Source organism: Mesorhizobium intechi (assembly GCF_002879535.1).
Lineage (GTDB): Bacteria > Pseudomonadota > Alphaproteobacteria > Rhizobiales > Rhizobiaceae > Mesorhizobium > Mesorhizobium intechi.
In genome coordinates this window covers 1-97,283 of the sequence record NZ_PNOT02000243.1, presented here as the reverse complement: position 1 = coordinate 97,283, position 97,283 = coordinate 1, and the positions used below count along the sequence as shown (strand labels likewise).

At 65.1% G+C, this 97,283-nt stretch carries 81 protein-coding genes; 52 read left to right on the top strand and 29 right to left on the bottom strand.

Annotated elements, in window-relative coordinates:
* The first annotated feature begins 431 nt into the window (after positions 1-431).
* Complete coding sequence (locus C1D09_RS21765; RefSeq protein WP_143976249.1) at positions 432-2,435, top strand: PhoX family protein; 2,004 nt, start codon at positions 432-434, stop codon at positions 2,433-2,435.
* A gap of 133 nt (positions 2,436-2,568) precedes the next feature.
* Positions 2,569-2,793: a hypothetical protein gene (locus C1D09_RS21760; RefSeq protein WP_143976248.1), complete on the top strand. Its 225-nt coding sequence runs from the start codon at positions 2,569-2,571 to the stop codon at positions 2,791-2,793.
* Positions 2,794-2,816: 23 nt separating this feature from the next.
* Here the strand turns inward: C1D09_RS21760 and C1D09_RS21755 are convergent, their stop codons facing one another.
* The 3 genes from C1D09_RS21755 to C1D09_RS21745 form a co-directional block, all read right to left on the bottom strand.
* The gene (locus C1D09_RS21755) at positions 2,817-3,497 is read right to left on the bottom strand and encodes a GNAT family N-acetyltransferase (RefSeq protein WP_143976247.1); all 681 of its coding nucleotides are present in this window, start codon (positions 3,495-3,497) and stop codon (positions 2,817-2,819) included.
* Complete coding sequence (locus tag C1D09_RS21750; protein WP_143976246.1) at positions 3,494-3,979, bottom strand: MarR family winged helix-turn-helix transcriptional regulator; 486 nt, start codon at positions 3,977-3,979, stop codon at positions 3,494-3,496. Before C1D09_RS21750 ends, C1D09_RS21755 begins: the two co-directional genes overlap by 4 nt.
* Positions 3,980-4,056: 77 nt before the next feature.
* Entirely contained in the window at positions 4,057-5,244 is a 1,188-nt protein-coding gene (locus C1D09_RS21745; RefSeq protein ID WP_143976245.1) for a flavin-containing monooxygenase, read from the bottom strand.
* A gap of 403 nt (positions 5,245-5,647) precedes the next feature.
* Between C1D09_RS21745 and C1D09_RS21740 the strand changes: the two genes are divergently transcribed.
* From C1D09_RS21740 to C1D09_RS21720, 5 genes are all read left to right on the top strand, one after another.
* Positions 5,648-6,685 (top strand): phosphatidylglycerol lysyltransferase domain-containing protein, encoded by a 1,038-nt coding sequence (locus C1D09_RS21740; protein WP_143976244.1) that lies wholly within the window; start codon positions 5,648-5,650, stop codon positions 6,683-6,685.
* 179 nt (positions 6,686-6,864) lie between these two features.
* The gene (locus tag C1D09_RS21735; RefSeq protein ID WP_143976243.1) at positions 6,865-7,818 is read left to right on the top strand and encodes a sulfonate ABC transporter substrate-binding protein; all 954 of its coding nucleotides are present in this window, start codon (positions 6,865-6,867) and stop codon (positions 7,816-7,818) included.
* Between the two features lie 68 nt (positions 7,819-7,886).
* On the top strand, positions 7,887-9,059 hold the full coding sequence (gene ssuD, locus C1D09_RS21730) for an FMNH2-dependent alkanesulfonate monooxygenase (protein WP_143976242.1): 1,173 nt from the start codon (positions 7,887-7,889) through the stop codon (positions 9,057-9,059).
* On the top strand, positions 9,056-9,832 hold the full coding sequence (locus C1D09_RS21725; protein WP_143976241.1) for an ABC transporter permease subunit: 777 nt from the start codon (positions 9,056-9,058) through the stop codon (positions 9,830-9,832). Before ssuD ends, C1D09_RS21725 begins: the two co-directional genes overlap by 4 nt.
* A 7-nt stretch (positions 9,833-9,839) precedes the next feature.
* On the top strand, positions 9,840-10,637 hold the full coding sequence (locus tag C1D09_RS21720) for an ATP-binding cassette domain-containing protein (RefSeq protein WP_143976240.1): 798 nt from the start codon (positions 9,840-9,842) through the stop codon (positions 10,635-10,637).
* Between the two features lie 110 nt (positions 10,638-10,747).
* On the opposite strand, the gene C1D09_RS33235 is transcribed toward C1D09_RS21720, so the two are convergent.
* Positions 10,748-10,924: a hypothetical protein gene (locus C1D09_RS33235; protein ID WP_167514705.1), complete on the bottom strand. Its 177-nt coding sequence runs from the start codon at positions 10,922-10,924 to the stop codon at positions 10,748-10,750.
* Positions 10,925-11,233: 309 nt separating this feature from the next.
* On the opposite strand from C1D09_RS33235, the gene C1D09_RS21710 reads away from it, so the two are divergent.
* The 4 genes from C1D09_RS21710 (at position 11,234) to C1D09_RS21690 (ending at position 14,520) form a co-directional block, all read left to right on the top strand.
* Positions 11,234-11,602 (top strand): septal ring lytic transglycosylase RlpA family protein, encoded by a 369-nt coding sequence (locus C1D09_RS21710; protein ID WP_010912524.1) that lies wholly within the window; start codon positions 11,234-11,236, stop codon positions 11,600-11,602.
* 232 nt (positions 11,603-11,834) lie between these two features.
* Positions 11,835-13,112: a polyhydroxyalkanoate depolymerase gene (locus C1D09_RS21705; RefSeq protein WP_143976239.1), complete on the top strand. Its 1,278-nt coding sequence runs from the start codon at positions 11,835-11,837 to the stop codon at positions 13,110-13,112.
* Between the two features lie 158 nt (positions 13,113-13,270).
* Complete coding sequence (locus C1D09_RS21700; protein ID WP_143976238.1) at positions 13,271-13,885, top strand: transglutaminase-like cysteine peptidase; 615 nt, start codon at positions 13,271-13,273, stop codon at positions 13,883-13,885.
* A gap of 383 nt (positions 13,886-14,268) precedes the next feature.
* Positions 14,269-14,520, top strand: coding sequence for a hypothetical protein (locus tag C1D09_RS21690; protein ID WP_143976237.1), 252 nt, complete (start codon positions 14,269-14,271; stop codon positions 14,518-14,520).
* An 81-nt stretch (positions 14,521-14,601) separates the two neighbouring features.
* Here C1D09_RS21690 and C1D09_RS21685 read toward each other — a convergent pair whose 3' ends face one another.
* From C1D09_RS21685 to C1D09_RS21670, 4 genes are all read right to left on the bottom strand, one after another.
* A complete protein-coding gene (locus tag C1D09_RS21685) occupies positions 14,602-14,970 on the bottom strand; it encodes a helix-turn-helix domain-containing protein (protein WP_143976236.1) in 369 nt (122 codons plus the stop codon).
* A 19-nt stretch (positions 14,971-14,989) separates the two neighbouring features.
* Positions 14,990-15,520 (bottom strand): Smr/MutS family protein, encoded by a 531-nt coding sequence (locus C1D09_RS21680; protein WP_143976235.1) that lies wholly within the window; start codon positions 15,518-15,520, stop codon positions 14,990-14,992.
* A complete protein-coding gene (gene mltA, locus C1D09_RS21675) occupies positions 15,517-16,617 on the bottom strand; it encodes a murein transglycosylase A (RefSeq protein ID WP_143976234.1) in 1,101 nt (366 codons plus the stop codon). The genes C1D09_RS21680 and mltA overlap by 4 nt, the downstream gene beginning before the upstream one ends.
* 124 nt (positions 16,618-16,741) lie before the next feature.
* A complete protein-coding gene (locus C1D09_RS21670; RefSeq protein ID WP_143976233.1) occupies positions 16,742-17,449 on the bottom strand; it encodes a Tim44/TimA family putative adaptor protein in 708 nt (235 codons plus the stop codon).
* 210 nt (positions 17,450-17,659) lie between these two features.
* On the opposite strand from C1D09_RS21670, the gene C1D09_RS21665 reads away from it, so the two are divergent.
* From C1D09_RS21665 to C1D09_RS21655, 3 genes are all read left to right on the top strand, one after another.
* Positions 17,660-18,157, top strand: coding sequence for an FxsA family protein (locus C1D09_RS21665; RefSeq protein WP_143976232.1), 498 nt, complete (start codon positions 17,660-17,662; stop codon positions 18,155-18,157).
* A gap of 258 nt (positions 18,158-18,415) precedes the next feature.
* Positions 18,416-18,922 carry a protein-export chaperone SecB gene (gene secB, locus C1D09_RS21660; protein ID WP_143976231.1) on the top strand — a complete coding sequence of 169 codons (507 nt, stop codon included), beginning with the start codon at positions 18,416-18,418 and terminating at the stop codon, positions 18,920-18,922.
* Between the two features lie 339 nt (positions 18,923-19,261).
* Positions 19,262-20,902 (top strand): ABC transporter substrate-binding protein, encoded by a 1,641-nt coding sequence (locus tag C1D09_RS21655; protein ID WP_143976230.1) that lies wholly within the window; start codon positions 19,262-19,264, stop codon positions 20,900-20,902.
* Positions 20,903-21,121: 219 nt separating this feature from the next.
* On the opposite strand, the gene C1D09_RS33230 is transcribed toward C1D09_RS21655, so the two are convergent.
* Entirely contained in the window at positions 21,122-21,634 is a 513-nt protein-coding gene (locus C1D09_RS33230; protein ID WP_167514704.1) for a hypothetical protein, read from the bottom strand.
* Between the two features lie 534 nt (positions 21,635-22,168).
* On the opposite strand from C1D09_RS33230, the gene C1D09_RS21640 reads away from it, so the two are divergent.
* Positions 22,169-22,378 (top strand): YegP family protein, encoded by a 210-nt coding sequence (locus tag C1D09_RS21640; protein WP_143976229.1) that lies wholly within the window; start codon positions 22,169-22,171, stop codon positions 22,376-22,378.
* 847 nt (positions 22,379-23,225) lie between these two features.
* Here C1D09_RS21640 and lepA read toward each other — a convergent pair.
* Positions 23,226-25,031, bottom strand: a complete 1,806-nt coding sequence (gene lepA, locus C1D09_RS21630; RefSeq protein WP_127871049.1) for a translation elongation factor 4 — start codon at positions 25,029-25,031, stop codon at positions 23,226-23,228.
* Between the two features lie 198 nt (positions 25,032-25,229).
* Here lepA and C1D09_RS21625 point away from each other — a divergent pair, with 198 nt between their 5' ends.
* The 6 genes from C1D09_RS21625 (at position 25,230) to msrA (ending at position 29,717) form a co-directional block, all read left to right on the top strand.
* On the top strand, positions 25,230-26,357 hold the full coding sequence (locus tag C1D09_RS21625; protein ID WP_143976227.1) for a TadE/TadG family type IV pilus assembly protein: 1,128 nt from the start codon (positions 25,230-25,232) through the stop codon (positions 26,355-26,357).
* 100 nt (positions 26,358-26,457) lie between these two features.
* The gene (locus tag C1D09_RS21620; protein ID WP_143976226.1) at positions 26,458-26,829 is read left to right on the top strand and encodes an endonuclease domain-containing protein; all 372 of its coding nucleotides are present in this window, start codon (positions 26,458-26,460) and stop codon (positions 26,827-26,829) included.
* A gap of 262 nt (positions 26,830-27,091) precedes the next feature.
* Complete coding sequence (locus C1D09_RS21615) at positions 27,092-27,418, top strand: hypothetical protein (protein WP_143976225.1); 327 nt, start codon at positions 27,092-27,094, stop codon at positions 27,416-27,418.
* Positions 27,419-27,687: 269 nt separating this feature from the next.
* A complete protein-coding gene (locus C1D09_RS21610) occupies positions 27,688-28,386 on the top strand; it encodes a DUF1223 domain-containing protein (RefSeq protein ID WP_143976224.1) in 699 nt (232 codons plus the stop codon).
* Between the two features lie 85 nt (positions 28,387-28,471).
* Positions 28,472-28,792 carry a hypothetical protein gene (locus C1D09_RS21605; protein WP_143976223.1) on the top strand — a complete coding sequence of 107 codons (321 nt, stop codon included), beginning with the start codon at positions 28,472-28,474 and terminating at the stop codon, positions 28,790-28,792.
* Between the two features lie 196 nt (positions 28,793-28,988).
* Positions 28,989-29,717, top strand: a complete 729-nt coding sequence (gene msrA, locus C1D09_RS21600) for a peptide-methionine (S)-S-oxide reductase MsrA (RefSeq protein ID WP_143976222.1) — start codon at positions 28,989-28,991, stop codon at positions 29,715-29,717.
* Between the two features lie 42 nt (positions 29,718-29,759).
* Here the strand turns inward: msrA and C1D09_RS21595 are convergent, their stop codons facing one another.
* Both C1D09_RS21595 and C1D09_RS21590 read right to left on the bottom strand, forming a co-directional pair.
* Positions 29,760-30,764 (bottom strand): cytochrome d ubiquinol oxidase subunit II, encoded by a 1,005-nt coding sequence (locus tag C1D09_RS21595; protein ID WP_143976221.1) that lies wholly within the window; start codon positions 30,762-30,764, stop codon positions 29,760-29,762.
* 5 nt (positions 30,765-30,769) lie between these two features.
* Positions 30,770-32,131 (bottom strand): cytochrome ubiquinol oxidase subunit I, encoded by a 1,362-nt coding sequence (locus C1D09_RS21590; RefSeq protein ID WP_143976220.1) that lies wholly within the window; start codon positions 32,129-32,131, stop codon positions 30,770-30,772.
* A gap of 238 nt (positions 32,132-32,369) precedes the next feature.
* Between C1D09_RS21590 and C1D09_RS21585 the strand changes: the two genes are divergently transcribed.
* The 10 genes from C1D09_RS21585 to C1D09_RS21530 all read left to right on the top strand — a co-directional run bounded on the left by C1D09_RS21585 (position 32,370) and on the right by C1D09_RS21530 (position 43,886).
* A complete protein-coding gene (locus tag C1D09_RS21585; protein WP_143976219.1) occupies positions 32,370-33,296 on the top strand; it encodes an ABC transporter ATP-binding protein in 927 nt (308 codons plus the stop codon).
* On the top strand, positions 33,293-34,054 hold the full coding sequence (locus C1D09_RS21580; RefSeq protein ID WP_019862205.1) for an ABC transporter permease: 762 nt from the start codon (positions 33,293-33,295) through the stop codon (positions 34,052-34,054). The genes C1D09_RS21585 and C1D09_RS21580 overlap by 4 nt, the downstream gene beginning before the upstream one ends.
* Positions 34,055-34,929: 875 nt before the next feature.
* Positions 34,930-35,400 carry an RrF2 family transcriptional regulator gene (locus C1D09_RS21570; protein ID WP_143976218.1) on the top strand — a complete coding sequence of 157 codons (471 nt, stop codon included), beginning with the start codon at positions 34,930-34,932 and terminating at the stop codon, positions 35,398-35,400.
* A gap of 25 nt (positions 35,401-35,425) precedes the next feature.
* On the top strand, positions 35,426-36,769 hold the full coding sequence (locus tag C1D09_RS21565; RefSeq protein WP_143976217.1) for an FAD/NAD(P)-binding protein: 1,344 nt from the start codon (positions 35,426-35,428) through the stop codon (positions 36,767-36,769).
* Positions 36,770-36,959: 190 nt separating this feature from the next.
* Positions 36,960-38,384, top strand: a complete 1,425-nt coding sequence (locus C1D09_RS21560; protein ID WP_143976216.1) for a pyridoxal-phosphate dependent enzyme — start codon at positions 36,960-36,962, stop codon at positions 38,382-38,384.
* Entirely contained in the window at positions 38,381-39,568 is a 1,188-nt protein-coding gene (locus tag C1D09_RS21555) for a trans-sulfuration enzyme family protein (protein WP_143976215.1), read from the top strand. Before C1D09_RS21560 ends, C1D09_RS21555 begins: the two co-directional genes overlap by 4 nt.
* A gap of 264 nt (positions 39,569-39,832) precedes the next feature.
* Positions 39,833-40,801 carry a GlxA family transcriptional regulator gene (locus C1D09_RS21545; protein WP_143976214.1) on the top strand — a complete coding sequence of 323 codons (969 nt, stop codon included), beginning with the start codon at positions 39,833-39,835 and terminating at the stop codon, positions 40,799-40,801.
* Positions 40,802-40,953: 152 nt separating this feature from the next.
* Entirely contained in the window at positions 40,954-42,249 is a 1,296-nt protein-coding gene (locus tag C1D09_RS21540; RefSeq protein ID WP_143976213.1) for a M24 family metallopeptidase, read from the top strand.
* Complete coding sequence (locus C1D09_RS21535) at positions 42,246-42,926, top strand: isochorismatase family protein (protein ID WP_143976212.1); 681 nt, start codon at positions 42,246-42,248, stop codon at positions 42,924-42,926. The genes C1D09_RS21540 and C1D09_RS21535 overlap by 4 nt, the downstream gene beginning before the upstream one ends.
* Before the next feature lie 12 nt (positions 42,927-42,938).
* Positions 42,939-43,886, top strand: a complete 948-nt coding sequence (locus tag C1D09_RS21530; protein WP_143976211.1) for an alpha/beta hydrolase — start codon at positions 42,939-42,941, stop codon at positions 43,884-43,886.
* 73 nt (positions 43,887-43,959) lie between these two features.
* Here the strand turns inward: C1D09_RS21530 and dnaQ are convergent, their stop codons facing one another.
* The 5 genes from dnaQ to C1D09_RS21500 form a co-directional block, all read right to left on the bottom strand.
* On the bottom strand, positions 43,960-44,685 hold the full coding sequence (gene dnaQ, locus C1D09_RS21525) for a DNA polymerase III subunit epsilon (protein ID WP_143976210.1): 726 nt from the start codon (positions 44,683-44,685) through the stop codon (positions 43,960-43,962).
* Positions 44,686-44,762: 77 nt separating this feature from the next.
* On the bottom strand, positions 44,763-45,356 hold the full coding sequence (coaE, locus tag C1D09_RS21520) for a dephospho-CoA kinase (RefSeq protein ID WP_143976209.1): 594 nt from the start codon (positions 45,354-45,356) through the stop codon (positions 44,763-44,765).
* Entirely contained in the window at positions 45,353-46,195 is an 843-nt protein-coding gene (locus tag C1D09_RS21515) for a shikimate dehydrogenase (protein WP_143976208.1), read from the bottom strand. The genes coaE and C1D09_RS21515 overlap by 4 nt, the downstream gene beginning before the upstream one ends.
* Positions 46,188-46,787 carry a Maf-like protein gene (locus C1D09_RS21510; RefSeq protein WP_143976207.1) on the bottom strand — a complete coding sequence of 200 codons (600 nt, stop codon included), beginning with the start codon at positions 46,785-46,787 and terminating at the stop codon, positions 46,188-46,190. The genes C1D09_RS21515 and C1D09_RS21510 overlap by 8 nt, the downstream gene beginning before the upstream one ends.
* Positions 46,788-47,072: 285 nt before the next feature.
* Positions 47,073-47,894, bottom strand: a complete 822-nt coding sequence (locus C1D09_RS21500) for a pyruvate, water dikinase regulatory protein (protein ID WP_010912477.1) — start codon at positions 47,892-47,894, stop codon at positions 47,073-47,075.
* A 402-nt stretch (positions 47,895-48,296) separates the two neighbouring features.
* On the opposite strand from C1D09_RS21500, the gene hemE reads away from it, so the two are divergent.
* From hemE to rho, 3 genes are all read left to right on the top strand, one after another.
* Complete coding sequence (hemE, locus tag C1D09_RS21495) at positions 48,297-49,328, top strand: uroporphyrinogen decarboxylase (RefSeq protein WP_143976206.1); 1,032 nt, start codon at positions 48,297-48,299, stop codon at positions 49,326-49,328.
* The gene (hemJ, locus tag C1D09_RS21490; RefSeq protein WP_143976205.1) at positions 49,328-49,864 is read left to right on the top strand and encodes a protoporphyrinogen oxidase HemJ; all 537 of its coding nucleotides are present in this window, start codon (positions 49,328-49,330) and stop codon (positions 49,862-49,864) included. The genes hemE and hemJ overlap by 1 nt, the downstream gene beginning before the upstream one ends.
* 164 nt (positions 49,865-50,028) lie before the next feature.
* Positions 50,029-51,294 carry a transcription termination factor Rho gene (rho, locus tag C1D09_RS21485; protein WP_019862177.1) on the top strand — a complete coding sequence of 422 codons (1,266 nt, stop codon included), beginning with the start codon at positions 50,029-50,031 and terminating at the stop codon, positions 51,292-51,294.
* A 232-nt stretch (positions 51,295-51,526) separates the two neighbouring features.
* Here the strand turns inward: rho and C1D09_RS21480 are convergent, their stop codons facing one another.
* The gene (locus C1D09_RS21480; protein WP_143976204.1) at positions 51,527-53,542 is read right to left on the bottom strand and encodes a thioredoxin domain-containing protein; all 2,016 of its coding nucleotides are present in this window, start codon (positions 53,540-53,542) and stop codon (positions 51,527-51,529) included.
* A 61-nt stretch (positions 53,543-53,603) separates the two neighbouring features.
* On the opposite strand from C1D09_RS21480, the gene mnmE reads away from it, so the two are divergent.
* From mnmE to C1D09_RS21455, 5 genes are all read left to right on the top strand, one after another.
* Positions 53,604-54,935, top strand: coding sequence for a tRNA uridine-5-carboxymethylaminomethyl(34) synthesis GTPase MnmE (gene mnmE, locus C1D09_RS21475; RefSeq protein WP_143976203.1), 1,332 nt, complete (start codon positions 53,604-53,606; stop codon positions 54,933-54,935).
* Positions 54,936-55,447: 512 nt separating this feature from the next.
* Positions 55,448-57,319 (top strand): tRNA uridine-5-carboxymethylaminomethyl(34) synthesis enzyme MnmG, encoded by a 1,872-nt coding sequence (mnmG, locus tag C1D09_RS21470; RefSeq protein ID WP_143976202.1) that lies wholly within the window; start codon positions 55,448-55,450, stop codon positions 57,317-57,319.
* Positions 57,316-57,948 (top strand): 16S rRNA (guanine(527)-N(7))-methyltransferase RsmG, encoded by a 633-nt coding sequence (gene rsmG, locus C1D09_RS21465; RefSeq protein ID WP_143976201.1) that lies wholly within the window; start codon positions 57,316-57,318, stop codon positions 57,946-57,948. Before mnmG ends, rsmG begins: the two co-directional genes overlap by 4 nt.
* 54 nt (positions 57,949-58,002) lie before the next feature.
* A complete protein-coding gene (locus tag C1D09_RS21460; protein ID WP_019862172.1) occupies positions 58,003-58,800 on the top strand; it encodes a ParA family protein in 798 nt (265 codons plus the stop codon).
* Between the two features lie 79 nt (positions 58,801-58,879).
* The gene (locus tag C1D09_RS21455) at positions 58,880-59,767 is read left to right on the top strand and encodes a ParB/RepB/Spo0J family partition protein (RefSeq protein WP_143976200.1); all 888 of its coding nucleotides are present in this window, start codon (positions 58,880-58,882) and stop codon (positions 59,765-59,767) included.
* Between the two features lie 286 nt (positions 59,768-60,053).
* Here C1D09_RS21455 and holA read toward each other — a convergent pair whose 3' ends face one another.
* Complete coding sequence (holA, locus tag C1D09_RS21450; RefSeq protein WP_143976199.1) at positions 60,054-61,097, bottom strand: DNA polymerase III subunit delta; 1,044 nt, start codon at positions 61,095-61,097, stop codon at positions 60,054-60,056.
* Positions 61,098-61,434: 337 nt separating this feature from the next.
* Between holA and C1D09_RS21445 the strand changes: the two genes are divergently transcribed.
* The 4 genes from C1D09_RS21445 (at position 61,435) to lpdA (ending at position 66,493) form a co-directional block, all read left to right on the top strand.
* Entirely contained in the window at positions 61,435-62,667 is a 1,233-nt protein-coding gene (locus C1D09_RS21445) for a 3-methyl-2-oxobutanoate dehydrogenase (2-methylpropanoyl-transferring) subunit alpha (protein ID WP_143976198.1), read from the top strand.
* A gap of 3 nt (positions 62,668-62,670) precedes the next feature.
* Positions 62,671-63,684 (top strand): alpha-ketoacid dehydrogenase subunit beta, encoded by a 1,014-nt coding sequence (locus C1D09_RS21440; protein ID WP_143976197.1) that lies wholly within the window; start codon positions 62,671-62,673, stop codon positions 63,682-63,684.
* Between the two features lie 17 nt (positions 63,685-63,701).
* Entirely contained in the window at positions 63,702-65,018 is a 1,317-nt protein-coding gene (locus C1D09_RS21435; RefSeq protein WP_143976196.1) for a dihydrolipoamide acetyltransferase family protein, read from the top strand.
* Positions 65,019-65,080: 62 nt separating this feature from the next.
* Positions 65,081-66,493 (top strand): dihydrolipoyl dehydrogenase, encoded by a 1,413-nt coding sequence (lpdA, locus tag C1D09_RS21430; protein ID WP_143976195.1) that lies wholly within the window; start codon positions 65,081-65,083, stop codon positions 66,491-66,493.
* Positions 66,494-66,589: 96 nt separating this feature from the next.
* On the opposite strand, the gene C1D09_RS21425 is transcribed toward lpdA, so the two are convergent.
* Positions 66,590-67,693: a saccharopine dehydrogenase family protein gene (locus C1D09_RS21425; protein WP_143976194.1), complete on the bottom strand. Its 1,104-nt coding sequence runs from the start codon at positions 67,691-67,693 to the stop codon at positions 66,590-66,592.
* 170 nt (positions 67,694-67,863) lie between these two features.
* Between C1D09_RS21425 and C1D09_RS21420 the strand changes: the two genes are divergently transcribed.
* The 4 genes from C1D09_RS21420 (at position 67,864) to C1D09_RS21410 (ending at position 71,395) form a co-directional block, all read left to right on the top strand.
* The gene (locus C1D09_RS21420) at positions 67,864-68,292 is read left to right on the top strand and encodes an Lrp/AsnC family transcriptional regulator (RefSeq protein ID WP_010912460.1); all 429 of its coding nucleotides are present in this window, start codon (positions 67,864-67,866) and stop codon (positions 68,290-68,292) included.
* A gap of 171 nt (positions 68,293-68,463) precedes the next feature.
* A complete protein-coding gene (locus tag C1D09_RS33225; protein ID WP_167514703.1) occupies positions 68,464-68,610 on the top strand; it encodes a hypothetical protein in 147 nt (48 codons plus the stop codon).
* A gap of 8 nt (positions 68,611-68,618) precedes the next feature.
* Positions 68,619-70,238, top strand: coding sequence for an ArnT family glycosyltransferase (locus tag C1D09_RS21415; RefSeq protein WP_143976193.1), 1,620 nt, complete (start codon positions 68,619-68,621; stop codon positions 70,236-70,238).
* Positions 70,235-71,395 (top strand): glycosyltransferase family 2 protein, encoded by a 1,161-nt coding sequence (locus C1D09_RS21410; RefSeq protein ID WP_143976192.1) that lies wholly within the window; start codon positions 70,235-70,237, stop codon positions 71,393-71,395. Before C1D09_RS21415 ends, C1D09_RS21410 begins: the two co-directional genes overlap by 4 nt.
* A gap of 516 nt (positions 71,396-71,911) precedes the next feature.
* On the opposite strand, the gene C1D09_RS21400 is transcribed toward C1D09_RS21410, so the two are convergent.
* The 4 genes from C1D09_RS21400 to C1D09_RS21385 all read right to left on the bottom strand — a co-directional run bounded on the left by C1D09_RS21400 (position 71,912) and on the right by C1D09_RS21385 (position 75,232).
* Entirely contained in the window at positions 71,912-73,285 is a 1,374-nt protein-coding gene (locus C1D09_RS21400) for a HAMP domain-containing sensor histidine kinase (RefSeq protein ID WP_143976190.1), read from the bottom strand.
* Positions 73,282-73,965 carry a winged helix-turn-helix domain-containing protein gene (locus C1D09_RS21395; RefSeq protein WP_143976189.1) on the bottom strand — a complete coding sequence of 228 codons (684 nt, stop codon included), beginning with the start codon at positions 73,963-73,965 and terminating at the stop codon, positions 73,282-73,284. The genes C1D09_RS21400 and C1D09_RS21395 overlap by 4 nt, the downstream gene beginning before the upstream one ends.
* Positions 73,966-74,055: 90 nt before the next feature.
* Positions 74,056-74,850, bottom strand: a complete 795-nt coding sequence (locus C1D09_RS21390) for a COG4705 family protein (protein WP_143976188.1) — start codon at positions 74,848-74,850, stop codon at positions 74,056-74,058.
* A 124-nt stretch (positions 74,851-74,974) separates the two neighbouring features.
* The gene (locus tag C1D09_RS21385; RefSeq protein WP_143976187.1) at positions 74,975-75,232 is read right to left on the bottom strand and encodes a hypothetical protein; all 258 of its coding nucleotides are present in this window, start codon (positions 75,230-75,232) and stop codon (positions 74,975-74,977) included.
* 264 nt (positions 75,233-75,496) lie between these two features.
* On the opposite strand from C1D09_RS21385, the gene C1D09_RS21380 reads away from it, so the two are divergent.
* Together C1D09_RS21380 and C1D09_RS21375 are read left to right on the top strand one after the other, a co-directional pair.
* On the top strand, positions 75,497-76,132 hold the full coding sequence (locus C1D09_RS21380) for a methyltransferase family protein (RefSeq protein WP_143976186.1): 636 nt from the start codon (positions 75,497-75,499) through the stop codon (positions 76,130-76,132).
* Between the two features lie 28 nt (positions 76,133-76,160).
* Entirely contained in the window at positions 76,161-77,255 is a 1,095-nt protein-coding gene (locus tag C1D09_RS21375; protein WP_143976185.1) for a peptidase C39 family protein, read from the top strand.
* On the opposite strand, the gene C1D09_RS21370 is transcribed toward C1D09_RS21375, so the two are convergent.
* Positions 77,252-77,737 (bottom strand): hypothetical protein, encoded by a 486-nt coding sequence (locus C1D09_RS21370; protein WP_143976184.1) that lies wholly within the window; start codon positions 77,735-77,737, stop codon positions 77,252-77,254. The genes C1D09_RS21375 and C1D09_RS21370 overlap by 4 nt on opposite strands.
* A gap of 218 nt (positions 77,738-77,955) precedes the next feature.
* Between C1D09_RS21370 and C1D09_RS21365 the strand changes: the two genes are divergently transcribed.
* Both C1D09_RS21365 and C1D09_RS21360 read left to right on the top strand, forming a co-directional pair.
* Entirely contained in the window at positions 77,956-78,321 is a 366-nt protein-coding gene (locus C1D09_RS21365) for a RidA family protein (protein WP_143976183.1), read from the top strand.
* Positions 78,322-78,453: 132 nt separating this feature from the next.
* Complete coding sequence (locus C1D09_RS21360; protein WP_143976182.1) at positions 78,454-79,689, top strand: amidohydrolase/deacetylase family metallohydrolase; 1,236 nt, start codon at positions 78,454-78,456, stop codon at positions 79,687-79,689.
* Positions 79,690-79,852: 163 nt separating this feature from the next.
* Here the strand turns inward: C1D09_RS21360 and C1D09_RS21355 are convergent, their stop codons facing one another.
* The 4 genes from C1D09_RS21355 to C1D09_RS21340 all read right to left on the bottom strand — a co-directional run bounded on the left by C1D09_RS21355 (position 79,853) and on the right by C1D09_RS21340 (position 84,947).
* Positions 79,853-81,643 carry a flavin-containing monooxygenase gene (locus C1D09_RS21355; protein WP_143976181.1) on the bottom strand — a complete coding sequence of 597 codons (1,791 nt, stop codon included), beginning with the start codon at positions 81,641-81,643 and terminating at the stop codon, positions 79,853-79,855.
* 64 nt (positions 81,644-81,707) lie between these two features.
* Positions 81,708-82,649: a MurR/RpiR family transcriptional regulator gene (locus C1D09_RS21350; protein WP_143976180.1), complete on the bottom strand. Its 942-nt coding sequence runs from the start codon at positions 82,647-82,649 to the stop codon at positions 81,708-81,710.
* A 322-nt stretch (positions 82,650-82,971) separates the two neighbouring features.
* On the bottom strand, positions 82,972-84,213 hold the full coding sequence (locus C1D09_RS21345; protein WP_143976179.1) for a M24 family metallopeptidase: 1,242 nt from the start codon (positions 84,211-84,213) through the stop codon (positions 82,972-82,974).
* A gap of 170 nt (positions 84,214-84,383) precedes the next feature.
* Positions 84,384-84,947 carry an invasion associated locus B family protein gene (locus C1D09_RS21340; RefSeq protein WP_246135826.1) on the bottom strand — a complete coding sequence of 188 codons (564 nt, stop codon included), beginning with the start codon at positions 84,945-84,947 and terminating at the stop codon, positions 84,384-84,386.
* 331 nt (positions 84,948-85,278) lie between these two features.
* On the opposite strand from C1D09_RS21340, the gene C1D09_RS33220 reads away from it, so the two are divergent.
* On the top strand, positions 85,279-97,164 hold the full coding sequence (locus C1D09_RS33220; RefSeq protein WP_167514702.1) for a hypothetical protein: 11,886 nt from the start codon (positions 85,279-85,281) through the stop codon (positions 97,162-97,164).
* The last annotated feature ends 119 nt before the right edge of the window (positions 97,165-97,283 follow it).

Here is a 97,283-nt window from a genome sequence, read left to right as displayed (position 1 = left end):
CCACCGCCATTACCGCCATTGGCGGCCTGTGCCGATGCGGCGTCGATTCCGGGAGCGGAGCCGTGCGGGGCAATTCGATAGGGGACGATGGTCAGCGCCAGAGCCGCCGCCGAAACGAGCGTCAGCCGGCGGCACCGGGCCGTGATCGATCCGTGCATCCTGATCTCCGTCGATTGAGCCGGCGCGCCCACCCCAACGTTGCAACCTGCAACATCGCCGAAAGATGTATCGGCCGGAAGCAACCTCCGACCGTTGCGTTTGTCCTCCAGGACTTTTGCAAGCGCAAGATTGGACCAAAGTCCGAGGTGCGCGCGAGCAAGTCGCCTCGCCGTGAGCCTTCGCGCCTGTATCATGTCACGAAAATGTGATCGGCCTGGCGTAAGGGTCGAACAGGCAACACGCTCCAGCCACTCCAAAGCCAGAGGCCCTTCGTGACCGAACATCGCTCCGCCGACGCCCGATTCCGCACCAGCCTGCTCGAGGAAAACGAAGGACCGGCCGCCAACCCGACCGACAACCGCACCATGGGGGAGATCATCGCCGCGCGGTTCTCGCGCCGGGGATTCCTGAAGGGATCGCTCGCCGTCTCGGCGATCGCCGCGACCGTCGGCCCGCTGGCCCTCATCGCCGCCGACGATGCCCACGCCGCGGAAGGCTCCGCCTTCAAATTCGACGAGCTCGAGGCCGCGATCGATGACAAGCATCATGTCGCGCCGGGCTACGACGCCGACGTGCTGTTGCGCTGGGGCGATCCGCTGTTTGCCGATTCTCCGGGGTTCGACCCGACGAAACAGTCGGCCGAGGCGCAGGCCAGGCAGTTCGGCTACAACAACGACTATGTCGGCTACATCGCGATCGACGGCTCGGCCGAGCACGGCCTGCTCGTCGTCAACCACGAATACACCAACCCGCATCTGATGTTTCCGGGCATCGTTTCGATCGTCGAGAAGGACGGGAAGAAGAAGGCCGAGGTCGCGCCGCTGTCGAAAGAGCAGGTCGATGTCGAGATGGCGGCGCATGGCGGCACCATCGTCGAAATCCGCAAGGATGGCGGTAAATGGCAAGTGTTGCGCGACGGCAAGCTCAACCGCCGCATCACCGCCACCACCGAGATGGCGCTGTCCGGGCCGGTCGCCGGCCATGACCGCGTAAAGACCAATGCCGATCCGTCCGGCAGGAAAGTCCTCGGCACTTTCAACAACTGCGCCGGCGGCGTCACCCCTTGGGGCACCTATGTGATGGCCGAGGAGAACATACACGGCTATTTCTCCGGCGAATTGCCCGAGGGCCACAAGGAAGCCGCCAACTACAAGCGGCTCGGCATTCCCGAAGGCGCCTATGAGTGGGGCGCGCATTACGACCGCTTCAACCTCGCCAAGGAGCCGAACGAACCCAATCGCTTCGGCTGGATCGTCGAGGTCGACGTCAACGATCCGACATCGACGCCGAGGAAGCGCACCGCCATGGGCCGCTTCAAACATGAGGGCGCCGAATCCATCGTCGCCAAGGACGGCCGCGTCGTCTTCTATCTCGGCGACGACGAGCGCTTCGATTATGTCTACAAATTCGTCACCAAGGGCACGTTCAGCGCCAACGACCATGCGGCCAACAAGGACCTGCTGGACGAGGGCACGCTGCATGTCGCCAAATTCGCCGAGGACGGCACGGTGGACTGGCTGCCGATCGTCTTCGGCCAGGGGCCGCTGACCGCCGAGAACGGCTTCGCCGGCCAGGCCGACGTGCTGATCGAGACCCGGCGCGCCGCCGATCTGCTCGGCGCCACCAAGATGGACCGGCCCGAGGACGTCCAGCCCAATGGCGTCAACGGCAAGGTCTATGTCATGCTGACCAACAATTCGAAGCGCAAGGCCGACCAGGTCGACGCCGCCAACCCGCGCGCCGAGAATGCCTTCGGCCACATTATCGAGATCACCGAGACCGACGGCGACTTCACAGCCACCAAGGGCAAATGGGAAGTGCTTTTGAAATGCGGCGATCCGTCGGTTGCCGATGTCGGCGCCACCTTCTCGACGGCGACGACGGCCCATGGCTGGTTCGGCATGCCCGACAATTGCGCGGTCGATTCGGCCGGTCGCCTGTGGGTCGCCACCGACGGCCAGGGCCCGAAGGCCACCGGCCGCACCGATGGCCTGTGGGCGGTCGACACGGAGGGGGCCGCGCGGGCAACCTCGAAACTGTTCTTCCGCGTGCCGATCGGCGCGGAAATGTGCGGCCCGCTGTTTACGCCCGACGACCGGACCGCCTTCGTCGCCGTCCAGCATCCGGGCGATGGCGGCGAGGACTGGGAGGGTTTCGGCCGACCGTCCTACTATGAGGATCCGTCGACGCGCTGGCCGGACTTCAAGCCCGAAATGCCGGTGCGGCCGTCGGTCGTCGCCATCACCAGGCAAGGCGGCGGCAAGATCGCGGTGTGATCGGCGCTCCGCAATATCGAGGGAGGGCTCCGGTCCGCCACGAGCCCTCCCTTCGGCGTCAATCTATTCAAGCTCCGGGAAAGATTGGTAATTTACTGATGGCGCCCTAGGTCGTTCCCAGGAGACCATCGCCATGTCGAAGTCAGTCTATGACCGCGGCCTGCTCAAGCCCGGCGACATCGCCAAGCTGCAGCGCGTCTTTGACGAAGCCTGCCTGCGGCGCGAAGCACGATCCGATTCGCCGGAAGCGCGCGAGATCGCCCTCAACCTGCTCGCGCTCCACAATGCCGGCATGGTCGACGAGGAGATGCTGATGCAAGCCGTCGGTTTCCGCCGGCTGGAGCCGAAATCGGCCTGAGATTGAGGGGCCGTTTCCAGCCGCTATCCAGGGCGTTGGACCACGGCCACATTGATCGCGCATCGCAATCTGAAGCCGATGGATTCGTACAGCCTTATCGCGCCGGCGTTGGTGGCGTAGGCGTGCAGGTAGGGTACCTCGCCACGTGCGAAAATCTGATTGGCCACGAACACCGACAACAGGCGGCCGAGGCCGCTGCCGCGGACATCCGGATGCGAGCAGACGCCGCTGAGCTCGCTGTAACCAGGCTGTTTCATACGTTCGCCGGCCATCGCCACCAATCGGCCGCCGGCCTTCACGCCCCAGAAGTCGCCAAGGCTCAATGCTCCAGAGGTGAATGGGCCGGGCTTGGTGAGCGACGCCAGGGCCACCATTTCCGCCACATCGTCTTGTGTCAGGCGTTGCACCCGATCATCCGACACCATCGGTAGCGGTGCATCGGCCACCATCTGCACGGCCGCGGCTTGCGAGATTGCCGAGAGGCCGGCAGGAAGCACAATGGTGTCGGCCTGCGCCATGATGATGCTCTCACCCGGGCCAACAAGCTCGCCCAGCGCCTGCAGGCTCGCGGCATCGTGCGCGGCGGTGCCGGCGAAGTGGGCAAATGACGGCGAATAGCGCCTGGCGAGTGCGCCTCCTTGCGCGAGGGCCTGATGGCGCGTCGCAAGCGCGCTCCAGACGGGCCGGTCGAGGACATGTTTCATTGAGCGACACCCTTTTTCAAACGGCGATCGAGCGGAGCGGCGGCGAGACCGTCCTCGATGGCGGCGAGTTGATCGAGAAGCGGCCCCGAAAGGTCCTGGCACAGGTCCGCGACGGCGCTCTCGATGCGAGGCCAGACGCTGCGCTTCGCCACGTCAACCAGGCGGTGGCCCTTGGCCGTCAGCGAAACCATCTTGCGGCGCTGGTCATCATCGGACTGGACAGCTTCGACCAGCTCCAACTCAACCAGCAGCGACACGCTTCGCGTCACGCCTGGCTGGGTCAGCCGCAGCGATTGCGCCAGTTCGCCGACCGCCAGGGGTCCGAGCCTGTCGAGCGCCGCAAGCAGCGGGTATTGGCTCGATTGAAGCGGGACCTCCAGTCCGTCAAGCAGTTGCTGAGCGTCGGCCTGCAATTGTTCGCCGATGCGCTTCAGCCTGCTGCCCAGGCACAGATAGCCGAGCGATCGGATAACGTCTTCCATGATCAATCAGCCCTCGATCAATTCATAACACGTTATATAACATGGCAAGTAACGAGTCAAAGCCGTCTCCCGTCAGATCAGCGTGAGCCACCCGGGGGCCGGGACGCACCGGCGATGCGCCTGGCGATCGCCTTGCCCACGATGGCGGCGTTGGCGAAGCAGCCACGAATGCTCGGCCGCATGCCGGTGAACCACAGGCCGGGCAGGTTCGGGTCGGTTTCACCGCCGTTGAAAAGCGGGACACCCTTGCTGTCGAGCACGCCCAGATTGCCGACCATGCGCTCCAGGCCGGTGCGGTAGCCCGTGGCGGCAATGACAATATCGGGATCGATCACGCGACCATTGGCCAGGATCACGCCGTCGCGGGTGAATTCGCGTATCGCCGGCACCACGGTAATCTTGCCCGACTTGATGGCGTCGACGGCGCCGTCGTCCGCGGCGATCGCGGTGTAGTCCGAGGCCAGGCGGCTGGCGCCGCCCGACGGCGCGGGCGGCATGCCGAATTTGGTGAGATCGCCGAAAACCAGGCGCTGCGTCGCGGCCATCACCGCATCGGCGACGCGGATCGGCAAGCGCGCGATGAGCGGCGAAAGCCGGTGCACGGCGATCTTGCCGATGCGCTTGGGCAGAAGCGCGGGGCCATTGCGGGCCGACAGCCAGAGAGAAGCCGTATCGACGCCGGCCAGATGATTGAGGGCATCGAAGCCCGAATTGCCGGCGCCGACGACCAGCACCTTCTTGCCGGCATAGGACTTGGCGTCGCCAAAATCCGCCGAATGGATGATCCGGCCGGCGAAGGCCTGCATGCCCGTCCACTGCGGCGTGAAGGGCTCCTTGTCACGGCCGGTGGCGACAATGACATGACGCGCCAGGCGCGAGCCGGCGCTGGTGCCCACCAGCCAATGGTCGCCCCCGAACACGAGGGTCTCGACGGCGACACCGAACTCCACCGGCAACTGGTTCGCCTCGCGGAAATCGTTCATATGGCGGATGACGACATTCCTGGGTGGAAAGGCTGGCGTGCCTGCGGGGAAGGAGAGGCCGGGCAGCGCCGAAAGATCACGATGGGTGTTGAGATGCAGCTGCTGGTGCCGCCGATGCCAGGGTTCGGCCAGCCGGCTCTCCTGTTCCAGGATCGCTACCGGCACGCCGGCCTTGATCAGGGCCTGCGCGACAGCCAGTCCGGCGGCGCCGGCGCCAATGACAATCGCCGGCTCGACCGCCGCCACCTGCTCCACCTTCGATCTGGTCGTCGTATCAGCCATTCGCTCTCAAAATCCATTCAACGCCGCATCCCTGCAAGCTCGCAGGACGCTGTAACCGTTTGATCGCGCGCAAACCCAAACAGCGGACCGGTGCGCTCAGCATCTTGCCGCCAGGGCGCAAACAACTCCCATCGCGCGAATGCGGCTAAACCAACGACATGGAACGGAACGCCCCGCTTCCGTCCGAAACCATGCAGCCCTATATGGCATATCGGCGGCATCGGCGATAATCAGGTCGCGGCAATGTGATTGATTCGAGTTCCGAGGGGCTGGCGGATCTCGTTACCGACGCAGGAATTCGAAACCGCACGATTTCGGCTTCCCGTGAAAAATCAAGGCGCCGTGATGCGTCCGGCGTGCCGAAAGGCACGTGGCGCCACAGACGGCACGCGGAATCCGGACCATGCCCTCCTTGCGGATCTATTTCGACAAAGTCCTCGAGGATGCCTCGCCCAAGGTCGAGCGCCAGACGTTGACGCATGGCGACCGCCTGGCGATGGTCCGTCGCCATGGCGACTTCTCGCTCGCCTATTCGACTGCCGTACAGCGCAAGCTTTCCTATTTTGGCGACGCCGACGGCTACATCGCCTTCGGCACCAAGATGAAGCACCATTTTGCGCTCGGCGACCCGGTGGCGGCGCCGGCGCGGCGGCCCCACTATATCAGGCGCTTCGTCGAGACCGCCGGCGACCCGTGGTTCGTGCAGATCGGCGAGGAGACCGCACGCGTGCTGGCCGGGCTCGGCTACAAGGTCAACCGGCTGGGCATCGACACCCGCCTCGCCCTGCCCGAGCATGACTTTTCCGGCAAGCGCAACGAGACCGTGCGCTATTCCGAGCGCTGGCTGCTGAAGAAGGGCTTTTCGTTCGAGGAAGACACGCGGACGGTATTCCTCGACGAAATCGCCCGGCTGTCCGAGAACTGGCGCGGCGACCGCATCGTCAAGCGCTGGGAGATGGGTTTTCTCAACCGCCCATTCCACTATCAGCTCGGCACCGACATGCGTCGCTTCGTCCTGCATGGCCCCGATGGCGAACTCGTCGCGCTGCTCGATTTCGATCCATTGTTTCGCGACGGCAAGGTCATCGGCTACACCACCGCCTTCAAGCGCAAGCACATCGATGCCTCGCCGCACGCCGAGATCGGCCTGACCAAATTCGCCGTCGACCGGTTTCGCGAAGAGGGCATTTCGGTGGTCACGCTCGGCCTGTCGCCGCTTCTCGACGTCACCCCCAGCGGATTTCCCGAAAGCGATTTCTGGCGCAACACCTTTCAGCGCACCTACTCTTCGCCATGGGTCAACCGCCGCAGGTTCAACCTGCAGGGCCAGGCGGCATTCAAGCGCCGCTTCCATGGCATGGAAGAACCGGTCTACATCGCTTTCCGCAAGGGGACTTATGTCGAGATGCTGGGCCTGCTGCGGCTGGTGAAAGCACTCTAGGGGGACCCGGCGCACGGTCGCACGGTCCTGGCTCACTTGCCGTGAAAGATATTTCCGGGCGGCGGCGGCAACTCGCAAAATCATTCCTCTACTAACTTTATAGAATTACCTAGCCTCATCCCTCATCAAAACCGGCGAGGACGTTTCCCGGCGCCGATCCGCAGCGAAGGAGAGGGATCATGTTCCATCTGACGAGACGCGTTTTCGGCGTCGGCCTGCTCGCCGCTACCGTCGGCCTGTCCTTCGGCGCCGCCGCGCAGCAGCTGAAGCAGCTGAACATCGGCTATCAGAAGACCGGCCTGCCGGTGATCGCCCGGCAGCAGCAGGTGATCGAGAAGGCGCTCGCCGACAAGGGCATCACCGTCAAGTGGGTGGAATTCACCGCCGGACCGCCGCTGGTCGAGGCGCTCAATGTCGGCGCCATCGACGTCGGCTGGACCGGCGACGCGCCGCCGATCTTCGGCCAGTCGGCCGGCGCCAACATCGTCTACGCGGCGGCACTGCCGTCCAATGGCGACGGCGAAGCGATCTTCGTCAAGCCGGCCTCGCCGGTCCAGTCCGTCTCCGACCTCAGGGGCAAGCGCGTCGGCGTCGGCAAGGGTACCTCCGCGCATAATCTGCTCGTCGCCGCGCTGGAAAAGGCCGGCGTTCCCTTCGACCAGATCACGCCGGTCTATCTCAGCCCCGCCGATGCGGCCGCCGCCTTCGCCAGTGACCAGATCGACGCCTGGGCGGTCTGGGACCCGTTCTTCGCCATCGCCGAAACTCGCTACCAGCCGCGCGTGCTGGCCCGCTCCAGCGAGGTGCTCAAGGTCAACACCTATTTCCTCGCCAACAAGGATTTCGCCAAGGCGCATCCCGACATCATCACCACCACCATCGCCGCTCTGGGCGATGCGGTGAAATGGGCCGACCAGAACCGCGACAAGGTGGCCGAGGCGCTGCATGAGGTGACCGGTGTGCCGCTCGACGCCCAGACCATCGCCGCCAATCGCAGCAAATTCGGCATCTTTCCGATCACCGACGAGATCACCGCCGGCCAGCAGGCGACCGCCGACCGCTTCTACAAGCTCGGCCTGATCCCGAAGGCAGTCCGCATCTCAGACGCCGTATGGACCGCGCCGGTCAACTGATTCTTCTCGTGCGGCGCCGGCGGCAACGTCCGGCGCCTTTGTGCCTGTAATCTCCCGGAGATCCGTCCGTGACTGCGCCAGACATCACCACGCAAGCCAACCCGCTCGATTTCTTCTGGTTCATCCCGACGCATGGTGACGGCTCCTATCTCGGTTCCGACGAGCAGCAGCGGCCGCCGGAGTTCGGCTATTTCAAGGAGATCGCGCAGGCGGTCGACCGGCTCGGTTTTCCCGGCGTGCTGCTGCCGACCGGGCAGAATTGCGAGGATTCCTGGATCACCGCGACGGGCCTGGCGACGCTGACCGAAAAGCTGAAGTTCCTCGTCGCTCTGCGGCCCGGCGTGACGCTGCCGACGTTCGCCGCGCGCCAGACAGCGGCGCTCGACAGGCTGAGCGATGGCCGCCTGCTGCTCAACGTCGTGGTCGGCGGCAATCCGACCGAGCTCGCCGGCGACGGCGTCTTCCTGCCGCATGACGAGCGCTATGCCCAGGCGCATGAATTCCTGACCATCTGGCGTGGCCTCGTCTCGGGCGAGCGCGTCAACTTCGACGGCAAATATTACCGCGTCGAGAATGGCCGCCTCGACCTTCCGCCAAGCCAAGAGCGGCCGCCGCTCTATTTCGGCGGATCGTCCGACGCCGGCCAGGATCTCGCCGCCGACCTCGTCGACATGTACCTGACCTGGGGCGAGCCACCGGCCCAGGTGGCCGAGAAGCTCGCCGCGGCGCGCAAGAAGGCTGCGCTGCGCGGCAGGAAGCTGCGCTTCGGCATCCGGCTGCATTTCATCGTGCGCGAAACCGAGGACGAAGCCTGGCGCGCCGCCGACCGGCTGATCCGTCATGTCACCGATGCCCAGATCGAGAATGCGCAGGCGCGCTTCCTCAACCAGATGGACTCGGTCGGCCAGCGCCGCATGGCCGAGCTGCATGGCGGCCGCCGCGACAGGCTCGTCGTTTCGCCCAACCTGTGGGCCGGCGTCGGCCTGGTGCGCGGCGGCGCCGGCACCGCGCTGGTCGGCACGCCGGAGCAGGTCACGGAGCGCATCCGCGAATACCAGGCGATCGGCATCGACACCATCATCGGTTCCGGCTACCCGCATCTCGAGGAAGCCTACCGCGTCGCCGAACTGTTGTTCCCGCGCCTCGGGCTGGGCACCAGGCGGCAGCGGGCGCATCGCGACATCGCCAACGAATTCTCCGTCGGCTTCCATGGCCCCGCCCGCCTGCGGGCCTCCTCATGAGCTTTTCCGCGCGCCTCCAGGCAAATGCGATCGGCTGGGTGCTGCCGGTGCTGGTGATCGCCGGCTGGGAAGCGGCATCGCGCGCGGGCGCCATGCCGGCCAATGTGCTGCCGGCGCCAAGTGCTGTCGCCGAGGCCCTCTGGCGGCTGACGCTTTCGGGTGAACTGATCCGCAACATCGCCGTTTCGACGGCGCGCGCGCTTGCCGGCTTTGCCATAGGCGGCTCGATCGGCTTCGCGCTCGGCCTTGCCAACGGGCTGTCGCGCCTCAGTCGCGGCCTCACCGACACCACGCTGCAGATGATCCGCAACATCCCGCATCTGGCGCTGATCCCGCTTGTCATCCTGTGGTTCGGCATCGACGAGGAAGCAAAGCTGTTCCTGGTGGCACTCGGCGTGTTCTTTCCGATCTACGTCAACACGCTGCTCGGCATACAGAGCGTCGATCCGCAGCTGGTCGAGATGGGCCGTGTCTACGGCATGGACCGGCGCGCCCTGTTCCTCCGCGTCGTCCTGCCCGGCGCACTGCCGGCGATCTTCGTCGGCCTGCGCTATGCCCTGGGCATCATGTGGCTGACGCTGATCGTCGCCGAGACCATCTCGGCGAGTTCCGGCCTCGGCTACATGGCCATGCAGGCGCGCGAATTCCTGCTGATCGATGTCGTCGTGCTGTCGATCCTTATCTACGCGCTGCTCGGCAAGCTGGCCGACAGCCTCGCCCGCCTGCTCGAGCGGCTGTCGCTCGGCTGGCATCCCGCCTTCCAGAACGGATAAGTCTTCGATGCCAGCCGCCAGCCTGACCTCCGTCCGTTCCTTCGTCGCCGCGCCGGTGCCGGCGCGCCCGGCGATCTCCGTCGAAGGACGCCGCGCCTTCGCCTTCAAGGGCGTGGAAAAACGTTTCGGCGACAAGATCGTGCTCGACGGCATCGACCTTGACGTGCCGGCCGGTCAGTTCGTCGCCGTCATCGGCAAGAGCGGCTGCGGCAAGAGCACGCTGCTCAGGCTGTTGGCCGGGCTCGACAGGCCGACATCGGGATCGCTGACGCTGGGCGCCGGGGACGAGGGTCACAGCCACACGCGCTTCATGTTCCAGGAGCCGCGCCTGCTGCCCTGGGCGAGTGTGGTGAAAAACGTCGAGGTCGGGCTGACCGGCATCGCCGCCGGCCAGGACGCAAGGCAACGCGCGCTCGACATCCTGGGCGAGGTTGGCCTGGCCGACCGCGCCGACGAATGGCCCTCGGTGCTGTCGGGCGGGCAGAAGCAGCGCGTGGCGCTGGCCCGCGCGCTGGTCGGCCAGCCGCAGATCCTGGCGCTCGACGAGCCGCTCGGCGCGCTCGACGCGCTGACCCGCATCGAGATGCAGCAATTGCTGGAGCGCATCTGGCTCGCCCAGAAATTCGCCGCCGTGCTGGTCACGCATGATGTCGCCGAGGCGGTCGCGCTCGCCGACCGGGTGGTGGTGATCAGCGCCGGCAGGATCGCGCTCGACCTGGAAGTGCCCGTGGCCCGGCCGCGCCGACGCGGCTCGGCCGCGCTCGCCCGCCTCGAAGGCACGATCCTGGACCGGCTGTTCGGCTAGGGCTGTCTTGCGGGGCTTTGGCTGGCCGCCTGGGGGACCGGCGGCGAGCCTTTGACGAGGTCGAGGTTGGCCCGGCCAATCACGAATGTGCTCGCTCGCGGTTCCTGCCCCTAGCGGTTCGCCCATACCAGCCCGACCAGGCCGAGCAGCATGGCGACGAGACCGATATAGAGCCATTGCGGCTGGCCGGTCATGAAGCTGCCGCCGACCACGCCGATGCCTTGCAGCGACCACACCGCACCGATGACCAGCACAATCAAGGCCAGCAGATTTTTGGTCAATCTCATTGACGTATCTCGCTTTTCAAGTCGATCGTTGGTGACGCGGCCGGCGTGATGAAAGAGCCTAAGGAATTGACCCGATCGCGCCGGATTCTACTTGGATATTAATTCGGTATCTTGTCAAAGCGATCTCGCATATCGGCTCGAAGATCATCGGAAATGATTCAAATCGCGCCGGAAAATCCCTGACAGACTGTTACCTTCCGACTCCAAACGTGTGATCCCGCCACGGAACGGACAGATGCTTGCCGCATTTCCTGCCTTATTTGGCACCTAACGGCTGGGGTCTGTCAAAAACGGAGCCATCCCTCAAATATGAAGACCCTAAACCAGACCGCGCTTGTCGCGGTAACGATCGCTGCTGGCCTGATGGTCGGCGCTTCCGCCACCTCGGCAACCGCCGCCGCCGGCCAGTGCGGCCGTGCGTCCTGGTACGCGCTGCACTCGCGCACCGCCTCGGGCGAGCGCATGAACCCGTCGGCGTTGACCGCCGCCCACCGCACGCTGCCGTTCGGCACCAAATTGCGCGTCACCAACCAGAACAATGGCCGCAGCGTCATCGTGCGCATCAACGATCGCGGCCCGTTCATCCGGGGTCGCGTGCTCGACCTGTCGAAGGGCGCCGCCGGCCAGCTCGGCTTCATCGGCTCGGGCCATACCTCGGTCTGCATGGCGCGCGTGTAGCCGTTGCCGGCGTCCGGCAGCGGAGCCGGACACATTTCCTACGCATTTCGGCACCGCACATTAAGCCGGCTCGGCCGTTCCAGGCGCGTTTGCAACGCCTTGGACGAAAGAACCATTGGTCCCGCAACGTGACGTATTGCATCGCAGCAATTAGTTGTTAACCTCGCCGCGAGACATTTGAGGCTCGGCGCTGCTCGTCGTCCCTTCGGTCGCAGCAGCAGCGGGGTTGTCGATGTTCTACCAGCTCTACGAAATGAACCACGCGGCGCTGCAGCCGGCCCGGCTCTATGCCGATGCGGTGCGGATGTTCTATTCCAACCCGCTGAACCCGGTCTCGCACACGCCCTGGGGCCGTTCGATCGCGGCGGGCGCCGAACTGTTCGAACGCACCACGCGCCGCTACGGCAAGCCCGCTTTCGGCCTCGACAAGAGCGTCGTCGACTGGAAAAGCGTCCCGGTCACCGAAAAGACCGTCTGGTCGAAACCGTTCTGCAACCTGGTCCGCTTCGAGCGCGCCGTGCCCGCCGGCCGCAAGCCGGATCCGAAGCTTCTGATCGTGGCGCCGATGTCGGGCCACTATGCGACGCTGCTGCGCGGCACGGTGGAAGCCATGCTGCCCTATGCCGATGTCCACATCACCGACTGGGTCGACGCCCGCATGGTGCCGCTGGCGGACGGCAGCTTCGATCTCGACGACTATATCGACTACATCATCGACATGTTCCACGCGCTGGGGCCTGACACCCATGTGATGGCGGTGTGCCAGCCTTCCGTGCCGGTCCTGGCCGCCGTGGCGCTGATGGAGGCGAAGGGCGATCCCTTCGTGCCCTCGACCATGACGCTGATGGGCGGCCCGATCGACACGCGCCGCAACCCGACCGCGGTCAATCTCCTGGCCGAGGAAAAGGGCATCGACTGGTTCCGCGACAATGTCGTCATGCGCGCGCCCTGGCCCGTGCCGGGCTTCGGCCGCGAGGTCTATCCGGGCTTCCTGCAGCTGTCGGGCTTCATGAGCATGAACCTCGACCGACACATCATCGCCCACAAGGACTTCTTCATGCACCTTGTGAAGCATGATGGCGACAATGCCGAGAAGCACCGCGACTTCTATGACGAGTACCTGGCCGTCATGGACCTGACGGCGGAGTTCTACCTGCAGACCGTGGACACCGTGTTCGTGCGCCATGCCCTGCCCAAGGGCGAGATGATGCATCGCGGCACCAGGATCGACACATCCGCCATCCGCAACGTGGCTTTGTTCACCGTCGAGGGCGAGAACGACGACATATCGGGCCTCGGCCAGACCAAGGCGGCGCAGGACCTGTGCGTCAACATTCCGGCCGACAAGAAGGCGCATTACATGCAGCCGGCGGTCGGCCACTACGGCGTCTTCAACGGCTCGCGCTTCCGCTCCGAAATCGTGCCGCGCATCGTCGACTTCATCACCAGCTACGGCCGCCAGAACCGCGTCGCGGTGAAGCCGAAACTGGTCCGCACCGCCAGGCGGTAAGCCATTGCGGGACAAGATCGGCCGCAGGCCGAACCTGTTGCACGATGGACGCTCTCCCTCCCCGCGGGTAACCATGCCGCAAATCAGTCCGTCGTCGTAATTGACACGGACTGTCAATCGCCCTTAACGTTTCGTTAACAACAGGGTGAGCGGGGACAATGAATTCCTCAACAATGGCGAGAAAGCTGCGTTTGTGCGTGGCCGCGGCCGGTCTGGCAGCCACGGGAAGCTGGCCGGCAATGGCGGCCGGAGCGATGGCGACCGGGGGCATCACCTCGCAGCCGATCGGCCACTATGATTTTTGCAAGCTGCACGCCGGCGAATGCTCGATCCGTCCGAGCAACCTGGCACCGGCAAAAATGACCAATGGGCTGATGCGCAAGCTCGCCGGCGTCACCGCCCGGGTCAACGCCGCCGTCAAGCCGATGAGCGACATGGACATTTACGGCAGGGACGAGGTCTGGGCCTATCCCGACAAGGACGTCGGCGATTGCGAGGACTATGTTCTGGAGAAGCGCCGCCGGCTGTCCCACATGGGTGTCTCGCTGGCCGATCTGCTCATCACCGTGGTGCGCAAGCCCGACGGCGAAGGCCATTCCGTGCTGACCGTGCGCACCGACAAGGGCGACTACGTGCTCGACAACCTGACCGACAAGGTCAAGGCCTGGGACCAGACCGGCTACCGCTTCCTCAAGCGGCAGGCGATCGACAACACCGGCCGCTGGGTCTCCATCCGCGGCGGCCAGCAGGTGCTGGTCGGGTCGGTGGAGTAGGGACTGGGCTGCAAGTTCAGGGGCGCGGCCGTTCTTGCGGTTCCGTGGGCTCTGTCGACCACTTTTAGCAGAGGTTAGCGCCGCCCCTCATTGCCCTGCCGGGCATTTCTCGCCGTATGGTGACGGGGAGAAAGGGCTGGCCGCACCGCCGGCGCCTCTCCTTCGACGCGGACCATTGGCGAAACCATCAATGACAGCGTCCTTCTCCCCGTCCCTATACGGGGAGAAGATGGCGGCAGCCAGATCAGGGGCAGCGCGAACATGGCCAAGCCGTGCACTCCGCGCATCCCTCCGAAAAATTTCTCCCCCTCTCCATGAACCATTTCCGTTCGCCCGGCGACACACAGCCGTGAACGACGGAAACCCAACCATGGAGACTTCAAATGACTGCTTTGCTGCGCAACACCCTTCTCGCCTTCGCTGCCGTCTCGGCCCTGGGCGGATCCGCAATGGCCGACCAGACGGTCAGCTGCGTCCACACCAACCTCAATGATCTCTGGGCCGGCCGCTGTTGCGGCACTGCCGGCGCGTCGGATTGCCTGGGCGGTCGAAACGGTGGCCGTGACCACGGCGACAATGGCCGCCCGGGCAGCAAGGGCGGCAGCCCCAACGGCAGCACGGCCGGCAAGCCCTGATCCCACCCCAGTGGCCCGCCGGCTGCCGCCGGCGGGCACTGTCTTGCACGCCGGCAGACCGTTGCAATGAGGTAAGACCAGCTATGCGCGCCGGCCAAGCGCGGCACGGATCGAGGCGGTGATGCGGCGCAGTTCGGCTTCGTCGAGCTTCTCGATGTTCTCGGCCAGGAGGTTGGCGAGCTCGGTGGCGGCGGGATTGAGGCCCGACGTGTCGAGTTTCACACGCGGATGCGAGGCTTCGGCCAGCCGCGCCAGCTCCTCGGCATCGTCCCAGATGATGTTGAAATAGCCGATGATCTTCTGGATCAGCGTCCAGGTCGGCGCGCCGCGCCTGCCATGCTCGAGCGCCGAGAGATAGGCGGCGCTGACGCCGATCGCCGCCGCCATGTCCTTCTGGCTGACGCCGCGCTCGCGCCGCAGCGCCCGCAGCCTCTCGCCGAACGGCGTCATGCGCCCGGCCTCGCGATCCTCATGAGCGTGCCCGCCGCAGCCTGATATAGAGCGCGCCCGCGCCGCCATGGTTGCGAGCGGCGTGGTCGTGGCTGGAGACCAGCGGCCGGAAGGCCGGCGTCGACAGCCAGGCCGGCACCGCGCGCCGCAGCACGCCGTCGCCGCCGGAGGACGACCCCTTGCCGGTGATGACCAGCACATAGCGGATGCCGCCGGCATGCGCCCGGTGCAGGAAAGAGAACAGCAGCGAATAGGCCTCGTCCTGCGTCATGCCATGCAGGTCGACGCGGCCTTCGATCGGAAGCCGGCCTTTCGACAGTTTGTCCAGCGTCGGCTCGTCGAGCCGGTGCGTGACATGCTGGACTTTCGGCTTTACCGCGCCCGGCGTACTGGCGGCGGGTTGCGCCGGCTGCGGCGCCGTCGGCCTGGCCTCGGCGGCCATGTCGGGAATGTCGACCGAGGCCCTGCCCTTGAGCGGCTTGGCCGTGCGCGCCACCAGGTTCCACAGCACCCGGTCGTCTTCGCTGAGCCTGTCCGGACGCTTGCTCATCTGGCGCCCCCGGCCAGCGCGCGCGGCACCAGCGCGTAGAAATCGGCGGCATTGCGCACCACGCCGGCGATCTCGCCCGCGGCATCGCCCGAACCGGCGAAGAGATCGCCGCGCGCCGGCCCGGTGATCGCCGAGCCGGTGTCCTGCGCGATCATCAGCCGGCGGAACGGCCTTGCGTCGAACGCGGTCAGCGTCGGCGCGTCGATGTAGAAGGGCGTGCCGAATGTGTGCAGCAGCCGGTCGACCGCCACCGAGCGGCCCGGCGTCAGCGGCACCTTGGCGGCGGCGATCGGGCCGAGCGCGGCGTCCTCGACATCAGCCTCGCGGAAGAAGATGTAGGAGCGGTTCTGCCACAGGATCTCGTCGATGCGCCGCGGATGCGCCTTGAACCAGGCGCGGATCGACTGCATCGTCACCTGCGCCAGCGGGATCTCGCCCAGCTCGCTCAAGACCTTGCCCGGGCCGGTGAAGCGCTGGCCCGACTTAGCGGCGTAGGTGACGCGGCGAAGCCGGCCGTCGGTCATGGCGAGCCGCGCGGCGCCTTGCACATGGATGAAGAAGGCGTCGACCTTGTCGGCCAGCCAGGCGATCTCCAGCCCTTGGCCGTCGAGCGCGCCGCGCTCGATCGCGCCACGGTCGAAATATTCGGCCAGTCCATCCGCCGTCCGGCGCGCGAAGGCGAGATAGGAATCCATCCCGTCGGGCCTATTGGCGTCGTCGACATCGACCAGATCGGCCGGCCGCGACAGCAGCGGCACGACAAAACGCTGCGTGCGCACCGGCGAGGCCTCGACCTGCGGCTCGTAGAAGCCGGTGACGAGGCCGGCGCCGCTCTCGGGCCGGACCAGCATGGGGACAAAATGACGCTCGAAGAAGGCGCGGGCTTCCGCTCCGGTCACAGGCGAAGCGTCGCGCGCATCCGCGTAGGCCGCGGCGAAGGCGCCGAAATCGACGCCGAGCGCGCCGCTGCGATAGGGTTTTACCGGCACATGGACGGCGGAACGGCGAAAGGCCTCGAAGGCCGGCACAGGGTCGTCATCGCCCCAGCCGGGGAGATCATCGAAAGACCTTGCCGAAAAGAGAGGCGAGAGCGACACCGGAGCCCGTCGCCCTAAAGCGCGTCGTGTTTGAAGAGCATCATGCGACGCGCTTCAGGTCTGGGTCTTGATGCAGGTCGTTGTCCCAAACCGCTTGGCACTTTTGGGCGACATGCATCGGGGCTCAGTCTTCCTCTTCGGTGGCGACGAGCTTCCAGTTCGGATCGCGCGAGCGCGTGTCGCGGGCGAAGGTCCAGACGTCCTTGACCTCGGCCACGGTTTCGGGGTCACCGTCGATGACGGCGCCGGCCTTGTCGCGCGTCGCCGAAATCAGCTCGCTGATGATGCGCAGCGTGACATGCGCCTCGCCGCCCTTCATCTCGGCCGAGACGATATCGGCCTTGTCGATGCCGACGAAGGAGGACTGGATCTTTTCCGACTTGGCCTCGCGCTCGCCTATCGCCGCGACGAAACCGTCGTACACCTCGCGCGACAACAGGTTCTTCAGCGTCTTGCGGTCGCCGTCGGCATAGGCCATGACGATCATCTCATAGGCCATCTTGGCGCCGTCGACGAAACCCTTCGGGTCGAAGGACGGGTCATTGTCCTTGATGGCGCGCAGGCCCTTGTTGAGATCGGTGTCGGGCTTGGCGAAGGCATCGATCGCCGCATAGGCGTCGGCCGGCGCCGGCTCGCCCGGCGGGCGCTTGCGCGGCAGCGAAACGACGTTTTCGGGCTTCTGCGTGGCGTCCTTTTCGGTGCGCGCCGCCGAGTAGGGGTCGAAGGGCGGCCGCTCGCTACCGGTCCGACGGCCCAGCACGTTGCGCAGCTGGAAGAAGATCACCACCGCCGCGATCAGGAAGAAAATCGTGCCGAAGTCGAAGAAACCCATATCTTCCGCCAATCAATCCCTGCCCTAGGCCGGACCATCCGGCCAACAGGCCGCGGTCGCATAGCGTTCAACATTCAAAGCATATAGAACGCAAGGTGCAATCATTCAAATTAAAGGCAGGCATACCTATCTAACGGCCTCAGTGCCAGCGGCGATTGGCCGCCAGGGCAAAACAATCGAAACGACCAACGACCGGAAGGTTGGCAAGACTTGCGCATTTCGCTGCTTCCCCTGTTTCTTCTCGCCCTGCCGCTGCTGGAGATCGCCGGTTTCGTCATCGTCGGCCGCGAGGTCGGCGCGCTGGCGACGGTCGGCCTGGTGCTTGCCTCGAGCATTGCCGGCGTGCTTTTGCTCAGGCACCAGGGGTTCGGAGTCATGGCGCGGGTGCGCGCCGAGATGGATGCCGGCCATGATCCCAGCCGCCACCTCGCCCACGGCGCCATGATCGTGGTCGCGGCGATCCTGCTGATCATCCCCGGCTTCATCACCGACATTATCGGCCTGCTGCTGTTCCTGCCGCCGGTGCGCGACCTTGCCTGGCGCCGCTTCAAGGGCCGCATCGTCGTCGCCACCGATTTCTCCGCCGGCGGCTTCCGCCGGCCGCGCGACAGGGTCATCGACCTCGACGACGGCGACTATTCGCGCGAGGACGATTTCAAGCGCGGCCCGGATCACAATTCGCCGTGGCGGCGGCTGAAGGATGACTGAGACCGCACCGATATTCAGGTGATGCCGGTCTGCAAAGCGCGGCTTCCCGCGCTTCCGGTGCTCACGTAGGTCAAGTACGCTCCGCTCCGGTTCTCGGAAACCACCCCTTTCGCCTCGGCCTGACCTGAATCTCGATGCAGTCTGCGTCCGCTCCGGTCGCAAGGCGGCAAACCTTGTCTTGTCATGCCGACCATGGTAGCGAACGCCCGATTTCAATTCGGTCAGCAACGCTGCCCAGGGGAAAAGGATATAAGGCTCATGGCCAGCAATGATGACGCGCCGACCGGCGCGGCCAACGGCAACGGCAACGCGCAGGCGCAGCCTTCGCTCAACGTGCTCGCCCAGTATGTGAAGGACCTGTCCTTCGAAAGCCCCGGCGCGCCGAACTCGCTGCGCGGCCGCGACAAGGCCCCCGGCATCGCCATCAACGTCAACGTCAACGCCAACCCGCTTTCCGACAAGCAGTTCGACGTCAACCTGACGCTGAACGCCAAGGCCTCCTTCGACCAGGAAGTGCTGTTCAATGTCGAGCTGGTCTATGGCGGCGTCTTCGCCATCTCCGGCTTCCCGCAGGAGCACATGCTGCCCATCCTGTTCATCGAATGCCCGCGGCTCCTGTTCCCCTTCGCCCGCCAGATCATCGCCGAGGCGACCCGCAATGGCGGCTTCCCGCCGCTGATGCTCGACCCGATCGATTTCGCCCAGATGTTCCAGCAGAAGATCGCCGAGGACCAGGCCGCCGCGTCGAAGGTTCAGGTGAGCTGACGTCTCTCCACGGAATGCCTCGAAAAACCCGGCCTTGAGCCGGGTTTTTTGTTGGAGGCGCCAACCCTCGACTTCGTCATCCACGGACGGAGCAAGGAGCGCAGCGGAGGCCTGCCCGCCCTCCCGCCAACCGCCGCTCACCCTGCGGAGCAGCGCACAACTCCTGCGGATTCCAGAACACTCCGCTACGTCACCCCGCCCTATCATCGCCGCCTCAGGCAAGGCGTCCCGGCGGTCGCGACCGCGTAGGCGATCCGTCGGGACGAGCCTGCTTCCGCGCATGCCGCTGCCCCAAGACCGCACTTTGGGCGGCACGCGCCAACGACAAAGGGAACGACGATGAGATTCATGCTGACCGACCGCAAACCGCATCCGCGGGCCAAGCCCGTCGCCGAGGATTTCAGGAAGGGCGCCATCAGCCGCCGCGAATACCTGGCGCTGATGGCCGGCCTCGGCGTCAGCGCCGCCGGCGCGCTTGCCCTGGGCGGCCTTGCCCCCACGCCGGCCCGCGCGGCCGAGCCGAAGAAGGGCGGCACCTTGCGCGTCGCCATGAACGTCAAGGGCTTCAAGGACCCGCGCACCTTCGACGGCGTCGAAATGTCCAACGTCGCCCGCCACTGCAACGAATATCTGGTGCGCTGGAACACCGATTTTACCTTCGAGCCCTGGCTGCTCGAAAAATGGGAGATGAGCGACGACGCCAGGACGCTGACGCTGCATGTGCGCAAGGGCATCACCTGGTCGAACGGCGACGCCTTCAACGCCGATGATGTCGTCCACAACCTCACCCGCTGGTGCGAGGCGGGCGTGGCCGGCAATTCGGTCGCCGCGCGCATGGGCGCGCTGGTCAATGCCGACACCAAGAAGGCGGTCGATGGCGGCATCGAGAAGGTCGACGACCACACGATCAGGCTCAACCTGCCCAAGCCCGACATTTCGCTGATCGCCGGCATGGCCGACTATCCCGCCTTGATCATGCACCGCTCCTATGACGGTGACGGCGATCCGATGAAGGCGCTGGCCATCACCACCGGCCCCTGCGAACTGGTGAAATGGGACGCCGAGACCGGCGCCGAGGTGGAGCGCAAGGACAAGCCGTGGTGGAAGGGCGAATTCCATCTCGATGGCATCCAGTGGATCGACTACGGCTCCGACCCCAACGCCATGCTGTCGGCGTTCGAATCCGGCGAGATCGACACCGACCACGAAACCGCCTCCGATGCCGTTTCGCAGACCGAGAAGATGGGGCTGAAGAATTCCGAGATCGCCACCGGCTCGACCATCGTCGCCCGCTTCAACGTCGGCAACGCGCCCTATGACGACATCAAGATCCGCCGCGCCGCGCAGCTCGCCGTCGACAATTCGGCGGTGCTGGCGCTCGGCCTCGGCGGCAGGGGCAAACCCGCCGACAATCACCATGTCGGCCCCATGCACCCCGAATATGCCGATATCGGCCCGGCCAGGCGCGATGTGGAGGAGGCGAAAAAACTGCTCGCCGCCTCCGGCAAGCCGGACCATGAATACGAGCTGATCTCGGTCGACGTCGAATGGCAGAAGAGCACCGGCGACGCCATCGCCGCGCAGATGCGCGAGGCCGGCCTGAAGATCAAGCGCACCGTGCTGCCCGCCGCCACCTTCTGGAACGACTGGAGCAAATACCCCTTCTCCTGCACCGAATGGCTGGGACGCCCGCTCGGCGTCCAGGTGCTGGCGCTGGCCTACAAATCGGGCGCCGCCTGGAACGAAAGCGCCTATGCCAGCAAGGAATTCGACGACCTGCTCGACAAGGCGCTGGCGATGCCGGACGCCAAGGCCCGCAAGGAGATCATGGCCGGCATCGAGAAGAATTTGCGCGACTCAGGCATCATCATCCAGCCCTACTGGCGCTCGGTCTACCGGACCTACCGCAAGGGGGTGGAGGGCTGCGAGCAGCACCAGGCGCTGGAGCAGCACTTCGAGAAGGTGTGGATTGAGAGCTGAGGCGCGTTGCGGCGCGTTCTTCCTTCCCCCCTTGTGGGGGGGAAGGTGGATTGCCGCGAAGCGGCAAGACGGGGTGCGTGACGGATCGCTGCCTTACAGAACTAAATGCTATAAGCGCCCAATCCTTTCCCTCACTCCGCTGGAACACCCCTCATCCGTCTCGGCGCTGGCGCGCCGATCCACCTTCTCCCGCAAGGGGAGAAGGAAGAGGCGTCGCGCTCACCGCCCCTCCCGCACCAACGTCCAAATCCACCCGACAAAAGTCAGGACCAGGAATGGATAGCCGGCGGCCGGCAGCGGCGCCGATGTCGGCAGCAGGGGCGCGCCCCACAGGATCATGCCGGCCGAGACGACGAACAGCACGGCGGCGACGAGCGCGGTCAGCCGCATCCAGAGCGCGAACGTGCCCGGCGCGCTGACCATGACCAGCCCCGCCGCCCACAGCGAGATGCCGCCGGCATAGGAAGGCACGCTGGCCTCCAGCCCGGCCGCATTGCCGGCCAGCAGCAGGCTCTCGCCGGCCAGGAAGGTCAGGAAGCCGGCGGCGACGCAATCATTGCCCAGCCGCTGGTATTTCATGGTGAGGAGTGCTGCGGCGACGACGAGCGCCACGCCGTCGATCGTCCAGAGCGTTTCGCGCAGCGGAGCGCTGGCGACGAAGGTGCCGGCCAGGCCAAAGGCGCCGCCGATGGCGAGGCCGAGAGAGGCGACGGTGTTTGAGGTGCTGCGCATGTGGTGACTCCCCGGGTGCGGAGAGAGGGTACTGCTGAGAAGCGCGCGCTCAAAGAGAATACCGATGGGGCAACAGCGGTAACCCCTTCCAACGTTGCGATGCCATTACAATAAAAAGTCAGCACTCCCGACCTATTTTGCAGCGCAACAGAATCAGCTCGATCAAAATGTTTGTTCTTTCGCTGAACAGAAGTATTGTCCCCAAGGCGGTGGTCGCTTTGCGCTGAGTTATCCCGCTAGGAGGAGTTTGAGTAAGCGCCTGTATTTATTATGAAATTTTCACGATCGCAGACCTAAGTCAGCGATCCTTTAGCCATGTCTTGACTCTCGACATTGCTTAATCTCATCTAGAAGTCGTCTAGAATCAAGAAACCGCCGCAAAGCTGGCGAGCCGCGACGGTTTCCGAGTTCTAACCCGCACAAGATTGGACGTCAGGCGCGGGGCATAGCGTATTTGGTACACTGATGTTGAATCAGAATAATCCGCCATGGTCAAGCCTGACGTTCGCTTATGCCAATTAAGGAGCGACTCCAATGGCGCAGCGTACTTACCCTTCGTACTGGTTGTACAAGGACAATAGTGGCGAATGGCGGTGGACTTACGAAGCTGTGAATGGCGAAACCATCGCCGTAAGCAGTGAGAGCTACAAGCGCCGTGTCGATGCCCAGCGCGGTATAGACATCATGAAGGCGTCAACCAGTAGTCCGGTCTGGTATCCGTCGAATCTTGAGAATGCGGCATGATACGAAGGGCTCGCCGCTGGCGGGCCTTTTTCGTTCAGGGTCCTCAGAAAGGGCACACCAAATGCCATCCTTTGGAATTTCAGCTTTCTTGAGAATTGTCCATATGAACGATCGGCCGCAGCGAACTGAGCTACGCCGAAGATCTGCGCCAAGAGAGGGAGGCTATGATTTTCATAGCAGTCTTCGTCGTCTCTGCCGGCGTCTGGTAGCTGGAGAGCCGTTGGAGAATTTACTGGCGGCGACACTTGCAATTGCTCAACCACCAGAGAGGCGATCTGCTCAACTCGGCCTCAAGCGGCTAAATGCGTGGAGAATTCTCAACCCAGGCGCAGTCTTGGAATGTCATGCGGTCACGGTGCGAAGCCCTGGAGAAACGTTTTCCGTCAACTTCACACCGAACTTTGGCCTCCGAGTTGAGGATCAGGCTGTCGCAATACATGTTTGGAACACCGCAGCTCCGCGACTGGAGCAGAGGTTGGTCCGAGCCGTCTTATCTACAATCCAACCCACATATCATGCAGCGGACAATGGGCCTGACGACATAGCTGTTCTGTGTCTGAGGACCATGCGCCTCATCCGTCTTGGCAACGCATCGGACGTTGCAGATTTAGGTCGCGTCATGTTCGCAAATGTCGACGGCATTTTTCGAGAGATCGCCGCCGCTTCGGGGGAAGCACCGCCTGCGCCCGGCGATCATCCCGCCCCGCCACCCGGAGAATAATCTCCACCGCGCAGCGTCAGCGCCGCTGGCGGGGGGCCCGCTGCCTCCGGCAGCTCCCCGCTTTCGAAGCCTGTCATCGATCCACCGGATCGATGACTTGGCGCGCCAGGCGCGCCAACCGGCTTCTCAATCCCCCATCTTCAGCGCCTGGATAAACGCCTCCTGCGGGATGTCCACCTTGCCGAACTGGCGCATGCGCTTCTTGCCCTCTTTCTGCTTGTCCAAGAGCTTGCGCTTGCGCGAGACGTCGCCGCCGTAGCACTTCGCCGTCACGTCCTTGCGCAGCGCCGAGATGGTTTCGCGGGCGATGACCTTGCCGCCTATCGCCGCCTGGATGGGGATCTTGAAGAGGTGGTGCGGGATCAGCTCCTTCAGCTTCTCGCACATCTGCCGGCCGCGCTTTTCGGCCGCGGTGCGGTGCACCAGCATGGAGAGCGCGTCGACCGGCTCCTCGTTGACCAGGATCGACATCTTCACCAGGTCGCCCTCGCGGTAGTCGGTCAGGTGATAGTCGAACGAGGCGTAGCCCTTGGAGATCGATTTCAGCCGGTCGTAGAAGTCGAAGACGACCTCGTTGAGCGGCAGATCGTAGGTCAGCATGGCGCGTTTGCCGACATAGGAGAGGTCGGCCTGGATGCCGCGCCGGTCCTGGCAGAGCTTCAATATGCCGCCGAGATAGTCGTCGGGCGTCAGGATCGTGGCGCGGATCCACGGCTCCTCGATGGCCGAGATCTTGACCACGTCGGGCATGTCGGCCGGGTTGTGCAGTTCCTTCACCGAGCCGTCATTCAAGAGCAGCCGGTAGACGACGCTGGGCGCGGTGGCGATCAGGTCGAGGTTGAACTCGCGCTCCAGCCGCTCCTGGATGATTTCCAGATGCAGCAGGCCGAGGAAGCCGCAGCGATAGCCGAAGCCGAGCGCGGCGGAGGTTTCCATCTCGTAGGAGAAGGAGGCGTCGTTGAGGCGCAGCTTGCCGACGGCGGCGCGCAGGTCCTCGAAATCGGCGGCGTCGACCGGGAACAGGCCGCAGAACACCACCGGCTGCGCCGGCTTGAAGCCGGGCAGGGCGTGCGCGGTCTGGCGGCGGTCCTCGGTGATGGTGTCGCCGACGCGGGTGTCGGCCACTTCCTTGATCGAGCCGGTGAAGAAGCCGAACTCGCCGGGGCCGAGCTCCTCGACATTGATGCGGGCCGGCGTGAACACGCCGGTGCGCTCGACCAGGTATTTGGCGCCGGTGCCCATCATGCGGATGGTCTGGCCCTTCTTCAGCACGCCGTCGATGATGCGCACCAGAACGATGACGCCGAGATAGGCGTCGTACCAGCTGTCGACCAGCATGGCCTTCAAGGGGGCGGTCGCATCGCCCTCGCGCGGCGGCGGCAGCTGGTGGACGATGGCTTCCAGCACGTCGGGAATGCCGAGGCCGGTCTTGGCCGAGATCAGCACGGCGCCGGAAGCGTCGATGCCGATCACCTCCTCGACCTGCTCGCGGATGCGCTCGGGCTCGGCGGCCGGCAGGTCGACCTTGTTCAGCACCACGACGATCTCGTGGTTGTTGTCGATGGCCTGGTAGACATTGGCCAGCGTCTGCGCCTCGACGCCCTGGCTGGCGTCGACCACCAGCAGCGAGCCCTCGCAGGCGGCCAGCGACCGCGACACTTCATAGGCGAAGTCGACATGTCCGGGCGTGTCGATGAGGTTGAGGATATAGTCCTCGCCATTGTTGGCGCGGTATTTCAGCCGCACCGTCTGCGCCTTGATGGTGATGCCGCGCTCGCGCTCGATGTCCATCGAGTCCAGCACCTGCTCCTTCATGTCGCGCAGCTCCAGCCCGCCGGTGGACTGGATCAGGCGGTCGGCGAGCGTGGATTTGCCATGGTCGATATGGGCGACGATGGAGAAATTGCGGATGTGGTCGAGGGGCGTGCTCATGTCGCGCGCTTTAGCAGGGGCGGCTTGCGGCGGCAAGGCTTGCGGCGCAAGGGCGGCGCCTTCGATCACAAAGCGGTGAGCCGCGCCAAATGCCGGCCCCGGCGGCGGCGAATGCTTAAACTTTGACCGATCGCATTAGACCTTGGTTTGCCCGCGCGTGATATTTGAGTGATCACTAATATCCCTGGGGGTACGAAAATGCTGAAAGTTGCAGGCGGGTTCGCCCGTTCGCGCAGCGGCTCGATGATGCCGCTGTTTTTTCTCATGCTGGTGCCTCTTATAAGCGCGATCGGCTTCTCGGTCGACTATACCAGCGCGATCCAGACCCGGTCCAACCAGCAGCAGGCGCTGGATGCCGCGCTGCTGTCGATCACCACCATGGACACCACCTCGACGCTGGCGCAGCGCCAGACGGCGCTGCAGGATGCCTTCATCGCCAATGGCGGCCAAGGCACCGCGACGCTGAACAGTTTTGTGGCTGGTACCCCCACCACAGCCGCCACCGGCCAGGCCTCGGCAAGTTTCTCCATGCCGACCATTTTCATGAAGATCGCCAGGATCGACTCCGTGCCGGTTGCCGTCGCGTCGGCGGTCAGCAAGCCGCCGGCGCTGGTCAATGCGTCCTTCAAGATCGACAAGGTGTCGGGTTACTGGAACAAGACGATGACGCTCTACGGCACCAGCTTCGGCGCCACGACGCCGCAGAAACTGATGACGGCGAGCTATGTCTACTCGCCCTACACCTATTCGTACAAGGTGGGCGGCAGGTCCTATTCGGTAACGGAAGCGAAGGGTTACGGCACGACGACGACATCGCTTGTCAATGGTTCGACCTCGACGGTGGTCCAGATGCAGACATGCTCCACCATCGGCTCAATGTCGGCTTTCACCAGCCCGCCGTCGGGCGCGATCGTGAGCGGGCAGTACGACGGCAACAGCGGCAAGACGATCTATTTCCAGACCACGTGCGCCACCACCAACGTGCCTGCCACAGGTTCCGGCGCCGCCGTCGACGTCAGCCAGATGGGCCAGCTTTTCCTGCAGATGGATGTCACGACCGGCAACAAGGCGACGTTCAAGACGAACGACACCAACACTTCCGACTACCTCTATCTGGGCACCACGCCCACGCCCTTGACCGAGGTCGCCGCGGGGCAGCTGATTGACATCTTCAGCGTCGTGCCTTGCTCGCAGACCAGCTACCAGGCCTGGGAAGACGGCGGCACCACCCTCCCGGCCGATTATACGAATGCCGACTTTTTCTATAACGTCACCGGCAAGTGCGACTTCAACAAGCGGCCCTCGGACACAGCGCTGACGCAGTAAGGAGGACTGCTTCTCCCTCGGGGGGGAAGGTGGATCGCGCGAAGCGGCGAGACGGCATGAGGGTGTTGGACGGAGCGCCGGGTCTGGCTAATCTTGCGCCATGCCGCATCAACCCGTCACCCAAGCCAAGCGTAGATTTGCCCGCTCGCTCCGGCGCGAGATGACGGAAGCGGAAGGCAGGCTCTGGCAGGAGCTGCGCGACCGCAGGCTCGACCGGATAAAATTCCGGCGCCAGGCGCCTATCGGAAAATACGTCGCCGATTTCATTTGCCCCGAAGCTCGACTGATCATTGAGATCGACGGCAGCCAGCATGCGGAGTCGGATACGGACCAGATCCGCAAAACGGAGCTCGAGGCCAAGGGCTTCCGGGTTCTGCGTTTCTGGAATGACGATGTCCTGAAAGACCTCAACGCCGTCTGCGACACTATCATCGCCTATGTAAGAGATACCAGGCTGCAGCCTTGGCGGTAAGAGCACTCTTCCTTCCCCCCTTGTGGGGGAAGGTGGATCGGCGCGTTAGCGCCGAGACGGATGAGGGGTGCTCCAGCGGAGTGAGACGTCGGCATTCCCTGGAGCACCCCTCATCCGACCTCGCTTCGCGAGGCCACCTTCTCCCGCAAGGGGAGAAGGGAAGACCAGGCTCAATGCGCACTCAATCTTGATTGGCACGGTATTGGCGGCCCGGGTCGGCGTGGCCTAGCGTGGAGCGCGTCAACTCCCGGAGAAGAACCCGATGCCTGAATCCGTGCTGCGTGTGTCCATCCTGCGCTGCGATGCGACGAAGCTCGCTTCGTTGCGCGCGATGATGGTGGCCGCCGAGGCGGAGCTTCGCCCCGGCATAGAGGCCCTGCCGGGGCTGCTCGTCTTCGACGCCGGTGCCGACGAGGCGACATCGTCGCTGATCAACACCAGCGTGTGGGACACGCTGGAGCACGCCAGGCAGCTCGACACCTTCCAGCCCATGCTGGATGCGGGAAAGCGATTTGTCGCCGCCGGCGCAAGGTTCGAGCGGCCGATCATGCACTACAGCTCGCTGTGGCGTTTCGGGCCACTCGCGTAGGCGCCAGCAGCTCCATCTTCCCTTCTCCCCTTGTGGGGAAGGTGTCGCCGAAGGCGACGGATGAGGGGGGTTCCAGGGAACGCCAACGCCTCACTCCGCTGGAGCACCGCTCATGCGACCTCGCTTCGCGAGGCCACCTTCTCCCGCAAGGGGAGAAGGAAGAGGCGCTCCAATCACAAACCGGTGAGCGCTGTAACGAAGCGGCCGATGGCGGCGAAGTGGGGGAATGACCGGCGCATCCCAGCGCCGTCCCCCACGGGAGCCCACCTATGCCGAGATCCAGAAAATTGATCGCCCTGTCCAGCCTGGGCGCCATCGCGCTCGCCGCCTCGCTCGGTGCCGCCGCCGCGCAGCCGCTCAGCGTCGTCGAGCTGTTCACCAGCCAGGGCTGCTCGTCCTGCCCGCCGGCCAATGCCAATCTGATCAAGGTCAAGGACCAGCCCGGCGTGCTGGCGCTGTCCTTCAACGTCACCTACTGGGACTATCTCGGCTGGAAGGACACCTTTGGAAAGCAGGAGTTCACCCAGCGCCAGGTTTCCTACGAGCCGCCGCTCGGCCATGACGGGCCGTTCACGCCGCAAGTCGTGGTCAACGGCCATGCCGATGTGGTCGGCGCCGCACCAGGCGAGATCGAGCATCTGATTTCGGCGACCGGCAAGACCGGCGGCCCCTCGCTGTCGCTCGCGGGCGGCAAGGTGGCGATAGGCGCCGGCGCCGCACCGGGCGGCAAGGCCGATGTCTGGCTGGTGCGTTATGCCAAGGGCGTCGTGCAGGTGCCGGTGGCGCGCGGCGAAAACACCGGCCGCACGCTGCCGCATGCCAATGTCGTGCACGCCCTGGAAAAACTCGGCAGCTGGACGGGCGAGGCCACGTCCTATGCGCTGCCCGCCGCCTCGGGCGGCCTGAACACCGCCGTGCTGGTGCAGTCGCCGGGCGGCGGGCCGATCCTGGCCGCCGCCACCAACTGATTTTTCTTTCTCTTCGCGCGGGGCCGCATGCAGCGGCAACGCATCACCCGGCCCGCTTGCGCGCCAAAACCCAAGGAGAACTTCCATGACCAAGTACCTGACCCTGCCGGCGCTCGCCTTCGCGCTTTCGGCCGCCGTTTTCGTCGCCGGCGCCCGTGCCGACGACGCCACCAACGCCATGAAGCCTGCCAATGCGATGGCCACCGACGCCATGAAGCCGGCGACGGATGCCATGAAGCCGGCAACGGATGCCATGAAACCGGCGGATGCCATGAAGCCCGCCGACCCGATGGCCACCAATGCGATGAAGCCCGCGGCGGACGCAATGAAGCCGGCGGCGGATGCCATGAAGCCTGCGGCGGATGCCATGAAACCGGCGGTGGATGCGATGAAGCCGGCGCAGTAAGCCAGGCCGGCTCCCCTCACGCAGGTTCCGCTTCGCTCGGCCGACCATTCCGGGCGAGGCGCGGATCTCGCCCGGCACAGGTGGCTCGACGGGCCGGATGAGGGGGGCGCCGCCGACAGGAGCCGCCGCACGGCAAATTGAGAAGCTCCTGGCGGCTCGCCTCGTATATAATGGACCAACAACAGGAGATCAGAACATGACCGGTATCGAAAAGACACGGCCGTTCCTTGCCCGCGGCGCGCTGGCCGTGCTCGGTTTCGCGGCGGTGGCGGCGGCGGCCTTGTGGCAGACGCCGGCGCGCTCGGCCGAGGACGCGGTGGTGATCCCGCCGCCGGCAATGGACGAAAAGGCCGCCCCGGGCAAAGAGACGGCGATCTTCGCCGGCGGCTGCTTCTGGGGCGTGCAGGGCGTGTTCCAGCACGTCAAGGGCGTCAGCAAGGCCGTCTCCGGCTATACCGGCGGCGCCAAGGATGACGCCGTCTACGAGACCGTCGGCACCGGCCGCACCGGACACGCCGAGTCGGTCGAGATCACCTACGACCCGTCGAAGGTGACCTATGGCCAACTGCTGCAGGTCTATTTCTCGGTCGCCCACAATCCGACGCAGCTGAACTTCCAGGGACCGGACTCCGGCACACAGTACCGCTCGACGATCTTTGCCGAGAACGACACGCAGAAGAAGATCGCACAGAGCTATATCGAGCAGCTCGACAAGGCCAAGCTCTATCCGGCACGGATCGTCACCACGATCGAGACCGGCAAAACCTTCTATCCGGCCGAGAACTACCACCAGGATTTCCTGACGCTGAACCCGACCTATCCCTACATCGTCTACAACGACCTGCCCAAGGTGGCGAACCTGAAGCAGCTGTTCCCGGCGCTGTACAGCGAGAAGCCGGTGCTGGTGCTGGCGGCGAGCAATTGATCCGTGCCTTCTCCCCGTCGCCATACGGGGAGAAAGACGCCCTCAATCATACGTCAGATCCGTCGCCTTGCCGCCGAAAACGCGGTAGGCATAGAAGGAATAGAAGATGATGATCGGCAGCACCACCACGGTGCCGGCCAGGATGATGGCGAGGCTCTCCGTCGCCGAGGCCGCCTGCCAAATGGTCAGCTTGTCGGGCACCACGAAGGGGTAAAACGACCAGGCGAGACCGGCAAAGCCGAGCGCGAAGATGGCGGCCAGCGTCAGGAACGGCGTCAGCGCATGGCGGTCGTCCGGCTTGGGCAGATGGAAGGTCTGCCGCCACAGCCACAGGAACAACAGCGCCGACAGGATCGGCAGCGGCGAGAGATAGAGCATCTGCGGCCAGACGAACCATTTGTCGAAGATGCGCGGACTGGCGAAAGGTGTCGCCAGCGACACCGCCGCCATGCCGAGCGCCGTCAGCACCAGCGCGGTGCGCAGCCAGCGCACTGCTTTCTTCTGCAGCTCGCCCTCGGTCTTGTAGATCACCCAGGCGGCACCCATCGCCGCATAGGCGGCGGCCAGGCAGAACGCCACCAGCACGCCGAACGCCATGCCGCCCAGGCCGACATCGAGGCCGAGCACGTAGACGCCCAGCATATAGCCCTGCGCCAGCGAGGCGATGAGCGAGCCGAGGAAAAAGATGCGGTTCCAGCGATGCTTGCGGCCAGCTGGCACCTTGGCGCGAAAATCGAAGGCGACGCCGCGCAGGATCAGCCCGACCAAGAGCACGAAGGCGGGAATGTAGAGCGCGGTGAGGATGACGCCATGCGCCATCGGGAAGGCGACCAGCAGCAGGCCGACGGCGAGCACCAGCCAGGTCTCGTTGGCGTCCCAGAACGGACCGATCGCCGCGATCATCGTATCCTGCTCCGCGTCCTCGGCCACGGCGAACAGGATGCCGATGCCGAGATCGAAACCGTCGAGAATGACATAGATCAGGATGGCGAGGCCCATCAGGCCGGCGAAGATCAGCGGGAGAGCGGTCGGCCAGTCGAAGGTCATTTTTCTTACTCCCCGGCCGCCGGCTGCGACATGGCGGCTTTCATGACGCCCGGCAACGGTGATGAATCCCCATCCTTCGCCGCTTTCAGCGCCAGATGCACCAGCACGCCGAGATAGGCGATCAGCAACAGCACGTAGAGAATGAGGTAAACGGCCAAAGTCAGCGCGACATGGCTGCCCGCCACCGGGCCGACGGCATCGGCGGTCTTCAGCACGCCGGTGACCAGCCAGGGCTGGCGGCCGATCTCTGTCGTGTACCAGCCGGCCAGCGTCGCCAGCCAGCCCGACAGCGCCATCGGCACCATCAGCATGGCGAGCGGCTTGGGCAGGCTGTGCCGGCGCTTGAGGAAGAAGGCGGCCGACCACGAGACCGCGAGCATCAACAGGCCGGTGCCGACCATGATGCGGAAACTCCAGAACAGCGGAAAGACCGGCGGATGGTTGCCGGGGTAGTCGTTCAGCCCAGGCACCACGCCGCTGGTCGAGTGCCGCAGCACCAGGCTGGCGCCGTCGGGAATGGCGATCTCGAATTTGTTTTCCCTGGCCGCCTCGTCGGGCAGCGCGAACAGCACCAGCGGCACGTTGGGGCCGGTGTTCCAGTTGGCCTCCATGGCGGCGATCTTCTGCGGCTGGTGCTCCAGCGTGTTCAGCCCGTGCTGGTCGCCGGCAAAGATCTGGATCGGGATCAGGATCGCGGCGGTGAAGACACCGGTGCGCAACGCCTTCCACATCGATTCCGAGCGGTCGCCGTTGAGATGACGCAGCGCCGAGAGGCCCGCTATCAGGAACGAGACCGTCAGCCCCGAGGCCAGGAGCATGTGCACCAGCCGGTAAGGCATCGACGGGTTGAAGACGATGGCCCACCAGTCGACGGCATGCGCCTTGCCGTCAATCATCTCGAAGCCGGCCGGCGTCTGCATCCAGGAATTGAGCGCGATGATCCAGAACGCCGACACCGTCGTGCCGCCGGCCACCAGCACCGTCGCCAGCGTGTGGACGCGGTTGGAGACGCGGCGGAAGCCGAACAGCATGATGCCGAGGAAGGCCGCCTCGAGGAAGAAGGCGGTGAGGATCTCATAGGCCAGCAGCGGCCCGGCGATGTTGCCGACATGCTCCATATAGCCCGGCCAGTTGGTGCCGAACTGGAAGCTCATGGTGACGCCGGACACCACGCCCATGGCGAAGGACAGGGCGAACACCTTCACCCAGGTGAAATAGGCGCGCATCCACGCAGAATCGTTGGTCGCGTTGTAGCGCAGCTTGAAGAACAGCAGCACCCAGCCAAGTGCAATGGTGATGGTAGGAAACAGAATATGAAACGAAATATTCGCGCCGAACTGGATGCGCGACAGTATGAGCGGGTCCATGGCGGGCTCCGGCTGCTGTTTGCTGGCGGCAGCGTATGCCTGTAATGCCGGTTGGTCAAAGCGGCGTCCCGCCGCGAGGCTCAACGCCACAGGACAATTTTACCGGTTCATACGCCACATCTCCAGCCACGCCCGGCAGTGGCTGTCCAGAACTGTCAGCAGCGCCATTGACTGGCGGTTGCGCGCGACGACATTCGGCCTATATCAGGGGACCTCTTTCAGGCAGCCGTTTCCAGCCATGCCCTCCATTTTGTCCATTTCCGGGGTCTCCAAGACCTACGCCACCGGCTTCACCGCACTCAAGGAAGTCAATCTCGACATCCAGCGCGGCGAGATCTTCGCGCTGCTCGGGCCGAACGGCGCCGGCAAGACGACCCTGATCTCGATCGTCTGCGGCATCGTCAACCGCTCGACCGGCACCGTAACGGTCGACGGCCACGACATCAGCAAGGATTACCGCGCCGCGCGCAGCCTGATCGGCTTGGTGCCGCAGGAACTGACCATCGACGCTTTCGAGAGCGTCTGGGCGACGGTCAACTACAGCCGCGGCCTGTTCGGCAAGCCGGCCAATCCAGCCTTCGTCGAAAAGGTGCTGCGCGACCTGTCGCTTTGGGACAAGAAGGACGCCAAGGCGATCACGCTTTCAGGCGGCATGAAGCGCAGGCTGATGATCGCCAAGGCGCTGTCGCATGAGCCGCGCATCCTGTTCCTCGACGAGCCTACGGCGGGCGTCGACGTCGAATTGCGCCAGGACATGTGGGAGATGGTGCGCCGCCTACGCGAGGATGGCGTCACCATCATCCTCACCACCCACTATATCGAGGAAGCCGAAGCGATGGCCGACCGCGTCGGCGTCATCAACCGCGGCGAAATCATCCTGGTCGAGAACAAGGCCGAGCTGATGCGCAAGCTCGGCCGCAAGCGGCTGGTGCTGGAGCTGCGCAACCCGCTGACCGCCATTCCCGAAACCTTCTCGCGCTACGCGCTGGAGCTTTCGCCGGATGGCGGGCAATTGACCTACACCTATGACAACCAGGCCGAACGGCCGGGCGTTGCCTCGCTGATCCGCGACCTCGAGGCCGGCGGCATCCAGTTCCGCGACATCGACACGCAAAACAGCTCGCTCGAGGAGATCTTCGTCAATCTGGTGAGGAGAGACCCATGAACCTGCGCGCGGTATGGGCGATCTACCGGGTCGAGATGGCGCGTGCCTTCCGCACCGTGCTGCAGAGCATCATCTCGCCGGTCATCTCGACATCGCTCTACTTCGTCGTCTTCGGCTCGGCCATCGGCTCGCGCATCACCGAGATCGACGGCATCAGCTACGGCGCCTTCATCGTGCCGGGGCTGATCATGCTGTCGCTCTTGACGCAGTCGATCTCCAACGCCTCCTTCGCCATCTACTTCCCGAAATTCGTCGGCTCGATCTATGAGCTTCTGTCGGCGCCGGTCTCCTATCTGGAGATCGTCATCGCCTATGTCGGCGGCGCCGCGACCAAGTCGATCATCCTCGGCCTGATCATCCTGGCCACCGCCTCGCTGTTCGTGCCGCTGCAGATCGAACATCCCTTCTGGATGATCGCCTTCCTGGTGCTGACGGCGGTGACCTTCAGCCTGTTCGGCTTCATCATCGGCATCTGGGCGAAGAGCTTCGAGCAGCTGCAGCTCGTGCCGCTGCTGATCGTCACACCGCTCACCTTCCTCGGCGGCAGCTTCTATTCGATCCACATGCTGCCGGGCATCTGGAAGACGATCACGCTGTTCAACCCGGTCGTGTATCTGATCAGCGGCTTCCGCTGGAGTTTCTACGGCAAGGCCGACGTCTCGGTCGGCGTCAGCCTCGGCATGACGCTGGTCTTCCTGGCCGTCTGCATCGCCATCGTCGCCTGGATCTTCAAGACCGGCTACCGGCTGCGGAACTGACCGCCCTCACTGCGACCAGTGCTGCCAGGCCGAGTAAAAGCCTTCGTCGCGCGGCGGCAGGCGGTCGCGGCCGGCTGGGAATCGGACCGGCGCCGGCGAGCGCTCGTGCCTCGCCGCCTTGTCGTCGGATGCACGGCCGAGCAGCCAATTCCATCGGCCTTGTAGAGTTAATCCTTCCAACGAGATGGGTTTGTTGAAAAAAGCTGAGCGGCGCGGAGGCGGAAGGGAAGCTGCAGCGGCGTTCTCCGCCACAATGGCAAATGGCCGTGTGAACAGGAATGCCGCCCCCGCGAACGCCCAGGCTTCGCCATCCTGGGGCCAAGCAAGGAGCGAAGCGACACGGCACAGACCCCTGGATCTGCTCCGCCCGTGGACGAAGTCGGGAATGCTCGGGCTATTCAACAGCCGGCGCCGTCCCCTGCGAACGACAGTCTTTGCTTTTGCGATCGACACGCAAATCGATGCCTCAAACAGCCACGGAATTGACAAGCCGTTCCGCGTGTTCGAGGCTAAGTATAGTATCCTTATCGACTTGAGGGATTGGAGGCGACGATGAGCGGGCATCCCACCACCATGATCGCTCACGGCATGCGTCGCCTGCCGGAGGCGCATGAATCGGCGCGCGGCACGGCGGGGCCCGCGGGAAACCATTTGCCGCCGGCGCCGTCGAAGTGCGGTTCTGTGCTCTTGGTGACACAAACGCCTGACAAAATGGCTCCAGCGGCTTGAAAGCGAAGCAAAATCAACGTTTTTCGGCTTGTATATCATGTCACTAGAATTTATGTGTCATGGATGCTTGGGCGCGGCGGGGAGGCTCGCCAGGCGTTTCGCAACGGATGGCCTCGTGCCACGCATGACAGAGAAACGTTCGGTCGATGCTCACCAAAAAAGGCAAGTACGGCCTCAAGGCGCTGGTCCATCTCGCGCACCTGCCGGTCGGGCAGCTCGCCTTCGTCAACGACATCGCGACCGGCAACAACATCCCGAAGAAATTTCTCGACGCCATATTGGGCGAGTTGCGCAATGCCGGTTTCGTCCAGAGCCGCAAGGGCAAGGATGGCGGCTACCGCCTGGCGCGGCCGGCCGACGAGATCAAGGTCGGCCATGTCGTGCGCGTCCTCGACGGGCCGCTGGCGCCAATTCCCTGCGCCAGCCGCACACAATATCAGCGCTGTGAAGACTGCAACGAGGCGACATGCCAAGTCCGACATCTGATGCTCGAGGTCCGGCAGGCGATCGCCGAGGTGCTCGACCAGCGCAGCCTCGCCGAAATGCGCGACATCGGCCTCGACGACCTTACGTCGGCGAGGGACATCGGCGACCTGCCGGTGAAGGTCCAGGCCTGACGCCTCGCATTGCGCAGGTGGGCGCATGAGCGCGCGCGCCAATTCCATAATCATCGTCGGCGGCGGCGCCTCGGGCGTCGTGATGGCCGCGCATCTCCTGAAATCGACCAATCCGGATCTGCGCGTCACGCTGATCGAAAAGCGCCCGCATTTCGGCCAGGGCATCGCCTATTCGACGCTGCTGTCGGCGCATGTCTTGAATGTCAGCGCCGCCGGCATGAGCGCCTATGCCGACGACCCCGGCAATTTCTGGCGCTGGCTCCAGGGGCGTGGCCTGGTCGATCCAGAGCAGACACCGCAGACACCCTTCTACGCGCCGCGCAGCCTCTATGCCCGCTATCTCGGCGAGTTGCTCGACGATCTCGAAGCGCAGGAGCAGCCGACCGGGCGGCTGCGCCTGATCCACGAAGAGAGCCTGTCGATCACGCCGACCGCGTCCGGCGTCGAGGTGGCGCTCGCCAACGGCACCAGCGTCGTCGCCCACATGGCCATACTTGCCACCGGCCATGACGAACAGCCGGCGCAAGGCCATGCGATCCGCATGGGCTCGGAGGCCGACACCGCGCTCGACCCCGAAAGCCGCGTCATGGTGCTGGGCACCGGCCTCAGCATGGTCGACGCGTTCCTGGCGCTGGAACAGCGCGGCCACACGGGCGAGATCGTCGCCGTGTCGCGGCGCGGCCTGCTGCCGTCGCCGCACCGCAAGGGCAATCCGATCAAGCTCGACGTCGCCGACATTCCGCTCGGTACCCAGCTTTCCTATTTCGTCGGCTGGTTCCGCGACCTGATCCGCGAGAACCAGAAAGCCGGCATCGACTGGCGCGATGTCGTCGATGGTCTCAGGCCGTTCAACCAGAAGATCTGGCAGAACTGGCCGGCTTCCGCCAAGCGTCGCTTCGTCGAGCACACCAAGGCCTGGTGGGATATCCATCGCCATCGCATGGCGCCGGAGGTCTACGCCAAGGTGACGCAAGCCGTGCAATCGGGACGCATCCGGCTTGTCGCCGGGCGCGTCGTCGGCATCACGCCGGGCGAGGCTTTCAGCGTCGATGTCCAGTCACGCCACAGCCAGCTTATCGAGCCTTTCGACGTCGCCCGTATCTATGATTGCTCGGGCATCGTGCGGGACATTTCGACCTCGTCGAACAGCGTGGTGCGTTCGCTGGTCGATCGCGGGCTCGCGCGACCGGATCCGATGCGCATCGGCCTCGACGTGTCGGCCAATTGCGAGATCATCGCCGGCGACGGCACGGTCTTGCGAAATGTCCTCGCCGTCGGCCCGCTGACGCGCGGCACCTTCTTCGAGATCGACGCCATTCCCGACATACGCGTCCAGTGCGCGCGGCTGAGCAAGCAGTTGCTGGGTTGAAGGCGTTGATGCCGGCGGGACACCGGCAGTAACGCCTGGGCTGGCATCCCCAGCCAAGAGGTGGAATTTCATTCCCCGTCTGGCCGGTTGATTGGCACGGTCTATCTTCTTTCCGACTGCAAAGGGCAGGAAAAGAGGATAGGCTACCGCACGCCCCGGCGGTTGCTCGCCTTGACCATGGAGCATCGAAATGAGCGAGCACGAGATCGCCCCCTCGGAAGGCGCAACCTCCCGCCTGCGTCCGCCCTATGCGTCGGTACTCGACCTGATCGGCCAGACGCCGGTGGTCGAGCTGACCAGGTTCGACACCGGCAAATGCCGGCTGTTCATCAAGCTCGAAAGCCAGAACCCCGGCGGCTCGATCAAGGATCGCATCGCGCTGTCGATGATCGCGGCGGCGGAGAGGGAGGGCAAGCTCAAGCGCGGCGGCACCATCGTCGAGGCGACCGCCGGCAATACCGGCCTCGGCCTTGCCCAGGTCGGCATCCCCAAGGGCTACCGCATCGTGCTGGTCGTGCCCGACAAGATGTCGCGCGAGAAGATCCAGCATCTGCGCGCGCTGGGCGCCGAGGTGCGCATGACGCGCTCCGATGTCGGCAAGGGTCACCCGGAATATTACCAGGACATGGCCGAGAAGATCGCCGCCGAAGTGCCCGGCGCCTTCTATGCCAACCAGTTCGCCAATCCGGCCAACCCGCTGGCGCATGAGACGACCACCGGCCCGGAGATCTTTTCGCAGCTCGACGGCAATGTCGACGCGGTGGTCGTCGGCGTCGGCTCGGGCGGCACGCTGACCGGGCTTGGCCGCTACTTCGCCGCGGTGTCGCCCAGGACCGAGATGGTGCTGGCCGATCCGGTCGGTTCGGTGCTGGCGCCCTTGATCAAGACCGGCAAGATGGAAGAGGCCGGCAGCTGGACGGTGGAAGGCATAGGCGAGGATTTCGTGCCGCCCAATGCCGATCTGTCGCTGGTCAAGAAGGCCTATTCGATCACGGACAAGCAAAGCATGCTGGCGGTGCGCGATCTCCTGTCGCGCGAAGGCATTCTGGCCGGCTCGTCCTCGGGCACGCTCTTGTCGGCCGCCCTGCGCTATTGCCGCGAGCAGACGGCGCCGAAGCGCGTCGTCACCTTCGTCTGCGACAGCGGCAACAAGTACCTGTCGAAGGTGTTCGACGATTTCTGGCTGGCCGAACAGGGCCTGGCCGAGCACGAGCAGCATGGCGATCTGCGCGACCTGGTCATGCGCACGCACCGCACCGGCGATACGGTCTATGTCGGCCCGGACGAAAGCCTGCTCAATGCCTATGGCCGCATGCGCCGCTCCGACGTCTCGCAGCTGCCGGTTCTGGAAGACGGCAAGCTGATCGGCATCGTCGACGAAAGCGATATCCTCGCCAAGGTCGACGGTCCCTATGACGGGCGCTGGGAACGCTTCAACGGCCCGGTGCGCACGGCGATGACCTCCAATCTGCACACGCTGCAGGCCAGCCAGACGCTGGATGCGCTGCTGCCGGTGTTCGACCGCAACGAGGTCGCCATCATCTTCGACGGCGACGAGTTCGTCGGCCTGATCACCCGCATCGACCTGATCAACCATTTGAGGCGCGCACGATGACCAGCCACACACCATCACCACCATCGGGCAAGAATCGCCTGGCCTTCTCGACGCGCACCATCCATGGCGGCCAGAGCCATGATCCGCTGACCGGCGCGGTGATGGTGCCGATCTATGCCACCTCGACCTACGGCCAGCAGTCGCCCGGCGTGCACAAGGGGTTCGAGTATGCCCGCAGCCAGAACCCGACGCGCTTCGCCTTCGAGCGCGCGGTGGCCGATCTCGAAAGCGGAACGGCCGCCTTCGCTTTCGCCTCCGGCCTGGCGGCGATCTCGACCGTGCTGGAACTGCTCGATTCCGGCGCGCATATCGTCGCCACCGACGACATCTATGGCGGTTCCTTCCGGCTGATGGAGCGGGTACGCAAGCGCTCGGCGGGTCTGCAGGTCTCTTTCGTCGACTTCACCGACCTTGCCGCGGTGGAAGCCGCGATCCGGCCGGAGACGAAGCTGCTGTGGGTCGAGACGCCGACCAACCCGCTGCTGCGCATCGTCGACCTCGAAGGCGTTGCCGCACTGGCCAAGCGCAAGGGGATCCTCACCGTCGCCGACAACACGTTCTGCAGCCCCTATATCCAGCGGCCGCTGGAACTCGGCATCGATATCGTCGTGCACTCGACGACAAAGTATCTCAACGGCCATTCCGACATGGTCGGCGGGGTGGCCGTCGTCGGCGACAACAAGGAATTGGCGGCCCAACTGAAATTCCTGCAGAACGCCATCGGCGCCATATCGGGCCCGTTCGACAGTTTCCTGGCGCTGCGCGGCCTGAAGACGCTGGCGCTGCGGATGGAGCGGCATTCCGACAATGGGCTGAAAATCGCGCAGTGGCTGGAAGCGCGAAAGGACGTGCGCCGGGTCCTTTATCCCGGTCTCGCCAGCCATCCGCAGCATTCCATTGCCGTCCAGCAGATGCACGCCTTCGGCGGCATGATATCAGCCGTGCTCGACCGCGATCTCGCGGGAACCAAACGCTTCCTCGAACGCACGCAATTGTTCACGCTGGCCGAAAGCCTCGGCGGGGTGGAAAGCCTGATCGAGCATCCGGCGCTGATGACACACGGGTCCATTCCCGCCGAGAAGCGGGCGGAGATCGGCATTTCGGATTCGCTGGTGCGGCTGTCGGCGGGGATCGAGGATGGCGATGACCTGATCGCGGATCTGGAGCAAGCGCTGGGGGGATAGACCTCAAATCGCTAAGGTCAGCGCCGCCCCTCATTGCCCTGCCGGGCATTTCTCCCCGTATAGAGACGGGGAGAAGGATGCTGGCATCGATGATTTCGCCAATTGCCAACGTTTCAAGAAAGGCGCCGAGGGTTGCGTCATACCCTTCTCCCCGTCTCCATACCGGGAGAAGGTGCAGACAGGCCGATGAGGGGCGGCGCCGACGTTGGAGATCGGCATCACCCAGGTTGACCCCAAACCCCATTCGCCCGAGATGTAGCGGCCATGGCCACGCGCGAACCCGAAAAACCCACCGAACCCCTGACCTTCGCGGTGCTGGTGTTCCCCGGCTTTCCGATGATGGCGTTCAGTTCCGTCATCGAGCCGTTGCGCGCCGCCAACATCCTGGCGAAACGGCAGTGCTATCGCTGGATCATCGTCGGCGGCACGGAGGGCGCGGTCGAGGCGTCGAATGGGGTCGTCATCCAGCCGGGGTTCCATGCCGGGGACGCGCCGAAGGTCGACCGCATCGTCGTCTGCTCGGGCGGTGACGCCGATCATCTCGTCGCCGAGGACGCGGCGGGCTGGATTCGGCGCAGCCTGCGCAATGGCGCGCATATCGGCGCCGTGGCGGACGCGGCGTTTTTTCTCGCCCGCGCGGGCCTGCTCGACGGCCATGCCTGCACCTTGCACTGGACCAGCCAGGCCGCCTTCACCGAAGCCTTTCCTACCATCGAGCTGCGGCGCGATCTCTACGTCATCGATCGCAAGCGCTTCACCTCGGCCGGCGGCGTCGGCAGTCTGGACATGATGCTGGAGATCATCACCCGCGACTACGGCGCCGAACTTGCCGCCGGCGTCGCCGAATGGTTCGTGCACAGCCAGCTGCGCTCTAGCGTCGACCGCAAGCTGATGCCGCTCAGGCTGCGCACCGGCGTGCAGAACGAGCTGGTGCTGTCAGCGATCGCCATCATGGAGGACGCGGTCGAGGAGCGGCTGGGGATGGCCGAACTGACGGCCAGGCTCGGCGTGTCGTCCGACAAGCTCGAGCGCTCCTTCCGCTCCGAACTCGATATCTCGCCCAATGGCTATTACCGGCGGCTCAGGCTGAAGCGGGCCGCCGATCTCCTGGCGCATTCGACGCTCGCCGTGCGCGACGTGGCGCTGGCCTGCGGCTTTGCCTCGATGTCGAGCTTTGCCCGGGCTTTTCGCGAGGAGCATGGCCATCCGCCGAAACTGGCGCGGAGGCATTAGGGCCGGCGCTCGCTGGCGCGATGAGACGTGGGCGGGACAGCGCCGTAACCATTGGCCAGCGGCATCCCGCACAACAGACGCGGTTTTCCGCACAATCGACCCGCCCCTCCTGCGCCATGGTCTGACCTTGCAACCGACCTGAGGCAAGGCCCATGAGCATCGTCGTATTCGACCCCGACAGCACCGAGGACGTCGACTTCAAGGATCGCATGCGTCACCCCGCGGCGGCCGATCCGGCCGGCGGCATGTGGCTGTCCGACACCGAGCCGTCCTTCATCGACGCGGACGCGCTGCGCAAGGGCCGGCTGGCGAAGCTGCGCGGCTGGATGCGCGAGGCCGGCTATGGCGGCGTCGTGCTGTTCGACCCCTACAACCAGCGTTACGCCACCGGCTCGCGCAACATGTTCGGCTATTTCCTGCGCAACTCGACCCGCTACTTCTTCATCCCGACGGAAGGGCCGATCGTGCTGTTCGAGTACCCTCAGAGCTACCATGTCTCGATGGTGCTCGACACGATCGACGAGGCGCGGCCTTCCAAGCTGGTCTGGTCGTCGGTCTCCGGCCGTGACGACGAAACCGCCGGCCCCTTCGCCGACGAGATCGCCGAACTGCTGAAGAAGCATGGCGGCGGCTCGATGAAGCTCGGGCTCGACCGCTGCAGCCATCTGCAGGCGCTGGCGCTGGAAAAGCGCGGCTGCGAGGTCAAGGATTGCCAGGGCGAGATTCTCGCGGTGCGCGCGGTGAAGACACCGGAAGAGGTCAAATGCCTGCAGGTGTCGATGGCCGGTGCCGAGGCCGCCGTCTACGCCGTGCGCGAGGCGATCAAACCCGGCGTTTCCGAAAACGAGCTGTTCGCCATCATGTATGGCGAGGTCATCCGCCAGGGCGGCGAGTTCATCGAGACGCGGCTCTTGACCTCAGGCCAGCGCACCAATCCGTGGTTCAACGAGGCGAGCGGCCGCAAGATCAGGCCCGGCGAACTCCTGGCGCTCGATACCGACACGATCGGCTGCTACGGCTACTATTCCGATTTCTCCCGCACCTTCCGCTGTGGGCCGGGCAAGCCGACCGATTACCAGAAATCGCTCTACCGCATGGCGCACGACCAGGTTCAGCACAACATCTCGATCGTCAAGCCCGGCATGGCGTTTCGCGAAATCGCCGAAAAGGCCTGGAAGATCCCCGACCGTTTCGTCGACCAGCGCTACACCTCGGTCATGCACGGCGTCGGCATGCATGGCGAGACACCGTTCATCGCGCATGCCATGGATTACGAGACCTATGGCCGCGACGGCCATATCGTGCCAGGCATGGTGGTGAGCGTGGAAAGCTATATCGGCGAAAAGGGCGGCCGCGAGGGCGTCAAGCTGGAGGACGAGATCCTGATCACCGAGACGGGCACGGAGCTGCTGTCGCGCTTTCCCTATGAGGACGAGTTTCTGGCGTGAAGGCTCCCATCTCCATCAGCACAGGCACGGTGGCCGCAATCTTCATCGACCTGCAGGAAGAGCACCGGCAGGACAAGCGCTATCTCGTCGAGGGTTTCGCCGGCATCCTGGCCAACGTCCAGCGGCTCCAGGGGGCGGCGCGCGCCAACCATGTGCCGCTGTACCACTGGGCCTATATCGTCGATCTCGACAAGCAGGACCGGCCCTTTCATCCCGTTGGCGCCGACGGCAAGTCGGCGTTTTCCGACAAGAGCGATCCGCTGACCGAGATCTGCCACGAAGTGGCGCCGGCCGGGGACGAAGCGCTCCTGATCAAGGCAGAGGCCAGCGCCTTCCGCAGCGGGCCGGCGGCCGATCGGCTGAAGGCCTCCGGCATCGAATGGCTGGTGGTCGCCGGCGTCTGGACCGAGGCCTGCATCGACGCCACGGTGAAGGATGCGGTGGCGCGCGGCTTTCGGGTGCTGCTGGTCAAGGATGCTTGCGGCAGCGGCAGCGCCGCCATGCACCAGACCGGCATCCTCAACCTCGCCAACCGGCTCTATGGCGGCGCGGTCACCGACACCGACGGCGCCTGCCGGCTGCTGGCCGGCGAGACGGTCACCGCCTGGCAGGTCGAGGGGTCGGTTCCGCTGCGCTTCACCTTCGACAATGCGGCCGCGCTCTACGCCGCGCTATGACAGCAGACCGACATGACCGGCCGCGGCAAATATGAAACATGGCTCGACCCGGCCCTGTGGGCCTATATCGACAGCGTCAATGCCTGGTACCCGCCCGAGGTAATCGGCCTGCCGATCGACAAGCAGCGCGCGGTCTATGACAGGATGTGCCGGGCTTTTCGTCAGGGCCGGCCGGCCGGGGTCAAGGCCAGCGACGGCCTGGTCGCCGCGCCGGGCCATGGCATTCCGATCCGCCACTACCAGTGCGCCGGCAAGGCGGCGCGAGCCATGGTGCTCTATTTCCACGGCGGCGGCTTCATCCTCGGCGGGCTCGAAAGCCATGACGATATCTGTGCCGAGATCTGCGCCGGCACCGGCTTCGACGTGGTGTCGGTCGACTACCGGCTGGCGCCGGAGCATGTCCACCCGGCCGCCTTCGACGATGCGATGGCCGCCTTCGCATGGGCGGCGACGTCAGGTCGGCCGCTCGTCCTGTGCGGCGAGAGCGCCGGCGGCAATCTGGCGGCCGCCGTGGCGCAAGCGACGCGCCGGCACGACCGCGCCGCGGCAGGCCAGGTGCTGATCTATCCCGGCCTCGGCGGCGACGAGCGCTCCGGCTCCTATGCCGAACATGCCGAAGCACCGCTGCTGTCCGTCGGCGATATCGCCTTCTACCGCGACGTCCGTTCGGCCAAGCGTCAATCGCCCGACGATCCGACTTTCTCACCCCTGCGCGACCGCGATTTTTCCGGCCTGCCGCCAACGGTGATCATCACGGCCGAGTGCGACCCGCTATCCTCCGATGGCGAAACCTACCGCGACCGCATCGTCGCGGCCGGCGGCAAGGCATGGTGGCATGAAGAGAAGCGCCTGGTGCACAGTTTCCTGCGCGCCCGCACCACGGTGCCGGCCGCGGCGGAAGCGTTCGCGCGGATCATTGCTGCAATTGCGGCGCTTGGCCGCGGTGATTGGCCGTATTGAGGACCGTGGTTCGTCCTCTCGTTTCGCCGCAATTCCGGACGGAAAACCGCTTCACACTTTTCCTGGAATTGCTCTACGAGGACGCAGCGATGCTCTTTTCGGAGGCATTGGCCTTCAGCCAGAGCGCCTTTTCGCCGAGCGTGGCGACCATGGCGGCATGCGCCGCGCGCTCGGCTTCGGTCAGGCGCGGCAGCAGCGGCCTCGGGCGCTCGGCGGCGATGATCTCGATGTGGCGGACATTCTCGCCCTGAGCCGGCGCGGTGGCGCTGTCGAGGATCAGCGCCGCCTGCTTGCCGCCGATCAGCTCGATATAGACCTCGGCCAGCAATTCGGAATCGAGCAGCGCGCCGTGCTTGGTGCGCTTGGTGTTGTCGATGCCGTAGCGCCGGCAGAGCGCATCGAGGGAGTTAGGCCCCATCGGGTGCTTGCGGCGCGCCAGCGCCAGCGTGTCGACGACGCGGCCTGGATCGACGACGGGATGGCCGAGCCGGCCGAATTCGACGTTGAGGAAGCCGATGTCGAAAGTGGCGTTGTGCGCGACCAGCTTGGCTCCGTCGGTGAAGGTCAGCCACTCTTCGGCGATTTCGGCAAAGGTCGGCTTGCCCGCAAGATCCGCCGCGCTGATGCCGTGCACCGCCTGCGCCTCCTCATGGATAGCTCGGCCCTGCGGGTTGATATAGTGGTGGAACGTCCTGCCGGTCGGGAAACGGTTGACCAGCTCGACGCCGCCCAGCTCGATCACACGGTCGTCGCGCGAATCAAGGCCGGTGGTTTCCGTATCGAAAATGATCTCGCGCATCGAATCAGTTCGCTCCTGGGTGAGCAGAATCACGAGACCGGAACAAAATGGCAATGGGCAATGCTGACAGCCCGCCGTCAGGAACCCCTTTGTCCCCGGAGTTCGGCAATAATGGCGGCGACGGCGGCGCGCGCGGCGTCCAGCCCCTGGCCGGTGTCGATGACGAAATCGGCCAGCCTGCGCTTCTCCGCATCCGGCACCTGCTTGGCCAGGATCGCCGCCAGCTTTTCTTCCGTCATGCCCGGCCGCACCAGCACGCGCTGGCGCTGGACTTCGGCGGGCGCCGTGACGACGACGACCTTGTCGACGCGGCCACGGCCGCCGGTTTCGAACAGCAGCGGAATGTCGAGCACGGCGATCGATTCGCCCCCGGTACGATGCCTGGCCAGGAAGGCGTCGGCGTCGGCGCGCACCAGCGGATGGATAATGGTTTCCAGCCGCTTCAGCGCGTCGGCATCGCCTAGCACACGCGCGCCAAGTCTTGCGCGGTCAACCACGCCGTCGACAACCGTTCCGGGAAAAGCGGCCTCGATCAAAGGCGCGGCCGTGCCCGAATAGAGGCGATGCACCGTTTCGTCGGAATCATGGACGGGCACGCCCGCCTCGGCGAACATTTTTGCCGTCGTCGACTTGCCCATGCCGATCGAGCCGGTGAGACCGAGCACGATCATGGCTTCGGCGCCAGATCGGCAACGATGAGGGCGCGCAGCTCAGCCGTGACCCGCGGCCTGACGCCGAACCAGTGTTCGAAGCCGGGCACGGCCTGGTTGAGCAGCATGCCGAGGCCGTCGACGGTCTTCAGCCTCCTGGCACGCGCGGCGGCGAGCAGGGGGGTTTCGAGCGGCACATAGACAAGGTCGGTGACGATGGCATGGTCCGGCAGCAAGGCCGGATCGGCGGCGAGGCCTTCATTGCCGACCATGCCGAGTGCCGTGGTGTTGACCAGCAGGCCGGCATCCGCCAGCAATTCGTTGGTCGCGGCCGTGCCATGCGCCGAAACGCCGCCACCGAAACGATCGCGCAATTCCTGCGCCCGGGCGAGCGTGCGGTTGACGACGCGGATGTCGCTGAGACCGCGTTGCTTCAGCGCCTGGATGACAGCGCGGGACGCGCCGCCGGCACCGAGCACGACCGCGGGGCCTGCGTTCGCCCAGCCCGGCGCGTGATCATCGAGATTGGCGGCAAAGCCGTGACCGTCGGTGTTGCCGCCCCACAGCACGCCGTCCTCGAACCACAGCGTGTTGACGGCGCCGATTTCTTCGGCCGCCTCGTCGCGGCGGTGGACAAGAGCGAAGGCGGCTTCCTTGTGCGGAATGGTGACATTGCCGCCGCGAAACCCGTTTGCCTGCAATGTGCCGATGAAATCGGCGAAGTCCTGCGGCGCCACGTCGATCGCCTCGTAGCTGCCGTCGATGCCGTGCTGGGCCAGCCAGTGGCCGTGGATTTTTGGCGAGCGCGAATGCTTGATCGGGTGGCCTGACACAAAAGCCTTCTTCGTTGCATCAGCCATCGATGGCCCCCAGCATGCGCAATTCCGCCAGCAGCGGCAAAAGCGGCAGGCCGACAATGGTGAAATAATCGCCTTCGATCTTTTCGAAGAGCTGGATGCCTTCGCCTTCGATCTGGTAGGCGCCGACGCTGGCCAGCGCCTTGGCGCCGACACGGGCGAGATGCCGGCCTATGAAGCCGGGGTCGAGCTTGCGCATGGTCATGCCGGTGATGCCGACATGGCGCCACAGCACCTTGCCGTCACGCACCAGCACGGCGGCGCTGTTGAGCTGATGGGTCCTGCCCGACAGCGCCAGGAGATGGCGGCGCGCGCCCTCCATGTCGGCCGGCTTGTGGAACACTTCGTCACCCAAAGACAAAGTCTGGTCGCAGCCGAGCACCAGCGCGCCCGGCCTGCGCTCGCTGACCTCGGTGGCCTTGGCCTCGGCCAGCACCAGCGCGACATCCTCGGGTGAAACGCCGCTGTCCTGCAGCGGCGCCTCGAGCGCACGCTCGTCGACATCGGCCGGCACGGCCTCGATGTCGAGCCCGGCATTGAGGAGCATCGCCTTACGGAAAGGGCTGCCCGAGGCGAGGGTGATTTTTTCGGTCATTTTTCACTCAGGCGCAGGTACAGGCGCGGTTGGGATATGAGCTTCAATCTGCAACGTTGGCACCGCCCCTCATTGTCCTGCCGGACATTTCTCCCCGTATAGAGACGGGGAGAAAGGGGCAGCTTCAGCGCGGGCGCTCTTCTTCGGCTACGCCGGTGATTGGCGAAACCTTCTCCGACAGCGCCCCTCTCCCCGTCACTATACGGGGAGAGGATGCCGGCAGGCAGGTGAGGGGCGGCGCCGAGTTTCCGCTAAGAAGTCTCGGAAAACGCACTCCTCGTTCAATTATCTGTTCTTCCCCCGCAGGGCAACGATCGCAGCCGCCGTTTCCTCGATCGAGCGGCGGCTGACGTCGATCATCGGCCAGCCGTGGCGCGTGCAGATCTGGCGGGCGTAGGCGAGCTCCTCGTTGATGGCGGCGCGGTCGACATAGTCGGTCGGCACATAGGAGCTGCTGTTGCCGAGGATGCGGTTCTGGCGGACATGCGAAATGCGCTCGGCGGTGGCGATCAGCCCGACGATCAGCGGCTTGGAGGCGCTGACCAGGCTTTCCGGCACCGGCACGCCGAGCACGATCGGGATGTTGGCGGTCTTGATGCCGCGGTTGGCGAGATAGATGCTGGTCGGCGTCTTCGACGTCCGCGAAATGCCGATCAGCACGACATCGGCATCGTCCATATTGGCCGGCAGCTGGCCGTCATCGTGGTCCATGGTGAAGTTGAGGGCATCGATGCGGCGGAAATATTCGGCGTCGAGAACGTGCTGGGCGCCGACGCGGCGGCCGGCCGGCGTGCCAAGATAGGACTGGAACACGGTGAGCACCGGCTCCAGGACCGACACGCAAGGCAGGCCCATGGTGGCGCAACGCTCGTCGATGCCGCGCGCCAGCTTCTGGTCGACGACCGTATAGAGAATGATGCCCGGCTCCTCCTCAATGTCCTCGAACACCTTGGCGACCTGCTTTTCGGTGCGGATGAGCGGGTAGATGTGCTCGATCGCCCGCGCGTCCTTGTATTGCGCCGAAGCCGCCCGCCCGGCGGCGAGCAGCGTTTCGCCGGTGGCGTCGGAAATCAGGTGCAGGTGAAAGAAGCTCTGGGGTTTGTTCACAAGGATCACCTGGGGCTGTGGGCGGATGTGGATAAGCCGGGACAGAAAGAGGCGCCGGTCGGAGGCGACTGTATCAGATGGCAGTTTGTCCACAATTCGCTGTGCTGTCAGCTTGGCCGGGCGGCTGGGGACAAATCTGGGGACGGTCCCTGTTGCCTTTCAGCCATCCACAGGGCGGGATTCTTCCTTGGCTTGCTAAGGCTTTGACTCCGATGACGGATTCCGGACCATCCCCAGAGCCCTGCAGCCGGGAGAGGGAAGCGCGCGACAATATGCTTGCTGGCTTTTTGCCTGGCGAAGCGGGACAGGTGACAACCACCACAACCAACAGACTCTTAGAATCAGAAGAATCTTCGATATAAGAATCTTTGATTATAGGAAGGCCGGAGAGGCGAGCGCTCAATGCCCAGAAGCCGGATCATGCTGGACGTCCTGAAGGGCGAGGCGCACTTTCCGCCTCCGCTCTGGATGATGCGTCAGGCCGGACGTTATCTGCCGGAATATCGTGAAACGCGCAGGCGCGCCGGTTCGTTCCTGGACCTCTGCTACGACCCCGACCTTGCGGTGGAAGTGACCTTGCAGCCGATCGAGCGCTTCGGCTTCGACGCCTCGATCCTGTTCTCCGACATTCTTGTCGTTCCGCATGCGCTTGGCCGCGACGTTCGCTTCGAGGAAGGGCGAGGGCCGCTGCTGACGCCGATCTCCGTGGCCGAGATCATGGCTCTGGAAAGCGATGTGTTTCACGTGAATCTCGAACCGGTCTACGAGACGGTTCGCCGGTTGCGGACAAGGCTGCCTGATGAAACCACGCTGATCGGCTTCTGCGGCGCGCCCTGGACGGTGGCGACCTATATGATCGCCGGCCATGGCACGCCCGACCAGGCGCCGGCGCGGCTGTTCGCCTATCGCGAGCCGGCGGCGTTTCAGCATCTGCTCAAGGTGCTTGCCGACCATTCGGCGGCCTATCTGATCCGGCAGATCGAAGCCGGCGCGGATGTGGTGCAGATTTTCGATTCCTGGTCCGGCGTGCTCGACGATGCGACGTTCGACCAGTTTTGTGTCTGGCCGGTGGCGGAGATGGTCCGCCAGGTTCGCGCCGTTCATCCCGATGTGCCGATCATCGGTTTCCCCAAGGGCGCGGGAGCGCGCTACCGGACCTATCGCCAGAAGACCGGCGTGACGGGGCTGGGGATCGACTGGACGGTGCCGCTGGCGGCGGCGAAGGATCTGCAGCGTTCGGGTGCGGTCCAGGGCAATCTCGATCCCTTGAGGCTCGTGGCCGGCGGCAAGGCGCTGTCGGACGGCGTCGAGGCGATCCTGAAAGCGCTGGGAGACGGGCCGCTGATCTTCAATCTCGGCCACGGCATCACGCCGGAGACGCCGATCGCGCATGTCGAGGCGATGGTGAAGCAGGTGAGGAGCGCGGCACGCTGATGAGCGAGATGAACAACACCAACAGCACCGGACAGGCGATGATGCGCATGGTCGTCAGCATCGTCGTGCTGATCGTGCTGACGGCGCTTCTGTTTTTCGTCGCGCCCGAAAGTTTCTATCCCTGGGCAAAGGCGATCCATATCCTTGGCGTCATCTCGTGGATGGCCGGCATGCTCTATCTGCCGCGGCTGTTCGTCTATCACGTCGATGCCGAGAAAGGGTCGGTGCAGTCGGAGACCTTCAAGGTGATGGAGCGGCGCCTGCTGCGCGGCATCATCAATCCGGCGATGATCGTCACCTGGGTGTTCGGGCTTTGGCTCGCCTGGAAAGTCTTCGGCTTCCAGGGCGGCTGGCTGCACGCCAAGATCGGTCTGGTGCTGCTGCTGTCAGCCGTTCACGGCTATCTGGCCGGCGCGGTGCGCAAATTCGCCGAGGATCGCAATGAAAAACCGGCGAGGCACTGGCGGATCGTCAACGAGATCCCCACATTGCTGATGATCGCCATCGTGATCCTGGTTGTCGTCAAGCCGTTCTGAGGCCGATCAGGCCTGTTAAAACGCGGCTTGCTCTTTCATCCGACCGACGATAAAAGACGGGTCTTCCTTCCCGTCATGCGCCGCCCCTCATTGTTTTCGGCCGCGCCCGGCATTTGTCGCATCCCGCCGATATTTTTTTCCCAAAGCTCACCCAGAGTCCGTCTATGCAAGAAATGAAACTTACCGAATTCAAGAACAAGAAGCCGCCAGAGCTGATCGCCTACGCCGAATCGCTCGAGGTCGAGAACGCCAGCGTCATGCGCAAGCAGGAGCTGATGTTCGCGATCCTGAAGAAGCTGGCCGCCCAGGACGTCGAGATCATCGGCGACGGCGTGGTCGAGGTGCTTCAGGACGGGTTCGGTTTCCTGCGCTCGGCCAACGCCAACTATCTGCCAGGTCCCGACGACATCTACATCTCGCCGTCGCAGATCCGTCGCTTTTCGCTGAAGACCGGCGATACGGTCGAAGGGCCGATCCGCAGCCCGAAAGAGGGCGAGCGCTATTTCGCGCTGCTCAAGGTCAACACCATCAATTTCGACGACCCCGAGAAGATTCGCCACAAGATCCATTTCGACAATCTGACGCCGCTTTACCCGACCTCGCGGCTGAAGATGGAAATGGAGGTTCCGACCTCCAAGGACATCTCGCCGCGCGTCATCGACCTGGTGGCGCCGCTCGGCAAGGGCCAGCGCGCCCTGATCGTCGCGCAGCCGCGCACCGGCAAGACGGTTCTGCTGCAGAACATCGCCCACTCCATCACCACCAATCACCCGGAATGCTATCTGATCGTGCTTCTGATCGACGAGCGGCCGGAAGAGGTGACCGACATGCAGCGCTCGGTGAAGGGCGAGGTCGTGTCCTCGACCTTCGACGAACCGGCGGTGCGCCACGTCCAGGTCGCCGAAATGGTCATCGAGAAGGCCAAGCGCCTGGTCGAACATGGCCGCGACGTCGTCATCCTGCTCGATTCGATCACCCGCCTCGGCCGCGCCTACAACACCGTGGTGCCGTCATCCGGCAAGGTGCTGACCGGCGGTGTCGACGCCAACGCGCTGCAGCGCCCGAAGCGCTTCTTCGGAGCGGCGCGCAACATCGAGGAAGGCGGTTCGCTGACCATCATCGCAACCGCGCTGATCGATACCGGCAGCCGCATGGACGAAGTCATCTTCGAAGAGTTCAAGGGCACAGGCAATTCGGAAATCGTGCTCGACCGCAAGGTCGCCGACAAGCGCATCTATCCGGCCATGGACATCCTCAAGTCCGGCACCCGCAAGGAAGACCTGCTGGTGCCGCGCCAGGACCTGCAGAAGATCTTCGTGCTGCGCCGCATCCTGGCGCCGATGGGAACCACCGACGCAATCGAGTTCCTCATCGACAAGCTCAAGCAGACCAAGACCAATGCGGATTTCTTCGATTCGATGAACACGTAAGAGATTACTCATCCCCTTTTGGGGGTGAGCGGTCTGTTCGCGAAGCGACGTCGTCGTGCCACTGGCCCGATCAAAGGCCGGCGGAACGACGGCACGCAGCGGGGGCCGACAGGCGATAGGCACCTGGCCGCCGAGCCCTTCGCAGGCTCAAGGCGTTCGAAGCTCGAAAAGCCAAGCAGTTGGCTTGTCGTCCGCCATGCGGACCGCTTCTCATCCCACAAGGCGGTGGGCGCTATCGCCGCAACAGCCGCTCCAGTTCTCCAGCATCCGTCACCACGGGCAGACACACCTGCCCGGTACAAAGCCAGGCTCCCGGCTTGTCGGTCGGCGGCATGATCCCGCCGGGCAGCAAGGGTCGATTCGTTTCCGAACCGATCAAGGCAATGATGTCGACGCGACGCGGGTCGGGGCACCGATTCGCAACCGGAACGAGCTTTGGATCCTTTGGGCTGTCGACGATGACCAGTTTCAAAGGCTCGATGGCGAGCGTACAGGCATTGACGATGCCGGCCCGGCCATGGGCCTGGTGCGCCGCGCGGCCGGCCGCGTGCTCGGCGATCTTCCAGGCTTGTTCCCCGAGATCGAGATCGCCGGTGACGGAGGCGAGCCGCACAAGTGCCGCGATGATCTGGCTGGTGGCCGAGGAAACGGCTTCGTCGACATCGCCCCTGATGCGGATCGGCACGTCGGTGCTGTCCGAAGCGGTCAGATAGTAGCCTGTGCCGGCGGCATCGGCATGCCAACGGTCGAGCTGCTCGATGAACTGCTTCGCCAGGTCGATGTAGTTCCAATCGCCAGACGCCTCGAACAGCGAGATCGCGGCGTTGGCCATGGCGGCGTAGTCGCTCGACAGGGCGGGAAACAGTTTTCTGGCGCCAAGCATGGAATGCGGCAGGCGGCCGTCGCGGCTGGCGCGGGAGATATGGGCAAACGCCTTGGCAGAGGCCTCGATCCAGTCGGGCCGGCCCAGCGAGCGACCGGCCTCGGCGAGGGCCGCGATCATCAGGCCGTTCCAGTCGGTGAGGGTCTTGGCATCGAGGCCTGGCCTGACGCGCTTTTCCCGGACCGCGAGAAGCCTGGCTTTGAGCGGGAGGAGTTTTTCGCGGTCGGCCACGCTTTGGGCTTGCTGGGCGCGGGTTTGGTGGACGATCGGCTTGCCTTCCCAACCCTGTGGGCTGGATAGCGTGAAGTAACTGAAAAACAAGGATGAATCGTCACCGAGGGCGGCTTCGATCTCTTGCCGGCTCCAGGTGTAGAACAGCCCTTCCTCGCCATCGCTGTCGGCGTCGAGGCTGGCGGCAAGGGCGCCGCCGGTGACGCGCATCTCGCGCAGCAGCCAGTCGACGGTCTCTTCGATTCGTATCCGGAACAAATCGTTGCCGCTTGCCGAAAAGGCCCAGTTGCAGAAGCGGACCAACTCGGCATTGTCATAGAGCATCTTCTCGAAATGCGGCACGAGCCATTCAGCATCGGTGGAGTAGCGGCTGAGCCCGCCGCCGATGTGATCATAGATGCCGCCAGCCAGCATCCGTTCCAGGCTGACAAGCACGTCGTCGCGATGCGCGGCGTTGCCGTCGCGCAGCCAGGACAGCCATAGCGTGAGCATGAATGGCGCGTTGGGGAATTTCGGCGCGCCACGCAGGCCGCCAAGGTCGCGGTCGATCATGCCGTCTATGCCGCCGGCGAGGTCGGTGAGCGCGCCGCGGTCGAGGCTCTGCCTGGCGTGCGTGCCGGACAGCCGCGCCTCGACATGAGAGGTCAGCCCGTCGGCGCTGTGGTGCAGGCTGTCGCGTTTCTCGCGCCAGGCCTTGTCGACCGCTTCCATGACCTGGACGAAGCCCGGACGGCCATAGCGGGCCTCGCGCGGAAAATAGGTGCCGCCCCAGAATGGCTTGCCGTCCGGCGTCAGGAACATGGTCAGCGGCCAGCCGCCCTGCTCGCCCATCGCGGAGAGCGCGGCCATGAAGATCTGGTCGATGTCGGGACGCTCCTCGCGGTCGACCTTGATATTGACGAACAGACGGTTCATGACGGCGGCGACGCCGTCATTCTCGAAGCTTTCATGCGCCATGACATGGCACCAGTGGCAGGCGGCATAGCCGATGGAGAGCAGGATCGGGCGATCGAGCGTCCGTGCTTCCTCGAGCGAAGCCGGCGACCAGGCCCGCCAATGGACGGGATTGCCGCTGTGCTGCTGCAGATAGGGGCTGGCCTCTTCGGCGAGCAGGTTTTGCGCGGGCAGGGTCACGATGGGCAAACTCGGGTTGTCTTGAAGGCGCGAGGCTAGGGCGGTTCAACAGAGCGGGCAAATGATTTCAGGCGATTCGATCGTTGCGCTGTCGAGCGGCCGGCTGCCGGCCGGCGTCGCCGTGCTGCGCATCTCCGGCCCCCGTACTCGATTCGTGGTCGAAACGATTGCCGGCGGCATGGTTAAGGACCGAAGGGCGGTCCTGCGCAAGTTCAGGGCGCCGGATGGAACGGTCCTGGATAGCGGCCTGGTCATCTTCTTTCCCGGTCCGGCCAGTTTCACCGGGGAGGATGTCGCCGAATTCCATGTCCATGGCGGACGCGCCGTGGTGGCCAGGATGCTGGAGATCTTCAGTGGTTTTGAAGGCGTCAGGCATGCCGAGCCAGGTGAGTTCACGCGACGGGCGTTCCTCAACGGCAAGGTCGACCTCGTCGAGACGGAGGCGCTGGCGGATCTGGTCAATGCCGAGACCGAGGCGCAGCGACGCTTCGCGGTCCAGAATGCCGAGGGTGCCCAGAGCGAGCTTTATCTGAGCTGGCGGCGCCGGCTGATCCATGCGCGGGCGATGATCGAGGCGGAGATCGACTTTGCCGACGAGGAGGACGTGCCGGGATCCGTTTCGGATACGGTCTGGTCGGATGTAAGGGCGATGATCGGCGAAATCGAGCGCCACGTTGCCGGATTTCACGCCGCCGAGATCATCCGGGACGGTTTCGAGGTGGTGATTCTCGGCGCGCCGAATGCCGGCAAGTCGAGTCTGTTCAACGCCTTGGCGCGGCGAGATGCAGCTATTGTAACGGATGAGCCCGGCACGACCCGTGACCTGCTCGAGGTGACGCTGGATCTCGGCGGTCTGCGCGTCAGGCTGACGGATACGGCCGGGTTGCGCGACGCGCCGGGCAAGGTCGAGGCGATCGGCATCGAGAAAGCGCGAGCCAAGGCCGACCGCGCCGATCTGCTGGTGCTGCTGGAGGACATTGCGGCTCCTGGCAATATCGGGCCAATCCCGGGCACGGCGAGGTTGCTGCGCGTCGGCACCAAGCTCGACCTGGTGGATGGGCAAGAAGCGGGCGATGCGGCTGGCAAGTATGATTTCGTCATTTCCGTCGTGAATGGCATTGGCGTGGAGGCGGTGCTCGCTGAAATCGGCCGGCGCGCGGCGGAAGCGGCGGGTGATGTCGGGGATGTTCTGCCGTCGCGCCTGCGCCATGTCGAACTGCTCGGTGAGGCGAATCGCCATCTGCTTCGCGCCACGGCCGAGGGCGCCGCGGGCCAGGAACTGCGCGCCGAAGAGCTGCGGCTGGCGGCGGACCGGCTGGGCCGGATCGTCGGCGCGATCGATGTCGAGGATATGCTCGACGTGATCTTCTCGCAGTTCTGCATCGGGAAATGACTCAGGTGAAACAAGTGCTTGCACGCGGGGCACGCGGGGTTTGTGTGCTGGTGACGCGTTAGTGGAAGCCTCGTCGCTTCGTCATCGCTATGGCTAGGCACGGTTCGAGGCGACGCGGCTGGGGCCGCCGGATCCATGCCAGGACGCTGACGCACCACAACGTACTGTCCTTGCTGCATGCGCCGTTCGACCCCGGTCCGAGACAGAGGCTTGGGCCCCGGCGACGGAGCTCCGCTCCTGCTCCGCCCTTGGATGATGAACTGGGAGACAGGCCGGCAATTGGTAGCCGTGATTCACGTGAAACACGCCATAGCTCACCCTTGCGGGAGATTGGACCCGAAGTCCGGGTGGAGTCTGAGCGCACGCTTCCCGGCTGCCGCGCGGCGGCCCTCCCCAGGGGGGAGAGTAAGGGCCCTGCTCTGTTCCACGTGAAACTTGCCGCGAAGTTTTCTTGACAGCTTGGCCCTGCGGGGACATGTGTCCCTCATCTCTTTTTGAGTCCGGGATTTGAAATGACCGATCACTATGATGTGGTTGTGGTGGGCGGCGGCCATGCGGGGTGCGAGGCGGCCAGCGCCGCCGCGCGCGCCGGCGCCAGGACCGCGCTGGTGACGCTGCGCTTTGACACGATCGGCGTGATGTCGTGCAATCCCGCAATCGGCGGGCTTGGCAAGGGCCATCTGGTCCGCGAAATCGACGCCATGGACGGGCTGATGGGCCGCGTCGCGGATGCGGCCGGCATCCAGTTCCGTTTGCTCAACCGCCGCAAGGGTCCTGCGGTGCGCGGGCCGCGCACGCAGGCCGACAGAAAGCTCTACCGCCTTGCCATGCAGGAAGCGATTCGGCAGCAGAACGATCTCGACGTGGTCGAGGGCGAAGTGCTGGATTTCGAAATCAACGAAGGACGGATCGGTGCCGTCCTGCTGGCCGACGGCCGCCGGCTGGCGTGCGGCGCCGTGGTCCTGACGACCGGCACCTTCCTGCGTGGCCTCATCCATATTGGCGAGAAGAAGATCGTCGCCGGCCGCATGAACGAGCAGGCGAGCCTCGGTCTGTCGGCGACGATGAACCGTGCCGGCTTCAGGCTCGGCCGGCTGAAGACCGGCACGCCACCGCGGCTGGACGGACGAACCATCGACTGGGCGTCGCTGGACAGCCAGGCGGCGGACGAGGAGCCGGTGCCGTTCTCGCTGATGACCGACCGCATCACCGCACCGCAGATCGAGTGCGGCATCACCCGCACGACATCGGCCACGCACGAGCTGATCCGCGCCAATCTCGGCCGCTCCGCCATGTATTCCGGTTCGATCGAAGGCGTTGGGCCGCGCTATTGCCCGTCGATCGAGGACAAGATCGTCAAATTCGGCGACCGCGACGGCCACCAGATCTTTCTCGAGCCGGAAGGGCTCGACGACGACACCATCTATCCGAATGGCATTTCGACCTCGCTACCCGAAGACGTGCAGCTCGAGATACTCAAGACAATTCCCGGACTCGAACATGCAATCATGCTGCAGCCCGGCTATGCCATCGAGTATGATCACGTCGATCCGCGTGAGCTGAATCAGACGCTGGAGACGAAGATTGTCGCCGGCCTCTTCCTCGCCGGGCAGATCAACGGCACGACCGGGTATGAGGAAGCGGCCGCGCAAGGCTTGCTCGCCGGCCTCAATGCGGCGCGGCGCGCATCGGGCGGCGAGCAGATCGTGCTCAGCCGCACCGAGGCCTATATCGGCGTGATGGTCGACGATTTGACCAGCCGTGGCATCAGCGAACCCTACCGCATGTTCACCTCGCGCGCCGAATTCCGGCTGTCGTTGCGCGCCGACAATGCCGATGAACGGCTGACGCCTGTCGCCGACAGGCTGGGGATCGCCTCGGCGCAACGCATGCAGCGCTATGGCGATGTCATGGGGCGGCTCGACGCGGCGCGCGAACTGGCCCGATCGGTGGCAATGACTCCCAACGAGGCGGCGCGGCATGGGCTGGAGATCAATCGGGATGGCGTGCGCCGGTCCGGGTATGAGCTGCTGGCCTATCCCGAGGTCGACGTCGCGTGGCTGGCCGGGATCGAGCCGAGATTCGCGGCGATCGACGCCAAGACCGCCGAGCGTCTCGAAACGGAGGCGAAATATTCGGTCTATCTCAACCGGCAGAAGAGCGATGTCGCGCAGATCCGCCACGAAGAGAGGCGGCTGATCCCCGAGACGGTCGATTTCGCCGGTGTACCGGGCCTGTCCAACGAGTTGAAGCAGAAGATGCAGGCGCGGCGGCCGCGGTCCATCGCCGATGCGCAGCGCATGGAGGGCATGACGCCGGCGGCGCTGGCGATCATTGTCGCCCATGTCCGCCACCATGAGAGCGCGCAGAGGGACGTTGCGTGAGCTCTTTCTCCTGGAAGAGCCTGCAGGACGCGGCCGGCCCGGTTTCACGTGAAACATTCGATCGCCTGGTGGCGTTCGAAGCCATGTTCCAGAAATGGAATCGCAGCATCAACCTGGTCGCGCAGTCGACGGCGGGCGATGTCTGGCAGCGCCACATCCTCGACAGCGCGCAGTTGGCGCGCCTAGAGCCCAATGCCACGCATTGGGTCGATATCGGTTCGGGCGGCGGATTTCCGGGCCTGGTCATGGCTTTTCTGCTCGCCGAGCGGGACGGAGCCAGCATCGATCTGGTGGAGAGCAACCGCAAGAAGGCATCGTTCCTGCAGACAGTCATCGGCCAGTTCAACCTGCCGGCGCGGGTTGTCGCGCGGCGGATCGAGGATAGCCATGCACTTGTTTCGCAACCGCAAATCGTCACGGCACGGGCTCTGGCCTCGTTGTCGGTCCTGCTCGACCTCTCGGCGCCGTGGCTGAGGGCGGGCGCGCGCGGGCTGTTCCACAAAGGCCGGGATTATCGCGCCGAAGTGCAAGAAAGCGTTAACCGATGGGCCTTCGATCTGGTAGAACATCCCAGTGTGACGGACCCCCATGGCGTCATCCTGGAACTGTCTAACCTGCGACCTGTCTGATCTTCGGCAGGTCGGGCTATTTGGCGACCCAAAATGAATTTCTGGCATAAACCCATGAAGAACGGCCCCCGAATCATCACCGTAGCCAACCAGAAAGGCGGGGTCGGCAAGACCACCACCGCCATCAATCTGGCCACCGCTCTGGCCGCGATCGGCGAAAAGGTGCTGATCGTCGACCTCGACCCGCAAGGCAATGCCAGCACCGGCCTCGGCATCGACCGCAAGGACCGAACCGTTTCTTCCTATGATGTGCTGACCGGCGAACTGGAGCTGGAAGCCGCCGCCATTCCGACCGCCGTGCCCGGCCTGTCGATCGTGCCGTCGACGCTCGACCTGCTCGGCATCGAGATGGAGATCGCCTCGGCGCCCGACCGGGTGCTGCGGCTGCGCAACGCCCTGCGTGCCGCCTCGGCGCGTTCGGCCGGTTTCGGTTATGTGCTGATCGACTGCCCGCCCTCGCTCAACCTTCTGACGTTGAATTCCATGGCGGCGGCCGATTCGGTGCTGGTGCCGCTGCAATGCGAGTTCTTCGCGCTCGAAGGCCTCAGCCAATTGCTGGAAACCGTCGAACAGGTGCGCCGGTCGATCAATCCCGACCTCACCATCCAGGGCATCGTGCTGACCATGTATGACGGCCGCAACAATCTCGCCAACCAGGTGGTGCAGGATGTCCGCCAGCATATGGGCGACAAGGTCTACGAGACCATCATTCCGCGCAATGTGCGGGTGTCGGAGGCGCCCTCTTACGGCAAGCCGGCGATCCTTTACGATTTGAAGTGCTCGGGCAGCCAGGCCTATCTGCAACTGGCCTCGGAAGTGATCCGCCGCGAGCGCAAATTGCGCGCCGCTTGATTGGTCCGACGCAGGATTACAAGCCGATTCGATACCGAAACGATCCAAAGACGACAATCAAAATAGACCTGGAATGGACATGAGCGAAGACCTTTCGAGGAAAAGACTGGGCCGTGGCCTGGCGGCACTGATCGGCGAGATCGATCGCCCGGCGGCCCCGGAAAAGCCAGGCATGAGCGCCGACGGCAAGGTGCCGATCGAGTTTCTCAGCCCCAACCCGAAAAATCCGCGCCGGCACTTTGGCGACGCCGAGTTGACCGACCTCGCCCAGTCGATCCGCGAACATGGCGTGGTCCAGCCGGTGGTGGCGCGGCCGTCGCCGTCGCAGGCGGGCCGCTACGAGATCATCGCCGGCGAGCGGCGCTGGCGCGCGGCGCAGCGCGCCGGGCTGAGCGAGATCCCGGTCATCATCCGCGAGGTCAACGACCGCACCGCGCTCGAGCTGGCGATCATCGAGAACGTCCAGCGAACCGACCTCAACGCCGTCGAGGAAGCGCTGGGCTACCAGCAGCTGATCGACGAGCATGGCTACACCCAGGCCGATCTCGGCAATGTCATCGGCAAGAGCCGCAGCCATGTCGCCAACACGCTCAGGCTGCTGAAACTGCCGGACGTGATCCGCGACATGCTGGTCGACGGCGCGCTGTCGGCCGGCCATGCCCGCACGCTGGTGACGGCGGCGGATCCGGCCGGCCTTGCCAAGCGCATCGTCGAGGAAGGGCTTTCCGTACGTCAGGCCGAAGCGCTGGCGCAGATGCCGGCCGGCCCCACGCCGGCCAAGCCGAAGCAGCCGCAAGCCTCGCCGGAAAAGGATGCCGATACGCAGGCGCTGGAAAAGCTGATGACCGACACGCTCGGCATGATCGTGGCCATCGATCACAAGGGCAAGGGCGGCGAGCTGCGGGTGTCCTACCGCTCGCTGGAACAACTGGACGAGCTGTGCCGGAGGCTGAAGCAGGACCGGTAATTAGCCGGCAAATGACTTCAGGCGGAAGATTGGTTCAACGCTGAAAAAGAGGGCTGGCCGTGGGGCCGGCCCTTTCGTTTCGCGGCGCCGGCGCAATCGGCGAAGTGCGATCTCTCCCTTCGTGGGGTGCCTGCGGGCCAGCGCCCCCTCCGGCATGCCCGCCGTCTCCCCACGATGAGATCGCCCCGCGCCGGAAAGGCGGCGATCGCTCTAACTCTTTGTTTTGACGCGATTCCCAGGGAAAGCGCCAACGCGGTTTTCCGGAGAACCGCTCACTGTTCCTGCTCTAACGCTGCCCCAGCCTCGCGCTCTCCACTGCAATGCCGAGCAGGGCCTGGCGCGCCAGCGCCTCGGACAGATCGGACCGTTTGCGGGTCTGCAGCACGGCGGTCTGCAGCCGGGTCAGCGCGCGGCCCAGCGCATCGCTGCTCCAGCGTTCCAGCGCCTTCTCCACAAGCTTGCGCCGCGAAAAGAAGACCGGCGGGCGCGCGCCGGCGACGACCGACGCGGCGTTGCGCCCGCCCGAGTCCATCTGGCCGCGCATGACTTGAATCTGCTGCAACTGGCGCATCGCCGAGGACAGCACCAGGAAGGGCGGGCCGCCGGACTGGCAGTGGCGGGTGAAGGCGGTGTCGAAGTCGCCGATCTTGCCCTCCAGCAGCGCGTCGACGGCATCGTCGAGCGAGGAGCCGGACACGTCGCCCGACATCGCCCTGATATCCTCCAGGCCGATCTCCTTCTGGCCGTGGGCATAGAGGATGAGCTTCTCGATCTCGCCGCGCGAAGCCAGCCTGTCGCCGCCGAGATTGCGGCGCAGCGCTTGTCTCGCCTCCAGCGTCATCGACATGCCGGCCTTGCGCAATTCATCGTCGATGACCGTGTCGATGTCGCGCGCCTCGTCGGCATAGCAAGGCAGCGCCATGGCGTTGTCGGCGCCCTCCACCACGGCGCGCAGGCCGACGCCCTTCTTGAGATCTCCGGCCTCGATGAGGATGATGGCATCGCGCGCGGGTTCCGCCGTCAGCGCCTTGACGTCCTCGGCCAGGGCCTTCTGGCCGGTGGCATTGCGCACCCAGAGCAGCCGCCGGTCGGAAAACATCGGCACGGTGCGGGCTTCGTCGAGCAGCCGGCCCTCGTCGCGGTCGACCTCCGAGCCCTCGAGCCGGACCACGGAGAAGGGATCGTCGAGCGGCAGGCCGGTCTTTTCGGCAAAGGCCTTCGCACGCTCGGAGACGAGGCCGCGATCGGGGCCGTAGAGCAGGACGATGGAGATGCGCGGGTCGGGCCGCGCGAGCCAGGAATCGACCTCGAAAGCTTTCTTCTGTGCCATGGGGGGTGGTTAGCATGATGCGGGGTTGGGGTGAATGGCGATCGGCACCGACGTTCTTTCCCTTCTTCCCTCATGAGAGAAGCAAGACCTCATGGGAAAGCAAGACCGGGCGATGGTCCGCCGCCCGATCGCCTTATCTGGCGGAAACCCCCGCCCGAGCTTGCCCCAAATTGCGCGGCGCCGTGAAACATCGACAAGAAATTTCGCGGACATATCTCCATCTTGGCGCAGGAGGCTGGATCGGCCGGCGCGGCCGGTCCGACGAGCTTCGGTGAATTCGCACTGGACGCGCGGATGTGCGAATATCGGCGCCAGGCAACATTGGAGGACGAAGGCCGTGGCCGATGATGGGATGTTGCATTTTCACGTTCCGGAGCCGGAAGTGCGGCCGGGCGGCACGCCTGACTTCTCCAACGTGACCATCGCCGCGGCCGGCTCGGTGCCGCGCCCCGACATCGCTGTCGATCCGCGCACCATCCGCGACATGGCCTTCTCCATCATCCGCGTGCTGAACCGCGATGGCGAGGCGGTCGGACCCTGGGCAGGGCTGCTCTCCAATGAGGAGCTGCTGCAAGGCCTGCGCCATATGATGACGCTCAGGACCTTCGACGCCCGCATGCAGATGGCGCAGCGCCAGGGCAAGACCTCCTTCTACATGCAGCATCTGGGCGAAGAGGCTGTGAGCTGCGCCTTCCGCAAGGCGCTCCAGCCGGGCGACATGAATTTTCCGACCTATCGCCAGGCCGGCCTGCTCATCGCCGACGACTATCCGATGGTCACGATGATGAACCAGATCTATTCCAACGAGGCCGACCCGCTGAAGGGCCGGCAGCTGCCGATCATGTATTCGTCGAAGGAGCACGGCTTCTTCTCCATATCCGGCAATCTGGCGACGCAGTACATACAGGCGGTCGGCTGGGCGATGGCTTCGGCCATCTCGAACGATACGAAGATCGCGGCGGCCTGGATCGGCGACGGCTCGACAGCGGAATCCGATTTCCATTCGGCGCTGGTGTTCGCCTCCACCTACAAGGCCCCGGTCGTGCTCAATGTCGTCAACAACCAGTGGGCGATCTCGACCTTCCAGGGCATTGCGCGCGGCGGCTCCGGCACCTTCGCGGCGCGGGGCCTCGGCTTCGGCATCCCGTCGCTGCGTGTCGACGGCAATGACTATCTCGCCGTGCATGCGGTGGCCAAATGGGCGGCCGAGCGCGCGCGGAAGAATCTTGGACCGACGCTGGTCGAATATGTCACCTACCGCGCCGGCGCCCATTCGAGCTCGGACGATCCTTCAGCCTACCGGCCGAAGACCGAATCCGATGCCTGGCCGCTCGGCGATCCGATCGTGCGGCTGAAGAACCATCTGATCGGGCTCGGCGTCTGGTCGCATGAGCGGCACGCGCAGGCCGAGGCGGAAATCCTCGACACGGTGATCGCCGCGCAGAAAGAAGCGGAGAGCCACGGCACGCTGCATGCCGGCGGCAAGCCGTCGACGCGCGACATGTTCGAGGGCCTCTATGCCGAAATGCCGCCGCATCTCAGGCGCCAGCGCCAGCAGGCGGGAGTCTGAGCCATGCCGAGACGGACCATGATCGAGGCCATTCGTGATGCCATGGACGTGTCGATGGGGCGCGACGACAAGGTCGTCGTGTTCGGCGAGGATGTCGGCTTCTTCGGCGGCGTCTTTCGCTGCACGCAAGGCCTGCAGGCCAAATACGGCAAGAGCCGCTGCTTCGACGCGCCGATCAACGAATCCGGCATTGTCGGCTCGGCCATCGGCATGGCCGCCTACGGCCTGAAGCCATGCGTGGAAATTCAGTTTGCCGACTACATGTATCCGGCCTACGACCAGCTGACCCAGGAAGCCGCCAGGCTGCGCTACCGTTCGAACGGCGATTTCACCTGCCCGATCGTGGTCCGCATGCCGACCGGCGGCGGCATTTTCGGCGGCCAGACGCACAGCCAGTCCCCGGAAGCCCTGTTCACGCATGTGTCCGGCCTGAAGACGGTGGTGCCGTCCAACCCGCATGACGCCAAGGGGCTGCTGATCGCTGCGATCGAGGATCCCGATCCGGTGATCTTCCTCGAGCCGAAGCGGCTCTACAACGGCCCCTTCGACGGCCATCACGACCGTCCGGTGACGCCGTGGTCGAAGCATGAGCTCGGCGAGGTCGCCGACGGGCACTACACCGTGCCGCTCGGCAAGGCGGCGATCCGCAGGACCGGCTCGGCGGTCACGGTGCTCGCCTACGGCACCATGGTCTATGTCGCCCAGGCCGCGGCCGAGGAGACCGGCATCGATGCCGAGATCATCGATCTCCGAACGCTCTTGCCGCTCGACCTCGACGCCATCGTCGCTTCGGTGAACAAGACCGGGCGCTGCGTCATCGTGCATGAGGCGACGCTGACCTCCGGCTTCGGCGCCGAGCTGTCGGCGCTGGTGCAGGAAAACTGCTTCTACCGTCTGGAGGCGCCGGTGGCGCGGGTCGCCGGCTGGGACACGCCCTATCCGCACGCGCAGGAATGGGACTATTTCCCCGGCCCCGCCCGGGTCGGCCGCGCGCTCATTGAAACATTGGAAGCCTAAAGTGGGGGAGGCCTGACATGGGCGAACACATCATCAAGCTGCCCGATGTCGGCGAGGGCGTTGCTGAGGCCGAACTCGTCGAATGGCACGTCAAGGTCGGCGACATGGTGCGCGAGGACACCGTGCTTGCCGCCGTCATGACCGACAAGGCGACGGTCGAGATCCCGTCGCCCGTCGATGGCGAGATCCTGTGGCTGGGCGCGGAGATCGGCGACACGGTGGCGATCGGCTCCCCCATCGTGCGGCTGAAGGTGGCGGGCGAAGGCAATGTGAAGCCGCAGGGCGATGCCAAGGCCGAGGCGGTGGCCGCCGCGCCGCCGGCGAAGCTCCCGACGCCGAAGCCGGAGACCGCCGCGCCGCCCGCGAAGACCTCGCCAAAGGCCGGCGCCCCGGTGGCGAAACCCGCTGCGGCCATTGCGAAAAACACCGGGCAGGGGTCAGTCTCCGGCTCGCCGCGCCCGGAGGGGGAAAAGCCGTTGGCGTCGCCGGCCGTGCGGCTGCGCGCGAAAGAGGCCGGCATCGATCTCAGGCAGGTCGCGGGAAGCGGCCCGGCCGGACGCATCGGCCATGACGACATCGAGGCATTCCTGGCGCGCGGGCCGCAGGTCGCCAAGGCTTCGGGCCTCGCGCGCAACGATGCCGTCGAGGACATCAAGCTGGTGGGCTTGCGGCGCAAGATCGCCGAGAAGATGACGCTGTCGAGATCGCGCATCCCGCACATCACCTATGTCGAGGAGATCGACGTCACCGCACTGGAGGACTTGCGCGCCGCCCTCAACAAGGAAAAGCGCGCGGACAGGCCGAAGCTGACGCTGCTGCCGTTCCTGATGCGGGCGATGGTCAAGGCGATCGCCGACCAGCCCCAGCTCAATTCGCTGTTCGACGACGAGGCCGGCATCATCCACCAGCATGGCGGCATCCATATCGGCATCGCCGCGCAGACGCCGTCCGGGCTGGTGGTGCCTGTCGTCAAGCATGCCGAGGCGCGCGACATCTGGGATTGCGGCGCCGAGGTCAACAGGCTGGCCGAGGCTGCCAAGTCCGGCACGGCGACGCGCGACGAGCTGTCGGGCTCGACCATCACCATCACCTCGCTCGGCGCCATGGGCGGCATCGCGACGACGCCGGTCATCAATCATCCGGAAGTGGCCATCATCGGCGTCAACAAGATGATGGTGCGGCCGCTGTGGGACGGCACGCAGTTCATCCCGCGCAAGATGATGAACCTGTCGTCCAGCTTCGACCATCGGGTGATCGACGGCTGGGATGCCGCGGTGTTCGTGCAGCGCATCAAGGCGCTGCTGGAAACGCCGGCGCTGATCTTTGTGGATTGAGAGCTGATGAGGCCAATCAGGACGGTCCGTCGAAGGTCGCCGGCGTCGGAAGGACAGCAAAGATGAAAGAAATCTCCTGCAAGCTGCTGGTCATCGGTGCCGGTCCGGGCGGTTATGTCTGCGCCATCCGTGCCGGCCAGCTCGGCGTCGACACGGTCATCGTCGAGGCCGGCAAGCCCGGCGGCACCTGCCTCAATGTCGGCTGCATCCCGTCCAAGGCACTGATCCATGCGGCGGAGGAGTTCGAAAAGGTCTCGCACATGGCCGGCGGCAAGAGCCCGCTCGGCATTTCGGTGTCGGCGCCCGCGCTCGACCTTGGCAAAACCGTTGCCTGGAAGGATAGTATCGTCAGCCGGCTCAACAGCGGCGTCGCCGGCCTGCTGAAGAAGGCAGGGGTCAAGACCGTGCACGGCTGGGCGACATTCCGCGACGGCAAGACAGTGGAGGTCGAGACCGAGACGGGAAGCCAGGTGATCCGGGCGGAGACGATCGTCATCGCCACCGGCTCGGCGCCGGTCGAGCTGCCGTTTCTTCCCTTTGGCGGCCCCGTCATCTCGTCGACGGAAGCACTGGCACTGAGCGAAGTGCCCGGGAAACTCGCGGTGGTCGGTGGCGGCTATATCGGGCTGGAACTCGGCATGGCCTTCGCCAAGATGGGCGCCGAAGTGACCGTGGTCGAGGCCTTGCCGCGCGTGCTGGCGCAATATGACGCGGAGCTGACCCGGCCGGTCGTCAAGCGGCTCGCCGCGCTCGGCATCGACGTCATGACCGGGGCCAAGGCCAAGGGCCTGTCGACCCAGGGACAGGCGGGCAAGGGCGACGCGCTGCTGGTCGAGACGGCGGACGGCAAGAATGCAAAACTGTCCGCCGACAGGATCCTGGTGACGGTCGGCCGCAAGCCGGTGTCGGAAGGCTGGGGCCTCGACCAGATCGACCTCGACATGTCAGGCAAATTCATCCGGATCGACGATCAATGCCGCACCTCGATGCGGGGCATCTTCGCCATCGGCGACGTCACCGGCGAGCCCATGCTGGCGCATCGGGCGATGGCGCAGGGCGAAATGGTCGCCGAGATCGTCGCCGGCCACAAACGCAACTGGGACAAGCGCGCGATCCCCGCGGTGTGCTTCACCGATCCGGAGCTGGTCACTGTCGGGCTGTCGCCCGAGGAAGCCAAGGCCGCCCAGGGCGAGATCAAGGTCGGGCTGTTCCCGTTCGCCGCCAACGGACGGGCGATGACGAAGCTCGGCGAGGATGGATTCGTCCGTGTCGTGGCGCGGGCCGACAACCATCTGGTGCTCGGCATCCAGGCGGTCGGGCAGGGCGTGTCGGAACTGTCGGCTGCGTTCGGCCTGGCGCTGGAGATGGGGGCGCGGCTGGAGGACATCGCCGGCACCATCCATGCGCACCCGACGCAAGGCGAAGGGTTCGAGGAAGCGGCGCTGAAGGCGCTCGGGCACGCGCTGCATATTTGAGGGTAAGCCCCAGGCTCCCTTTTCCTCTCCCGATTGACGGGGGAGAGGAAAAGCGGGGGCCAATCCAACGGGGGAGAAGGAAGATGCGCCGCAGCCTCAGCTCGCCAGCCGGCTCACCATTTCGTGCTGGGCATAGGCGCGGCCGAAGCGATTGGCCAGAAAGGCATCCAGCGCGATGTCTTCCTGCCTGACGAAGCCGGTCGCCGGCAGGCTGCCGTCGGCCAGCATATCGAGAACGGCGCAGATGCCGGACGCCGTGGTGATCTGGATGGCGCTGCGCAGCTGGCCGCCGACGCGCTGCGAATAGATCTTGTTGGCGTAGGTTTCCTGCAGCAGGCGACCGTTGCGGCGGCCGGAGACGGTGACGAAGACGATGACCACGTCCTGTAGCGTCGCCGGCAGCGCGCTTTCAAAAATGTCCTTCAGCACGTCGCGGCGGTGGCGCAGGCCGAGGTCGTTGAGCAGCGCCTTCATGATGGCGGCGTGGCCGGGATAGCGGATGGTGCGGTAGTTCAGCGTGCGCACCTTGCCCCTCAGCGTCTCTGCCAAGGTGCCGAGCCCGCCGGAAGTGTTGAACGCCTCGTAGGTGACGCCGTCGAGCGAGAATTCCTCACGCTCCTCCAACGGCGGCACTTCGATCAGCTCGCCCTCGACGATCGCCTCGCAGGGCTCGCAATATTCGTTGATGACGCCGTCGGTGCTCCAGGTCAGGTTGTAGTTCAGCGCATTGGACGGGTATTGCGGCAGCGCGCCGACGCGCATGCGCACGCTTTCCAGCGTGTCGAAACGGCTGGCCAGATCATTGGCGACGATCGAGATGAAGCCCGGCGCCAGCCCGCATTGCGGGATGAAGGCGCTCTTGCCCGAACGCGCCAGTTCCTTGACGCGGCGGGTCGAGACGACATCCTCGGTGAGGTCGAGATAATGCACGCCGGCACTTGCCGCAGCTTCGGCGATGCGCGTGGTGAGATGGAAGGGGGCGGCGCTCAGCACCGCGAACTTGCCGGCGAGCGCTGCTTCAAGCGCGCCTGCCGCCGCGATGTCGAGCTCGAGCGTCTCGACGCCGGCGGGCACTTCCGCCGCGGCGAGCTGCGCCGCCGAGCGGTCGACGAGGGTGACGCGGTAGTCGCCGGTCGCGGCGAGCATTCCGGCGATGGTCGAGCCGATCTTGCCGGCGCCGACGATAACGATGTTGTTCATGGTCAAATACCCCTGCCAGTTTTTGATTCACGCGGTTCCTGCCGGAAAGCCGCTGCACGCCTTTCCTGGAATGTTGGCGGAAACCATCGCAGCTTGCCTGTCGAAAGGAAGTGTGAAATCTGGCAGAATGAACCCTATCTTTAGTCGATCCGCCGAAGGAGATCGTCGAAATGCTCAGTGAAGCCGAACAGGCGCTGCTTTCCCTGCTGCGTTCCAACGCCCGTGCCTCGACGGCCGAACTGGCGCGGCGGCTCGGCGTGTCGCGCACCACGGTGCAGAGCCGGATCGAGCGGCTGGAACAGCGCGGCATCATATCAGGCTATGGCGTCAAGCTCTCCGCGGACTATGAGCAGGGCCTGGTCAAGGCGCATGTGCTGCTCACCGTGACGCCCAAGCTCGCGGACAAGGTGGTGCGCGCGCTGCAGGCGCTGCCGCCGGTCAGGACGCTGCACTCCGTCAGCGGCAATTTCGACATGATCGTCATCGTCGACGCGCCGTCGATCCGCGACCTCGACGCGCTGCTCGACCAGATCGGCGCCATGGACGGGGTCGAGCGGACCTCGTCGTCGATCATCCTGTCGACGCGCATCGACCGGTGAAAGCCGGCGCCGGCCGTGCGGGCCGGATCGCCCTTGAACGATTTGAACCTCTTACTGATTTGTAAGAACCCGGCAAAGCGGCCGTATGATTGACGAGGCAGTGTCTCGCCGGAACCGCAGCGGCCAAGATCATCCCAGAGCCGAAAGCCTGTCGTGTTCCGAGAGGTGGCTTTGACCGTACCGCGCAATATTCCCGCCCAGGCTGCCCAGCGGATCTGGATCAGGACCGGCATCGTCCTGCTGGCTGTCGCCTGCCTGACAGTCGTCATGGTGGGAAATGGCCCGGCGCCGGAGTCCCACATGTTCTGGTTCTGGTAGGAAACCAGATGCAGATCGAAGAGACCTTGCAAGGCGCCGGCGTAGCCACGTGGCCCGCTTCCGGCGAGGCGCGCGCTCTTCCGTTGCACCCGGCCTCCCAGATGGCACTTCTCGTCGCCGTGTTCCTGGTCTTCAGGATCGGGCTTGCATCGGTCATTCCATTGTCGATCGACGAGGCCTACGCGGTCGTGGTGTCGCGCAGCCATTCGCTTTCCTATTTCGATCATCCGCCGATCGGCTTCGCGATTGCCCGGTTCATGGCGGATGTCTTCGGCTGCGAATGCCGGCTTGTGGTGAGGCTTCCCTATGTCGTGCTCGGCTCGCTGTCGGCGCTGCTGCTGTTTGCACTGACCCGATATGCCTATGGTGCCGTCGCCGCATTCTGGGCCGTGGCCTGGTATACGGTCGCCCCGTTCTTTCTCATCTCCGCCGGCCATTTCGTCGTTCCCGACGGGCCGCTTGATTTCTTTCTGCTGGCCGCCGCCTGCCTGGCCGCGCCGATGCTTCTCGGCGCTGATCCGCGTTTTGCGTTTCTGCGCTGGTGCGCGGCCGGCGTGGCGCTCGGGCTGGCGCTGATGTCGAAATATCAGGCCGGTCTGTTCTGCATCTCGGCGCTGCTGGTCCTGCTTTCGACGAAACCCGGCCAAGCCCAGCTCCGGACTGCAGGGCCATGGGTTGCAGGCGCCATCGCGGCACTTGGCCTGCTGCCGGTCGTGATATGGAACATGGACCATGGCTGGATTTCCCTGGCATTCCAGTCCGGACGGGGTACTGCCAACGACGGCCATCTGCTGCATCCCGGCAACCTCGCCGTCACGTTGCTCGGACAGGCGCTGTATGTCTGGCCGCCGATCTGGGCGGTCGCCATGGCGTGCCTGTGGCGAGGCGCCTGGGGCGGCACGGCGGCCGATCGCCTCTTCGTGCTGCTCGCGGCGCCACCTGTCGTGTTCTTCGACCTGATCGCCCTGGTCAGCGCGCACTCGCTGCCGCACTGGTCGATGAGCGGCTTCCTGTTTGCCTTTCCGCTCGTCGGTCACTGGTGCGGCGCATTCTCGTTGCGCAGGCCAAGACTGCTCGTGGTGTCCATCGTCGTCGCCGCCGCCGTCGTTCCGCTTCTGGCCACCGGGTTCGCGGTGCAGGCGACGACCGCGGCATTGACCAGGCCCTTTTTCCAAAGGGCGTCGAAGTTCGACGTCAACTGGCAGCTCGTCGATTGGTCCGCGCTGACGGACAGCAAGGTCGCCGACGAGATCAGGCGCGCCAACGGATATGTCGTCGCCGCGAACTGGATGCAGGCCGCCAAGCTGGCCTACGAACTTGGTCCGGACACTCCGATCGAGGTGCTTCCCGGAGATCCGCGCCACTTCCAGTTCATGGACGACAGGCGCCTCGCCAGTCAAACCCAGGGCTTTTTCATCGGCGCCATGAATTTCCGCGACGACGAGGCCGCTCAGGAGAAAGACTATCGCGACAGTGTCGGCGGCCTGTTCGTCGTCGACGGCGACGCCCGGCGCATGACGCAGCGGCTTTCCGGCTTTCCGGTCTTCGACATGCTGATTCTGCCCGTGACGCGGTCGGTGCCGCCGCTCCCGGCAGCCAATGTCCAGCCGCCTGGGGGACAGCCATGAACCAGGCGGCCCCCAGGCACGGCGCCGTGGCATTGGCGACCGACAGCGCATTCCCCGTCGCGGCCCGGCATGGCGGCCCGGAATTGACGATCGTGGTTCCGACGCTGAACGAGCGCGCCAACATCGGCCTGCTGGTGGCCCGGCTGCGGCAATCGCTGGGACCCATCGACTGGGAAGTGGTCTTTGTCGATGACGATTCGAAGGATGGCACGATCCTGGCGGTCCGCGACATTGCCGCCGGCGATCACCGTGTTCGTGGCATCAGGCGCATTGCCAGGCGCGGCCTTGCCGGTGCCTGCCTCGAGGGCATCCTGTCGAGCTCGGCGCCGATCGTCGCGGTCATGGACGGTGATCTGCAGCACGACGAAAAATGCCTGCCCGCCATGTTGGCGATCCTGCAAGGCGGCGAGGCGGAGCTGGTGATTGCCAGCCGTTACCAGAGCGACGGCAGTGCAAGCGGCGGGTTCACCAGGCTGCGCTCCGGCGCCAGCCGGCTGGCGACGCGGCTTGCGCGCCAGCTTCTGAAAACACCGATCAACGATCCGATGAGCGGGTTCTTCATGCTGCGCAGGGAAATCGTCGACGCGGTGGCGCCCCGGCTGTCGCGGCAAGGTTTCAAGATCCTGCTCGACATTGTCGCCTCTTCGACAAATGCCATCAGGATCAAGGAAATCCCTTACGTCTTTGGCCCGCGCCTGCACGGGGAGAGCAAGCTCGATTCCCTTGTCGCGCTTGAATATGCCGGTCTGCTGGTCGCGAAAATGTCGGGAGACCTGATCTCGACGCGCTTCCTTGCCTTTGGCCTGGTCGGATCCGCCGGTGTTGTCGTCCATCTCGCGGTCCTGCATGCATTGCTGCCGCACGGGCTGTCGTTTGCCGTCGCTCAGACAGCCGCCATGTTCACCGCGATGGCCTTCAACTACACGCTGAACAACGCCTTCACCTATCGCGACCAGCGCCGGCGCGGCTGGCGATTCCTGACGGGCCTCGTCATGTTCGCCGGGCTTTGCAGCTTCGGCGTCGTGGCAGGTGTCGGCGTATCGACGCTTCTTTATAGTGGCCACTCACGCTGGTGGGTTGCCGGCCTTGCCGGCGCCGTCGTCGGCGCGGCGTGGAACTACATCACCAATTCCGCCATCACCTGGCGCCGGCAGTAGAGCTGTTCGCCGGTGCACGGATACCCGATGCGGATCGCGGCGCCGGCCGGCAGCTGGCCCGCTTGACGGCGCTCACACGCGCGGCGCCCGACCGGATCGACGCCATGGAGGGTCCGAGCGGGGCTTGTCGTCGACCATCCCGTCGACGCATATCGACCGACGAAAGCGGGGCTTCTACCGATTTGTAAGAACCCGGCAAGGCGGCAGTATTGCCACGGCAGGCTGGATTTCCGGCTCTGCAGGCCGGTCGCGTTGGGAGGATCATCATGCGGGGTCGCGGCCATTCCCCTCGTTGGGGCAACTCGATCTGCTTTGCCACATCGATGGCGCTGGTGGCCATGATCTGTCTTCTGGTCATGCCCGGACATCCGACGGGGTTCGACGAGCACCCATACCTGCCTTGGATGTGGTGATGGAGCCGGGACGTGGGCGAGGTCTGGAAACCCGACCGGTTCTCACTTCCTTTCTGGCTAGTTACGGGCGGAAGATCGTCTCGCGCGTTTTCGCGGAATTGCCCTAAGAAGCGGTGAGCAGAGGGAAGCTCACCACCACGGCAAGGCCGGGCCGGCAATCCTCGAGCGCAATCGATGCGCCGTGCAGCTCGGCGATGGCCCTGACGAGGCTCAGCCCAAGGCCGCTGCCCGGCGTCGAGCGGCTGTGGTCGAGCCGGTAGAGCCGCTGGAAGACTTTTTCGCGTTCGTCCGGGGGAATGCCGGGTCCATTGTCGGCGACCGCGGCGAGGACATGGTCGCCGTCGCGCGCCACCGACAGCTTGATGGTCGTGCCCGGCGGGCAATGGCGCAGCGCGTTCTCCACCAGATTAGCGAACATCTGCGTCAGCAGTTCGGGGTCGCCATGGATGCGGCCGGCGGGCCGGTGCAGCTCGACCGACGACAGCGACTTGCCGTCATCCTCGGCCACGTCGGTGTAGATCTCGGCGATGGTTTGCAGAATCTCGCCGAGGTTGACATCGGTGAACCGCGCCTTGCGCGCGCCGGCCTCGATCTGGGCAATGCGCAGCAGCGCGTCGAACGTCTCGTTGATCTGCAGGCTCTCGGCATACGCCTCGGCCAGTTCACTGCCGACTTTCTGGCCCGACAGGTTCTTTTCCGACGCGCTGTCGAGGATCATCTGCAGCCGGTTGAGCGGCGTCTTCAGGTCATGCGCGATGTTGGTGCTGACCTGCTTCATGCCGTCCACCAGGCCCGACAGGCGATCGAGCGCCGCGTTGACCTGGCTGGAGACGACGTCGATGTCGTCGCCGTTGCCGGTCAGCGGAATGCGCGTATCGAGCCGGCCGTGCGAGACGTCGACCATGGTGGCGGCAATGCCGTCGAGGCGGAGCTGGACACGCGAGGCAAGCAGCGCGCCGCCGGCGACCGCCAGCCCGGTGATGATCAGGGTCGCCCAGCCGAAGCTCATCAGCATGATCGTCTCCAGTTCCTCCGTCTCGGACAGGCTGATGGCGACCGTCAGGGTGTTGCCGCCGACCGCGCCCGAATAGGCGCGGTACTGAGTACCTTGGGGCAGGCCGGGCATTTCGGCGCCGAACATCGAAAAGCCGTCGGGAAGCCCCGCTGCGGTGAAGTTGCCGGCCAGCCGGTTGCCGGCAGCGTCGGTCAGCGAAAACAGCTGCTCCTTCCTCGGGCTGCGCGTGGAGTGGCTCTCGATGGTCTCGACCAGTTCCTTGGAATCATTGTCGGCATTGCTCGCGGCGATGACGGCGTAGGTGTCCTTGATGGTGTCGTCGAGTTGCTCCGCAAGATCGGCGCTCATCATCTGGTAGACGATGGCGCCCGCGAGGATGAAGGCCAGCATGAACAGGAAGGCGAATGTGAGGGCGAGCCGGAACGGCGTGCTGCGCAGCAGGCGAGACCAGCTTGCGGTCATGGCGCAAGCGGCGCGTGCAGGCTGTAGCCGGTGTTGCGGATGGTGTGGATGAGCTGGGTCTCGAACGGCTTGTCGACCTTGGCCCGCAGCCGGCTGATATGGGTCTCGACAACGCTGGTCTTGGGATCGAAATGAAAGTCCCAGACGCGCTCCAGAAGCATGGTGCGGGTGATCACGCGGCCCTCGCCGCGCATCAGCACCTCCAGCAGGCTGAATTCGCGTGGCTGCAGGTCGATCGGCCGACCCTGGCGCGTGACACGCCGCATGATGAGGTCCATTTCGAGGTCGCCGACCCGCAGCATCGTCTTTTGCTCCTGCGCCGCCGGCCTGCGCCCGAGCGCATTGATGCGGGCAAGCAGTTCGGAAAAGGCGAAGGGCTTGACCAGATAGTCGTCGCCGCCGGCCTCCAGGCCTTCGACGCGGTCGTCGATGCCGCCGATAGAGGTGAGGAAGATCGCCGGCGTGCGCACGCCGGCCGCGCGCACCGCCTTGATCATCGACAGGCCGTCCAGGCCCGGGATCATCCGGTCGGCGACGATCACGTCATAGTTGCCGCTGGTGGCGGCGAAAAGCGCGTCATGGCCGTTGCGCAGGAGGTCGCAGACATGGCCGGCCTCGGCCAGTCCCCTGACGATATAGTCCGCCGTCTTGTGGTCGTCCTCGACAAGAAGAAGTCGCATCGCTGTTCCGGTTGAGAGCCGATATCGGGCACAGGCTATCACCGGCATGGCCCCGATCATAGAATGGCACAAGCGGCCAAACGTCGAAGCCTAATCATGTTCCAGCAGGATCTCGTCGGCATCGTCGGCGATTTTCTTCAGCGTCATGTAGAGAACCAGTGCTGCGATGCAGCCCAGGAAGATCAGGCTGGTAAAGGTGGTGCCGAAGCCGAGGCCGCCATATTCGACCGGCTGCGACAGGAGATCGCCGAAGGAGGCGCCAAGCGGGCGCGTCAGGATATAGGCCAGCCAGAAGGCGAGGATGGCGTCGAGGTGGCTGACATAATAGCCAAGCGCGATCAGCGCGATGACGCCGCCGAACATGAGGCCCGACTGGAGATAGCCCATCTCGAAAGTTTCCGCGACGAGATCGCCTGCGGCGGTGCCGAGCGAGAAGGTGAGCAGGATCGCCAGCCAGTAGAAGATCTCGCGCCTCGTGGTGAAGATGGTGTGGATCGACAGCGTCCGCTCGCTGGCGTGCCAGACCGCGAAGGTCGCCACGAGCGCGACCGAGAAGGCAATCGTCGTCGTCTGCAGGCGCACGCCGAAATTATCGACGAGGTTGTCCGTGATCAGCGTGCCGACGACGCTGATCAGCACCACGGCCAGCCAGTAGGCCCAGGGCACGTAGCGTTTCTGCGCGAACTGCAGGACAAGGGCGACGATCAGCACGCCGGTCATGATCACCGAGGTCACGGTCAGACCGAGCCCGAGATTGACGGCGAGATAGTCGGCCGCCGTCTCGCCCATGGTGACCGCCATCAGCTTGACCAGCCAGAAATCGAGCGTGACCTCCGGAACCCTGTTTTGGTTCGGGCCGGCAGGCTGCTTGTTGGTTGGGAGCATGGCTGAGGTCCTGAGGTTGACGGTTACGGCGGGATGAAAGCGCAGCGCGGGGGATTTGCATGCATGTCATGTCTCAGTCGCGGCACACCTCGGATGAGGCCCGACGGTGCCTGGACGACATGGATTACTTGCCCATGACTTTCATGGCCTGGGCGAAGAAGTCGTCGGCGCGCTTGTCGTCGTCGGCATTGCAGCGTTCGATGCCCTTGGTCTCCAGCTCCGAGACCTTGTTCTTGTCGGCGTCGTTGAGCTTGGCTGTCGCTTCAGCGGCACGAAGGGCTTTCAGACTTTCCTCACAAGGCGCGGGTGCCGCATAAGCGGTGGAAATCGCTGCCGAGACAGCGAGGGTCCCCACTGCGATGGCAACTGAAAATCGTCTCATGAAACCATTCCCTATCTGATGCCGGTGGACCGGCTGCCGTAATTGAAGCCGACCCCTAATTGGCGGACCGGCATCGGAACGATAAGGAAGCGACTTCGCTCCAGCCTGTCCCGAGGCATACAAATTCGTAAGGATGGCCGTGATTGGCGCAAAAGGCCTTTACGAATGCCGCAAGCTGCGCTGATAGAAAGCGACGGCCTTGTATCCGCCATCAATGGCGCGCCCCAGTGGCTGAACCCGTAATCCGTGGCCCGGAAAACACGAATGACCTACGCGTCCCTCAAGCCGGCTTCAAAGGCTTTCGTCCAGCGCAAGCGGCTGGTCTTCGTGCGCGTGGCGGCGGCGCTGGCGGTGCTGCTGCTGTTCCTCACCAAGCCTGCGCTCAGCGAAGGTTCCAACGGCCACGAAATGCTCGAATTCGTCGGCTTCTGGCTGGTGCTGGCCTGCGTTGCCGGCCGGCTGTGGAGCATCCTCTATGTCGGCGGAAAGAAGAACGAGGAGCTGGTTTCGACGGGGCCGTTCTCGATGAGCCAGAACCCGCTCTATTTCTTCTCGACCGTGGGAGCCGTCGGCATCGGTCTGGCCTACGGTTCGCTGGTGGCGGCAGCCGTGCTTGGCGTGGCCAGCTTTCTCATCTTCCGCGTCACGGCGCGCAAAGAGGCCGAATATCTGCTGGGCAAGTTCGGCCCGGCCTATTCCGCCTATATCAAGAGGACGCCGCGCTTCTGGCCGAACCCGCTGCTCTACCGCGACGACGACCAGCTGCAGTTCTCGACCCGCGCACTCAAGCGCACCTTCCATGACGGGCTCTATTTCCTCGCGATCTTCCCTGCAATCGAGCTGATCGAGTATCTGCGGCAGGCGGGCCTGCTGTTCCCGGCCTTCATCACGCTGTACTGACCGGCCATTGTCCGGCTAATTTGCGGGGATGCGGCACTTCAATGAGCCTGTGGTATCGGCTGAAGGCGAAGGCGCCAGGGTGACGGTCTTCACGGCCGAACACGGGCCCGTCTGGGCCGACCTGATTGCGGCGGTGCCGGCCGAGGCCGGCGATCGCCTGGCAGCGCTGCGGCAGATCGCCGGGGTCACCGGCGTGGCGCACTACAGCGAGGGCCGCCCGGAGGCAATCGTGGTCGGCCAGCGCCGGCCGGCGGCAGCCATGATGCGCATCGCCTTGTTCTGGTCTGCTCCGACCTTCATCGCCGGTGACGTTGCGCGCGTGCTGGAGGGGCTGGAGAAGGAGGCGCTTGCGCAAGACGTGCCCTGCCTGCGTGCCGACGAGGATACGGCGCCCCGCATCGGCGGCCAGTGGCAGCGCCGCGACGGGTTCCTGCAACGCTGGATCGGCAATGAACCGGCCCGCCGACAAGGACAGGTTCCGCCATCCTGGCCGCAGACGGCGGGGTTTACGTGCGGGCCTTCGGCGTTGGCCATGGCAATGGCCGCGATCGATCCGGCCTTGCTGCCCGACCGGGCGCTGGAGCTCGAACTCTGGCGTGAGGCGACCACCATCATCGGCCCGAACGGTCCGGGCGGCTGCGATCCCTACGGCCTGGCGCTGGCAGCGCGCCGGCGCGGCCTGCGTGTCGAAATATTCATGAGCAGCGCAGAACCGGTTTTCCTCGACCGGGCCAGCTCGGAAGAAAGGCGCGGGCTGATGAGTTTCGTGCAGGCCGGCTTCAAGCGCGAGGCCGAAGCCGCGTCATTGCCGATCGAGACGCGCCCCTTTGCCGTCGAAGAAATCGGCCAGGCGCTCGATCGCGGCCTGTCGGCGCTGGTGCTGATCGACCAGGCGCCGATGATGGGCCACACCTGCCCGCATTGGGTGCTCGTCCATGGCCATGGCGACGGCGTCTATTTCCTCAACGATCCCTGGATCGAGCCAGACCGGCTCGAACAGAAGATGGACGTCGTGGATCTCCCGGTCAGGGCGGCGGAGCTCGACCGGATGGCTTGGTACGGCAATCCGGCCTGTCGCGCCGCCGTTCTTGTCGGGCCGGGTCCAGCGACCCGGAAGGGCTAGGCTCCCAGCGGATACGGGATGTAGCCGACGAAGCCGGCGATCTTCCAGATGCCTTCGACCTTGCGGCAGAAATACAGGGTCTGCCATTTCAGCCGGTCGAAGCTGCCATCCGCCTTGGCGACGGAGCCGTCGAACTTCTTGTGCAGCACGGCGCGGTCGCCATCGACGTCGATGTCGCGCAAATTGGTGACGCGAAACAGTGCCTCGCGCAGCGGCTCGGCGAACTTGGTCGCCGCCGTCTCCCTGGCCTGCCGCAGCCACTCGTCGCGATAGATCTCAAGCCGCGGGAACTGCAGCCGCCAGGCATCGGCATTGGCGAGGAAATGCGCATGCATGCCGAAGAAGCTTTCGGCGATGAAATCGTGCTCGACCATGGACCAGTCCTGGCCGATGAAGGCGTCGATGTCGCGCCGCACCAGCATCTCCCACAACGCATGGCGGTCTGCATCGCCTGAAGGAAACGGGTTCTTGTCGAAGGTCATTCTCGGTTTCTCCGGTCTCGCGCAGGCATGTGTCCGCTGCGGCCCGCAGGCCGCCGGCCGGTGCGCACGATGCAAGCGCTTCTGTAATAAAGCAACACGGATTTCGAAGAATGTTGCTTTCCAACAAGGGCCCTATCGGGAGCGCCCCGATCGCGGTAAATCTGCGCGGAAGCGGGCGCCGCCCTGGTGCCCCTTGCCGCGATTGGAGGAGCGATACCTTGCCCAAGCAGACTTTTGGAACATCCCATGTGCCGCTGTCGCCCGCCGTGCGGGCCGGTGACTTCGTCTATGTCTCGGGCCAGGTTCCGGTCGGCGGCGACGGCATCGTGGTCAAGGGCGGCATCACCGAACAGACCGAGCAGGTGCTCGCCAATGTGAAGGCAGCGCTGGCCTTGGCGGGCTGCACCCTGGACGACGTGGTGAAGACCACCGTCTGGCTGGAAGACGCGCGCGATTTCAGCGCCTTCAACGCGGTCTACGCGAGGCATTTCCCGAAGAACCCGCCGGCCCGCACCACGGTCGAATCGCGGCTGATGATCGACATCAAGATCGAGGTCGAGGCGGTCGCCTACAGGCCCGTCTAGAGCATTTCACCGTTTCGCGGAAACGGCGAACCACTCCAACTCATTGTTTTGACGCAATTCCGGACGGGAAACCGCTGACGCTCTTCCTGGATTTGCTCTAAAGCGGCAACGCGCAAACCGGAGGTACCCCTCATGCAATTCGACCTCCTGCTGAAGGGCGGACGGCTCATCGATCCGGCGTCCGGCATCGATGCGCCGCGCGATGTCGCCATCGCCAGTGGGCGGGTCGCGGCGGTGGACGCCGATATCCCGGTGGATCGCGCCAACGAGGTGGTCGACGCGGCCGGCTGCATCGTCGCGCCTGGCCTGGTCGACCTGCACAGCCACGTCTATTGGGGCGGCACCTCGCTCGGCGTCGATGCCGACCGGCTCGCCGCCAACAGCGGCACCACCACCTTCATCGATGCTGGCAGCGCGGGCGCCGGCAATTTCCTTGGCTTCCGCCGCCATGTCATGGAGCGCTCCAGGGTGCGCATCCTGGCCTATGTCAACATTTCCTTTGCCGGCATCTTCGGCTTCTCGCAGTCGGTGTCGGTCGGCGAGTGCGGCGATCTTCGGCTCTGCGAGCCGCGCGAGGTGGTCGCCGCCGCGCGCGAGCACGCCGATGTCGTCGTCGGCGTGAAAGTCCGCTCGGGCAAGCATGCCGGCGGCACCAGCGGCATCGCGCCGGTCGATTTGGCGCTTGAGGCCGCCGACAAGGCCGGCCTGCCGCTGATGGCGCATATCGACGAGCCGCCGCCCGGCCGCTCGGAAGTGCTGCCGCGCCTGCGCCGCGGCGATATCCTCACCCATTGCTTCCGGCCGTTCCCCAACGCGCCGGTCTTCGCTTCCGGCGCGGTGCGGCCCGACATGCGGCTGGCGCGCGAGCGCGGCGTCATCTTCGATCTCGGCCATGGCATGGGTTCGTTCGATTTCGAAGTGGCGCGCGCCATGCTTGCCGAGGGGCTGGCGCCGGACGTCATTTCGAGCGACGTGCATCTCTACTGCGTCGACGGGCCGGCTTTCGACATACTGGTCTGCATGTCGAAGCTGATGGCGCTCGGCATGCCGCTGGTCGAGGTGCTGCGCGCCGCGACGCAAGCGCCGGCGCGGGCGATCGCCAGGCCGGACCTTGGCACGCTGGCCGTCGGCACCGTCGGCGATGTCACCGTCCTTCGCCAGCGGTCCGGCCGGTTCACCTTCGTCGACGCGGTGGGCGCCTCGCTGGTCGCCGACCAGCGGCTGGTGTCGGAAGGCATCGTCATCGGCGGCACCTGGTGGCCGAACGAGGCGGTGAACGATGTCAGCGAGACCGAGCGTTTCGAGGCGCACACGGCGCATACGCATGTCGAGGTGGCGGCCCGGCATTTCGGGCACCGGCACGAGTGAGGGCGTGGCCTTCCCCTCTCCCCTCGTGGGAGAAGGTGGCCTCGCGACGCGAGGTCGGATGAGGGGGTTCCAGCTCGGCGCCGACGGCACTCCGTCACCCACCCCGCATCCGCCAGGGCGCCGCGCGCCGATCCACCTTCCGCCACAAGGCGGGAGGAAAGAGCTAACGCCCAGCGTTGCTCGGCTTTCCGTAAACCGGCGTGGCGATGCCTTCCATCCGCGCCTTGATCTGCAGCGCCACGTATTTCGAGTAAAACCGTGACAGCGCCAGATTGCCGCCGTGGAACCACAGCCCTTCCTGCGCCGTCGGCTTCCACATGTTGCGCAATTCGCCTTGCCAGGGGCCGGGGTCGCCCTTGACGCCCGACCCGAGGCCCCAGCAGGGGCCGACCTTGTCGGCGACTTCGCGCGAAACGAGCGCGGCGACATTCTCGTTCATCGACTGGTACCCGGTGCAGGCGATGATGGCGTCGGCCTCGAGTTCGCTGCCGTCCTCGAACAGGATGCCCTTTGCCGTCAGCGCCTTGATGGCGACGCCGCTGCGGATGCCGATCTTGCCGTCGATGATCAGGTCGCAGGCGCCGACATCGATGTAGTAGCCCGAGCCGGTGCGATATGCCTTCATCAAGAGGCCGGTCTCGTCGTCGCCGAAATCGATGGCGAAGCCCGAGGCGCGCAAGCGGTCGTAGAAGGCGGCGTCGCGGGCCTTGATCACCTCGTAGAGCGCGCGCTGGCCGTTGGGCACCAGCGCGAAGGGCGTCGAGGCGACGATCATGTCGGCCTTTTCGGTGGTGATGCCGCGCGCCAGAGCGTTCTCCGAGAAGATCTCGAAGCCGACCTCCATCAGCGTGTCCGACTTGACCACTGTGGTCGGCGAGCGCTGGATCATGGTGACGTCGGCGCCGCTTTCCCAGAGATCGACGCAGACGTCATGCGCGGAACTGGCCGCGCCGATGACGGCGACCTTCTTGCCGCGGTATCTGTCGCCGCTGGCATACTGGCTGGAATGCACCAATTCGCCCTTGAATGCGCTGGCGCCGGGCAGGTCGATCTTTCGCGGCGGGCCGTAGGCGCCGGTGGCGAAGACGACATGCTTCGGCTTCAGCGTGATCTGCCGGCCGACGCGGTCGACCACCACGGTCCACTCCCTCCGCGCCTCGTCATAGGAGGCGCTGAGGCACTTTGTGGCGACCCAGTAATTGAGCTCCATGACGCGCGTGTACATTTCCAGCCAGTCGCCCATCTTGTCCTTGGGCGTGAAGACCGGCCAGTTTTCCGGGAACGGAATGTAGGGCAGATGGTCGTACCAGACCGGATCGTGCAGCACGAGCGTGCGGTAGCGGTTGCGCCAGGAATCGCCCGCGCGCGCATTCTTCTCGATGATGATCGTCGGCACGCCGAGCTGCCGCAGCCGCGCGCCCAGCATGATGCCGCCCTGCCCGCCGCCAATGACCAGGCAATAGGGCTGCTCGGTGACGCCGAGCTCGCGCGTCTCGCGCGCCCGCGCCTCCGCCCAGGTCTCGCGTTCGGGGTCGGCCTTGTGGCGCACGCCGAGCGGCCGCGCCAAGCCCTTGCGCTCCTCGAACCCCTTGAGGTCGGTCATCGCCGTGAACAGGGTGCGGCAGCGGCCGTCGCGCAGGCGCATGATGCCTTGGCCGGAAGCCACAGCGGTCTCGAAGGTGAACCAGGCTTCGATCGTGCCCTCGTCCGAGGTCGCCTCGCCGGTGAGCTGCCATGCGGTGGGTTTCGTCGTCGCCAGCGTTGCCTCGAGCATGGCGGCGATGGCCTCGCGGCCTTCCATGGTCGTGACGTTCCAGGTGAAAGTCAGAAGATCGCGCCAGTAGCAGTCGTCGACGAACAAATTGCTTGCCGCCGTCGCATCGCCGGCCGCGAGCGCCTGCGCCAGGGATTCCAGCCATGCGGCTGCCTGTTTCGTCGGTGCCATTTCGAGCATGTCTTTCCCTCTCACGTTGACGGCTTTCCTTCTCCCGCAAGGGGAGAAGGAAAAAAGCTGTGCCCTAATCCCCGAGCGGCTCCATCTCCTTGCCGGTCCGGTGGATCTGGGCGTTGTATTTGATGCGGCGGACCGTCTCGCGCGCCGAGCCGTCGAGCTTGTAGGCGGAGGCCACGGCCAACAGGTCGATCGCCGCCAGGAAGGCGAAGCGCGAAGCGGTCGGCTTCAGCGTGTCGGGATATTCGGGTACCGCCACCGTCAGCCGGACATCGCAGGCGCGGGCCAGATCGGTGTCGGGCGCGGTCACGGCGATGGCGTCGGCGCGGTAGTGCTTGGCGAGCTCGACGGCCTCGATCACCTCGCGCGTGCGCCCGGTCGCGGAAATGGCGATCACCAGGTCGCCTGGCTTCAGCGTTGAGGCGCTCATGCGCATCAGATAGGGATCGCACTGGGCGTTGACCGTGATGCCGTAACGAAACAGCCGGTACTGCGTTTCCTGCGCCAGCGCCGAGGAACTGCCGCCGAGGCCGAAGACGGTGACCTGGCGTGCCTTGGCGATGAGTTCGGCTGCCTTCCGCAGCTGGCCCGGGTCAAGCTGGCGTTCGGCTTCCTGCAATGCCCGGCGGGCCTCGCCGAAGACGGCGTTCCAGAACGGCATGCCATTGTCGTTGCCGATGGCCGGCGGCTTGGCAAGATAGAGCGCGCCGACGACGAGGCTCTGCGCCAGCTTCAGCTTGAAATCGCGCACGCCCTCGCAGCCGATGGCGCGGCAGAAGCGGGTCACCGTCGGCTCGCTGACCCCGGCGCGCTCGGCAATCGCCGCATTGGAGGCGTCGACGGCGTATTTGACATTGTCGAGCACGACATCGGCGACGCGGCGCTCCGCCGGGCTCAACTGCGCGTAGGAATCCTTGACCAGCGAGATGATGTCGGGGATGCGCCTGATGTCGCGTCCCTCCGGCTGGTGACTTGCCACGGGCTCTTGCTGGCTGTCAGCTTCGGTCATGAAGTCGGTCTTCCCTGCCTTTTCGACCTGACCTCTTACCATGTTTGCACGCCGACGCTGAACCACCTGCCGCGTCCATTCGGCTACCACGACATGTCGGAGACGGATATCGACCGTTCCGCCGCTTCGGCGCAGCTTGAGCAGGAGATGCCCTGGAGGGATCGGCGGCCGCGCCTTTAAAGCCGCGCCGCGGCGCAAAATCCGCTCCGCCGCACCCGCAACCAGTCCCGGCATGGATCCTCGGGTCTGCGCCGCTGCGCAGCTGCTCCGCCCGGGATGACGAAGGTGGAGGAGCACGGCCAATCTGCGCAGCGCGGCCGCGCTACCCAACCATCTCCAGTCGCCTCGGCAGCCGGTTCATCGGCCTCGGCCCATCCGCCGTGATCAGGAACTGGTCCTCGAGATTGAAGCTGGCGAGGCCGTCAATGTAGAGCGGGATTTCGAAGGCCAGCACCATGCCGGCCTCGATGACGACATCGCTGTCGGCCGCGATGAACGGCCATTGCTCGGAAAACACCGACTGGCCGACGCTGTGGCCAAAATGGCCACGGCGGTAAGAGCGCAGGCCTTGCCGCGCGAGGCTCTCGCTGGTGACGCGATGCACATGGGCGAGCGTGTTTCCGGGGAGCAGCGCCGCCAGCCCGTCCTCGAAGGCGCGCTCGGCGATGGCATGCAGCTCGGCCTGGTCGGCGGAAGGCGGCCCGAAGGTGAAATTGCGCGACATGTCGGAGGCGTAGCCACCGACCGTGCAGACCATGTCGCACTTCAGGGGATCGCCGGCCACGGCCCTGGCGTCGGCGCCCTTGGGGTGGGCGCCCAGCGTTACATATTCCGCTGTTACGACCGGATGCGACAGGCCGGCTGCCGCTTCGGCGACGCCCTTGCGGTAGAGCGCGACGAGATCGGCCTGGCGCATGCCGGCCATCGCGTCCACCTGCAAGCGCTCCAGCCCGGCTTCCGAGAGAAAGATGCCTTGCTGAAGGAGATCGATCTCGCGCTGGGACTTGACGGCCCGCAGCCTGTCCAGCACCGGCGAGCCATCGACCATCGGGCAATGCGGCAGCAGCGCCTGGATGGCGGCGAAATCGGCGGCCGGGACAAAGTCGAGGTCGATGCCGAGCGTTGCGCGCTCCAGTCCGAATTCCCTGAGCGAGGCCTGCAGCTGGCGCACCGCGCCGGCGAGATCGAAGGTGGCGGGACGGGAGAAATCCGGCGCGCGGCCAAGCGAGGCAAGGCCGGCCTCGACGCGTTCGGCCAGGGGCAGCCCATGCACTGTCTCGACCGGCGCGGATTCGATCCAGATCGGGTGCGACCGCACGATTGCTTCCGGAGCGGCGAGCCGCAGCTGCGCGGCGTTGAAGTCGGCGACGACAACACCGATCGGCAGGCCTTGTTCGGCCGGGATGATCACGAACCCGCCACCGGCCCGGCGGAACAGCCCCGCCGGGCCGATCCACGCACCGGTCGCATAGTGGAAGGCCTCGGGGGCGCAGAGCACCAGCGCGCCGATGCCGGCGCCTTCCATTAACTGCGCGGCGCGCTGGCGATCGACAAAGCCTGTCATGGGTTTCTCCGGATGTCCGAAGCGACAACGGAGCATTGCGGACAGCGACGATCAAGTGGGTTGCTCGCCATGCCGGTGCGCCGCATGCCTTCACGGTCGGCGGAGATGTCCATCGCTTCGCCCTGGGATGACGAGTTTGGGATGGCTTCGGCCAATCCACGGATGCGCCGCTACTTGATCGATTCCAGCTTGGCGATGGCCGTGGTGAAGCCGGCGAGCGATACCGGGATGGTGACCGGCTTGCGGGTGACCGATTCCATGCCGATGTTCAGATTGGTTCCCGCCTTCATCGCCTTGACCAGTTCCGGCGACAGCGGCGTGGCGGCATAGGCGCCGTTCTGGTCGCTGGTCTGGATGGCGATGACGACCTTTTGCCCCTTGTCGACCTGATAGCCGACGCCGGACGGCAGGAACAGGCCGTGCGGCAAAGCGAGCAACATGGCGAAGCCGCCATTGCCGTTGTCGCGACGCACGGTGACGGTCAGCACGCGCTGCCCGGTCTTGGCCTCGGTGAGGTTCTGCGACACCTGGCACTGAAGCTCGCCGGTCGCAGAGCCGCTGGAGCAGTTCACCGCCCATGCATTGGCGTCGGCCGGTCTGGGTCCGAGTTCCTTGGGTTGAGCCTGTCTGGTCTGGGGCTCCCCGGCGGCGTCTTCGGCAAGCGCCGGGCCAACAGAAGCCGACAACAGCGACAGGGCAGCCAATGCCGCGACGCCATATAGATTAGCTTTCACTAAAATACTTGCCATGTTCTTGACGCCCTATAATTTTCCTTGCCACGGCAGGTATTCTCTCGGAAAAAGCTTGATACAACAATGGCGACTGCTCCGAAAGCCGAGTCCCGGGTCAAGCAAGCCACCAAATCTACTGTGGCAATATGGTCACAGGACAGAACTTTGAGGTCCGACAACAACACTCACAACCTTCCGGACTCGCTATACAATAGAATTCGCGTAACAATTGACACGCGGGACGTGTAGTCCCTGGAGGAACTCGCCGGGGATGGAAACTACCGAGAGCTCTCGGCCGGTTGGTGGGATGGTGGCGCGCGGGGAGGCTGTCCGCGTGCGCGCTGACTATCGCCGTTCGCGCATTGTAAGCCATCTTTTGAAGACGACGGCGCTGACGACGCTGGCGCTTGGCCTTTCCGGCGTCGTTGCCCATGGCGACCCCGACAGGCTTTGGCAGCCGCAGATCCGCGCCATCGTCGGTGCCGACAACAATGGCGGCAACGCCGCGCTCGAAGGCTTCATCCCGATCAAGCAGACGGCCGAGTCGGTGCTGTTCCTCGATGTCCGGGCCAAGCATGATTTCAAGGATGCTTCCGGCCAGGACATCGGCCTCGGCATTCGCCGCATCGTCAATCCCGACCTGATGCTCGGCGGCTACGCCTATATAAACCTCGAGAACTACAACAGCACGCAGTTCACCGCGGCCACACTGGGCGTCGAGGCGATCATGCCCAACTTCGACGCGCATGTGAACGTCTTCGTGCCGATCAAGGGCGACTCGACCGATCATTCGACGGGCTCGACCCTGTCGATGGTCAGCAACCAGCTGATCGAACAGATATCGGTGCTCGACCACCGCGACTACGCGGCCTGGGGCATCGAAGGCGAGATCGGCGCCCAGGTTCCGGTCAACCTGCCCGACAAACACTCGCTGCGGCTCGACATTGGCGGCTACCATTTCGAGGATCCGCACGGCGACGACGGCAGCGTCACCGGCGCCAAGGCCGGGTTCGAATACACGATCGGCGATGCCTTCGGCAGCGGCACCGAACTGGTCTTCGCCGGCGAGGTCCGCAACGACAATCGCGACGACACACAGTTCGCCGGCAGCGTGCGGCTGAACATCCCGTTCAATCCCAGCCGCCGCTCGGACAAGACCGCGGCCATCGGCACGGACCCGGTCTATCCGGTCAGCGAAGGCCTGCGCAAGCGCGTCAACGAACGCGTGCGCGGCGATATCGGCGTCAGGATCCAGTCGCAGGAGATCAATGGCGGCTCGACGACGCGCGTCGCCATCAACGCCGCCACCAATGCGGCGTTCGGCAAGTTCTATTTCGCCGATGGCGGGCTGGCGGGCGCCGGCACGCAGGCTGACCCGACGACGCTGGACGACGCGGTCACCAAGGCCGGCAGCGGCGGTTTTGTCGTTGCGCTGGGCGGCAATGGCAATCTGACCACCGCCGGCGTGACACTTGCCAACGGCCAGACCGTGATCGGCGGCGGCGAAAGCGTCACCGCGAGACTGTCCGGCGGCGGCACCGCCACCTTCAACCTCGGTGGCAGCGACGGCACGATCCAGGGCACCAATGTCGCCAACAACGTCATCACGCTCGGCACCGGCAACACGCTGAACGGCATCACCATCACCGGCGGCGCCAACGGCATCTTCGGCAACAACGCCGCGGGCACGACGCTGACCAACGTGACCGTGACGGGCGCCGGCGGCAACGGCGCCGCGTTCACCGGCAATTCGACCACCGTCAGCGCATCCAATTTCACGTCGACCGGCAACGGGCTCGACGGCCTGCATATCGAAGACAGCGGCACCTACAATTTCACCGGCACGACGCTGCTGCAGGGCAACCACGACGACGGCCTCGATATATCAGGCAAGGGCACCTACACCTTCGCCACCGTCAATGCGCTTGACAACACCGATCGCGGCATGACCGTGCAGGGCACGTCGATCGCCGGCAGCTTCACCACAACCGGCGGAACCGTGTCGGGCAATGGCGGCATGGCCGTCTTCATCGACCCGATCACCGCGCATGTGGTGCTGGACTCGATCAGTCAGACCGGCGGCACGTCGGGTGTCGTGCTCGATCATGTCTCGGGCAGCTTCACCGTCAACGGCGCGACGACGATCTCGAACACGACCGGACCCGCGATCGCCATTTCGGATTCGCCGGCGGCGATCCGTTTTGGCGATGTCGCCATCTCGGCACCGGGCGGCGACGGCATTTCGTTTGCCGGCGTCAATGCGGCGGTGGTCGCCGGCAACGTCGTCATCTCCGGCCTCGGCATCGGCACCGGCCTCGACTTCTCCGGCAGCCACACGAACTTCACCGCGCAGTCACTCAACATCACCGGCACCGGCGCCGCCGGCTCGATCGGCATCGATCTGTCCTCGCCGACCTCGGGCGGGGCAACGATCGGCATCACCGATGGCGGCGCCATCGCCGGGGTCGACACCGGCGTGCGCTTCGGCGTTGCCGGCTCGCTGGCCAATTCGGCCAATGCCGAGTTCAACTTCGGCGGCGGTTCCATTGCCGGCATCACCGCGTCGCTCGACACGCGCGGCCTCAACCAGACGCTTGGCCATTATGCGTTCGGCTCGACCACCTTCAGCGGCCCGCAACTGTTCGACCAGCAGAACGTGATCTTCGTCGGCGGCGTCGGATCGTCCGGTGACGGTTCTTCGACATCGAGCCTGCTCGCGATCAACCAGGCCGACCTCAACACCCAGAACAATGCGATCTTCGTGCTGGTCAACAAGGGGTCTCCGATCGATGCCGCCGGCGGCTTCTCGCTCAGCGACGGGCAGACGCTGGCCTCGTTCGGCAATGGCCGCTCCTTCTCGCTCGGCGGCATTCCGGTCAACGTCACCGGCGACAACGTCCAGCACGACCAGGTCGTTTCGGATCCCGGCGGCGCGGCGACGCTGACCAATTCCGGCGCCGGCGATGTCGTCACGGCGGCCAACGGCAATTCGCTGCTCGACTTCAATATTTCGGGCGGCGGCGCCGTGGGCATCAGTGCAACCGGGATCAACGGCCTGACGATCCAGGGCGTGACGGTCGGAAATGTCGCGACAGGTCTCGTCCTCGACGGCGTGACCGGCACGGTCACGGTCAACGATCTCAATGTCCAGAGCGCGAGCCAGACCGGCATCGCGCTTGTTCATTCAAGCGCCGCCGTCGATTTCACCGGCAACACGACGATCGCCAACGCCACCAATGTCGCGCTGTTCGCCAACAATTTCGATGGCACCGCCACCTTCGACGACCTCGACATAACCGGCGGCGGCATAGGCGTCGGTATCGTGGGGGGCTCGAGCGGAACCCTGACCTTCGGAAACGGGAGTTCCATTGCCGGGACGAGCAGCAACGCCTTCTCGATCACCAACTCCACGCCCAACGTCACCTACGACGGCACCATCAGCCAGACCGCCGCTGCAAGCGCGGTGAAGATCTCCAACATGACCGGCGGCATCGCCACCTTCGGCGGCAAGATCACCGCCAGCACGGGTGCGGCCAACGCCATCGACCTGACCGGCAATGCCGGCGGCGCGTTTCGTTTCACCGGCGGCCTCGATCTGACAGCCGATGGCGGCTTCGCCTTCAGTGCCGTCAATGGCGGCACTCTGTCGGTGTACGGGCCGAACAATACCGTGGCGACCGGTCTCGGGCCCGATGAGAAGGGCATCCAGATCGCCGGCATGACGATCGGCCTGTCCGGTGTGAACTTCTCCAGCGTCACCGTGGATGGCTCGGGCGGCGGCGTTTCGACCGGCATCGTCATCACCAACACCAGCGGCGGCAACGTCAATTTTGCTGACGTCGACCTGTATCGCATCAGCGGCGTCGCCATCAGCCTCGACAACATCGCCAGCGGCATCTACAGCTTCAATGGCACGACCAAGGTCGACACCGTGGTGGGCGGAGGCTCCGGCTTCCTGGTTCAGAACAGCGCCGCCACCGTCAGCGTCAGCAATCTCGTCACCACGAATATCGCCGGCACCGATGTCCGCCTGGCCAACAATACCGGTACGATCGGCATTGGCGGCACCATCACCAACAGCGGCGCCGGTGACGGCGTGGTCGTCTCCGGCGGCAGCGCGGCGATCACGGTTTCGGCCGGCATATCCAGTTCGGCGGGCACGCCGGGCGCGGCGGTCAAGGTCGACGGCACCACAGGCGGCTCGGCGGCCTTCAGCGGCGCGGTCACGTCGACCGGCACCGGCAATCTTTTCTCGATCGGCTCGACACTGGTACCGGTCGGCGGTGCGATCAGCTTCACCGGCCCGACACTGTCCGCGACGGGCGGCGGTGGCGCCGTCGTCACCGGCCTTGCCGGCACCGCGACGCTGAACGTCACAGCTCCGCTGTCGATCACCAATTCCGTGGCCACCGGCCTGTCCGTCTCCGGTGTCGCCAGCACGGCGTCGGCGACCTTCGGGGCGGTGACCGTGTCGGGCGCGGGCGGCAATGGCATCGACATCGTCAACGATGCCGGCGCCGTCACCTTCGGCACCACCAGCGTAACGATGGGTTCGACCCTCGGCCTGGCGGGCATCAACTTCGCCGGCACCAATGCCAATGTCAGTTTCGGCACCACCAATGTGACGCTGGGCGCCGGCGCCAACCAGACCGGCATCGACTTCAGTGGCTCATCGACCACGGCCGATTTCGGTGTGACGACGATTACCGGCACCGGCGACCTCACCTCGCGCGGCATCGACCTGTCGTCGACGACGGGCAACAAGACCATCACCTTCCAGCGCGGCTCCAGCATTTCCAATGTCGGCACCGGCGTCGACCTGGCGCGCGACTTCAGCACCGCGACCTCGGCCAATGCCAACTTCACCTTCGGCGACGGCACTTCGGCCGATGGGCTGCAGTCCTCCATCATCGCCGCCAGCGGCGGCTACACCGTGAACACGATCGGCCTCGATCCGACGCTCGGCAATTACGATTTCGACGACGTCGCCTTCACCGGCAACGCCAACCTGGCCAGTGCGGTTGGCGGGACCATCATGGTCTCGCAGTCCGGTGGCGTCATCGCCGCCGGCACGGACGGGCTCAGCAAGTCCGTGACCACGATCTCGGTCGCCGCCGCCGATGCCATGCTCGGCACCCAGACCTTCGCCTTTGTCGGCACCGTCGATCTCAGCGGCACGCCGTTCACGCTCGATTCGGGCCAGTCGATCATCGGCTTCGGCAACAACAACGCCATCACCACCTCCGGCACGGTCCAGCCGATCAATGTCCAGGGTAATCTCGGCGCCAGCGGCGGCACCGTCACCGGCAATGAAGGCGTGGTCACCGGCACGGGCGATTTCCTGCATCTGCTCGGCAGCAACCAGGTCCGCGACACCGCTTTCAACTTCAACGGCGCCAGCGGCTCGGCCTTCACCATCGACCAGAGCGCGGGCGGCTTCAACAATGTCGGCGGCATCACCATCCAGGGTGTGACGGTCAGCAATGTCGCCACCGGCAGCACGGCCTTCAAGGTTGCCGGCCTCGACTCGAACCTGTCCATTCTCGACAACAACGTCAATGTCGCCGGCACGCTGCTCGACGCCAATGGTGGCGCCGGCAACATCACGGTCACGCGCGGCAACCTGCCCAACGGCGGCGCCGCCGGCACGCTGACCGGCGGCGGCGTCAACCTGCAGAACCTGACCGGCTCGGTGACCATTGGCGACGGCACGCTGACCAATACCGGTGCGAACACAGCCTTCAATGTCGGGGGCGGCAGCGCGATCATTTCCTATGCCGGTACCATCAACAGCAACGGCACCGGTGCCGCGGCCTCGATCCAAGGCCTCACCGGCGGCTCGGTGACGCTGTCGGGCGATCTGAAAGACGGGCTTGCGGGCGCCGGCGGCAACATCATCGTTGCCGGGATCGACAATGGCACGCCGGCGACGGTCACCTTCTCGGGCGCCAGCAAGCAGATCGATTCGGGCACAACGGACGGCGTCAATCTCGGCTTCCCCGGCGGCTTCCCGGGTGGCACGTCGGCCCCCAATCCGGACGCCACGATCAACTTCACCAACGGTGGCCTTGACATTACGACCACGACCGGGATGGGTTTCGTTGCGATCGACAGCGGCACCGTCACGGTGACCGGCGGAGTCAACGCGAACAAGATCGCCGGCGGCGACGGGCTTGTGCTGGCGGCGACCAAGGTTGGCGGTGGCGGCGTTACCTTCGACAGCATCACGTCGAACGCCAGCGCTTTGGGCGGCGGTGTGGTGCTGAATGGCGTCGACCTCGCCGGCAATGTCAACATTGGCGGCCTGACCAATACGGGCGCGATCGGCGTCACGTTGTTTGGCATAACCGGCACCGGTGTGGTCAACTTCACCGGAACGACCAATATCGACGTTGCCGGGAATGGTATCCAGTTCGGCGGCCAGATCGGTACGGTGAACATCGCCAATGTCGCCGGATCCAGCCTGACCGTGGACGGCGGCACGACCGGCATTGCCTTCGACGGCGTCTTTGGTGGCTCTGCCAACATCGGTGGCAATAGCGGCACCGCCAGCATCGGCGCGACGACCAGCACCACCACAGTGGCCATCGATGTCGGCGGCAATACCGGCGGCACGCTGAACTACAACGGCTCGGTCAAGGTCGGTACGGGTGGCGTGGTGAGCGCCGGTGGCGCCGACCTGGCGACGCTCAACCTCAGCGGCTCGATCGCCTCGACCACCTCGTCGACGGCTTTCGCCTTCTTTGGCGCCAACGGCGTGTACAATATTTCCAGCACCATCGCTCATACCGGTGGCACCGGCGTCGCATTCAACGGGACGTCACAGGGAACCGCCACCTTCTCCGGTACATCGAAGACCTTCAGCACCGGTGCCAACGACGCCATCGTCAGGTCCGCCGGCACGGGCACGCTCGCCTTCACCAATGGCGGCCTCGGCATCACCACCGGCTTCGGCTACGGCATCAACGCCAGCACCACCGGTGCCGGCAGGTTCAGCGTGGCCGGCCTCAACAACACCATCACCACGACGACCGGAAGCGCGCTCAGGCTCGACGGTGCGACGGTCGGCGCGGATGGCGTCAACTTCAGCTCGATCTCCGTCAACGGCGCCGGGACCGGCATCCTGCTCAACAATGTCAGCGGCGGCGCCATCAATCTCGGCACGCTCAACCTGCTTGGCATCACTTCGCGCGGCGTCGACATTACCGGCACGCTCGCCGCGACGGTCGGCTTCACCAGCCTCAATATCGGGCTGGGCGCGGCGAACGCCGTCGGTCTCGACCTTAACGGTGCCATCGTCAACGCCGGCATAACGGCTGGCGATTTCGACGTTGCCGGCGGCGGCTTTGCCGGTACGCTTGGCATCGACATGGCCGGCACCACCGGCACCGGCACGATCCAGCTCGGCAACACCGACAACAGCGACAATCCGGGAGACCAGGCCTCGACCATCAGCAACGTCGCGCGCGGCGTGCTGTTCTCCAGCGCCACCAACGCCAAGCTGGTGTTCGGCGACGGTGCCGGCCCGGCGGCATCGTCGATCGCGACCTTCGGCGGCGGCCGGGTCATCGACGCCGTCGACACCTTGCCGACATCGGGCGACTACAACTTCAACGACGTCAATTTCCTGGGCGATACGTCGAACCTGTCGGCGATCCGTGTCTTCTACATCGACGCCGCCGGCAATTCGTCGGGCCTCGGCAATGGCAGCTTCCTCAATCCAGGCAGCGTCGCCCAGGCGGAATTGTCCTCGGCCAACGTCTTCGTTCTGGTCGACAAGACCAGCGGCGGTGTCGAGACCATCGACATCGGCAACAATTCGTTCGATCTCAAGGACGGGCAGGCGCTGATCTCGTTCAAGAATGGCGACGCGGCGATCGATGTTTCCCAGCTCGGCGTCGATACCGCCGGCGGTGCCTCGCCGGCGTTCCACTTCACCACCATCCCGTCTTCGACGCTTGTTGCGAACCCGGGCGGCCTCGACGCTTCGACGCCTATCCTGGCCGGCAACGGCACCGCCACGATCACCTTGCCGACGAGCGGCACCGGCGTCATCACCGCCGGCGTGCAGAACGTTACCGTCAGCAACTATGGCAGCGGCGCCGGCATCGTCGCCAATGCCGGGACCGCATCCAATTTCGTGATCAGGAACAACGACATCGCCGCCGGGGGCCGGGCGCTCGACTTCTCCACGTCAGGCGCGTCGGCCAACACGCTTCTGCTTTCGATCGACGGCAACACGCTGACATCGACCGGATCCGCCTTGGCGGCATCCTTCTCCGGCCAGAACATCAGTACGACGGACAACTCGATCGCGATCAGGTCGTTTGCCGACAATAAAGTGACCGGCGGGACCGGCAGCGGCATCGCCTTCAACAATGTCCGTTTCGATTCCAACGGTGCCGGCGGCACCGTCAGCGCCGGCACGCTCGGCATCGGCACTGCCGGCGCGCGGGTCCAGGGCAATGGCCTGAGCTTCACCAACACCAGCGGCACCCTCGACTTGGGCACGCTCAGCCTGGCCAACAACGGCGGCACGGGCGTCCTGGTCAACACCAAGGGCGCCGGCACGATCTTCGCGCTGAACAGCAGCGGCGGCGTGGTCACCACCACCAACGGCCCGGCCTTCTATCTCGATCCGCTGACCGTCAACATGACGTTCTCCAGCGTCAGCGCCGTCGTCAACAGCGTCGCCAGCGGCATCACCTTCGATGGCGTTGCCGGCACCTTCACCGTGACCGGCGCGACAAGCGTTTCCAACACGTCGGGCTTCGGCATCGATGCCACCAACGCCAACACCGGCACGTTCAATTTCAACACGCTGACGGTGAACAATACCTCGACAACCGGTGGCGGCATCCATGTCCAGACTGGCACGCTCAACGTCACCGGACTCGCCAATATCGACACGGCGAGCGGCATTGGTCTCTTGCAGGCCGGCGGCGCCACCAGCTTCACCGGAGGCCTGACCATCGACACCACCTCCGGCACCGGCATCGTCGGCACCGGCGGCACGATGGGCATCACCGCTTCCGCGGCCGCCGAGACGATCAACGCGACCGGCGGCCAGGCGATCAATCTCTCCGGCGTCGCCGCCACCATCGCGCTGGACTCGACCTCGTCCGGCGGCGGTTCCGACAACGTCGTCCTGAGCGGCGTATCTGGGACCGTCGGCCTCGGTACCGGCGCGCTGGGCGGCGCTTCGGGCGATTCGTTCGTGGTCTTCGGCGGCACGGCCGTCGTCACCTATGGCGGCAACATCACGCAGGCGAACAACGCCGCTTTGGTCAACGTTTCGGGCGGCAACGCGGGTACGCTGACCTTCAGCACCGGCACGCTGTCGGCGACCAATGGCACCGGCCTGCAGTTCGACAATGCCGACGGCACCTACAATTTCAACGGCATCACGACGCTGAATGGCGGCGACGCCGGCGTCGACATCATCAACGGGTCGGGCGGCACGTTCAGCTTCGCCGCCGGCACGTCGATCACCAGCCCGAGCGGCACCGCGTTCAATGTCGTTGGCGGCACCGCCAGCGTCACCTACAGCGGCAATATCACCCAGGCCAACAACGCGGCCACGGTCGCCGTCACCGCGCATTCCGGCGGCACCATCACCTTCCAGACCGGCACGCTGTCGGCGACCAACGGCACCGGCCTGCAGTTCAGCAATGCCGACGGCATCTATAATTTCAACGGCACCACGACGCTGAACGGCGGCGATGCCGGCGTCGACATCACCAACGGCTCGGGCGGCACCTTCACCTTCGGCAGCGGCACGACGATCGCCAACCCCAGCGGCGTCGGCTTCCTCGTCTCCGGCGGGACGTCGACCGTCACCTACAACGGCACGGTCAGCAAATCCTCGACCGGCAAGATCGTCGACATTTCCGGCGTCACCGGCGGCGCGATCGCGCTGGCCGGCAATCTTACCGCCAGCGGCGCCGTAGACAACGGCATCTACGTCCACGGCAACACTGGCGGCACCTTCACCTTCAGCGGCGGCACCAAGTCGCTGACCACCGGCGCCTTTACGGCGGTCGATCTGGCAACCAACGGCGGCGCCACCATCAACTTCACCGGCGGCGGGCTGGCCAGCAACACCACGTCGGGCACCGGCTTCAGCGCCACCGGCGGCGGCACGGTCTCGGTGACGGGTGCTGGCAATTCCATCACCACGACGAGCGGCACCGCCGTCAATCTCGACACGGTCGTGGTTGCCCCGGCCGGCGTGAATTTCGCCACCACCACCAAGGGCGCCGGCGGCGGCAGCGCCGTCATCATGGATACGGTGACCGGTACCGGCACGGTCGCCCTCGGCAGCGGTTCGCTGGTCGGCGGCAATGCGGCCGTGATCCGCATCGGCGACGGCGCCGGCGGCGCCAACACCGGCGGCACGGCGGGGCTTACCTATTCGGGCACCATCACCAGCGGCACCGGCCAGGCGATCGACATCGAGGACCGCGCGGCGGGCGCGCAGAACATCACGCTTTCGGGCACCATCACCCACAATGTCGCCGGCGTGAACGGCATCCGGCTGGACGACAACGCGGCCGGCACCATCACCTTCTCCGGCGCCTCGAAGGCGATCACGTCGGGAACGGCAATCGGTGTCAACCTGACCGACAATGCCGGCGCGACGATCAACTTCACCGGCGGCGGACTGGTCATCACCACCACCTCCGGCAACGGCTTTAATGCGACCGGCGCCGGTCCGGCAGCCACCACCGGCGGAACGATCAACGTTACGGGCACCGGCAACACGATCAATTCGTCAACCGGCACGGCGCTCAATGTCGTCAACACGACGATCGGCGCGAGTAATCTGGTATTCCAGAGCATTACGTCAACGGGGTCGAGCGGCAATGCCGGCATCGTCGTCGACAACACCGGCTCGAGCGGCGGCCTGAGCGTAACCGGCACCGGGGGTGCGGGGACTGGCGGCACGATCTCCAACAAGACCGGCGCCGACATCCTCAACGGCACTACCCCTGGCGGGAACACGACGTCGGGCACCGGCGGCACTGGCATCTTCCTGCGCAACACGGCGAACGTCTCGCTGGCCAGCATGCAGCTCAACGACTTCTCGAACTTCGCAGTCTACGGCAAGACGGTCACCGGCTTCACGATGACCGGCACGACCATCAATGGCGTCAACGGCAACAACAATGCCGGCAATGTGGAAGAGAGCGCCATCCGCTTCGACAATCTGCTCGGCACCGCTTCGATCACCGGTTCCAGCATCAGCGGCGGCGCTTACAGCAACATCGCCGTCTGGAACACCAGCGGCACGCTGAACCGGCTGACGATGAGCGGCAATACGTTTGGCCTGATCAATGCGTCGATCGGCAACGACAATATCGACTTCACCGTCTACAACAGCGCGACCGCGAATGTGACGCTCGACAGCAACACCTTCTCCGGCACCCGCTCCGACTTCTTCGAGGCGATCGCCAACAACAATGCGACCATGGACGTGGTCGCCACTAACAACACATTCCACAACGGCCAGGCTATCGTTCCCGGCGGCGGCACCGCGATCTCGGTCCGTAGCGGCTCCGGCGGCAACACGTCGGCGGCAACCACCACCTTCAACATCGCCAACAACATCGATACCGACGGCGGCGCCAATGCCTTCGATACCGTCGGCATCTTCGTCGCCAAGGGTCAGGATCTCGGCACGATGGTCGGCAAGATCACCGGCAACCAGTTGGTCGGCCAGACCGGCAAGAACTCGGATGGCATCTTCGTTCGCGCGGCCGGCGCTTCCGGCACGCTGACCACGCTGATCCAGAACAACACCATCACCGGCTGGGGCAATGTGGGTATCCATCTGCAGAACAATGACGGTGGCGTGACGATGAATGCGTCCGTCTTCGGCAACAGCGTGACTGCTCCGGGCGTGGCCTCTCCGTTCTCCGGGTTCTTCGCCGACAATGGCGCGACGGCCGGCGATACCAGCATCATGAACCTCGTGCTCGGCGGCACCTCGGCCGCGCAGAAGAATACCTTCACCGCGCCCGGCGGCGCCGCCGGCATCAGCCTGAGCAATTTCAACGCCTCGACGATCTTCAACCTGTCGCGCAACGGTTCGGCCGGTGGCACCGCGGCGCTGGTCGTTACCGACGACAACAATCCCTTCACGCCGTCGAACGTGAACACCTCGGGCGGCAACGGAACAATCACGCTGGTCAACACATTGCCTGCGACGCCGCCTTGATCGACTGGATCGGCCGCCAGGCCGATGCAGCCAGGATACCGGCAAGACAAGCGCCCTCACGACCCCATGGCACCAGCCACCGAGGCAGTCCGACGCGTCGGCGAGAGCCCAGATAGGGG

Coding starts and splice junctions, on each gene's coding strand:
- C1D09_RS21760 (WP_143976248.1), top strand. CDS start 2,569: ATGTCGAAGTCAGTCTATGACCGCGGCCTGCTCAAGCCCGGCGACATC.
- C1D09_RS21755 (WP_143976247.1), bottom strand. CDS start 3,497: ATGAAACATGTCCTCGACCGGCCCGTCTGGAGCGCGCTTGCGACGCGC.
- C1D09_RS21750 (WP_143976246.1), bottom strand. CDS start 3,979: ATGGAAGACGTTATCCGATCGCTCGGCTATCTGTGCCTGGGCAGCAGG.
- C1D09_RS21745 (WP_143976245.1), bottom strand. CDS start 5,244: ATGGCTGATACGACGACCAGATCGAAGGTGGAGCAGGTGGCGGCGGTC.
- C1D09_RS21740 (WP_143976244.1), top strand. CDS start 5,648: ATGCCCTCCTTGCGGATCTATTTCGACAAAGTCCTCGAGGATGCCTCG.
- C1D09_RS21735 (WP_143976243.1), top strand. CDS start 6,865: ATGTTCCATCTGACGAGACGCGTTTTCGGCGTCGGCCTGCTCGCCGCT.
- C1D09_RS21725 (WP_143976241.1), top strand. CDS start 9,056: ATGAGCTTTTCCGCGCGCCTCCAGGCAAATGCGATCGGCTGGGTGCTG.
- C1D09_RS21720 (WP_143976240.1), top strand. CDS start 9,840: ATGCCAGCCGCCAGCCTGACCTCCGTCCGTTCCTTCGTCGCCGCGCCG.
- C1D09_RS33235 (WP_167514705.1), bottom strand. CDS start 10,924: ATGAGATTGACCAAAAATCTGCTGGCCTTGATTGTGCTGGTCATCGGT.
- C1D09_RS21710 (WP_010912524.1), top strand. CDS start 11,234: ATGAAGACCCTAAACCAGACCGCGCTTGTCGCGGTAACGATCGCTGCT.
- C1D09_RS21705 (WP_143976239.1), top strand. CDS start 11,835: ATGTTCTACCAGCTCTACGAAATGAACCACGCGGCGCTGCAGCCGGCC.
- C1D09_RS21700 (WP_143976238.1), top strand. CDS start 13,271: ATGAATTCCTCAACAATGGCGAGAAAGCTGCGTTTGTGCGTGGCCGCG.
- C1D09_RS21690 (WP_143976237.1), top strand. CDS start 14,269: ATGACTGCTTTGCTGCGCAACACCCTTCTCGCCTTCGCTGCCGTCTCG.
- C1D09_RS21685 (WP_143976236.1), bottom strand. CDS start 14,970: ATGACGCCGTTCGGCGAGAGGCTGCGGGCGCTGCGGCGCGAGCGCGGC.
- C1D09_RS21680 (WP_143976235.1), bottom strand. CDS start 15,520: ATGAGCAAGCGTCCGGACAGGCTCAGCGAAGACGACCGGGTGCTGTGG.
- C1D09_RS21670 (WP_143976233.1), bottom strand. CDS start 17,449: ATGGGTTTCTTCGACTTCGGCACGATTTTCTTCCTGATCGCGGCGGTG.
- secB (WP_143976231.1), top strand. CDS start 18,416: ATGGCCAGCAATGATGACGCGCCGACCGGCGCGGCCAACGGCAACGGC.
- C1D09_RS21655 (WP_143976230.1), top strand. CDS start 19,262: ATGAGATTCATGCTGACCGACCGCAAACCGCATCCGCGGGCCAAGCCC.
- C1D09_RS33230 (WP_167514704.1), bottom strand. CDS start 21,634: ATGCGCAGCACCTCAAACACCGTCGCCTCTCTCGGCCTCGCCATCGGC.
- C1D09_RS21640 (WP_143976229.1), top strand. CDS start 22,169: ATGGCGCAGCGTACTTACCCTTCGTACTGGTTGTACAAGGACAATAGT.
- lepA (WP_127871049.1), bottom strand. CDS start 25,031: ATGAGCACGCCCCTCGACCACATCCGCAATTTCTCCATCGTCGCCCAT.
- C1D09_RS21625 (WP_143976227.1), top strand. CDS start 25,230: ATGCTGAAAGTTGCAGGCGGGTTCGCCCGTTCGCGCAGCGGCTCGATG.
- C1D09_RS21620 (WP_143976226.1), top strand. CDS start 26,458: ATGCCGCATCAACCCGTCACCCAAGCCAAGCGTAGATTTGCCCGCTCG.
- C1D09_RS21615 (WP_143976225.1), top strand. CDS start 27,092: ATGCCTGAATCCGTGCTGCGTGTGTCCATCCTGCGCTGCGATGCGACG.
- C1D09_RS21610 (WP_143976224.1), top strand. CDS start 27,688: ATGCCGAGATCCAGAAAATTGATCGCCCTGTCCAGCCTGGGCGCCATC.
- C1D09_RS21605 (WP_143976223.1), top strand. CDS start 28,472: ATGACCAAGTACCTGACCCTGCCGGCGCTCGCCTTCGCGCTTTCGGCC.
- msrA (WP_143976222.1), top strand. CDS start 28,989: ATGACCGGTATCGAAAAGACACGGCCGTTCCTTGCCCGCGGCGCGCTG.
- C1D09_RS21595 (WP_143976221.1), bottom strand. CDS start 30,764: ATGACCTTCGACTGGCCGACCGCTCTCCCGCTGATCTTCGCCGGCCTG.
- C1D09_RS21590 (WP_143976220.1), bottom strand. CDS start 32,131: ATGGACCCGCTCATACTGTCGCGCATCCAGTTCGGCGCGAATATTTCG.
- C1D09_RS21585 (WP_143976219.1), top strand. CDS start 32,370: ATGCCCTCCATTTTGTCCATTTCCGGGGTCTCCAAGACCTACGCCACC.
- C1D09_RS21580 (WP_019862205.1), top strand. CDS start 33,293: ATGAACCTGCGCGCGGTATGGGCGATCTACCGGGTCGAGATGGCGCGT.
- C1D09_RS21570 (WP_143976218.1), top strand. CDS start 34,930: ATGCTCACCAAAAAAGGCAAGTACGGCCTCAAGGCGCTGGTCCATCTC.
- C1D09_RS21565 (WP_143976217.1), top strand. CDS start 35,426: ATGAGCGCGCGCGCCAATTCCATAATCATCGTCGGCGGCGGCGCCTCG.
- C1D09_RS21560 (WP_143976216.1), top strand. CDS start 36,960: ATGAGCGAGCACGAGATCGCCCCCTCGGAAGGCGCAACCTCCCGCCTG.
- C1D09_RS21555 (WP_143976215.1), top strand. CDS start 38,381: ATGACCAGCCACACACCATCACCACCATCGGGCAAGAATCGCCTGGCC.
- C1D09_RS21545 (WP_143976214.1), top strand. CDS start 39,833: ATGGCCACGCGCGAACCCGAAAAACCCACCGAACCCCTGACCTTCGCG.
- C1D09_RS21540 (WP_143976213.1), top strand. CDS start 40,954: ATGAGCATCGTCGTATTCGACCCCGACAGCACCGAGGACGTCGACTTC.
- C1D09_RS21530 (WP_143976211.1), top strand. CDS start 42,939: ATGACCGGCCGCGGCAAATATGAAACATGGCTCGACCCGGCCCTGTGG.
- dnaQ (WP_143976210.1), bottom strand. CDS start 44,685: ATGCGCGAGATCATTTTCGATACGGAAACCACCGGCCTTGATTCGCGC.
- coaE (WP_143976209.1), bottom strand. CDS start 45,356: ATGATCGTGCTCGGTCTCACCGGCTCGATCGGCATGGGCAAGTCGACG.
- C1D09_RS21515 (WP_143976208.1), bottom strand. CDS start 46,195: ATGGCTGATGCAACGAAGAAGGCTTTTGTGTCAGGCCACCCGATCAAG.
- C1D09_RS21510 (WP_143976207.1), bottom strand. CDS start 46,787: ATGACCGAAAAAATCACCCTCGCCTCGGGCAGCCCTTTCCGTAAGGCG.
- hemE (WP_143976206.1), top strand. CDS start 48,297: ATGCCCAGAAGCCGGATCATGCTGGACGTCCTGAAGGGCGAGGCGCAC.
- hemJ (WP_143976205.1), top strand. CDS start 49,328: ATGAGCGAGATGAACAACACCAACAGCACCGGACAGGCGATGATGCGC.
- rho (WP_019862177.1), top strand. CDS start 50,029: ATGCAAGAAATGAAACTTACCGAATTCAAGAACAAGAAGCCGCCAGAG.
- mnmE (WP_143976203.1), top strand. CDS start 53,604: ATGATTTCAGGCGATTCGATCGTTGCGCTGTCGAGCGGCCGGCTGCCG.
- mnmG (WP_143976202.1), top strand. CDS start 55,448: ATGACCGATCACTATGATGTGGTTGTGGTGGGCGGCGGCCATGCGGGG.
- C1D09_RS21460 (WP_019862172.1), top strand. CDS start 58,003: ATGAAGAACGGCCCCCGAATCATCACCGTAGCCAACCAGAAAGGCGGG.
- C1D09_RS21455 (WP_143976200.1), top strand. CDS start 58,880: ATGAGCGAAGACCTTTCGAGGAAAAGACTGGGCCGTGGCCTGGCGGCA.
- holA (WP_143976199.1), bottom strand. CDS start 61,097: ATGGCACAGAAGAAAGCTTTCGAGGTCGATTCCTGGCTCGCGCGGCCC.
- C1D09_RS21440 (WP_143976197.1), top strand. CDS start 62,671: ATGCCGAGACGGACCATGATCGAGGCCATTCGTGATGCCATGGACGTG.
- C1D09_RS21435 (WP_143976196.1), top strand. CDS start 63,702: ATGGGCGAACACATCATCAAGCTGCCCGATGTCGGCGAGGGCGTTGCT.
- lpdA (WP_143976195.1), top strand. CDS start 65,081: ATGAAAGAAATCTCCTGCAAGCTGCTGGTCATCGGTGCCGGTCCGGGC.
- C1D09_RS21425 (WP_143976194.1), bottom strand. CDS start 67,693: ATGAACAACATCGTTATCGTCGGCGCCGGCAAGATCGGCTCGACCATC.
- C1D09_RS21420 (WP_010912460.1), top strand. CDS start 67,864: ATGCTCAGTGAAGCCGAACAGGCGCTGCTTTCCCTGCTGCGTTCCAAC.
- C1D09_RS21415 (WP_143976193.1), top strand. CDS start 68,619: ATGCAGATCGAAGAGACCTTGCAAGGCGCCGGCGTAGCCACGTGGCCC.
- C1D09_RS21410 (WP_143976192.1), top strand. CDS start 70,235: ATGAACCAGGCGGCCCCCAGGCACGGCGCCGTGGCATTGGCGACCGAC.
- C1D09_RS21400 (WP_143976190.1), bottom strand. CDS start 73,285: ATGACCGCAAGCTGGTCTCGCCTGCTGCGCAGCACGCCGTTCCGGCTC.
- C1D09_RS21395 (WP_143976189.1), bottom strand. CDS start 73,965: ATGCGACTTCTTCTTGTCGAGGACGACCACAAGACGGCGGACTATATC.
- C1D09_RS21390 (WP_143976188.1), bottom strand. CDS start 74,850: ATGCTCCCAACCAACAAGCAGCCTGCCGGCCCGAACCAAAACAGGGTT.
- C1D09_RS21385 (WP_143976187.1), bottom strand. CDS start 75,232: ATGAGACGATTTTCAGTTGCCATCGCAGTGGGGACCCTCGCTGTCTCG.
- C1D09_RS21380 (WP_143976186.1), top strand. CDS start 75,497: ATGACCTACGCGTCCCTCAAGCCGGCTTCAAAGGCTTTCGTCCAGCGC.
- C1D09_RS21375 (WP_143976185.1), top strand. CDS start 76,161: ATGCGGCACTTCAATGAGCCTGTGGTATCGGCTGAAGGCGAAGGCGCC.
- C1D09_RS21370 (WP_143976184.1), bottom strand. CDS start 77,737: ATGACCTTCGACAAGAACCCGTTTCCTTCAGGCGATGCAGACCGCCAT.
- C1D09_RS21360 (WP_143976182.1), top strand. CDS start 78,454: ATGCAATTCGACCTCCTGCTGAAGGGCGGACGGCTCATCGATCCGGCG.
- C1D09_RS21355 (WP_143976181.1), bottom strand. CDS start 81,643: ATGCTCGAAATGGCACCGACGAAACAGGCAGCCGCATGGCTGGAATCC.
- C1D09_RS21350 (WP_143976180.1), bottom strand. CDS start 82,649: ATGACCGAAGCTGACAGCCAGCAAGAGCCCGTGGCAAGTCACCAGCCG.
- C1D09_RS21345 (WP_143976179.1), bottom strand. CDS start 84,213: ATGACAGGCTTTGTCGATCGCCAGCGCGCCGCGCAGTTAATGGAAGGC.